96 protein-coding genes, 2 tRNA genes and 1 riboswitch (1 of these 99 cut by a window edge) are annotated in these 115343 nt (G+C 70.4%); of the genes, 39 read left to right on the plus strand and 59 right to left on the minus strand.

Annotated elements, in window-relative coordinates; translation table 11 throughout:
* Both AC5P1C_RS09075 and AC5P1C_RS09080 read right to left on the minus strand, forming a co-directional pair.
* Positions 1-214: the start of a TetR/AcrR family transcriptional regulator gene (locus AC5P1C_RS09075; protein ID WP_493865170.1), read on the minus strand. 473 nt of this gene lie to the left of the window's left edge; 214 of the gene's 687 nt are visible here — the first part of the coding sequence; it begins with the start codon at positions 212-214; its stop codon lies off the left edge, out of view.
* Positions 211-1224 (minus strand): acyl-CoA desaturase, encoded by a 1014-nt coding sequence (locus tag AC5P1C_RS09080; RefSeq protein WP_493865171.1) that lies wholly within the window; start codon positions 1222-1224, stop codon positions 211-213. The genes AC5P1C_RS09075 and AC5P1C_RS09080 overlap by 4 nt, the downstream gene beginning before the upstream one ends.
* A 290-nt stretch (positions 1225-1514) precedes the next feature.
* Between AC5P1C_RS09080 and ppc the strand changes: the two genes are divergently transcribed.
* Positions 1515-4247, plus strand: coding sequence for a phosphoenolpyruvate carboxylase (gene ppc, locus AC5P1C_RS09085; protein ID WP_493865172.1), 2733 nt, complete (start codon positions 1515-1517; stop codon positions 4245-4247).
* A gap of 77 nt (positions 4248-4324) precedes the next feature.
* Here ppc and AC5P1C_RS09090 read toward each other — a convergent pair whose 3' ends face one another.
* The 7 genes from AC5P1C_RS09090 to AC5P1C_RS09120 form a co-directional block, all read right to left on the minus strand.
* Positions 4325-4786, minus strand: a complete 462-nt coding sequence (locus AC5P1C_RS09090; protein ID WP_493865173.1) for a hypothetical protein — start codon at positions 4784-4786, stop codon at positions 4325-4327.
* Between the two features lie 41 nt (positions 4787-4827).
* On the minus strand, positions 4828-5430 hold the full coding sequence (pth, locus tag AC5P1C_RS09095; protein ID WP_493865174.1) for an aminoacyl-tRNA hydrolase: 603 nt from the start codon (positions 5428-5430) through the stop codon (positions 4828-4830).
* Between the two features lie 87 nt (positions 5431-5517).
* On the minus strand, positions 5518-6111 hold the full coding sequence (locus tag AC5P1C_RS09100; RefSeq protein ID WP_493865175.1) for a 50S ribosomal protein L25/general stress protein Ctc: 594 nt from the start codon (positions 6109-6111) through the stop codon (positions 5518-5520).
* Positions 6112-6304: 193 nt separating this feature from the next.
* Positions 6305-7282, minus strand: a complete 978-nt coding sequence (locus AC5P1C_RS09105) for a ribose-phosphate diphosphokinase (protein ID WP_266866016.1) — start codon at positions 7280-7282, stop codon at positions 6305-6307.
* Positions 7283-7402: 120 nt separating this feature from the next.
* The gene (gene glmU / locus AC5P1C_RS09110) at positions 7403-8860 is read right to left on the minus strand and encodes a bifunctional UDP-N-acetylglucosamine diphosphorylase/glucosamine-1-phosphate N-acetyltransferase GlmU (RefSeq protein WP_493865176.1); all 1458 of its coding nucleotides are present in this window, start codon (positions 8858-8860) and stop codon (positions 7403-7405) included.
* A 117-nt stretch (positions 8861-8977) separates the two neighbouring features.
* Positions 8978-9048, minus strand: a tRNA-Gln gene (locus tag AC5P1C_RS09115).
* An 11-nt stretch (positions 9049-9059) separates the two neighbouring features.
* On the minus strand, positions 9060-9929 hold the full coding sequence (locus AC5P1C_RS09120; protein WP_493865177.1) for a hypothetical protein: 870 nt from the start codon (positions 9927-9929) through the stop codon (positions 9060-9062).
* A gap of 167 nt (positions 9930-10096) precedes the next feature.
* Here AC5P1C_RS09120 and AC5P1C_RS09125 point away from each other — a divergent pair, with 167 nt between their 5' ends.
* Positions 10097-11422, plus strand: coding sequence for a sensor histidine kinase (locus tag AC5P1C_RS09125; RefSeq protein WP_493865178.1), 1326 nt, complete (start codon positions 10097-10099; stop codon positions 11420-11422).
* A 27-nt stretch (positions 11423-11449) separates the two neighbouring features.
* Here AC5P1C_RS09125 and AC5P1C_RS09130 read toward each other — a convergent pair whose 3' ends face one another.
* On the minus strand, positions 11450-11971 hold the full coding sequence (locus AC5P1C_RS09130; protein ID WP_493865179.1) for an SUKH-3 domain-containing protein: 522 nt from the start codon (positions 11969-11971) through the stop codon (positions 11450-11452).
* 111 nt (positions 11972-12082) lie between these two features.
* Complete coding sequence (locus AC5P1C_RS09135; RefSeq protein WP_493865180.1) at positions 12083-12640, minus strand: YwqJ-related putative deaminase; 558 nt, start codon at positions 12638-12640, stop codon at positions 12083-12085.
* Between the two features lie 317 nt (positions 12641-12957).
* On the opposite strand from AC5P1C_RS09135, the gene AC5P1C_RS09140 reads away from it, so the two are divergent.
* The 3 genes from AC5P1C_RS09140 (at position 12958) to AC5P1C_RS09150 (ending at position 17792) form a co-directional block, all read left to right on the plus strand.
* On the plus strand, positions 12958-13935 hold the full coding sequence (locus tag AC5P1C_RS09140; protein WP_493865181.1) for an SMI1/KNR4 family protein: 978 nt from the start codon (positions 12958-12960) through the stop codon (positions 13933-13935).
* A gap of 7 nt (positions 13936-13942) precedes the next feature.
* A complete protein-coding gene (locus AC5P1C_RS09145) occupies positions 13943-16594 on the plus strand; it encodes an SUKH-4 family immunity protein (RefSeq protein ID WP_493865182.1) in 2652 nt (883 codons plus the stop codon).
* A gap of 313 nt (positions 16595-16907) precedes the next feature.
* Positions 16908-17792, plus strand: a complete 885-nt coding sequence (locus tag AC5P1C_RS09150; RefSeq protein WP_493865183.1) for a cellulose-binding protein — start codon at positions 16908-16910, stop codon at positions 17790-17792.
* 109 nt (positions 17793-17901) lie between these two features.
* On the opposite strand, the gene AC5P1C_RS09155 is transcribed toward AC5P1C_RS09150, so the two are convergent.
* The 3 genes from AC5P1C_RS09155 to AC5P1C_RS09165 form a co-directional block, all read right to left on the minus strand.
* A complete protein-coding gene (locus AC5P1C_RS09155; protein ID WP_493865184.1) occupies positions 17902-19539 on the minus strand; it encodes a sodium/solute symporter in 1638 nt (545 codons plus the stop codon).
* Positions 19536-20021 (minus strand): DUF485 domain-containing protein, encoded by a 486-nt coding sequence (locus AC5P1C_RS09160; RefSeq protein WP_493865185.1) that lies wholly within the window; start codon positions 20019-20021, stop codon positions 19536-19538. The genes AC5P1C_RS09155 and AC5P1C_RS09160 overlap by 4 nt, the downstream gene beginning before the upstream one ends.
* A gap of 122 nt (positions 20022-20143) precedes the next feature.
* The gene (locus tag AC5P1C_RS09165; protein WP_493865186.1) at positions 20144-21778 is read right to left on the minus strand and encodes an MFS transporter; all 1635 of its coding nucleotides are present in this window, start codon (positions 21776-21778) and stop codon (positions 20144-20146) included.
* Positions 21779-22200: 422 nt separating this feature from the next.
* Here AC5P1C_RS09165 and AC5P1C_RS09170 point away from each other — a divergent pair, with 422 nt between their 5' ends.
* The 3 genes from AC5P1C_RS09170 to mfd all read left to right on the plus strand — a co-directional run bounded on the left by AC5P1C_RS09170 (position 22201) and on the right by mfd (position 29382).
* Positions 22201-22989, plus strand: coding sequence for an ABC transporter ATP-binding protein (locus AC5P1C_RS09170; RefSeq protein ID WP_493865187.1), 789 nt, complete (start codon positions 22201-22203; stop codon positions 22987-22989).
* Positions 22986-25571: an ABC transporter permease gene (locus tag AC5P1C_RS09175; RefSeq protein ID WP_493865188.1), complete on the plus strand. Its 2586-nt coding sequence runs from the start codon at positions 22986-22988 to the stop codon at positions 25569-25571. The genes AC5P1C_RS09170 and AC5P1C_RS09175 overlap by 4 nt, the downstream gene beginning before the upstream one ends.
* Positions 25572-25851: 280 nt before the next feature.
* Positions 25852-29382, plus strand: a complete 3531-nt coding sequence (gene mfd, locus AC5P1C_RS09180; RefSeq protein ID WP_493865189.1) for a transcription-repair coupling factor — start codon at positions 25852-25854, stop codon at positions 29380-29382.
* Positions 29383-29453: 71 nt separating this feature from the next.
* Here the strand turns inward: mfd and AC5P1C_RS09185 are convergent, their stop codons facing one another.
* Entirely contained in the window at positions 29454-29906 is a 453-nt protein-coding gene (locus AC5P1C_RS09185) for a nuclear transport factor 2 family protein (RefSeq protein ID WP_493865190.1), read from the minus strand.
* 167 nt (positions 29907-30073) lie between these two features.
* On the opposite strand from AC5P1C_RS09185, the gene AC5P1C_RS09190 reads away from it, so the two are divergent.
* The 19 genes from AC5P1C_RS09190 (at position 30074) to AC5P1C_RS09280 (ending at position 50224) form a co-directional block, all read left to right on the plus strand.
* Positions 30074-30763, plus strand: a complete 690-nt coding sequence (locus AC5P1C_RS09190; RefSeq protein ID WP_493865191.1) for an MOSC domain-containing protein — start codon at positions 30074-30076, stop codon at positions 30761-30763.
* Positions 30760-31488, plus strand: coding sequence for an HNH endonuclease family protein (locus AC5P1C_RS09195; RefSeq protein ID WP_493865192.1), 729 nt, complete (start codon positions 30760-30762; stop codon positions 31486-31488). The genes AC5P1C_RS09190 and AC5P1C_RS09195 overlap by 4 nt, the downstream gene beginning before the upstream one ends.
* A 64-nt stretch (positions 31489-31552) precedes the next feature.
* Complete coding sequence (locus AC5P1C_RS09200) at positions 31553-32296, plus strand: N-acetyltransferase (RefSeq protein WP_493865193.1); 744 nt, start codon at positions 31553-31555, stop codon at positions 32294-32296.
* 165 nt (positions 32297-32461) lie between these two features.
* Entirely contained in the window at positions 32462-34597 is a 2136-nt protein-coding gene (locus tag AC5P1C_RS09205; RefSeq protein WP_493865194.1) for an N-6 DNA methylase, read from the plus strand.
* Between the two features lie 217 nt (positions 34598-34814).
* Complete coding sequence (locus tag AC5P1C_RS09210; RefSeq protein WP_493865195.1) at positions 34815-35381, plus strand: hypothetical protein; 567 nt, start codon at positions 34815-34817, stop codon at positions 35379-35381.
* 2 nt (positions 35382-35383) lie between these two features.
* Positions 35384-36946 (plus strand): protein kinase domain-containing protein, encoded by a 1563-nt coding sequence (locus tag AC5P1C_RS09215; RefSeq protein ID WP_493865196.1) that lies wholly within the window; start codon positions 35384-35386, stop codon positions 36944-36946.
* 135 nt (positions 36947-37081) lie between these two features.
* The gene (locus tag AC5P1C_RS09220) at positions 37082-37750 is read left to right on the plus strand and encodes a SurA N-terminal domain-containing protein (protein WP_493865197.1); all 669 of its coding nucleotides are present in this window, start codon (positions 37082-37084) and stop codon (positions 37748-37750) included.
* Positions 37751-37796: 46 nt separating this feature from the next.
* Positions 37797-38777 (plus strand): nucleoside triphosphate pyrophosphohydrolase, encoded by a 981-nt coding sequence (locus AC5P1C_RS09225; RefSeq protein WP_493865198.1) that lies wholly within the window; start codon positions 37797-37799, stop codon positions 38775-38777.
* A 58-nt stretch (positions 38778-38835) separates the two neighbouring features.
* Positions 38836-39117 carry a type II toxin-antitoxin system Phd/YefM family antitoxin gene (locus tag AC5P1C_RS09230; protein ID WP_493865199.1) on the plus strand — a complete coding sequence of 94 codons (282 nt, stop codon included), beginning with the start codon at positions 38836-38838 and terminating at the stop codon, positions 39115-39117.
* On the plus strand, positions 39114-39518 hold the full coding sequence (locus AC5P1C_RS09235; protein ID WP_493865200.1) for a type II toxin-antitoxin system VapC family toxin: 405 nt from the start codon (positions 39114-39116) through the stop codon (positions 39516-39518). The genes AC5P1C_RS09230 and AC5P1C_RS09235 overlap by 4 nt, the downstream gene beginning before the upstream one ends.
* Before the next feature lie 46 nt (positions 39519-39564).
* Positions 39565-40893: a cytochrome P450 family protein gene (locus tag AC5P1C_RS09240; protein ID WP_493865201.1), complete on the plus strand. Its 1329-nt coding sequence runs from the start codon at positions 39565-39567 to the stop codon at positions 40891-40893.
* 163 nt (positions 40894-41056) lie between these two features.
* Positions 41057-42082, plus strand: coding sequence for a LysM peptidoglycan-binding domain-containing protein (locus AC5P1C_RS09245; protein WP_493865202.1), 1026 nt, complete (start codon positions 41057-41059; stop codon positions 42080-42082).
* Between the two features lie 182 nt (positions 42083-42264).
* A riboswitch (cyclic di-AMP (ydaO/yuaA leader) is annotated at positions 42265-42456 on the plus strand.
* A gap of 3 nt (positions 42457-42459) precedes the next feature.
* Positions 42460-43170, plus strand: a complete 711-nt coding sequence (locus AC5P1C_RS09250; RefSeq protein WP_493865203.1) for a transglycosylase family protein — start codon at positions 42460-42462, stop codon at positions 43168-43170.
* 340 nt (positions 43171-43510) lie between these two features.
* Positions 43511-44797 (plus strand): phosphopyruvate hydratase, encoded by a 1287-nt coding sequence (gene eno / locus AC5P1C_RS09255; RefSeq protein WP_493865204.1) that lies wholly within the window; start codon positions 43511-43513, stop codon positions 44795-44797.
* A 132-nt stretch (positions 44798-44929) separates the two neighbouring features.
* Positions 44930-45409, plus strand: a complete 480-nt coding sequence (locus tag AC5P1C_RS09260; protein WP_493865205.1) for an FtsB family cell division protein — start codon at positions 44930-44932, stop codon at positions 45407-45409.
* 55 nt (positions 45410-45464) lie between these two features.
* On the plus strand, positions 45465-46001 hold the full coding sequence (locus AC5P1C_RS09265; RefSeq protein WP_493865206.1) for a DUF501 domain-containing protein: 537 nt from the start codon (positions 45465-45467) through the stop codon (positions 45999-46001).
* Positions 45998-46924 (plus strand): Ppx/GppA phosphatase family protein, encoded by a 927-nt coding sequence (locus AC5P1C_RS09270; RefSeq protein ID WP_493865207.1) that lies wholly within the window; start codon positions 45998-46000, stop codon positions 46922-46924. Before AC5P1C_RS09265 ends, AC5P1C_RS09270 begins: the two co-directional genes overlap by 4 nt.
* Before the next feature lie 398 nt (positions 46925-47322).
* Entirely contained in the window at positions 47323-48726 is a 1404-nt protein-coding gene (locus AC5P1C_RS09275) for an NAD(P)/FAD-dependent oxidoreductase (RefSeq protein WP_365863819.1), read from the plus strand.
* 202 nt (positions 48727-48928) lie between these two features.
* Positions 48929-50224, plus strand: coding sequence for a class I SAM-dependent methyltransferase (locus AC5P1C_RS09280; RefSeq protein WP_493865208.1), 1296 nt, complete (start codon positions 48929-48931; stop codon positions 50222-50224).
* Positions 50225-50295: 71 nt separating this feature from the next.
* On the opposite strand, the gene AC5P1C_RS09285 is transcribed toward AC5P1C_RS09280, so the two are convergent.
* A complete protein-coding gene (locus AC5P1C_RS09285; protein ID WP_493865209.1) occupies positions 50296-52824 on the minus strand; it encodes an ABC transporter permease in 2529 nt (842 codons plus the stop codon).
* 131 nt (positions 52825-52955) lie between these two features.
* On the minus strand, positions 52956-53726 hold the full coding sequence (locus tag AC5P1C_RS09290) for an ABC transporter ATP-binding protein (protein ID WP_493865210.1): 771 nt from the start codon (positions 53724-53726) through the stop codon (positions 52956-52958).
* A gap of 387 nt (positions 53727-54113) precedes the next feature.
* Here AC5P1C_RS09290 and AC5P1C_RS09295 point away from each other — a divergent pair.
* Positions 54114-54196: transfer RNA gene (locus tag AC5P1C_RS09295), tRNA-Leu, on the plus strand.
* Positions 54197-54293: 97 nt separating this feature from the next.
* Here the strand turns inward: AC5P1C_RS09295 and AC5P1C_RS09300 are convergent.
* The 13 genes from AC5P1C_RS09300 to AC5P1C_RS09360 form a co-directional block, all read right to left on the minus strand.
* On the minus strand, positions 54294-55124 hold the full coding sequence (locus AC5P1C_RS09300; RefSeq protein WP_493865211.1) for an Rv1363c family protein: 831 nt from the start codon (positions 55122-55124) through the stop codon (positions 54294-54296).
* A gap of 97 nt (positions 55125-55221) precedes the next feature.
* The gene (locus AC5P1C_RS09305; protein ID WP_493865212.1) at positions 55222-55797 is read right to left on the minus strand and encodes an Rv1363c family protein; all 576 of its coding nucleotides are present in this window, start codon (positions 55795-55797) and stop codon (positions 55222-55224) included.
* Complete coding sequence (locus AC5P1C_RS09310; RefSeq protein ID WP_493865213.1) at positions 55770-57053, minus strand: MCE family protein; 1284 nt, start codon at positions 57051-57053, stop codon at positions 55770-55772. The genes AC5P1C_RS09305 and AC5P1C_RS09310 overlap by 28 nt, the downstream gene beginning before the upstream one ends.
* The gene (locus AC5P1C_RS09315; RefSeq protein ID WP_493865214.1) at positions 57053-58363 is read right to left on the minus strand and encodes an MCE family protein; all 1311 of its coding nucleotides are present in this window, start codon (positions 58361-58363) and stop codon (positions 57053-57055) included. The genes AC5P1C_RS09310 and AC5P1C_RS09315 overlap by 1 nt, the downstream gene beginning before the upstream one ends.
* The gene (locus tag AC5P1C_RS09320) at positions 58360-59508 is read right to left on the minus strand and encodes an MCE family protein (protein ID WP_493865215.1); all 1149 of its coding nucleotides are present in this window, start codon (positions 59506-59508) and stop codon (positions 58360-58362) included. The genes AC5P1C_RS09315 and AC5P1C_RS09320 overlap by 4 nt, the downstream gene beginning before the upstream one ends.
* Positions 59505-60485, minus strand: a complete 981-nt coding sequence (locus AC5P1C_RS09325) for an MCE family protein (protein ID WP_493865216.1) — start codon at positions 60483-60485, stop codon at positions 59505-59507. Before AC5P1C_RS09325 ends, AC5P1C_RS09320 begins: the two co-directional genes overlap by 4 nt.
* 50 nt (positions 60486-60535) lie before the next feature.
* The gene (locus tag AC5P1C_RS09330) at positions 60536-61573 is read right to left on the minus strand and encodes an MCE family protein (RefSeq protein ID WP_493865217.1); all 1038 of its coding nucleotides are present in this window, start codon (positions 61571-61573) and stop codon (positions 60536-60538) included.
* Positions 61570-62838, minus strand: coding sequence for an MCE family protein (locus tag AC5P1C_RS09335; protein WP_493865218.1), 1269 nt, complete (start codon positions 62836-62838; stop codon positions 61570-61572). Before AC5P1C_RS09335 ends, AC5P1C_RS09330 begins: the two co-directional genes overlap by 4 nt.
* Before the next feature lie 5 nt (positions 62839-62843).
* Positions 62844-63659 carry an MlaE family ABC transporter permease gene (locus AC5P1C_RS09340; RefSeq protein WP_493865219.1) on the minus strand — a complete coding sequence of 272 codons (816 nt, stop codon included), beginning with the start codon at positions 63657-63659 and terminating at the stop codon, positions 62844-62846.
* A 3-nt stretch (positions 63660-63662) separates the two neighbouring features.
* The gene (locus AC5P1C_RS09345) at positions 63663-64433 is read right to left on the minus strand and encodes an MlaE family ABC transporter permease (RefSeq protein WP_493865220.1); all 771 of its coding nucleotides are present in this window, start codon (positions 64431-64433) and stop codon (positions 63663-63665) included.
* Positions 64430-65365: an ABC transporter ATP-binding protein gene (locus AC5P1C_RS09350; RefSeq protein ID WP_493865221.1), complete on the minus strand. Its 936-nt coding sequence runs from the start codon at positions 65363-65365 to the stop codon at positions 64430-64432. The genes AC5P1C_RS09345 and AC5P1C_RS09350 overlap by 4 nt, the downstream gene beginning before the upstream one ends.
* Positions 65366-65451: 86 nt before the next feature.
* The gene (locus AC5P1C_RS09355; RefSeq protein ID WP_493865222.1) at positions 65452-66504 is read right to left on the minus strand and encodes an RNA polymerase sigma factor; all 1053 of its coding nucleotides are present in this window, start codon (positions 66502-66504) and stop codon (positions 65452-65454) included.
* A gap of 176 nt (positions 66505-66680) precedes the next feature.
* Complete coding sequence (locus AC5P1C_RS09360) at positions 66681-68309, minus strand: IclR family transcriptional regulator domain-containing protein (RefSeq protein WP_493865223.1); 1629 nt, start codon at positions 68307-68309, stop codon at positions 66681-66683.
* Between the two features lie 157 nt (positions 68310-68466).
* On the opposite strand from AC5P1C_RS09360, the gene AC5P1C_RS09365 reads away from it, so the two are divergent.
* The 3 genes from AC5P1C_RS09365 to AC5P1C_RS09375 all read left to right on the plus strand — a co-directional run bounded on the left by AC5P1C_RS09365 (position 68467) and on the right by AC5P1C_RS09375 (position 72075).
* Complete coding sequence (locus AC5P1C_RS09365) at positions 68467-69642, plus strand: 4-hydroxybenzoate 3-monooxygenase (RefSeq protein WP_493865224.1); 1176 nt, start codon at positions 68467-68469, stop codon at positions 69640-69642.
* Between the two features lie 54 nt (positions 69643-69696).
* Complete coding sequence (locus tag AC5P1C_RS09370) at positions 69697-71094, plus strand: MFS transporter (RefSeq protein ID WP_493865225.1); 1398 nt, start codon at positions 69697-69699, stop codon at positions 71092-71094.
* Between the two features lie 66 nt (positions 71095-71160).
* Positions 71161-72075, plus strand: a complete 915-nt coding sequence (locus AC5P1C_RS09375; RefSeq protein ID WP_493865226.1) for a Bax inhibitor-1/YccA family protein — start codon at positions 71161-71163, stop codon at positions 72073-72075.
* 97 nt (positions 72076-72172) lie between these two features.
* Here AC5P1C_RS09375 and AC5P1C_RS09380 read toward each other — a convergent pair whose 3' ends face one another.
* The gene (locus AC5P1C_RS09380; protein ID WP_493865227.1) at positions 72173-72403 is read right to left on the minus strand and encodes a DUF4287 domain-containing protein; all 231 of its coding nucleotides are present in this window, start codon (positions 72401-72403) and stop codon (positions 72173-72175) included.
* A gap of 132 nt (positions 72404-72535) precedes the next feature.
* On the opposite strand from AC5P1C_RS09380, the gene AC5P1C_RS09385 reads away from it, so the two are divergent.
* Positions 72536-72817, plus strand: coding sequence for a hypothetical protein (locus tag AC5P1C_RS09385; RefSeq protein WP_493865369.1), 282 nt, complete (start codon positions 72536-72538; stop codon positions 72815-72817).
* A gap of 33 nt (positions 72818-72850) precedes the next feature.
* On the opposite strand, the gene AC5P1C_RS09390 is transcribed toward AC5P1C_RS09385, so the two are convergent.
* From AC5P1C_RS09390 to AC5P1C_RS09400, 3 genes are all read right to left on the minus strand, one after another.
* On the minus strand, positions 72851-73678 hold the full coding sequence (locus AC5P1C_RS09390) for a hypothetical protein (protein WP_493865228.1): 828 nt from the start codon (positions 73676-73678) through the stop codon (positions 72851-72853).
* A gap of 233 nt (positions 73679-73911) precedes the next feature.
* On the minus strand, positions 73912-75132 hold the full coding sequence (locus tag AC5P1C_RS09395) for an acetyl-CoA C-acetyltransferase (RefSeq protein ID WP_493865229.1): 1221 nt from the start codon (positions 75130-75132) through the stop codon (positions 73912-73914).
* A gap of 365 nt (positions 75133-75497) precedes the next feature.
* Entirely contained in the window at positions 75498-76517 is a 1020-nt protein-coding gene (locus tag AC5P1C_RS09400) for an SGNH/GDSL hydrolase family protein (RefSeq protein WP_493865230.1), read from the minus strand.
* Between the two features lie 155 nt (positions 76518-76672).
* Between AC5P1C_RS09400 and AC5P1C_RS09405 the strand changes: the two genes are divergently transcribed.
* Positions 76673-78064, plus strand: a complete 1392-nt coding sequence (locus AC5P1C_RS09405) for a cystathionine beta-synthase (RefSeq protein WP_493865231.1) — start codon at positions 76673-76675, stop codon at positions 78062-78064.
* A 334-nt stretch (positions 78065-78398) separates the two neighbouring features.
* Here the strand turns inward: AC5P1C_RS09405 and AC5P1C_RS09410 are convergent, their stop codons facing one another.
* From AC5P1C_RS09410 to AC5P1C_RS09450, 9 genes are all read right to left on the minus strand, one after another.
* Positions 78399-79004: a short chain dehydrogenase gene (locus AC5P1C_RS09410; protein ID WP_493865232.1), complete on the minus strand. Its 606-nt coding sequence runs from the start codon at positions 79002-79004 to the stop codon at positions 78399-78401.
* Between the two features lie 133 nt (positions 79005-79137).
* On the minus strand, positions 79138-80355 hold the full coding sequence (locus tag AC5P1C_RS09415) for a RedV protein (RefSeq protein ID WP_493865233.1): 1218 nt from the start codon (positions 80353-80355) through the stop codon (positions 79138-79140).
* Positions 80356-80363: 8 nt separating this feature from the next.
* Positions 80364-81191, minus strand: a complete 828-nt coding sequence (locus AC5P1C_RS09420; protein ID WP_493865234.1) for a 4'-phosphopantetheinyl transferase family protein — start codon at positions 81189-81191, stop codon at positions 80364-80366.
* A gap of 2 nt (positions 81192-81193) precedes the next feature.
* Positions 81194-83929: an undecylprodigiosin ligase RedH gene (redH, locus tag AC5P1C_RS09425; RefSeq protein WP_493865235.1), complete on the minus strand. Its 2736-nt coding sequence runs from the start codon at positions 83927-83929 to the stop codon at positions 81194-81196.
* A gap of 37 nt (positions 83930-83966) precedes the next feature.
* The gene (locus AC5P1C_RS09430; protein WP_493865236.1) at positions 83967-85025 is read right to left on the minus strand and encodes a methyltransferase domain-containing protein; all 1059 of its coding nucleotides are present in this window, start codon (positions 85023-85025) and stop codon (positions 83967-83969) included.
* Positions 85022-85948 carry a thioesterase II family protein gene (locus AC5P1C_RS09435; protein ID WP_493865237.1) on the minus strand — a complete coding sequence of 309 codons (927 nt, stop codon included), beginning with the start codon at positions 85946-85948 and terminating at the stop codon, positions 85022-85024. The genes AC5P1C_RS09430 and AC5P1C_RS09435 overlap by 4 nt, the downstream gene beginning before the upstream one ends.
* Complete coding sequence (locus tag AC5P1C_RS09440) at positions 85932-87530, minus strand: D-alanine--poly(phosphoribitol) ligase (protein ID WP_493865238.1); 1599 nt, start codon at positions 87528-87530, stop codon at positions 85932-85934. Before AC5P1C_RS09440 ends, AC5P1C_RS09435 begins: the two co-directional genes overlap by 17 nt.
* Positions 87531-87540: 10 nt before the next feature.
* Positions 87541-89406, minus strand: a complete 1866-nt coding sequence (locus AC5P1C_RS09445; protein ID WP_493865239.1) for an aminotransferase class I/II-fold pyridoxal phosphate-dependent enzyme — start codon at positions 89404-89406, stop codon at positions 87541-87543.
* The gene (locus tag AC5P1C_RS09450) at positions 89403-89663 is read right to left on the minus strand and encodes an acyl carrier protein (RefSeq protein WP_493865240.1); all 261 of its coding nucleotides are present in this window, start codon (positions 89661-89663) and stop codon (positions 89403-89405) included. Before AC5P1C_RS09450 ends, AC5P1C_RS09445 begins: the two co-directional genes overlap by 4 nt.
* A 273-nt stretch (positions 89664-89936) precedes the next feature.
* Here AC5P1C_RS09450 and AC5P1C_RS09455 point away from each other — a divergent pair, with 273 nt between their 5' ends.
* The 3 genes from AC5P1C_RS09455 to AC5P1C_RS09465 are packed head-to-tail and all read left to right on the plus strand — an operon-like array spanning position 89937 to position 94316.
* Positions 89937-92759, plus strand: a complete 2823-nt coding sequence (locus AC5P1C_RS09455) for a polyketide synthase (RefSeq protein WP_493865241.1) — start codon at positions 89937-89939, stop codon at positions 92757-92759.
* Entirely contained in the window at positions 92756-93934 is a 1179-nt protein-coding gene (redW, locus tag AC5P1C_RS09460) for an L-prolyl-[peptidyl-carrier protein] dehydrogenase (protein ID WP_493865242.1), read from the plus strand. The genes AC5P1C_RS09455 and redW overlap by 4 nt, the downstream gene beginning before the upstream one ends.
* A 55-nt stretch (positions 93935-93989) precedes the next feature.
* On the plus strand, positions 93990-94316 hold the full coding sequence (locus tag AC5P1C_RS09465) for a RedY/HapK family protein (RefSeq protein ID WP_493865243.1): 327 nt from the start codon (positions 93990-93992) through the stop codon (positions 94314-94316).
* Positions 94317-94400: 84 nt separating this feature from the next.
* Here the strand turns inward: AC5P1C_RS09465 and AC5P1C_RS09470 are convergent, their stop codons facing one another.
* The 9 genes from AC5P1C_RS09470 to AC5P1C_RS09510 form a co-directional block, all read right to left on the minus strand.
* Positions 94401-95639: a beta-ketoacyl-[acyl-carrier-protein] synthase family protein gene (locus AC5P1C_RS09470; RefSeq protein ID WP_493865244.1), complete on the minus strand. Its 1239-nt coding sequence runs from the start codon at positions 95637-95639 to the stop codon at positions 94401-94403.
* Positions 95639-95878, minus strand: coding sequence for an acyl carrier protein (locus AC5P1C_RS09475; RefSeq protein WP_493865245.1), 240 nt, complete (start codon positions 95876-95878; stop codon positions 95639-95641). Before AC5P1C_RS09475 ends, AC5P1C_RS09470 begins: the two co-directional genes overlap by 1 nt.
* A gap of 103 nt (positions 95879-95981) precedes the next feature.
* Positions 95982-96983 (minus strand): beta-ketoacyl-ACP synthase III, encoded by a 1002-nt coding sequence (locus tag AC5P1C_RS09480; protein WP_493865370.1) that lies wholly within the window; start codon positions 96981-96983, stop codon positions 95982-95984.
* 16 nt (positions 96984-96999) lie between these two features.
* Positions 97000-97494: a type II toxin-antitoxin system RatA family toxin gene (locus AC5P1C_RS09485; RefSeq protein ID WP_493865246.1), complete on the minus strand. Its 495-nt coding sequence runs from the start codon at positions 97492-97494 to the stop codon at positions 97000-97002.
* 12 nt (positions 97495-97506) lie between these two features.
* Complete coding sequence (locus AC5P1C_RS09490) at positions 97507-98796, minus strand: aspartate aminotransferase family protein (RefSeq protein ID WP_493865371.1); 1290 nt, start codon at positions 98794-98796, stop codon at positions 97507-97509.
* Between the two features lie 103 nt (positions 98797-98899).
* Positions 98900-100450, minus strand: a complete 1551-nt coding sequence (locus tag AC5P1C_RS09495) for an aldehyde dehydrogenase family protein (protein WP_493865372.1) — start codon at positions 100448-100450, stop codon at positions 98900-98902.
* Positions 100451-100972: 522 nt separating this feature from the next.
* Entirely contained in the window at positions 100973-101749 is a 777-nt protein-coding gene (locus AC5P1C_RS09500) for an AfsR/SARP family transcriptional regulator (protein ID WP_493865247.1), read from the minus strand.
* Between the two features lie 397 nt (positions 101750-102146).
* Positions 102147-102821 (minus strand): hypothetical protein, encoded by a 675-nt coding sequence (locus AC5P1C_RS09505; protein WP_493865248.1) that lies wholly within the window; start codon positions 102819-102821, stop codon positions 102147-102149.
* Between the two features lie 94 nt (positions 102822-102915).
* Positions 102916-103518: a TetR/AcrR family transcriptional regulator gene (locus tag AC5P1C_RS09510; protein ID WP_493865249.1), complete on the minus strand. Its 603-nt coding sequence runs from the start codon at positions 103516-103518 to the stop codon at positions 102916-102918.
* A 415-nt stretch (positions 103519-103933) separates the two neighbouring features.
* Between AC5P1C_RS09510 and AC5P1C_RS09515 the strand changes: the two genes are divergently transcribed.
* Positions 103934-106177 carry an MMPL family transporter gene (locus tag AC5P1C_RS09515; RefSeq protein ID WP_493865250.1) on the plus strand — a complete coding sequence of 748 codons (2244 nt, stop codon included), beginning with the start codon at positions 103934-103936 and terminating at the stop codon, positions 106175-106177.
* A 103-nt stretch (positions 106178-106280) separates the two neighbouring features.
* On the opposite strand, the gene AC5P1C_RS09520 is transcribed toward AC5P1C_RS09515, so the two are convergent.
* From AC5P1C_RS09520 to AC5P1C_RS09545, 6 genes are read right to left on the minus strand one after another with little or no spacing between them, the layout of a single operon-like run.
* The gene (locus AC5P1C_RS09520; RefSeq protein ID WP_493865251.1) at positions 106281-106706 is read right to left on the minus strand and encodes a hypothetical protein; all 426 of its coding nucleotides are present in this window, start codon (positions 106704-106706) and stop codon (positions 106281-106283) included.
* A 56-nt stretch (positions 106707-106762) separates the two neighbouring features.
* Positions 106763-108175, minus strand: coding sequence for a purine-cytosine permease family protein (locus tag AC5P1C_RS09525; RefSeq protein ID WP_493865252.1), 1413 nt, complete (start codon positions 108173-108175; stop codon positions 106763-106765).
* A 48-nt stretch (positions 108176-108223) separates the two neighbouring features.
* Positions 108224-109159 carry an ABC transporter substrate-binding protein gene (locus AC5P1C_RS09530; RefSeq protein WP_493865373.1) on the minus strand — a complete coding sequence of 312 codons (936 nt, stop codon included), beginning with the start codon at positions 109157-109159 and terminating at the stop codon, positions 108224-108226.
* Between the two features lie 20 nt (positions 109160-109179).
* On the minus strand, positions 109180-109851 hold the full coding sequence (locus tag AC5P1C_RS09535) for an ABC transporter permease (protein ID WP_493865253.1): 672 nt from the start codon (positions 109849-109851) through the stop codon (positions 109180-109182).
* A 1-nt stretch (position 109852) separates the two neighbouring features.
* A complete protein-coding gene (locus AC5P1C_RS09540) occupies positions 109853-110500 on the minus strand; it encodes an ABC transporter permease (protein ID WP_493865254.1) in 648 nt (215 codons plus the stop codon).
* Positions 110497-111594 carry an ABC transporter ATP-binding protein gene (locus tag AC5P1C_RS09545; RefSeq protein WP_493865255.1) on the minus strand — a complete coding sequence of 366 codons (1098 nt, stop codon included), beginning with the start codon at positions 111592-111594 and terminating at the stop codon, positions 110497-110499. Before AC5P1C_RS09545 ends, AC5P1C_RS09540 begins: the two co-directional genes overlap by 4 nt.
* A gap of 152 nt (positions 111595-111746) precedes the next feature.
* On the opposite strand from AC5P1C_RS09545, the gene AC5P1C_RS09550 reads away from it, so the two are divergent.
* Positions 111747-113297 carry an aromatic amino acid ammonia-lyase gene (locus tag AC5P1C_RS09550; RefSeq protein WP_493865256.1) on the plus strand — a complete coding sequence of 517 codons (1551 nt, stop codon included), beginning with the start codon at positions 111747-111749 and terminating at the stop codon, positions 113295-113297.
* On the plus strand, positions 113294-114127 hold the full coding sequence (locus AC5P1C_RS09555; protein WP_493865257.1) for a MurR/RpiR family transcriptional regulator: 834 nt from the start codon (positions 113294-113296) through the stop codon (positions 114125-114127). Before AC5P1C_RS09550 ends, AC5P1C_RS09555 begins: the two co-directional genes overlap by 4 nt.
* Positions 114128-114169: 42 nt before the next feature.
* Here AC5P1C_RS09555 and AC5P1C_RS09560 read toward each other — a convergent pair whose 3' ends face one another.
* Positions 114170-115051, minus strand: a complete 882-nt coding sequence (locus AC5P1C_RS09560; protein ID WP_493865374.1) for an MBL fold metallo-hydrolase — start codon at positions 115049-115051, stop codon at positions 114170-114172.
* Between the last annotated feature and the right edge of the window lie 292 nt (positions 115052-115343).

Below are 115343 nucleotides of genomic sequence, written 5' to 3' on the forward strand. Positions count from 1 at the left end.
CGTACACGACGGGCTTGGAGACGCCGGCCTTCGCCGCGATCTCCTCCACCGACGTGCCCTCGAAGCCCTTGGCGGCGAAGAGCGTACGGCCGATGTCCAGCAACTGCTCCCGGCGCTCGGCACCCGTCATCCGGGTCCGGCGCGTACGCCGGGGCTGCTTCTCTTTACTGGAAGGGCTGGTATTGCCGGAGTCGGTCGCCACGTCGTCAATCATGCCGGGCCGACGGTCTTCGGCTTCCGGCGGGAGTCGATACGCGACTCCGAGGGCCAGCGCACGTCCGTCGCCCAGCCCAGCTGCTCGCACCAGCGGATGATCCGCGCGGAGGAGTCGACCTGGCCCTTCAGGACACCGTGCCGCGCCGACGTCGGGTCGGCGTGGTGGAGGTTGTGCCAGGACTCGCCGCAGGACAGGACCGCGAGCCACCACACATTGCCCGAGCGGTCGCGCGACTTGAAGGGGCGCTTGCCCACCGCGTGGCAGATCGAGTTGATCGACCACGTGACGTGGTGCAGCAGCGCCACCCGGACCAGCGAGCCCCAGAAGAACGCGGTGAAGGCGCCCCACCACGACATCGTCACCAGGCCTCCCACCAACGGCGGAATCCCGAGCGACACGATCGTCCAGAACAGGAACTGGCGCGAGACCCGGCGGATCGCCGGATCCTTGATCAGATCCGGTGCGTACTTCTCCTGGGACGTCTGCTCCTCGTCGAACATCCAGCCGATGTGTGCCCACCACAGGCCCTTCATCAGGGCCGGGACCGTCTCGCCGAAGCGCCACGGGGAGTGCGGGTCGCCCTCCGCGTCCGAGAACTTGTGGTGCTTGCGGTGGTCCGCCACCCAGCGGACCAGCGGGCCCTCCACCGCCATCGACCCCGCCACGGCAAGCGCGATCCGCAGCGGACGCTTCGCCTTGAAGGAGCCGTGCGTGAAGTAGCGGTGGAAACCGATGGTGATGCCGTGGCAGCCCAGGTAGTACATGAACACCAACAGGCCGAGGTCCAGCCAGCTCACTCCCCAGCCCCAGGCCAGCGGCACCGCGGCGACCAGGGCGAGGAACGGGACGGTGATGAACAGGAGCAGGGTGATCTGCTCGAGGGAGCGTTTCTGCTCACCGCCCAGCGTCGCGGAGGGGGCGGGAGACGGCGCGGCGGCGCCCGTCGTCGATCGCGAAGCGTCTTCGATCACATCGGTGTCGGAATACGCATCGGAAGGTGTGGTCATGGGCACGTCCCCTGTGGGGTCGAGGGTATGAGGGTCACGGCGCGAGTGCGGCGGGCGCACGATCACGGGTCCCGCGTTATCTACGGTCCCGTAACCTACGGCGTCGTAAGTATGGCAGCGCGGAACCCCGCGGCAAGAGGCCGCGAGTCCGTGCCGCGATGTGACACCTATCCTTGGAACGGTCGGACAGCGCGGTCCGCTCTCTCTAGTTCCCCCGGAACACGGATTCCTATCCTGCCGGGGCCCCCTCCCAGACCTGACGTGCTTCAACACTGCAAGGAGCCGCACCTGTGAGCAGTGCCGACGACCAGACCACCACAGCCAGCACCGAGCTGCGCGCCGACATCCGCCGCCTCGGCGACCTGCTGGGCGAGACCCTCGTACGTCAGGAGGGCTCAGAGCTCCTCGAACTGGTCGAGAAGGTCCGCCGCCTGACCCGTGAGGACGGCGAGGCCGCCGCCCGCCTGCTCGGCGGCACCGAACTGGAGACCGCGGCCAAGCTGGTCCGCGCCTTCTCCACGTACTTCCACCTGGCGAACGTGACCGAGCAGGTCCACCGCGGACGCGAGCTGCGCGCCCGGCGTGCCGCCGAGGGCGGACTCCTCTCCCGTACGGCGGACCGGCTCAAGGACGCCGACCCCGAGCACCTGCGCCAGACCGTGGAGCACCTGAACGTGCGCCCCGTCTTCACCGCGCACCCCACCGAGGCCGCCCGTCGCTCCGTCCTCAACAAGCTGCGCCGCATCGCCGAGCTCCTGGAGACCCCGGTCATCGAGTCCGACCGGCGCCGCCACGACACGCGTCTGGCCGAGAGCATCGACCTGGTCTGGCAGACCGACGAGCTGCGCGTCGTCCGCCCGGAGCCCGCCGACGAGGCACGCAACGCCATCTACTACCTGGACGAGCTGCACGCCGGCGCCGTCGGGGACGTACTGGAAGACCTCACCGCCGAGCTGGAGCGCGTCGGCGTCCACCTGCCGGAAGGCACCCGGCCGCTCACCTTCGGCACCTGGATCGGCGGCGACCGCGACGGCAACCCGAACGTGACGCCCGCCGTCACCTGGGACGTCCTGATCCTCCAGCACGAGCACGGCATCAACGACGCCCTCGCCCTCGTCGACGAGCTGCGCGGCTTCCTCTCCAACTCCATCCGCTACACCGGAGCCACCGAGGAACTGAAGGCCTCCCTCCAGCTCGACCTGGAGCGGCTGCCCGAGATCAGCCCGCGCTACAAGCGGCTGAACGCCGAGGAGCCCTACCGCCTCAAGGCCACCTGCATCCGGCAGAAGCTGGAGAACACCAAGGAGCGCCTGGCCCGCGGCACCGCCCACGAGGACGGGCGCGACTACCTCGGCACCGGTGAGCTCATTCACGACCTCACGCTGGTCCAGACATCGCTGCGCGCGCACAAGGGCGCGCTGTTCGCCGACGGCCGGATGAACCGCACGATCCGTACGCTCGCCGCGTTCGGCCTGCAGCTCGCCACCATGGACGTACGTGAACACGCCGACGCCCACCACCATGCGCTCGGCCAGCTCTTCGACCGCCTGGGCGAGGAGTCCTGGCGGTACGTGGACATGCCGCGCGAGTACCGGCAGAAGCTGCTCGCCAAGGAACTGCGCTCGCGCAGGCCGCTCGGTCCGTCGCCGGCTCCGCTGGACGCCGCCGGTGAGAAGACCCTCGGGGTCTTCCTCACGGTGAAGAAGGCCCTTCAGGTCTTCGGGCCCGAGGTCATCGAGTCGTACATCATCTCGATGTGCCAGGGCGCGGACGACGTCTTCGCCGCGGCCGTCCTGGCCCGCGAGGCCGGGCTCATCGACCTGCACGCGGGCTGGGCGAAGATCGGCATCGTGCCGCTCCTGGAGACGACGGACGAGCTGCGTGCCGCCGACGTCATCCTCGACGAGATGCTCGCCGACCCGTCCTACCGCAGGCTGGTGGCGCTCCGGGGCGACGTCCAGGAGGTCATGCTCGGCTACTCGGACTCCTCCAAGTTCGGCGGCATCACCACCTCGCAGTGGGAGATCCACCGCGCCCAGCGCAGGCTTCGCGATGTCGCGCACCGGTACGGGGTGCGCCTGCGCCTCTTCCACGGCCGCGGCGGCACCGTCGGCCGAGGCGGCGGCCCCTCGCACGACGCGATCCTCGCGCAGCCCTGGGGCACCCTCGAGGGCGAGATCAAGGTGACCGAGCAGGGCGAGGTCATCTCCGACAAGTACCTCGTCCCGTCCCTGGCCAGGGAGAACCTGGAGCTGACGGTCGCCGCGACACTCCAGGCCTCCGCCCTGCACACGTCCCCCCGCCAGTCGGACGAGGCTCTCGCCCGCTGGGACGCGGCCATGGACGTCGTCTCGGACGCCGCGCACTCCGCGTACCGCAAGCTGGTCGAGGACCCGGACCTGCCGACGTACTTCCTCGCGTCGACGCCGGTCGACCAGCTCGCCGACCTGCACCTCGGTTCCCGGCCCTCCCGCCGTCCCGGCTCGGGCGTCTCGCTCGACGGCCTGCGCGCCATCCCGTGGGTCTTCGGCTGGACGCAGTCGCGGCAGATCGTGCCGGGCTGGTTCGGCGTCGGCTCGGGCCTCAAGGCGCTGCGGGAAGACGGTCTGGACACCGTGCTCGGCGAGATGCAGGAGCACTGGCACTTCTTCCGGAACTTCCTCTCGAACGTCGAGATGACGCTCGCGAAGACGGACCTGCGGATCGCCCGCCACTACGTGGACACGCTCGTCCCGGACGAGCTGAAGCACGTCTTCGACGTCATCGAGGCGGAGCACGCGCTGACGGTGCAGGAGGTCCTGCGCATCACCGGCGGCGAGCAACTGCTCGACTCCCACCCGGAGCTCCAGCAGACGTTCGGCATCCGGGACGCCTACCTGGACCCGATCTCGTACCTCCAGGTCGCGCTCCTCAAGCGCCAGCGTGACGCGGCCGCGGCGGGCGAGGAGCCGGACCCGCTCCTTGGCCGGGCACTGCTGCTCACCGTCAACGGTGTGGCAGCGGGCCTGCGCAACACAGGCTGACCCTTTCGGGTGGGCGCTCCGGGACCCGGAGCGCCCACCCGCAGGTCACTCGCAGGCCACCCATAGATCCCCGCAGGTCAGAACGCCAGCGTCGCGAAAGACGCCGTCAGCAGGGCGCCGCCCGCCAGGGCCAGGCCGCACGCCGTACGGGTCAGGCGCAGACCCCCGGCCACCACCACCGCGGCCAGGAGCAGCGCGCCGCCCAGCGGCAGCCACGCGTGGAGGAACCCGGGGCCGCCCGTGCGCACGACCTCAGAGGTGCCGGGCTTCACGGCCACCGGGATCCGCGCGCCCTTCTTCTCCGCGATCGAGCGGTCGATCTCGACCCGCTCGCGCGGCTCGAAGCCGTCGGTCGACGGGACGTACGAACCGACGCAGGTGTCGGAAGAGCACCGCGTGACCCGCATCGTGCCCTGCTCCCGCTCATCGCCGAGCATCACGTGCTGAGCCGTGCCCCAGGACGCCCAGACACCCGCGACGAGCAGCAGCACCGCGAGCCCGCCCATGGCCGTCCGGCGACCCAGAAGCAGCAGATTCATGGCGGCGATCCTTGGCCATGGCACTGCGCTGAGTCAACTGCTCAGGAGTTGTACGAGCTCTGCGCCCGCTCCAACCCGTCGATCACCAGACATTCCGCCGCGTCCGCCGCCCGGTCCACGAAGTAGCCCAGCTCCTTGCGCTCCGCCGACCCGAAATCCTTCAGGACGAAGTCCGCCACCTGCATCCGCCCCGGCGGACGCCCGATCCCGAACCGCACCCGGTGGTAGTCGGGACCCATCGCCTTCGTCATCGACTTCAGACCGTTGTGGCCGTTGTCGCCGCCGCCCAGCTTCAGCCGCAGCGTCCCGTAATCGATGTCCAACTCGTCGTGGATCGCGACGATGTTCGCCGTCGGCACCTTGTAGAAATCGCGCAGCGCCGTCACCGGACCACCCGACACGTTCATGTACGACATCGGCTTCGCCAGGACGACCCGGCGGCTCCCCGGCCCCGCCGGACCGATCCGGCCCTCCAACACCTGCGCCTGCGCGCGCCCGCTCCGCTTGAACGAGCCACCGATCCGCTCCGCGAGAAGATCGGCCACCATGAAGCCCACGTTGTGCCGGTTCATGGCGTACCCAGGGCCTGGATTGCCCAGACCCACGATCAGCCAGGGCGCGCTGGGGTCCGTCGTCATCTGCATGTCTCCTTCATAGCCCAACCGCCGCCCCGCGCAGGAGCGCGGAGCGGCGGTTGGCAGAGTCGGAACTCAGGCGATCGCAGTCGAGGCTCAGGCCTCGGCGCCCTCGCCCTCACCCTCGGTCTCCTCGGCGGCCTCCTCGGCCTGCGCGGCCAGGACCTGGAGGACGACGGCGTCCTCGTCGACGGCGAGCGTCGTGCCCTTGGGCAGCGTGATGTCCTTGGCGAGGACGGTCGCACCGGCCTCGAGACCGGCGATGGAGACGGTCACCGACTCCGGGATGTGCGTGGCCTCGGCCTCGACGGGCAGCGCATTCATCACGTGCTCGAGCAGGTTGCCGCCCGGGGCGAGCTCACCCTCGGTGTGCACGTAGATGTCGACGTTGACCTTCTCGCCCTTGCGGACGAGGAGCAGGTCGACGTGCTCGAGGATGCCGGTGCGCACGGCGTCACGCTGGACGGCCTTGGGGATGACCAGCTGGCTCTTGCCCTCGATGTCCAGGTTGATCAGGACGTTCGGGGTCTTCAGCGCCATCAGGGTGCCGTGGTGCGGCAGGGCGATGTGGATCGGGTCGCCACCGTGGCCGTAGACAACGGCGGGCAGCTTGTCGGCGCGACGCAGACGGCGGGCAGCGCCCTTGCCGAACTCGCTGCGGACCTCGGCGGTGATCTTCACCTCGGACATGTGCACTCCTCGTATAAAGCGGTGACGGAACAGAAACGGTCACCCGGCCACGACTTACTGGCCTGCTACGAAGAGCGCGTCGATAACGGACCGCCGTACTGCAATGAGTACGGCCTCCCTCGCCGAGCAACTCCGTGAGTCTACCCGGCGGGGAGGCCGCCCCAGAAATCGATCTTCAGTAAGCCCGCAGGGGCTACGCCTGCTCGTCGAAGAGGCTCGTCACCGAACCGTCCTCGAAGACCTCACGCACCGCGTTCGCGATGGTCGGCGCGATCGAAAGCACCGTGATCTTGTCGAGCTCCAGGTCACCCGGGTCGGGCAGCGTGTCCGTGAACACGAACTCGCTCACCTTGGAGTTCTTCAGACGGTCCGCGGCCGGGCCCGACAGCACGCCGTGCGTCGCCGTCACGATGACGTCCTCCGCACCATGCGCGAACAGCGCGTCAGCGGCGGCGCAGATCGTGCCACCCGTGTCGATCATGTCGTCGACCAGGACACAGACACGGCCCTTCACGTCACCCACGACCTCGTGCACGGTGACCTGATTGGCGACGTCCTTGTCACGGCGCTTGTGCACGATCGCGAGGGGCGCGCCCAGACGGTCGCACCAGCGGTCGGCGACACGGACACGGCCGGCGTCGGGGGAGACCACGGTCAGCTTCGAACGGTCGACCTTCGCGCCCACGTAGTCCGCGAGGACCGGCAGCGCGAAGAGGTGGTCCACCGGGCCGTCGAAGAAGCCCTGGATCTGGTCCGTGTGCAGGTCGACCGTCAGGATGCGGTCCGCGCCCGCGGTCTTCATCAGGTCCGCCACCAGACGGGCCGAGATCGGCTCACGGCCGCGGTGCTTCTTGTCCTGACGCGCGTACCCGTAGAACGGCACGATCACGGTGATGGAGCGGGCCGACGCACGCTTCAGCGCGTCGATCATGATCAACTGCTCCATGATCCACTTGTTGATCGGAGCCGTGTGGCTCTGGATCAAGAAGCAGTCCGCGCCACGAGCCGACTCCTGATACCGCACGTAGATCTCGCCATTGGCGAAATCGAAAGCCTTCGTCGGCACGATGCCGACACCCAGCTTGTGTGCGACCTCCTCGGCCAACTCGGGGTGGGCGCGGCCGGAGAAGAGCATCAACTTCTTCTCGCCGGTCGTCTTGATCCCGGTCACAGCACTTGTCTCCTCAGACGAGTTCTTCCCGCTGCCGTACCCGCGCGTCCCGTTGCGCTGAGCCGGCCGAAATGATGTGCATCTATCACGGTACGCCGAGTCCGACGCACCTGTTTCCGGTCAGCTTCCGCTTGCCGAATCCCTGGACCCCCCGGACGCCGCCTCCGCCGCCCGCGCCGCCGCGCTCCCCGGACGCTTCCGCGCCACCCAACCCTCGATATTCCGCTGCTGGCCACGGGCCACAGCCAACGAACCCGCCGGAACATCCTTCGTGATGACCGAACCCGCCGCCGTATAAGCGCCGTCCCCCACAGTGACAGGAGCCACAAACATGTTGTCCGAACCCGTCTTGCAATGAGACCCCACCGTCGTGTGGTGCTTCGCCTCACCGTCGTAATTCACAAAGACACTCGCAGCGCCGATGTTGGTGAAATCACCGATCGTCGCGTCACCCACATACGAAAGATGCGGCACCTTCGTGCCCTCACCGATCGTCGCGTTCTTCATCTCCACATACGTACCGGCCTTGGCCTTCAGGCCGAGCCGAGTGCCCGGCCGCAGATACGCGTACGGACCGACGCTCGCCTGCTCCCCGACCTCCGAGTCGTACGCGACCGTGTTGTCCACCCGCGCCCCCGCACCCACCCTGACGTTCGTCAGACGGGAGTTGGGCCCCACCTCCGAGCCCTCACCGAGATGCGTGGAACCCTGGAGCTGCGTACCCGGGTGCACCAGTGCGTCCTGCTCGTACGTCACCGTCGCGTCGATCCACGTCGACGCGGGATCCACGACCGTGACACCGGCCAGCATGGCCTCGGTGAGCAGGCGGTCGTTCAAGGTGCGGCGGGCCTGCGCCAGTTGCACGCGGTTGTTGATCCCGGCGATCTCCTCATGATCACCAGCGACGGCGGCACCCACCCGATGTCCCGCCTCACGCAGGATGCCCAGGACGTCCGTCAGGTACTCCTCACCCTGACTGTTGTCCGTACGCACCTTGCCCAGCGCCTTCGCGAGCAGCTGCCCGTCGAACGCGAACACCCCGGAGTTGATCTCACGGATCAGCCGCTGCGTCTCAGTGGCGTCCTTGTGCTCCACGATGCCGGTCACCGCTCCGCTCTCGCCGTCCCGCACGATGCGGCCGTACCCGGTCGCGTCCGGGACCTCGGCGGTCAGCACGGTCACGGCGTTGCCGTCGCCGGTATGCGTCGTGGCCAGCTTCCGTAGGGTCGCGCCGGTCAGCAGCGGGGTGTCACCACAGACGACGATCACGGTCCCGTCCACGGCACCGCCGAGCTCGTCCAGACCGATGCGGACGGCGTGACCGGTGCCCTTCTGCTCGCGCTGGTACGCCGTGCGTACGTCGGGGGCGACGGCGGAGAGATGCCCGATGACCTGTTCGCGGGCGAACCCGACGACGGTGACGAGCCGCTCCGGGCTCAGCGCGTACGCGGCTTCGAGAACATGCCCGATGAGGGAACGCCCACAGATCTCATGCAGGACCTTGGGTGTGGCCGACTTCATGCGGGTGCCCTCACCCGCTGCGAGGACGACGACGGCTGCCGGGCTGTTGGCGCTCACGGGGGTGCCCTTCGGCTTCGGATGTGCGGGGAGTGGACATCCGCAGGATACCGGGGCGTTGTGGGGCGGAAATGAGGGCGGGTCCTGACCGTGGCGGTCAGGACCCGTTCTGCGCTGCTCCCGGGGAAGGAATCGAACCCTCATTCAATGGACCAAAACCATTTGTCCTGCCATTAGACGACCCGGGATGGTCTGCGCGTTATGCCCGATTCGGTTGATCCGGTCGGTGCGCCGACAACACTATGCCGTACCAAGCGCCTTCGATGCGACGGTACAAGGCGGCACTCTGAAGGACTTTGACCACCAGGCAGCCGCGGTAGGCGGCCCCCACGTTCTTACGGACGGTTCTCGGGTTGTGCTTCTTGAGCGTCGTCTTGTTGAAGATCTGGTCCGCGCCCACGAGGTCGGCCCAGTAGCGCTCGGCGGCTGCCACGTCGGCGGATTCGTGGATCATCACGGAGAAACGCAAGCGTCGGCGCTCCACGCCGACAAGGTCGAGCCAGGCCAGAAATACCTCGATCATCCCGGGGTCGCTGTTCACGAACGTGACGTTCTCCCGGCGGGCGTGTGGCTTGTCCTTGGTCCCCTCAGCCCAATAGAGGGCAACGCCCGTGAGGAACAGCTCGCGCTCCGACATGCTGCCGATCGATCGGGCGGCGGCCTCCTTCACACGCTGCCGCTCCTCGTCCCGCGCCGCCAGCTCGTGCTCCCACCGCTTCCGTGCCGCCAGCTTCGCCTGCTCCGAGGGGTCGCGCCGCTCCGGCTTCGGCAGATCCCGCACCCATAGTGAGATCGAACCCTTCGAGCACCCCAGCTCGACCTGGATCTGGTCGTACGTGAGTCCCTTGACCCGCAGCTCCCGCGCCCGTTCCCGGAGGTCGTCCTTCGCGTTCGGGCGCTTTGTCCACTCCGGGGGCGGCTCGCCCTCCAGGAGGCGGTTGAGGATGTCGTTGTTGTCGACGTGCAGCCGGTCTCGGATCTGGCGGCGGCTCAGCCCTTCGCGCCGCAGCCCGATCGCCCGCTCCCGCAGTCCCTCGAAGTCGGCGTACTTGCTCGTGATTTCCGTCATGTGACGACCCTTGTCCGGAATGCGGACGTCCGGCAGGAATCCGGGGGCGGTTCAACAGTTCGAGGGATTCCGGGCGGTTTCGCTTCTCGTCGAACAGTGCGTGTGCTCGATCACCGGGCACGAAACTCGCCGGAAAAGGAGGGCTTGTCGCCCGTAGGCTGGAAGGCATGACCACGACGGGGGAGAACCACAACGCGGCCGTGACCGGGCCGTGGTGGTGGGAGCGGCGGCGTAGTGCCGTGCTGGATGTGGGGCTCGCGTTGGCCTCGGCCGCGGAATGTGGGGCCGAGGGGATCACGTTCGCGGGGGACACCGGGGTTCCTGTGGGGGTGGGGGTCGCCTTCGGGGTGGTGGCCGGGGCCTCGCTGGTGCTGCGGCGGCGGTGGCCGATCGCGGTGGTGCTCATCTCCATCGCCATCACGCCCGCCCAGATGGGGATCATCCTGGGCATCGTCGGGCTGTACACCCTGGCCGCGTCCGAGTTGCCCCGGCGGATCATCGGGTCGCTCGCCGGGATGTCCCTGCTCGGGACGTTGATCGTGACGCTGGTGCGGACGCGGCAGGACATGGAGAGCGGGGAGCTGGGGTTCGCGGAGGGGTTCATACCGTTCATCGCGATCACCACCTCGATCGGGGTGACCGCGCCCCCGATCTTGTTGGGGCTGTATGTCGGTGCTCGGCGGCGGCTCATGGAGAGTCTTCGGGAGCGTGCGGACAGCCTTGAGCGTGAGTTGCAGCTGCTGGCCGAGCGGGCCGAGGAGCGGGCCGAGTGGGCGCGCAATGAGGAGCGGACCCGGATCGCGCGGGAGATGCATGACGTCGTCGCGCATCGAGTGAGTCTGATGGTTGTGCATGCTGCTGCCCTGCAGGCTGTCGCCCGGAAAGATCCTGAGAAGGCCGTCAAGAATGCGGCTCTCGTGGGTGACATGGGGCGGCAGGCGCTGACCGAGTTGCGCGAGATGCTCGGGGTGTTGCGGACGGGGGAGAGTCCGCCCGCGGTGGGTGGCAGGCACGGGTCGGTGTCCGATGCGGTGCCGTTGGCCGCTGTGGGGTTCGCCGCGGCGGCTGCCGCCTCACGTGCGGTGGATGAGGACGGGCCGTGCCTGGCGGAGCTCGATGAGCTGGTGGGGCAGTCGCGTGCGGCGGGGATGGCGGTGGATCTGTCCGTCGAGGGCGAGTCGCGTCCGTACGCGGCGGATGTGGAGCAGACCGCGTACCGGGTGGTGCAGGAGGCGCTGACGAACGTGCACAAGCACGCGGCGGGCGCCAAGACGTATGTGCGGCTGGCGCACCGTGGCGCGGAGATCGCGATGCAGGTGGAGAACGAGCCGCCGCCGGAGGCGGGGCCCGGGGACGCCCGGTTGCCCAGTGGGGGCAATGGTCTGGTGGGGATGAAGGAGCGGGTCACCGCGTTGGGCGGGGTGTTCGTGTCGGGGCCGACGGATGCGGGTGGTTTCCGGGTGTCGGCGGTGTTGCCGGCGGCTGCGGCTTAGTTCCGTGGGCCCGTACTCCGCCTGTGGTCAGTTCGCCTTGAGGCGTTCCGGCTGGGTGCCTGATGCCAGGGTGGCGAGGGCTTCGTCGATGTGGGCGCCGAGGTACCAGTCGCCGCTGTGGTCGAGGCTGTAGACGCGGCCTTCGGCGTCGATGGCGAGGAGCGCCTGGGTCTCGGTCTCCTCTCCTATGGGGCAGACCTCGGTGTCGAGGGCGCGGCCCAGGTCGCCGAGGGTGCGGGCCAGGTGGAGGCCGTAGAGGGGGTCCAGGTGGACGGTGGCGGGCGCTATGTGGCGGCCGGGGCCCTGCGGGGTGATGTGCAGTCCGCCGAATTCGGCCCATGCCTCGACGGCGGCGGGGAAGACGGCGTGCCGGTGTCCTGCCGGTGAGGTGTGGCGGCGCAGGACGTCGGCCCAGATCTCGGCCTGCTTTATGTCCCAGCGTCCGGGGAGCCAGCCGGCGGCGCGCAGGGCTGCGTCGACGGGGACGGGGAAGCGGGGGGATGCGGCTGTGGGGGTGGTGGGGTGGTCGGTGTGCTGTTCCGTGTGCATGGGTGCCCTCGTTGCGGTTCGCGGCTGTGGTTCGCGCTCGATCGCGTGACTCGATCGCGTGGATCGCGGTTTGACTGCGGCTGGTTCGCGCTGGTTCGCGGCCTGGTGGGGTCAGGATTCCGGTGTCGCGGGGTCCACGATCCGTACGCCGAAGTGCGCTGTGAGGGCGGTGCAGGAGCGGCAGGGGCGGGCGAAGGCGCCGTGGAGGGGGTCGCCGTCCTCGCGGATGCGGCGGGTGGTGAGTTTGGCGTGTTTGAGTGCTTTGCGGGCTTCGCCGTTGGTCATGGGTTTTCGTGCCGCTCGTTTGGACCGGCTTCCGTCGGCCGCCGTGAGGTGGCGCGAGATGAGGATGGCTTCGGCGCACCGCCCGGTGAAGCGTTCGCGCTGGCCGCTTGTGAGGGTGTCGAGGAAGTCCTGTACGAGTGGGTGCAGAGCGGGAGGTTCTTCGCCGCGTCCCGCGGTGCAGGTGAGGGTGGCGCCGCGCACGGAGAGTGCCGCGGCGACGGTGGGAAGTATGCCGTCGCGGCGCTGTCGCAGGGTGGGCGCGTGGGCGGACGTGCTGCTCCAGTCGACGCGTGGGTCCCCTGTGCCGGTGGGGTTCTCGGGGCTCGCCAAAGGTGCCGTCGTGGCCGTCGTGCGGCCGGCCGTGCCGGTCTGTGCCGTGTGCATGGTGGTGCTTCCCTCCCCGCAACTCGCGGTCGTGACCGCGTGTGCCACGCCCCCGCGTTGCGGTGACAGCCTGCCAAATGGGGCGGGTGGTGCGGAAGCTGGGGCGCCGCGACACGCCTGGCTTTCGTCGCACGGTGACGGTCCGGTGGCTGCTGGTCATGGAACCGGAGGCCCGGTGACCGGTGTCGTCCTTGCGCATAGGCTGTCGACATCCGCAGTCTGCGGAACGCAGGACGAAGTACGCACAATCCACGCACACCGACATCCATGCACAGTGATCCGCAGAACCATTAACAGTGCCGCAGGGGGCAACCGCCATGACGACAGGTCGGCTGGGGCAGCAAGCCGCGCCGCCGAACGCGGCCTACGCCGGGCAGGTCGTGCATTTCCCGGACCCGGTCCGGGCCACGCGCCATCCCAGAGGCGTGCGCGTGGACGAGCACGGCTATCCGGACTTCTCGGCCTACGCGCGTGCGGCCGCCGAGATCGCCGAGCCCCCGGAGGGCTTCGGCGTCGACGAGCTGCGCCTGACGGACTACGTCTCCGCGAACGCGGCGATGGCCGCGGCGGATCATGAGCTGTGGGACACCATTCCGCCGGTGGCGACGCCGCACGGCTGGACCTGGCACCACGTGCCGGGCGGCAGGCGCCTCGAGCTGGTCCCGGTGGAGGTGAAGGCGCTCCTGCGGCATCACGGCGGGCTCGCCACGACGCCGGTCGACCAGAACAAGAGGGGCACGCGTCCGCTGCAGGAGACCCGCCCCGCGCATCTGGCGCTGCCGAAGTCGGCGGTCGCGGTGAGCGAGCAGGAGATCCTCGGTACGGAGGAGGAGTTGGGCTACCGGCTGCCGGGTGCCTACCGTTCCTTCCTCAAGGCCGCGGGCGGCTGCGCGCCGGTGGGTACGGCGCTCGACGCGGAGCTCGGCCTCCTGATCGACCAGCCGTTCTTCACGGTGCGGGACGAGGCCGCGGTCAACGACCTGGTGTACGTGAACAAATGTCTGCGCGACCATCTCACCAAGGATTACTTGGGGGTCGGTTTCGTGCAGGGTGGTCTGCTGGCCGTGAAGGTCAAGGGCGATCAGATCGGTTCGGTGTGGTTCTGCGCGTACGACGACGCGCGTGACCAGGATGCCTGGCCGCCTGCCGAGCGGGTGCAGCGGTTGCTGCTGCCGTGCGGCGACGACTTCGACGCGTTCTTGTCCCGGCTCGCGGGGAATCCGCCGGAGTTGGAGACCGTGGCGAACCTGATGGTGGACGGCGGCTTCGCGCGCGCCGTCCCGGTGGGGGAGTGACTTGTCGATGGTGACCTTCGCGCAGGCGCAGGAGCGCGCCGAGGAGTGGATCAACGGCGATGTGCCCGGATACCAGCACCGTGAGGTGCGGGTACGGGAGTTCGAGCTCGGTTTCGTCGTGTGGGCGGAGGACCGTGAGAACGGTCCGGTGTCCGACGGCGGCCGTCAGCGGCTCGTCATCGCGCGTGACAGCGGGGATGCCTCGCTCTGGCCGGGGCTGCCGGTCGGTGAGGTGATCCGTCGGTACGAAGAGGAGTACGGGGTCCCGGACGCGGCGCCGGAGGAAGCGGCTCCCGCCCCGCCGGAGCGGGTCGACCTGAATCAGACGTCGTTCCTGTTGAGCCCTCCGGAGTGGCTCCAGGAAGCGGCGGACAAGCTGGGCATCCCGGATCGCAGGGCGGAGGATCGCAGGGCGGAGCCCGCGAGCACGAGGTCGCCTGCTGCTCCCGCCGCGCCTGCTGCTCCCGCCGCGCCTGCGCCTGCCGCGTCCGCCGCTCCCGAAGCGCCCGGTGGCGGTACGCCGTGGCCGGCGGCCGGGGCGTCGAGTGAGCCCGCGGGGGGCACCCCGTGGGCCGGTACGGACACCAACGCGGAGTCCGGCGACGACCGCTCGGTGCCGGCGCCCGCGACGGTGTTCGCGCCGCCGCTGGTCGGCGGCGACGATGACGACACCCCGCCGCCCGGTGTGGCGCCGGAGGCCAAGACCGCGCTGATGCACGGCGGCAGCAGCCTTCCGTCGACGACTGTGGCCCCCGCGCTCGACGGCCCGAACCTGCCGCCGCCCCCCGCGGGCGCCGGTGCTCCCGCTCCTGACGCGTCCGCGTACGGCTATCCGCAGGGACCCGGTGGACCCGGTGGACCCGGTGCGCCCGGCGCTCCTGGTGCGCAGCCTCCGGCCGCCGCTCCTGGGCCGAATCTGCCGCCGCCGCCCGCCGGTGGCGCGGTGAACATGCCGCCGCCTCCGGGCGCGAGCGCTCCGGACCCGTCCGCGTACGGCTATCCGCAGGGCCCCGATCCCGTCGCGGCCCAGCACTCGGCGCCGCCCGGCGCCGGGGACATCGCCGACGCCGCGACCAGCAAGGCGCAGGCGCCGCCGCGTGGAGCGCGTGGGAGCAGCGCGAGTACACCGCCGCCTCCGGGCGCACCCGGGACTCCCGGTGCGCGTCCGGGGAGTACGCCGCCGCCGTCCGGGCCCGGTGCTCCGGGCACCCCGGCGGGCGGTTACGTACCGACGCAGATGGTCTCTTCACTCGGTCCCGACGGGCCTCAGCCGCCCGCGTCTCCGGACGCGCCGCAGCCGCCCGGTGCGCCGGGTGCTCCGGGTACGCCTCCCGGTGGTGTGCACCATGCGGCGACGATGCTGGCCGATCCGAGCCTGGGCGGTCCTGGTGGGATCAAGCCGCCGGGTGCTCCTGGTGCGCCGCAGCCTCCCGGCCCGCCCGGCGCTCCGGGTGCGCCGCAGCCTCCGGGTGCGCCGGGTGCTCCTGGCGCTCCCGGCGGCGGCGTCCACCATGCCGCGACTCAGCTGGCCGGGCCCGCGGTCGGTGGCCCCGGTGCGCCTCTGCCGCCGCAGGCCCCGGGCGCTCCGGGTGCCCCCGGCATGCCGCCTCCGGCTCCGGGCCAGCCCGCTCCCGGTCAGCCCGCTCCGGGCCAGCCCTACGGCTACCCGCAGCCGCCGACCGGTCAGCCGACCGTCGGCCCCGGCTACCAGGCCGTACTCCGCTATCGCGCGCAGGACGGCTCCGAGCAGCAGCTCATCCGCCGCTCGGCGCCCGGTACTCCGCACCCGGAGTGGCAGATCCTGCATGAGCTGCGCGGCATGAACGTGCCGCCGCAGCAGGTGCTCGAACTCCACACCGAGCTGGAGTCCTGCGAGCTGCCGGGCGCGTACTGCGCCCGGATGATCCGCGAGACCTGGCCGCAGGCGCGGATCACGAGCATCGCCCCGTACGGCAGGGACCACGCGTCCCGGCAGGGCGGCATGCAGCAGCTCATCGCGCACCAAGGCGAGTTGCACCAGGTCGCGGACGGTCCTGCGCGTCCGGCGCCGGTGCGCGCGCCGCTGCCGCAGGTGCAGCCCGCGCCGCCGATCCCGCCGGAGGGCGTGGCGCAGGAGCTGGTGGGCGCGTTCGGGCCCGGCATCTTCCGCTTCGACCAGCGTGCGGTCTCCCGGCAGGGCGTGCCCGACCTCGTGGCGCACACGCTGGTGGTGGCGGGTCTGCCCGTCGACTTCGGTCCGTTCTTCTGGGCGCAGGCCCAGCCGGGGCGTCCAGTGCCGACCCTCGCCGAGACGGCGCAGGAGCGTGGTGTGCAGCCGGCGTCGGACGCCGGTTCGTACCTCGTCATGGGCAGCGACTTCGGCCGCGCGATCTGTGTCCAGTACGGCACGGCGAACATCGTCGCGGTGCCGGTGGAGGCCGGTCCCGGTGGTGCTCCGGTGCCGCCGCAGTTCGTGAACACGGGCCTGCCGGAGTTCGCGCGCTGCCTGGCGCTCCTCGGCCGCATGTGGCGGCTGCGGTTCGGGCTGAACCAGGAGCAGGCGGGCCGCTGGACCGTGGACTTCCAGGGCCAGCTGGCGGCGCTCGATCCGGCGGCGTTGGCTTCGCCGGAGAGCTGGTGGTCGGTACTCCTTGAGCAGATGTGGGACGGATTGCTCTGAGCGGGGCCCTGCCGGGCCGCTCAGGCATACGAGGCGCTCGCCCCCCTGCGTGGGGGCGGGCGCCTCGTGCGTTCCTTTGCCGCCGCGGGTGCGTTCTTGTGCCGCCGCGAAGCGGCGGGCTTGGTGCGGCGAGTAGGGCTGTGCCCCGCTGTGGAGGAGCCGATACGCCTATTTCCGACTTCCGGCAGGAATAGCGCATCCTTGAGCGGATGAGACACGCGGAGTGTCGCGTTATGAGCGCTTCCGCTTGATCCATCAAGATGTGCGCCAATCGCGTAGTACGCGCGTGGTGCGTCGGAGGAGGGATTCAAGGATGAGCAGCGGTGCAACGGCGTCGGAGCACGGCTTCGTCGCCGTGCGCGGACGTGGCTACCGTCCCGAGCAGGTGGACGCGTACGCCTTTGATCTGTCCCAGGACCGCGACGGCGCGTGGGAACGTGCCGCCCGGCTCACCGTCCTCGCCAAGGAGATGGAGGCGGAGGCGGAGCGCCTGCGGGACGTGGTGTCGCGGCTCGCCCCCCAGACGTACGAGACGCTGAGCGAGCGCGCGCGGGCCATCCTCGCCCTGGGTGAGGAGGAGGCCGCCGCTGTACGGGCGTCGGCCGAAGCCGACGTGAAGAGGGTGACGGAGGCGGCCGAGGCGGAGTCCCGTGAGGTCCGTGGGGCCGCTCGTGCGTACGCCGACGAGATCATCGGCGAGGCCGATGAACGGGCCCGGCAGCGGCTGCTCGCCTGCCGCGCGACCGCCGACGAGTCGCGGGTCGCGGCCCGCCGTGACGTGAAGGAGTGGCGGGGCGAGGCCCTTGCCGCGCTGCGGGAGACGCGCGAGCGCAGCGCCGCGCTCCTGGAGGAGCAGGAGAAGGAGCACGCCGAGCGCTGGGAGGCCGCCGAGCGGGAGATCGCCCGGCGGGAAGCGGAGGCGGAGGCTCACGAGGCTTCGCTCGTGGCCGCCGCCGAGGCCGGCCTGTCCGAGGCCAAGCGTGCCTTCGCCGAGGCGGAGGAGTCCGCACGGCACGGGCAGGAGGACGCGGAGGCACGGGGCGCGGAGCTGGTCGCTGCCGCGGGGGTCCGGGAGGAGGGCATCGCCCGGGAGACCGAGCGGATGCTGCGGGAGCACGGGGAGGAGTGGGACGAGGTGCGGGCGCACATGGAGCATGTGCGGAGCAGTCTCGCTGCACTGACCGGGCGGGTGTCCTAGGCCGCCGCTTCGCGGCGGATTTTTTCCCGCCCACCCCCCGAGCACCCCGCGTCGAGCCGAGCGCCCCGCGTCGCGTTCCCCTGGGAGGGTGGCCGATTGCCTGCCTCGCCTACCTTCTCGTCACCCCCGCCAAGATCCAGCCCTCCACCGCCTCGTACCGCCTGCGCTGTTCGTCCCGCTCTCGTGGGCCCGACGACACCGTGCCGAGCCAGCCCAGGAGGAAGCCGAGGGGGATCGATGCCAGGCCTGTCGTGGTGAAGGGAAACCAGTTGAAGTCGTGGTTCGGGAACGCCGAAGTGGGGGCGCCCGAGACCAGGTTGGTGCCCGTCATGAGGATGATGGAGCCCAGGGTGCCGCCGATCAGGGTCCACAGGAGGCCCTTGCGGGTGTAGCGGCGCCAGAAGAGGCTGTAGACGAGTGCCGGGGCGAGGGCGGACGCGCCCAGGCAGAACGACAGCGTGACCAGTGGCTGCAGGTTGTGGTGCTGGACCATGACCGCGAGGACGATCGCCACGCTTCCCACGACGAGCGCCGAGACGCGGGCCAGTGTCATCTCCCTGCGCGGGCTGATCTCCCTCTTCAGGTGCGCGAAGACGTCGTGGGCAAGGGAGTTGGCGCAGGCCAGGATCATTCCGGCGACCGAGGCGAGCAGCGTCAGGAAGATCGCTGTGGTGACCGTGGTGAAGAGGAGGGTCTCCGCCGTCGATGCGTTCGCGCCGAACACCGCCTTGGCGCTCAGTAGGTAGGCCGTGTTGCCCTGCGGGTCCGCCTGGGCGATCGCGGCCCGTCCGAGCATCGCAGTCGCGCCGAAGCCGACGATCGCGATGATGATGACGAAGAGTGCCACCAACGACACCGCCCATGACATCGAGCGGCGCACCTCGCGCGCGCTGCGCGCCGTGTACATCCGCATCGTGACGTGCGGCAGGCACGCGCCTCCGAGTACCACCGTCAGCTCCGAACTGATCATGTCCAGCCGGGGGTTGGGTCCGCCCGAGAACTGGAGTCCGGACTGGAGGAAGGCCGGGCCGACCCCGCTGCCCTTCTCGGCGGCGGCGAGCAGTGCGCCAAGGTCCCAGTCGAAGCGGCTCAGGATCAGGGCGGCGATGACCGTGCCGGAGCCCAGGAGCATCACGATCTTCAGGATCTGGATGAGGGCGGTGCCCTTCATGCCGCCGATCGCCGCGTAGCTGATCATGAGTGCGCCGAGTGCGACGACGCATCCCGTCTTCACGCCTTCGCCGGAGAACCCGAGGATGAAGGAGAGCAGGTCGCCCGCGCCGGCGAGTTGCACCAGCATGAGGGGGATCAGCGCGGCCAGGGTCGCCGCGCACGCGGTGATGCGTACGGCGCGGCCCGGCATCCGGCGGGTCAGTACGTCGCCCATGGTGAACTGGCCCGCGTTGCGCAGGGGTTCGGCGAGCAGGAACATCAGGAGCATGAGGGACAGGGCCGTGCTCAGGGCCAGGACGACCCCGTCGTACCCGAGGAGCGCGATCACTCCGCCCGTGCCGAGTACGGTCGCCGCCGAGATGTAGTCGCCTGCGATGGCCAGGCCGTTGCGCATCGGTGAGAGGGCGCCGTAGCCGGTGTAGAACTCGCCGAGGTTGTCACGGTCGGGGCCCGTCATCACGCACAGGAGCAGCGTGAGGGTGACGACGGCGGTGAACGCCACCAGGGACATGGCCTGTGCCGAGTCGGCGGCCAGAGTGACTCCGGGGCTCACCGGCAGGGCGGAAGGGCTCATCGGTTGGCCTCCAACTCCGCCAGTTTGCGCAGCCGTTCGGCCAGCGGGTCGACCCTGCGGCGGGCCGTGTACTCGTACAGCGCTATGGCGAGCAGGGTGACGGGTACCTGGCACAGGCCGAGCAGGAGGCCGGTGGAGAGCCCGCCGGAGACCGTGTCCGTCATCAGGGACGGGGCGAAGGCGGAGAGGATCAGGAAGAGCGTGAAGTAGCCGAGCGCCGTGAGGGTGGCGACGCGGCGCTGCCAGCGGTAGGCGCTGCGCAGATGGCGCAGGTCGCTGTGGCGGCCAAGTGCGGGGTGCCGGGGCAGCCTTGAGGGCGGTGGGGGAGGGGGCGGTGCGACGGGCTGCCAGGGGTAGGTGGGGTAGGAGGGGGAGGAGTCGTGCGGGGGGAGGTGGGGGTGGTAGGAGGAGTGGTGCGGGTTCTGGGGCTGGCGAGGGGTTTGGGGCTGGTGCGGGTTTTGGGGCTGGTGAGGGTAGGGCATCCCGGTTCTCCTTGCGCGGCGTCGGTCCGGTGCGGGACCGCAGGGAGCGAGAGGTGAGAATCGAGCACGTTACTTGTAAGTAGTAGAGCCGCGTAAGGTTTTGCACATACTGATTGGTCGGTCTATTCGGCCGGTCTATTCATGTGGCCTTCATGCGACGTCAGTTCGGTGTTCTGCTTGCTCTCCGGGGTCTTTGGATCCCCGTTATCCGGGGGTTCCGCGCCGATTACCGGAAAGCGCCGAGGGGCCAGGAACACCAGGACGAGAAGGGCGATCACCGCCGCGCATCCCGCCCCCACGTACACCGTGTCGACCGCCGTGTCGACGGCACGGCGCAGCCGTTCGGGGTCGGCGACCGCGGCCGGGTCCGCGGTGTTCTCAAGGGCGTGCGCCACCGAGTCCAGGGAGCCCGCGCCGCCCAGACGGGACGTGAGGACTCCGTTGGCGACCGCGCCGAAGACCGCGGCGCCCAGGGTCTGGCCTATCTGGCGGCAGAAGAGGATCGACGCCGTGGCCGTGCCGCGCTCGGACCAGCCGACGGTGGACTGCACCCCGACGATCAGCGGCAGTTGGAAGAGCCCGAGTGCCGCGCCGAGCAGCAGCATGATCAGGGCCGGCTGCCAGGCCTGCCCTGGGTAGGGCAGGAAGGGGAACGCGAAGAGGAAGAGGGCGGCCCCGCCGATGCCGATGAGCGCCGTGTCGCGAAAGCCCAGCCTGCGGTAGACGTGCTGGCTCAGGGCGGCGGAGACGGGCCAGCTCAGGGTCATGACGGAGAGCACGAACCCGGCGGCGATCGGCGCGAGGCCGAGCACGGACTGGGCGTACGTCGGCAGGAAGACGGTGGGCGCGACCATCAGGAGGCCGAGCGCGCCCAGGGCGAGGTTGACCGCGGCGATGGTGCGCCTGCGCCAGACCCAGCCGGGGATGATCGACTCCGCCGCGCGCCGCTCGATGACCACGACCGCCCCGGCGAGCAGCAGCCCGGCCGCGAACAGCCCGAGCGAGGGCGCCGAGAGCCAGCCCCAGGCGACGCCGCCCTGCACGAGCGCGGTGAGCAGGACGCCGCCGCAGGCGAAGACGGCGAGCGCGCCCGCCCAGTCGGTTCGCCCCCGGGTCGCCTGCTCGCGCTGCGGCTCGTGGAGGTGGCGCACGATCAGCCAGAGGGCCACCGCGCCGATGGGCAGATTGATCAGGAAGATCCAGCGCCAGTCCGCGTACGCGGCGATCAGGCCGCCGAGGGCCGGTCCCGCGATCGATGAAGCGGCCCATACGGTGGACAACTTGGCCTGGATCTTGGGGCGTTCCTTGAGCGGGTAGAGGTCGGCGGCGAGCGTCTGCACCGTGCCCTGGAGCGCGCCGCCGCCCAGGCCCTGGACGACGCGGAAGGCGATGAGCGCGCCCATGTTCCAGGCCACGGCGCACAGGGCCGAGCCGATCAGGAAGAGGATGCTGCCCGCGATGAGGACGGGCTTGCGGCCGAAGGTGTCGGAGAGCTTGCCGTAGATGGGCAGGGTGACGGTGACGGCGAGCAGATAGCCGGAGAAGAGCCAGGAGAAGACGGAGAAGCCGCCGAGGTCGCCGACGATCTGCGGGATGGCGGTCGAGACGATGGTGGCGTCCAGGGCGGCGAGCGCCATGGCGAGCATGAGCGCGGCGACGACGGGTCCGCGCCGCCGCCGTATGTCATCCGTGCTCGACGTATTCGCGTTGTCGTCCGCGTTGTCGTCCGCGTCCACCGAGATTCCTTCCCCCTGCATCTACTTGCTCCGGGCCACCTTCTCACCCGGTGCGCCTCCGGGGCAGGGGTGGAGAGCATCCGGGCAGGTGGGCCGGTGTCCGCTCGTCACGAGGGTGGAGCGACCCCGAGAACGGCTCCACCGGCGGGTGGAGATCCCCTAGGGGATCCTCCGTACTACGGACCGGGGGGCGTTCGTACTGCTGGAGGACGAGAAGGCGGCGGGCGCTTCTTAGATTGGCTTTATGCCGACGGGGCGGACCGGGGAGACCTCGGGGCGGACCAGGGAAACCTCGGGGCGGGCGAGCCACACCTTCGGGGGTGGGGTTTTCCCCCGCAGAAGACTGCGCCGGGCACCAGGGCGCTCGAGCCGCCGGACCACCAGACTCTTTATGCGTAGCGAACACACCTGACCCACCGCACAACCGACTTAGGAGACTTACCGTGACATCGGCTGTAACCATTCCCAGGCACGGGGGCACTGGAGGGCGTACGGCCGTGGCGGCACGGGCGCGCCAGGTCGTGAAGGCGTACGGAACCGGGGAGACCCGGGTCGTCGCGCTCGACGAGATCGACGTGGACATCGCCCGCGGGCAGTTCACCGCGATCATGGGCCCCTCCGGCTCCGGCAAGTCGACCCTGATGCACTGCCTCGCGGGCCTCGACACCGTCTCCTCCGGGCACATCTACCTCGACGAGACCGAGATCACCGGCCTGAAGGACAAGAAGCTCACGCAGCTGCGCCGGGACCGGATCGGCTTCATCTTCCAGGCGTTCAACCTCCTGCCGACGCTCAACGCCATCGAGAACATCACGCTCCCGATGGACATCGCGGGCCGCAAGCCCGACCGCGGCTGGCTCGACCAGGTCGTGGAGACCGTCGGCCTCGCGGGGCGTCTCAAGCACCGTCCGACCGAGCTCTCCGGCGGCCAGCAGCAGCGCGTCGCCGTGGCCCGCGCCCTGGCCGCGCGGCCCGAGATCATCTTCGGTGACGAGCCGACCGGAAACCTCGACTCCCGTGCGGGAGCGGAGGTGTTGGGCTTCCTGCGCAAGTCGGTGACCGAGCTGGGCCAGACCATCGTGATGGTCACGCACGACCCGGTGGCGGCCTCGTACGCGGACCGGGTGCTCTACCTCGCTGACGGCCGGATCGTCGACGAGATGTACGCGCCGACCGCCGAGACCGTCCTGGACCGCATGAAGGACTTCGACGCGCGGGGGCGTACGTCATGACCGTCCTCAAGACCTCCATGCGCAACTTCTTCGCGCACAAGGGCCGCATGGCGCTCTCCGCCGTGGCCGTGGTCCTGTCGGTGGCGTTCGTCTGCGGCACGCTCGTCTTCTCCGACACGATGAACACGACGTTCGACAAGCTCTTCGCCGCGACGTCCGCCGACGTCACCGTCACCTCCAAGTCCGCGACGGACCCGGGCGACCGGCCCGACACGGGCAAGCCCGAGTCGATGCCCGCCTCCGTCGTCGAGCAGGCGAAGAAGGCGCAAGGCGCCAAGTCCGCCGAGGGCGCGGTCGTCAGCGAGAGCGTCACCGTCGTCAACTCCGAGAAGAAGAACGTCGGTCCGACCGGCGGCGGCCCGACCATCGCGGGCAACTGGACGCACAACGACCTGCGTTCGATGGACATCACCTCCGGGCACGCCCCGCGCGGACCCACCGACGTGATGATCGACGCCGACACCGCGGACAAGCACCACCTCAAGATCGGTGACGAGCTGCGCACCATCGCCGTCACCGGCGACCACACCGCGCAGATCTCCGGCATAGCCACCTTCAAGGTGACCAACCCCGGCGCGGCGATCGTCTACTTCGACACCGCGACCGCACAGCGCGAACTCCTGGGCGCCACCGGCCGGTTCACGCACGTCAACGTGACCGCCGACGCGGGCGTCAGCGACACCGTCCTCAAGCGGAACGTCGGCGAGACCATGGGCGCGGACGCCTCCGCGTACGAGGTCAAGACGCAGAAGGAGAGCTCGGACGACAACCGCAAGAGCGTCAGCGGCTTCCTGGACGTCATGAAGTACGCGATGCTCGGCTTCGCCGGGATCGCCTTCCTCGTCGGCATCTTCCTCATCATCAACACCTTCTCGATGCTGGTCGCCCAGCGCACCCGCGAGATCGGCCTGATGCGCGCCATCGGCTCCAGCCGCAAGCAGGTCAACCGCTCCGTGCTCGTCGAGGCGCTTCTTCTCGGCGTCATCGGCTCGGTCCTGGGTGTCGGCGCGGGCGTCGGGCTCGCCGTCGGCCTGATGCAGCTCATGTCCGGCATGGGCATGGAACTGTCCACGCAGGACCTCACGGTCAAGTGGACGACCCCCGTGGTCGGCATGGTCCTCGGCATCGTCGTCACCGTCCTCGCCGCCTACCTCCCGGCACGGCGCGCCGCCAAGGTCTCCCCGATGGCCGCCCTGCGCGACGCGGGGACACCGGCCGACGGCCGGGCCAGCGCCCTGCGCGCGGTCATCGGCCTGGTCCTCACCGGCGCGGGCGTATTCGGCCTCTACACCGCGTCCCAGGCGGACAAGGCGAGCGAGGGCTCGCTCTTCCTCGGCGGTGGCGTGGTCCTCACCCTCATCGGCTTCGTCGTCATCGGCCCGGTCCTCGCGAACGGCGTGGTCCGCGTCATCAGCGCCGTACTGCTGCGGTGGTTCGGCCCCATCGGACGGATGGCCGAGCGCAACGCCCTGCGCAACCCGCGCCGCACCGGTGCCACAGGCGCGGCCCTGATGATCGGCCTCGCGCTTGTCGCCTGCCTCTCCGTGGTCGGCTCCTCGATGGTCGCATCGGCCACGGACGAGCTCGACAAGTCGGTCGGCGCGGACTTCATCATCCAGTCCGACAACGGCCAGGCGATCACGCCGAAGGCCGCGAAGTCCCTGGAGAAGGCCGACCACATCGCCCACATCACCCAGTACAAGGACATCAAGGCGGACCTGACCGCCCCGAACGGCAAGACCGCCAAGGAAGTGGGCCTGAGCGCCGCCGACGCTACGTACGCACAGGACCTGCGCAGCGAGACCGTCGCGGGCAAGCTCGCCGACGCCTACAAGCCGGACTCCATGTCGGTCGGCGAGGACTTCGCCAAGGACCACGGCATCGCACTCGGCGACAAGGTGAAGCTCGCCTTCGACCACGGCAGGACCGGCGAGATGACCGTCCGCGCCATCACGTCGAGCGAGTCGACGATCGACCAGGGCGCGATGTACGTGAACATCGCGACCGCCGAGAAGTACGTGCCCGCAGACCGGATGCCGCCGAACGAGATCATGTTCGCCAAGGCGGCGGAGGGCCGGCAGGACGCGGCGTACACGTCGCTGAAGGCGGCCATGTCCGACTACCCGCAGTACAAGGTCATGGACCAGACCGACTTCAAGCAGACCCTGAAGGACCAGGTCGGCCAGATGCTGAACATGGTCTACGGTCTGCTCGGTCTCGCGATCATCGTCGCGATCCTGGGCGTGGTGAACACCCTGGCCCTCTCGGTGGTCGAGCGCACCCGTGAGATCGGCCTGATGCGGGCGATCGGCCTCTCCCGCCGCCAGCTCCGCCGCATGATCCGCATGGAGTCGGTGGTCATCGCCCTCTTCGGCGCGCTGCTCGGCCTGGGCCTCGGCCTGGGCTGGGGAGCGACGGCCCAGAAGCTCCTGGCCCTTGAGGGCCTGAAGGTCCTGGAGATCCCCTGGCCGACGATCATCACGGTCTTCATCGGCTCGGCGTTCGTGGGCCTGTTCGCGGCGCTCGTCCCCGCCTTCAGGGCGGGCCGGATGAACGTCCTGAACGCGATCGCCACGGAGTAGCTCCCGCTACGGGGGTGCGGGAGAGTCGGCCCCCGGCAGGCGGTGCCTGCCGGGGGCCGACTCGTGTGTACCGGTCCGGCCTCGTCCGGCCGCCGCGCCGTTCCTGGGGCTCCGCCCCGGACCCCGGTCCTCAAACGCCGGACGGGCCGGATAAACACTTTCCGTGCGGCGGCTGTCAGTCCGTAGTCGTACGCTGGAGATCCCCCGGCCCGTACGACGTGCCGGGCGGTTCGCGTTGCCCCACGCGCCCCAGAACCTGGACGGAAAGCGAAAGCCCAACATGAGCCTGCACGGTCTGCTCGACGCTGTCGTCAAGGACTCCGCACTCGCCGAAGCGGTCAAGGCCGGCAAGGACGGCAACCGCACCCACGTAGACCTGGTCGGTCCGCCCGCCGCCCGGCCCTTCGCCATCGCGGCCCTCGCCCGCGAGACGAACCGCACCGTCCTCGCCGTGACGGCGACCGGTCGCGAGGCCGAGGACCTGGCGGCCGCCCTGCGCACGATCCTGCCGCCGGACACCATCGCCGAGTACCCCTCCTGGGAGACGCTCCCGCACGAGCGCCTCTCGCCCCGCTCCGACACCGTCGGCCGCCGCCTCGCGGTCCTGCGCCGCCTGGCGCACCCGCGCCCGGACGACCCCGAGACGGGCCGTGTCTCCGTCATCGTCGCCCCCGTCCGCTCGGTCCTCCAGCCGCAGGTCAAGGGCCTGGGTGACCTGGAGCCCGTCGCCCTGCGCACCGGCGAGACCACGGACCTGAACGAAACCGTGGAGGCCCTCGCGGCAGCCGCGTACTCCCGCGTGGAGCTGGTCGAGAAGCGCGGCGAGTTCGCCGTGCGCGGCGGCATCCTGGACGTCTTCCCGCCGACCGAGGAGCACCCGCTCCGCGTCGAGTTCTGGGGCGATGACGTCGAGGAGATCCGCTACTTCAAGGTCGCCGACCAGCGCTCCCTGGAGGTCGCCGACCACGGCCTGTGGGCCCCGCCCTGCCGCGAGCTGCTCCTGACGGACGAGGTTCGGGAGCGGGCCGCCGCGCTCGCCGAGGCGCACCCCGAGCTCGGTGAGCTCCTCGGCAAGATCGCCGAAGGTATCGCCGTCGAGGGCATGGAGTCCCTCGCGCCGGTCCTGGTCGACGACATGGAGCTGCTGCTCGACGTCCTGCCCGCGCAGAGCATGGCCGTGGTCTGCGATCCCGAGCGCGTGCGCACCCGCGCGGCCGACCTTGTGGCGACCTCTCAGGAGTTCCTCCAGGCCAGCTGGGCCGCGACCGCGGGCGGCGGAGAGGCGCCCATCGACGTGGGCGCGGCCTCCCTCTGGGGCATCGCCGACGTCCGCGATCACGCGAGCGACCTCGGCATGATGTGGTGGTCCGTCTCTCCCTTCGCCGCCGACGAGGACCTTGACGACGACACCCTCAAGCTCGGCATGCACGCCACCGAGACCTACCGCGGCGACACCGCGAAGGCTCTCGCCGACACCAAGGGCTGGCTCGCCGACGGCTGGCGCACCGTCTATGTGACGGAAGGCCACGGGCCCGCCGCCCGCACCGTCGAGGTCCTGGGCGGCGAAGGCATCGCCGCCCGCCTCGACGCCGACCTCAGCGAGCTCACGCCCTCCGTCGTGCACGTCTCCTGCGGCTCGATCGACTACGGCTTCCTGGACCCGGCCCTCAAGCTCGCCGTCCTCACCGAGACCGACCTCTCGGGACAGAAGGCGGCCGGCAAGGACGGCCAGCGGATGCCCGCCCGCCGCAGGAAGACGATCGACCCGCTCACCCTGGAGACCGGCGACTACATCGTCCACGAGCAGCACGGCGTCGGCCGCTACATCGAGATGGTGCAGCGCACCGTCCAGAACGCCACCCGCGAGTACCTGGTCGTCGAGTACGCCCCCGCCAAGCGCGGCCAGCCCGGCGACCGCCTCTACATCCCCACCGACCAGCTGGAGCAGATCACCAAGTACGTCGGCGGCGAGGCCCCCACCCTGCACCGCCTGGGCGGCGCCGACTGGACGAAGACGAAGGCGCGCGCGAAGAAGGCGGTCAAGGAGATCGCCGCCGACCTCATCAAGCTCTACAGCGCCCGCATGGCCGCCCCCGGCCACGCCTTCGCCCCCGACACCCCCTGGCAGCGAGAGCTGGAGGACGCCTTCCCGTACGTGGAGACGCCCGACCAGCTCACCACCATCGCCGAGGTGAAGGACGACATGGAGAAGACGGTCCCGATGGACCGCCTGATCTGTGGCGACGTCGGCTACGGCAAGACGGAGATCGCGGTCCGCGCCGCCTTCAAGGCCGTCCAGGACGGCAAGCAGGTCGCGGTCCTGGTCCCGACGACGCTCCTGGTGCAGCAGCACTTCGGCACGTTCTCCGAGCGCTACTCCCAATTCCCCGTCAAGGTGCGGGCGTTGAGCCGCTTCCAGACGGAGACCGAGTCCAAGGCCACCCTGGAGGGCCTGAGTGACGGCTCGGTCGACATCGTCATCGGCACGCACCGCCTCTTCTCCTCCGAGACGAAGTTCAAGGACCTGGGCCTGGTCATCGTCGACGAGGAGCAGCGCTTCGGCGTCGAGCACAAGGAGCAGCTGAAGAAGCTGCGCGCGAACGTCGACGTCCTGACGATGTCGGCCACGCCGATCCCGCGCACCCTCGAAATGGCCGTGACCGGCATCCGCGAGATGTCGACGATCACCACGCCCCCCGAGGAGCGCCACCCCGTCCTGACCTTCGTCGGTCCCTACGAGGAGAAGCAGATCGGCGCGGCCATCCGCCGCGAACTGCTGCGCGAGGGCCAGGTCTTCTACATCCACAACAGGGTGGAATCGATCGACCGGGCAGCGGCGAGGCTGCGGGACATCGTCCCGGAGGCCCGCATCGCCACCGCGCACGGCCAGATGTCCGAACAGGCCCTGGAACAAGTGGTGGTGGACTTCTGGGAGAAGAAGTTCGACGTGCTCGTCTCGACGACGATCGTCGAATCGGGCATCGACATCTCCAACGCCAACACGCTGATCGTCGAACGCGGCGACAACTTCGGCCTCTCCCAGCTCCACCAGCTGCGAGGCCGAGTGGGCCGAGGCCGCGAGCGCGGCTACTCGTACTTCCTCTACCCGCCGGAGAAGCCCCTCACGGAGACCGCCCACGAACGCCTCGCCACGATCGCCCAGCACACGGAGATGGGCGCGGGCATGTACGTGGCGATGAAGGACCTGGAGATCCGAGGCGCGGGCAACCTCCTGGGCGGCGAACAGTCGGGGCACATCGCGGGCGTCGGCTTCGACCTCTACGTACGCATGGTGGGCGAGGCGGTGGCCGACTACCGCGCGTCCCTGGAGGGCGGCGTGGAGGAGGAGCCGCCGCTGGAGGTCAAGGTCGAGCTGCCGGTCGACGCGCATGTCCCGCACGACTACGCCCCCGGCGAGCGGCTGCGCCTCGCGGCCTACCGCTCCATCGCGTCGGCGAGCAGCGAGCAGGACGTCAAGGCGGTGCGCGAGGAACTCACCGACCGCTACGGCAAGTTGCCGGAGCCCGTGGAGAACCTTCTCCTGGTGGCGGGCCTGCGCATGCTGTCCCGCGCGTGCGGGGTCGGCGAGATCGTGCTGCAGGGCAACAACATCCGCTTCGCCCCGGTGGAGCTGCGCGAGTCGCAGGAGCTCAGGCTCAAGCGGCTCTACCCCGGCACGGTCATCAAGGCGAACGCGCACCAGCTCCTCGTCCCGCGCCCGAAGACGGCGAAGGTCGGCGGAAAGCCGTTGGTCGGGCGTGAACTCCTGGGCTGGGTCGGGGAGTTCTTGACGACGATCGTGGGTTCTTGAGACCGCCGTGGGCCCCGGCGCGGACCGGGGCCCACGGCGGCGCCCTGATAGGGGGACAGGGGCGGTGCGCGTCAGGGGGTGCAGGCCTCGGCGATCGACAGGCTGTTCTCGTAGAGGTGATGCCGTGTGATCCGCCCGTCCTCGACCGAGAGCCGCAGCGCGAAGGGCCCCTCGAAGGACTTGCCCGTGGCGTGCACGGTGCCCCAGAGGCGACCGAGGATCACGGCCTCCGCGCCCTCGACGACGAGGGTGTCGGCGGTCGCGCCCGCCGAGTCCGGCACCAGGTGCGCGGCGAGTTCGGCGGACTGGGCCGCGCACTCGGCGGCGGTGGACCGCGGCCGGATCCACGGCACGCTCGGGTTCTCCGCGAGCAGCCAGTCGACCTCATCGGCGAACAGGGCGGCCAGGCCCTCGGTGTCGCCGGTCAGCCGGTATCCCAGGAAGGCCTGGACGGCGGCGCGGGTGGCGTCTTCGGTGGTGGTCTCGGTGGCCTCTGAGGTCTTGGTGGTCTTGGCGGTCGTCATCCGGACTCCTCGGTCGGTCTTCCTGCGGCTGCCGTCGATACTTCCGCAGCGCCGATGAGGGGTCGATTACGCCGGAGGTAAGACAGGGAACGATATGGTCTAAACCAGTCACTCGGTACGGTGGCGGCGAGGGACGTGAGCATGTGGGTCAGGGGAGGGGAAGTGCCGTGGGGCTTGGGGCTGTTGTCGGGCTCGTCTGTTTTCCGGTGAAGTCGATGCTGGGGGAGGAGCGCGAGCGGCTCGTCGTCGACGAGCGGGGTGTGGCCGGTGACCGGCTGCGGGCCCTGCGGTACGAGGACGGGAAGCTGGGGAGCGGCAAGGACCACCGCCGGTTCCGGCGGACGCCGGGGATGCTGGAGCACACCGCCACGTACGAGGGCGACGGCCCCGTGGTCACCACGCCGGACGGCGAGACGCTGCGGCCCGGCGACCCCCGCATCGGCGAACTCTTCGGCCACGGCGCGGAGTTGGTCCGCGAGGGCCAAGCGAGCCATCAGGACGCGGGCGCCGTCTCACTCGTCGGCACGGCGTCGCTGCGCGCGCTCGGTGAGCTGCTCGGCGATGTCGACCCCGTAGACGTACGCCGTCTGCGCAAGAACATCGTGATCGGGACCGACGAGCCGTGGATCGAGGAGGACTGGGTCGGGCGGGAGATCCGCTTCGACGGCGGCCTGCGCCTGCGCGTCACCAAGCGCATCGACCGCTGCGTCATGACCACCCAGGCCCAGCGCGGACTCCCGGCCGACAGCCGCATCCTGAAGACGCTCACCGCGTCGCGCGACATGTGCATCGGCGTGTACGCCGACGTCGTGACGCCCGGCGAACTCGCGCTCGGGGCGCAGGTGACCGCCCAGTGAGCGTGCGTGGCAAGGGAGTTCGGACCGCGCTGCTGCTCGCGCTCGCCGTCGCCGGAACCGTCACCGGCTGCACTCCCGAGAAGCAGGGCGGCGGCTCCGCCGGGCCCGACGCCAAGGCAGGACCCGCGCTCGCCGCCGTCGACGCGCTCACCGTCAAGGGCCGTGCGCCCAAGACCGGTTACGACCGCGACCGGTTCGGCAGCCCCTGGGCCGACACGGACTCCAACGGCTGCGGCACCCGCGACGACATCCTCAAGCGCGACCTGGAGGACGTGAAGTACCGCGACGGCGGGGACTGCGAGGTGTCATCCGGGGTGCTGAAGCCCGACCCGTACACCGGCGAGGACGTGACGTTCGTGCGCGGTCGCAGCCAGGTCGACATAGACCATCTCGTCGCCCTCTCGGACGCCTGGCAGAAGGGCGCGGGCACGTGGGAGCCGAGCAAGCGCATCGCCTTCGCCAACGACCCGCTCAACCTCCTGGCCGTCGATGCGGGCCCCAACCGCGGCAAGGGGGACGGCGACACGGCCACCTGGCTGCCGCCGGACAAGGGGTACCGGTGCACGTATGTCGCGCGGCAGGTGGCGGTGAAGAAGAAGTACGGGGTGTGGGTGACGGGCGCCGAGCGGGACGCCATGCAGCGGGTCCTGTCCGGCTGCCCGCAGGAGAAGCTGCCGACCGGGGACAGCCCGACGGCGGCTCCCGGGCGGTTCCACGCGCGCTGAGGTCTCCTCGTACGGAGAGGAAAATGGCTTAACAGGTGGGGCCGCGCCCGCTACCGTCCGGGGCATGGACCTGAAGATCACGACGCTGGCCGAGCGGCCCGAACTAGCCGGACCCCTCTGGGAGATGGACGACACCTGGCCGGAGTTCATCGGCAACGACCCGATCGCGTGGTCGATGATCGGGCGGATCGTCAAGGATCTTCCCGAGTACGTCCTGGTCGCCACGGACGAGCGGGGCGCGGTCGCGGCCAAGGCGTTCAGCGTGCCGTTCGCGCTGCGGGCCGACGGGCGCGGTGAGCTGCCGGACGGCGGCTGGGACCAGGTCATGCTGTGGGCGTTCTCGGACCTGCGGCACGGCAGGAAGCCCGACACGGTGAGCGCGATCGAGATCACCGTGGCGAAGGAGTACCTCGGGCAGGGCGTGTCCGGGCGGATGCTCGGCGCGCTGCGCGAGAACGCACGCGCGCGTGGCTTCGCGGAAGTCGTCGCCCCGGTGCGCCCGAACGCCAAGCACCTCGAACCGGCCGAGCTGATCGACACGTACGCGCAGCGCAAGCGCGACGACGGCCTTCCCGCCGACCCGTGGCTGCGGGTGCACGTGCGGGCGGGCGGCGTCATCGCGAAGGTGGCGCACGCGTCCATGACGGTGTCCGGTTCGACCGCGCAGTGGCGGACGTGGACGGGGCTGCCGTTCGACACGGCGGGCGCCGTCGAGGTGCCGGGCGCGCTGGTGCCGGTGCACTGCGAGCCTGAGCGCGGGTACGCGGTGTACGTGGAGCCGAATGTGTGGGTGCGGCACGTGCTGTGAGCCGTGACGAACACCGCTCCTTGTGAACCGGGTCAACCCAACCAAGCCTGGATGATGCGTAAACGGGTGTGAAGCGAGCTGTTCTGCCCGGGTGGGTATGCTCGGCGCCACAGCGCCGCGGCGGACATGCTCGCGGCGGGCAGTGGGACCGAGAGGAGCCGGCCGGTGCGGGGCGACGCGACAGAGGTGACCGCCGCCGGGATAGCCCGGCTCGCCGGAGTCGGCCGGGCGGCCGTCAGCAACTGGCGCCGCCGCCACCCCGACTTCCCCAAGCCCGTCGGCGGCACCGAGACCAGCCCCTCCTTCCCGCTCACGGAGATCGAGGAGTGGCTGCGCACGCAGGGCAAGCTGGGAAGGCTCGGCGAAGTACCGCTCAGGGAACGCGTCTGGCAGCACCTCGCGGGCCACCCCGCGGGCCCGGTCACCGCTCTCCTCCACTCCGGGTGCGTCTTGCTCCTCGTACGCGACCGTCACACGGACTGGCTCAAGGTGAGCGCGGTGTCGGACGAGCGCATGGCGGAGTTGCTTTCGGGGGTGCTTGCGGAGGTGGTCAACGCTCGGTTCGGCGCATCCGCGGCTCTCCCCCCGGCCACCGGCGGACAGGCCGTGCGCATCCCGGACGCCGCGCGGCTCCTGCCCTCCGTCCCCCTGCTGCGCGGCGTGGCCGAGCTCGCCTCCGAGCTGGGGGCCCGGCAGACGTACGAGTTCCTGGTCGGGCGGCACATCGACGCCAACCCCCGGCAGTACACGCTCACTCCGTCCGGCCCCGCCGACCTGATGGCCGCGCTCGCCGGTCCCGCGCGGACCGTGCTCGACCCGGCCTGTGGCACCGGCGCTCTGCTGCGAGCCGTCGCTCCGCGACCCGACCAGTCCCTCTACGGCCAGGACAGCGCCCCCGAACTCGCCGCCCTCACCGCGCTGCGCCTTGCCCTGCACTCCGACGCCACCGTGCGCGCCGCCGCAGCCGACACCCTGCGCGCGGATGCTTTCGGGGACACACATGCGGACGCCGTGCTCTGCCACCCGCCGTTCAACGAGCGCAACTGGGGGCACGACGAACTCGCCTACGACCCCCGGTGGGAGTACGGCTTCCCGGCCCGTACGGAGTCCGAACTCGCCTGGGTCCAGCACGCGTTGGCCAGGCTGAAGGACGGTGGCACCGCTGTCGTCCTGATGCCGCCCGCCGCGGCGTCCCGCCGCTCCGGGCGCCGGGTCCGTGCCGACCTGCTCCGTCGCGGCGCCCTGCGCGCCGTGATCGCCCTGCCTGCCGGTGCGGCGCCCCCGTACAACATCCCGCTGCACGTGTGGGTCCTGAAGAGGCCGGTGCCCGGCGCGCAGGCCGCGTCGCCCGAGCTGCTTCTCGTCGAGACGGCGGGGCTCGCAGCCGCCGACGGCAGGGACCGGCAGGTGTGGCGGGCGGTGCAGGACGCCGTGGTGGACGTCTGGCACCGCTTCGACCGGCACGGCACCGTCGACGAACAGCCCGGTCTCGCCCGCGGCGTGCCGGTCCTCGAACTCCTCGACGACGAGGTCGACCTGGCACCGGCCCGCCGCCTGCCGCCACCGGCCGCGAGCGGCGGCCTCGAGGAGCTGACGGCCGTCCGCGAACGGCTCGGCGACGCGGTGCGGCGGACGGCCGACCTCATGCCGCCGCCCGCGGAGGCGGGCGACGCGGCCCGCTGGCCGATCACCACGGTGGCTGAACTCGCCCGCACGGGTGCGCTGTTGCTGCGTACGGGGACGGGGACGGGAACGGGCCCCGGGGCGCCGAGCGCCCGCGTCCTCACCGAGCACGACGTGCTGCTCGGAACGGCGCCTTCCGGTAACGCTTCCGGTATCCCTGCGGGTATCCCTGAGAGGGCCCCCTCAGATGCTGACTCCGACTCCGACTCCGTTTCCGACTCCGTAGTGACCCGGCCCGGCGACGTCGTCATCCCCGCATCCGGCGGCGGCACCGCCGCCCGCGTCGTCGACGAGGCCACGGCGGGAGCCGTACTCGGCCGTGGGCTCATCCTCCTGCGCCCCGAACCGGCCGCCCTGGACCCCTGGTTCCTCGCCGGGTTCCTGCGCGGCACCGCCAACAACCGACAGGCGAGCAGCTACGCGTCCACCACCGCCCGGCTCGACGTCCGCCGCCTCCAGGTCCCGCGCCTGCCGCTCGACGGACAGCGTGGCTACGGAGAGCGGTTCCGCGCACTCGCCGCCTTCGAGGACGCCCTGCGGCTCGCGGGCAGGCTCGGCGAGCAGTTGGTGCGGGGGCTGCACGACGGGCTGACGGACGGCACGCTTCCGCCGGAGTGACCCGTCCGGGTTCCGCCGGAACGATACGACCGGTTCCGCGGGGAGCCGCGATCCGGACGTGACCAGGACGTGACCAGTACGGCAACGGTTCGGTACAACCCGGGACCGCTTCTCCTTGTCGGCCTATACGCTCGGATCTGCATTCGTTCGTATTTCGACTCCCGGCCGTGCGTTCCCCCAGGCGAACGCGCGGCCGCATCAGGCACCAGGAGCAGCCATGCACGGCCACGGCTACGCGCCGCAGCAACCGCAGCCGACCTCCGGCAGCACACATGTGACGCTGCGCGTGGTGTTCGTGGTCCTCGCCACCATCACCTGCGGTCTGCTCGCCTGGGCGCCGATGCTGCGGCTCGTCATCGTGACGCGCAAGTCGTACGACTGGGCCATCTTCGCCCTGGTGACCGCGCTCGACGTGACGGCACTCGTGCTCGTCGGCATCGACCCGGGCGCGGACGAGTTCCAGGGGCCGGGCAACGCGGGCATGGTGCTCCTGCTGAGCACGCTGGTGGCCAGCGTCCCCTACTACCTGTACGCGGACATACGGCACTTCAACCGCCTCCAGCAGCCGCAGTACGGGGGCTACGCAAGCCCGCGGCCCGCCTACGGCTATCCGCAGCAGCAGGGCACCGCCCCCGTCCACCCCCAGCCCACGCAGCTGCACCAGCCGCCGGTCCAGCAGACGCCGCCCCCGCCCGCGCGTCCCGCACCGGCCCGCATCCACCAAGTACAGGCCGAGCTCGACGAGCTGAGTGACTACCTGCGTAAGCAGGAAGGCGGCAACTGACCGTGTCATCGGGGACGTCACTGGGGGCGGGCGGCCGTGTCGTCGCCGGACGCTACGAACTCTCCACGCTCATCGGCCAGGGCGGCATGGGCCAGGTCTGGACGGCGTACGACCAACGCCTCGACCGCCGTGTCGCGGTCAAGCTCCTGCGCCCCGACCGGGTCGCGGGCGCCGAGGCCGAGGAGTTGCGCCGCCGCTTCGTGCGCGAGTGCCGCGTCACCGCCCAGGTCGACCACCCGGGCCTGGTCACGGTCCACGACGCGGGCACGGAGGACGAGGACCTCTACCTCGTCATGCAGTACGTCGACGGGGCGGACCTCGGCGACCACCTCGCCGAGCACGACCCCTACCCGTGGCAGTGGGCCGTCGCGATCGCCGCGCAGCTGTGCGCCGTGCTCTCCGCGGTGCACGCCGTACCGATCGTGCACCGCGACCTGAAGCCGCGGAACGTGATGGTCAAGCAGGACGGCACGGTCTCCATCCTCGACCTGGGCATCGCGTCGGTCATGGACACCGACACCACTCGCCTCACGCACACCGGTTCGCCCATCGGCAGCCCCGCGTACATGGCCCCCGAGCAGGCGATGGGCGGTGCGGTCGGCCCGTACACCGACCTGTACGCCCTGGGCGTCCTGCTGCACGAACTCCTCAGTGGCGACGTGCCGTTCAGCGGATCCACCGCCCTCGGCGTCCTCCACCGCCACCTCTACGAACCGCCGCTCCCCGTCCGCCGCCTGCGCGCCGAGGTCCCCGAGGCCCTCGAAGCCCTGGTGCTCCGGCTGCTCGCCAAGGACCCCCAGCACCGGCACGCGAGCGCCCAGGAGGTCTACGAGGAGCTGGCCCCTCTCCTGCCCGCGCGCGGCATCCCGACCGGCGGCCCGCTGGACCCCACCCGCCCGTTCCTGCGCCCGCACGCGCCGTGGCCCGACCGAGCGGCGACACCGGCGGCCGCCCCCGCCATCCAGCCGGACCGCCCCGACCAGAGTCAGGGCCCAGGCAGCCACACCGATGTGGTGCACGCGGTCGACGAGGTCAAGCGGCTCCTCGGCGAGGGCCGCATCACACAGGCTGTGGACATCCTCGGCTCGATCCTGCCCGCGGCCGCCGCCAAGCACGGCGAGCACTCCCCGGTGGTCCGCTCCCTGCGCAAGCAGTACGCGGCGACGCTGATGGACGACGGCCAGTACCGCCGCGCCCTGCCCGAACTGCGCCGCCTCGCCGACGAACGCGCCGCCGAGTCCGGCCAGGCCGACCCGCACTCGCTCCAGTTCCGCTACGAGGCCGCGCAGTGCCTGGAGCAGCTCGGCGAACCGGCGGCGGCATTGGCGGAGTACCGCGCCCTCCTGCCGTACTACGAGAACCGCTACGCCTCCGACGACCGCGAACGCCCCTTGGAAATCCGCCGCCGCATCGGCCACTTGCTCCTGGCCCTCGGCGACCGGGCGGCGGCGCACGACACGCTGGCGCGGCTGCTCATGGACGCCGAGCGGATGCACGGGGTCGGTCATCCGTTCCCGGCGGAGATCCGGCGTACGTTGCAGTGGCTGGGACAAGTGCGCGGGTAGTGACCGCTCGGCGCGAGGGTGCCCCAACTCTCCGAGAATCGTTGGTCGAATAGGTGGCCGAGAGACCGGTCACTCCCTAACATCGATCATCGCAAGACTTTGTGCACCGCCGCACAATCTCCTCGGGAGGCTCACTTGCACCGCCGTCGTCGTCGCACCGCGCTCGTCCTCTCCACCGCGGCCATCGCCGCGGCGCCCCTCCTCACGGCCTGCGGCAACGAGGCGCATCCGGGCGCCGCGGCCGTGGTGGGCAAGGACCGGATCACGGTCTCGCAGCTCGAGGGCCGGGTGAACGAGGTGCGCGACGCGCAGCGCGCCGCTATCCCGGACGCGCAGCAGTACGAGCAGGCCATCGCCAAGACCGGCGGCCTCACCCGCAGCACGCTGCACACGATGGTCCTGGACAAGGTGCTGCACCAGGCGGCGGCCGATGCCGGGGTGGACGTGTCACGCCGCGAGATCCAGGCGATGAGAGCGGGCCTGGAACAGCAGGCGGGCGGCAAGAAGGCCCTCGAACAGGGTTGGCTCCAGCAGTACAGCGTCGCCCCGTCCCGCCTCGAGGACAGCCTCCGTACGGAGATCGAGGCCCAGAAGCTGGCGAAGGAACTGGGCGCGGACATGAACGCCCCCGAGGGCCAGGCGATCTTCTGGAAGGCGCTCTCCAAGGCCTCCAAGAAGCTGGACGTGGATCTGAACCCGAGGTACGGCACGTGGGACGTGGAGAAGAGCAAGCGCGCGGACGCGAAGACGCCGTGGGTGCGCGAGGTGTCCGGGAAGGGCGCCGCGGGGCCCAAGCAGGCGTGACGGGAGCAGGGGCGGGGCTGTCGGTGCGGTGGGTTACGTTCGACGGGTGAACGAAACCACGCCCCCGGCCGACGCTCCCGGCCGCGTCATCCTCCTCACCACCAGCCACCGCGTGGCCCCCGGCCTCCTGTCCTGGCCCGCGTGGCAGGCACTGCACGGGGCGGACGAGGTCCTGTGCGCCGACGCCACGCACCCGCAGTTGCCGTATCTGCGCGAGGCGGGCGTGGCAGTGGACCAGGCGTCGCCCACGGCCCAGGACCTGGTGGCGGCCTGCGCCGGCGACCGCACGGTCCTGGTCATCGCCACGGCGGAGGGCGACCGCGCCCTGACGGACGGCCTGGCGAGGCTCGCGGGCTCGGGCCGCGTCTCGATGCCCGACCTGGAACTGCTCCCGGCGTCGTACGACCTGCCGGGCGCGCGGCTCCTTGACCTCGTCCAGGTCATGGACCAGATCCGGCTTGAATGCCCCTGGTCGTCCCAGCAGACGCACAAGGGCCTGGCGAAGTACGCGATCGAGGAGGCGTACGAACTGGTCGAGGCGATCGAGGAGGGCGACAGGGAGGAACTGCGCGAGGAGCTCGGCGACGTCCTGCTCCAGGTGGTCTTCCACGCGCGCATCGCCGAGGAGGACGAGGAGTCCCCCTTCTCCCTGGACGACGTGGCGGGCACGATCGTCGAGAAGCTGATCCACCGCCACCCGCACGTGTTCGGCGACGACTCGGCGGACACCCCCGAGGACGTGAAGGCGCACTGGCTCCGCACGAAGGCCGAGGAGAAGCAGCGCTCGTCGGTGACGGAGGGAATCCCGCTGGGGCAGCCGGGCCTTGCGCTCGCATCCAAGCTGGCTTCGCGGGTGCGGGCGGCGGGCCTTGAGGTGACCCTCCCGTCCGGGGAGGGGGTCGGCTACGAGCTCCTTGCGCTCGCGCTCCGGGCCGAGGCGGCGGGCGTGGACCCGGAGTCGGCATTGCGGGTGGCGGCGCGGGCTTATCGGGATGCGGTGCTGGCGGCCGAGGGGGCGGGGGCTTAGGGGCCGCACGGTCCAGCCACCGATTGCTGTACCTACCCTATGTAGGTACATTGGGCTCATGGAAACCATCGGTCTGCGCGAGCTGAACCAGAACCCCTCCAAGGCAGTGGCCCGGGTTCGGGCCGGTGCCTCGATACTGGTCACCGACCGGGGCAAGCCGGTCCTGCGCATGGTCCCGGAGACCGAGGCGCCCGGCACCCTGCAGCGCCTGCTCGAATCGGGTGACGTCTCCGCGCCCGCCGAGCAGGGCATGCCCGAGGTGTTCACCGACCTCGCGCCCGACCTCGGCAGCCTCTCCGACGTACTGCTCGAAGAGCGCGACAGGGAGCGTCGCCGGTGATCTATCTCGACAGTTGTGTGCTGCTGAAGTTCATCAAGTCGGAGAAGGAGACCGAGGCGCTGCGCACCTGGCGGGCCGGGCTGCCGACCGGGACTGAGCTCATCGGCAGCGCATTGGCCCGCCTTGAGATCACGCGGACCCTGTACCGGGCGGGCGTCGACCATCAGCGCGTCCCCTTCTTTGTGGGGCAGGCCGTACGCGGCGCCTATCTCGTCGACGTCACCACCACGGTCATGGCGCGAGCAGCCGCCTACCGCACCCAGCGGCTCGGCACGCTCGACGCCATCCACCTGGCGAGCGCAGACCCCTTTCGGCAGGACATCACCGAGTTCGTCACTTACGACCAGGAGCTGGCTCGCGCGGCCGAGGAGCTCGGCTTTCCGGTGAGTGCCCCGGCGTAACGGACCAACGGCACGCGGGTGCGGGCGGCCGGATACGGTCAGGACCATGCAAGACCAGCCGCCCGCCCCCGCAGGGGACGCCCCCGCAGCCTGCCCCGCAGGGGCGCATCCCGCCCCGTCCGAGGCCCAGGGGCCGGAGATGCCCGAGCTCTTCACGTGGGAGTTCGCCACCGACCCCTACCCCGCCTACGCCTGGCTCCGCGAGCACGCACCCGTGCACAGGACCCGGCTGCCCAGTGGTGTGGAGGCCTGGCTGGTCACCCGGTACGTCGATGCCAAGCAGGCCCTCGCCGACCAGCGGCTCAGCAAGAACCCGGCCCATCACGGCGAGCCCGCGCACGCGAAGAGCAAGACCGGGATCCCGGGCGAGCGCAGCGCGAACCTCATGACGCATCTGCTCAACATCGACCCGCCCGACCACACGCGGCTCAGGCGCCTCGTCTCCAAGGCCTTCACTCCGCGCCGTATCGCTGAATTCGCGCCCCGCGTGCAGGAGTTGACCGAGCAGCTCATCGATCAGTTCGCGGAGAAGGGGGAGGCCGACCTCATCCACGACTTCGCCTTCCCGCTCCCCATCTACGCCATCTGCGACCTGCTCGGCGTGCCCCGCGAGGACCAGGACGACTTCCGGGACTGGGCGGGGATGATGATCCGCCACGGGGGAGGGCCCAGGGGCGGGGTCGCCCGGTCGGTGAAGAAGATGCGCGGCTATCTCGCCGAGCTGATCCACCGCAAGCGCCTCGAACCCGGCGACGACCTCATCTCCGGGCTCATCCGCGCCTCCGACCACGGCGAGCACCTCACCGAGAACGAAGCCGCCGCCATGGCCTTCATCCTTCTCTTCGCCGGGTTCGAGACCACCGTCAATCTCATCGGCAACGGGACGTACGCCCTCCTCACCCACCCCGAGCAGCGCGAGCGGCTCCAGGAATCGCTCAAGGACGGCGGCGACACCGGTCTTCTGGAGACCGGACTCGAAGAGCTGCTCCGCTTCGACGGGCCCGTCGAGCTCGCCACGTGGCGGTTCGCCACCGAGCCGCTGACGATCGGAGGGGAGGAGATCGCCACCGGAGACCCCGTCCTCGTCGTCCTCGCCGCCGCCGACCGTGACCCGGAACGCTTCGCCCGGCCGGACACGCTCGACCTCTCCCGCCGCGACAACCAACACCTCGGCTACGGCCATGGCATTCATTACTGTCTCGGTGCGCCGCTCGCCCGGCTCGAGGGCCAGGCCGCCCTCGCGACCCTCCTGCGGCGCCTCCCTGACCTGCGCCTCGCGGTGGAACCTGGTGATTTGAGATGGCGCGGCGGGCTCATCATGCGCGGACTCCGCACGCTCCCCGTGGAGTTCGCACCCGCACAGCGGAGCAAATAGCCGGGGTGTGGGGCGCCTTGTGGCTGACGGGTCGTCAAGACTGTGACTTTCACGTGATCTCCCCTGCATCGACTTGTAACAAGCGTTCGAGTGCCGCTACGTTCACCGACGACTCGGCATCCCGTGCCGCAGTCGTCGCTCCAGTCACGCGAAAGGCAACCGCATGCTCTCCGGCAATGGTCGTCACCGACGCCCCCGCCAGGCCCCGGCCCTGATCGTCGCGGCAGGAGTCGCAGGATCGGCCATCGCCATCCCGCTGCTCGGCGCGACCAGCGCGAGCGCGGCGGACACCGCCACGTGGGACAAGCTCGCGGAGTGTGAGAGCGGCGGATCCTGGAGCGCGGACGCGGGCAACGGGTACTACGGCGGACTCCAGTTCTCGCAGCAGGTCTGGGAGGAGTACGGCGGCCTCGACTTCGCGCCGAGCGCCGACCTGGCCAGCCGCTCGCAGCAGATATCCGTCGCCGAGAAGGTTCTTGACGACCAGGGCACCGACGCCTGGCCGAGCTGCGCGCCCATCGCCGGCCTCACCGAGGACGGCGCCGCCGCCGACGTCGACCCCGGCGCTCCGATCACGACGATTCCTTCCGAGGAGCCGACGGACGCGACCGAGCCCGGTGACGGTGAGTCGACCGAGTCGGGTGAGCCGACCGAGTCGGGTGAGCCGACCGAGTCGGGTGAGCCGAGTGCGTCGCCCAGCGAGTCGGCCGATCCCTCGGACGGCACCAAGTCCTCCGAGAAGCCCGATGCCGACGACCAGGCCGACGACGAGGCGCGAGACAAGAATCACGACGAGTCGGGCAAGCCGGACGACTCGGCCGACTCCGGTGACACCACCGACTCGCCCGACTCGGACAAGTCCGGGCAGGACGACGCCACTTCCCCCACCCCCACCCCTTCCGCCGGTGAGGGCGAAGGCCGTCACCGCGGCGACAGCGCGGACGACAAGCCCTCCGACGGCGCCTCTCGCGAGGGCTCGGGCCGGCACGCCTCCCGTGGCGACGAGCGTCAGCAGGACGGCGCCGACGGGACGTACACGGTCCGCTCGGGAGACAGCCTCTGGGGCATCGCCGACGACCTCGACGTGAAGGGTGGGTGGGCCGAGCTGTACGAGGAGAACGAGAAGTCCGTCGGCTCCGACCCCGATCTCATCCTGCCCGGTCAGAGCCTCGATTTGGGCGAAAAGTAGGGGTAGTTGGCGAGTCGTTTTGCGCTTGATGTCCCAATTGGCGCAAGTGAGAGATGGGTCTCAGAAGCCCTGATCGTCTTTGAGTTTCGGCCGATCGCATGACTACGGTCGTGACCGCTCGCCACAGCGGGCCCCGCCGGTCGGTACGCCGAGTCCTGCCAACGGCCGTTCGGGAACAGTCGTCGCGTAATGCGCCGTAGGCAGGAGCGGGGGAACCAAGGTTTCCGCCGGGCCCGGCCGTTGAGCATCGCGAGAGCGATGCGGAGAGACGGACGGGATCGGCTAGGGGTTAAGCCGCGCTCAGGAAGCGCGGCCGGGCAACTTCATCGGCCCGAACCCGACAGCTCACCTCGCAGGCGTCGGTGAGGGGATCACTCATGCTGTTTTCCAGCAAGGGCAAGCACCGCCGCCCGTCCAAGGCCACCCGCGTCGCCACGCTCGCCGGCGTCACCGGTGTCGCAGTCGCCGCCCCGCTGATGGCGGCCGGCTCGGCCTCCGCCGCGACCAACTCCGAGTGGGACGCCGTCGCGCAGTGCGAGTCCGGCGGCAACTGGTCCATCAACACCGGCAACGGCTACACGGGCGGCCTGCAGTTCTCGTCGTCCACGTGGGCGGCGTACGGCGGCACGAAGTACGCGCCCACCGCCGACAAGGCCTCCAAGGCCCAGCAGATAGAGATCGGCGAGAAGGTCCTCGCGGGCCAGGGCAAGGGTGCCTGGCCGAGCTGCGGCGTCGGCCTGTCGAGCGCCTCCAACGAGGGTGGCGGTGCGCAGGAGAGCGCCCCGCAGCAGACCCAGGAGCAGCAGCAGCCGCAGAGCAAGCCCAGCGCCCAGACCGAGCAGCCGCAGCAGGCCGCTCCCAAGGCCGAGGCCCCCAAGACCGAGTCGAAGAAGACCGTCGAGACCCCGACCGGCAAGAAGGTCAAGAAGGGCGACGGCGAGTACAAGGTCAAGAAGGGTGACACCCTTTCCAAGATCGCCGAGGCCAAGGACGTCAAGGGCGGCTGGCACAAGGTGTACAAGCTCAACGGCGACATCATCGACAACGCCGACATGATCTACCCGGGCCAGCAGCTCCACCTGAGCTAGTTCTGGCGGGGCGCCTCGCGGTCTTGTTCGTCTGCGGGTGCTTCGTGGCTGGTCGCGCCCACGCGGCGGAGCCGCATATGTCACAGCCCCGCGCCCCTTCGGGGCGCTACCCCGTCCCCACGGGTCCACCCCGCCCCGGTGCGCGTATCCCCCGTACGCACCGGGGCGGGGTCCGTTTGTCCCCACACGGACCCCACTGCTTTGTTCCGTTCGGAAACATTTTGCTCTCGGTTTGTCCACAGGGCGGTCGGTCGGCTGGCTCTTGTCCGGGAGCCGGTTAGGCTCGTGTCCGCGAGGCCAACGCCCCGCGTACCGCGTCACATCCCAGAAGGAGATGCTCGTGCCGTCCATCGACGTCGTCGTAGCCCGGGAAATCCTGGACTCCCGAGGCAACCCCACGGTCGAGGTCGAGGTCGGCCTCGACGACGGCAGCACGGGTCGTGCCGCCGTTCCGTCCGGTGCGTCCACCGGTGCTTTCGAGGCCATCGAACTCCGTGACGGTGACCCCAACCGTTACCAGGGCAAGGGCGTGGAGAAGGCCGTCCTCGCCGTCATCGAGCAGATCGGCCCGGAGCTCGTCGGGTACGACGCGACCGAGCAGCGCCTGATCGACCAGGCGATGTTCGACCTCGACGCCACCGACAACAAGGGCTCGCTCGGCGCCAACGCCATCCTCGGCGTCTCGCTCGCCGTCGCGCACGCCGCGTCCGAGGCCAGCGACCTGCCGCTGTTCCGCTACCTGGGCGGTCCGAACGCGCACCTGCTGCCCGTCCCGATGATGAACATCCTGAACGGCGGGTCGCACGCCGACTCGAACGTCGACATCCAGGAGTTCATGATCGCGCCGATCGGCGCCGAGTCGTTCTCCGAGGCCCTGCGCTGGGGCACCGAGGTCTACCACACGCTGAAGAAGGTCCTGAAGGACAAGGGCCTGTCCACCGGCCTGGGCGACGAGGGCGGCTTCGCCCCGAACCTGGACTCCAACCGCGCCGCGCTCGACCTCATCCTCGAGGCCATCAAGCAGGCCGGTTACGTCCCCGGTGAGCAGATCGCGCTCGCGCTCGACGTCGCCGCGTCCGAGTTCTACAAGGACGGCTCGTACGCGTTCGAGGGCAAGTCCCGCTCGGCCGCCGAGATGACCGAGTACTACGAGGAGCTCGTCGCCTCGTACCCCCTCGTCTCCATCGAGGACCCGCTGTTCGAGGACGACTGGGCCGGCTGGAACGTCATCACCGAGAAGCTCGGCGACAAGGTCCAGCTCGTGGGCGACGACCTGTTCGTCACCAACCCCGAGCGCCTGGCCCGTGGCATCGAGGAGAAGTCGGCCAACGCCCTTCTGGTGAAGGTCAACCAGATCGGCTCGCTGACCGAGACCCTGGACGCCGTCGAGATGGCCCAGCGCAGCGGCTTCAAGTGCATGATGTCCCACCGCTCCGGCGAGACCGAGGACGTCACCATCGCCGACCTCGCCGTCGCCACCAACTGCGGCCAGATCAAGACCGGCGCCCCGGCCCGCTCCGAGCGCGTCGCCAAGTACAACCAGCTCCTGCGCATCGAGGAGATCCTGGACGACGCCGCGGTCTACGCCGGTCGTTCGGCGTTCCCCCGGTTCCGCTTCGCGGACTGATAAGCACAGCAAGGGCTGAGCCGCTTCCCGGGCCCCGGCTCGGGCTGCGGCGCCTGAGGAGTTACCTACGTCCCCGTACTCGGTCCCGTACCGTGTGCGGGGACGTACGTACGTATCGGGGAGGCGGCACACATGGCCGTGAAGGACCGCGACCGGTTCTCCACCGCGACCAGGCTGCGGCTGCTCGGCGAGCAGACCGCGGAGCGTGTCTACCGCTCCCAGACCAAGCGCCAGGCACGCCGCTCCCGGCTCACGGGACGCGCGGCGCTCCTGGCGCTCGTGCTCTGCTCGCTGGTCGTCGCGCTCGCCTACCCGATAAGGCAGTACGTCTCCCAGCGCGCCGAGATCGCGGACCAGCGCAAGGAGCAGGCCGAGCGCCGCGAGAACGTCGAGAAGCTGCGGGACGAGAAGGCCCGCTGGCGGGACGACGCGTACGCGGAGCAGCGCATCCGGGACCGGCTGCACTATGTGATGCCGGGCGAGACCGGGTACACGGTGGTCGACCCCGAAGCGGCGAAGAAGCAGCGCACCGACCAGGGCGCGGCCGCCAGGCCCTGGTACTCGAACGTCTGGGACGGCGTCGACAAGGCCGACCGCCCGGCCGACGACTGAGCACCGCCCTCCCCCTGCCCGACAGAACTTCTACGGAACCGATCGAAAGACAGGCATGGAAACGCCCCCGCCGACCACCCCGCGCACCGAGCCCACCGACGCCGACGTCGAGGCCTTCAAGCAGCAGCTCGGCCGTCCGCCGCGCGGCCTGCGGGCCATCGCCCACCGCTGCCCCTGCGGGCAGCCGGACGTCGTCGAGACGGCGCCGCGCCTTCCGGACGGGACGCCGTTCCCGACGACGTACTACCTGACGTGCCCGCGAGCGGCTTCCGCTATCGGCACCCTTGAGGCCAACGGCGTCATGAAGGAGATGTCGGAGCGGCTGCAGACGGACCCCGAGCTGGCCGCCGCGTACCGCGCCGCGCACGAGGACTACATCGCGCGCCGCGACGCCATCGAGGTCCTGGAGGGCTTCCCGAGCGCGGGCGGCATGCCGGACCGCGTGAAGTGCCTGCACGTCCTGGTCGGCCACTCCCTGGCCGCGGGCCCCGGCGTGAACCCCCTGGGCGACGAGGCGATCGCGATGCTCCCGGAGTGGTGGGCCAAGGGGCCGTGCGTCACGCCGTGCGCCGATCAGGAGCCCGCGAAGTGACCCGCGTCGCCGCGATCGACTGCGGTACGAACTCGATTCGCCTGCTGGTGGCGGACGCGGACCCGCAGACCGGCGAACTGGTCGACCTTGACCGGCGGATGACGATCGTCCGCCTCGGGCAAGGGGTGGACAAGACGGGCCGCCTCGCCCCCGAGGCGCTCGACCGCACCTTCGCGGCGTGCCGCGAGTACGCCGAGGTCATCAAGCGCCACGGCGCGGAGCGCATCCGTTTCGTGGCGACCTCCGCGTCCCGCGACGCCGAGAACCGCGACGACTTCGTACGCGGCGTCCTGGACATCCTCGGCGTCGAGCCGGAGGTCATCAGCGGTGACCAGGAGGCCGAGTTCTCCTTCACGGGCGCGACGAAGGAGCTGAAGGGGAGCGACCACCTCGCCAAGCCCTACCTCGTCGTCGACATCGGCGGCGGCTCCACGGAGTTCGTCGTGGGCGACGACCACGTACGCGCCGCCCGCTCCGTCGACATCGGCTGTGTACGCCTGACGGAGCGGCACATCCGCTCCGACCCGCCCGCGCCCGCCGAACTCGACGCCGTCCGCGCCGACATCGAGGCCGCACTCGACCTCGCCGAGCGGACGGTGCCGATCCGCGATGCGGGCACCCTGGTCGGCCTCGCGGGCTCGGTGACCACGGTCTCCGCGATCGCGCTCGGCCTCGACGCGTACGACTCCGCGGCGATCCACCACTCCCGCGTCTCGTACGAGCAGGTCGCCGAGATCGTCGGACGCCTGAGCCGTGCCACGCACGACGAGCGGGCCGCGATTCCGGTGATGCATCCGGGGCGTGTGGATGTGATCGTCTCGGGCGCGCTCGTGCTCCTTTCGATCATGGATCGGACCGGGGCGCGGGAAGTCGTCGTCAGTGAGCACGACATCCTCGACGGCATCGGCTGGTCCATCGCCTGAGCGCGTCATGTAGCGTCCGAGCGGCCGTCGAGGGGCCTGGAGGGCCCCTCGACGACATGCCGTCGGGAAACTTCGTGAAGTTCTTCACAAGGAAATCGCGTCAGTTGGACGATGTTCAGGGGTTCCGGCCCCCTGAAAGTGACCCCACAGGGCGCCGCGACCCACGACAGTGAAGGTTCGCGAGTGTGTCCGGAGTGTGAACCGGGCGGGTGGTCCACTGGCCCTCGGAGGCCAGAGCGGCAGCTCACAAGGGGTGCACAACGTCCCGGGTCATCGCGTGGTTCCCCTGGGGCGCTATGGCCTGTGTCACGTGGGCGGCGAAGTGTAGCAGAGGGGCTACCCATGCTTGTGAAGGGGCGCACGAGCGACCCCCGTCGGGCAGGTGGATACTCGATGGCATGAGCACCACGGAGCGTCCCAGGATCCTCGTAGTAGGCGGTGGGTACGTAGGCCTGTACGCAGCTCGGCGCATCCTCAAGAAGATGCGCTACGGAGAGGCGACCGTCACGGTCGTCGACCCCCGGTCGTACATGACCTACCAGCCCTTCCTCCCCGAAGCCGCAGCCGGCAGCATTTCGCCTCGGCACGTCGTCGTCCCGCTGCGACGCGTGCTGCCCAAGGCGGAAGTTCTGACCGGCCGGGTCACCACCATCGATCAGGACCGGAAGGTAGCCACCATCGCCCCCCTCGTGGGCGAGGCGTACGAGCTGCCCTTCGACTACCTGGTCATCGCGATGGGCGCGGTCTCCCGCACCTTCCCGATCCCCGGCCTCGCCGAGCAGGGCATCGGCATGAAGGGCATCGAGGAGGCCATCGGCCTGCGGAACCACGTGCTTGAGCAGCTGGACAAGGCCGACTCCACGACGGACGAGGATGTCCGCCGCAAGGCGCTGACCTTCGTCTTCGTCGGCGGTGGCTTCGCGGGCGCGGAGACCATCGGTGAGGTCGAGGACATGGCCCGCGACGCGGCCAAGTACTACAACAACGTGAAGCGCGAGGACATGCGCTTCGTGCTCGTGGACGTCGCGGACAAGATCCTTCCCGAGGTCGGCCCGAAGCTCGGCCAGTACGGCAAGGAGCACCTCGAGGGCCGCGGTGTCGAGGTCTACCTCAAGACCGGCATGGACTCCTGCGTGGACGGCCACGTGGTGCTGAACAACGGCCTGGAGGTCGACTCCAGCACCATCGTGTGGACCGCCGGTGTGAAGCCGAACCCGGCGCTCGCCCGCTTCGGTCTGCCGCTCGGCCCCCGTGGCCACGTCGACACCCAGACGACCCTCCAGGTCCAGGGCACCGACTACATCTGGGCCGCGGGCGACAACGCCCAGGTGCCGGACATGGTCGGCCGCAAGGCAGGCAACGAGAACGCCTGGTGCCCGCCGAACGCCCAGCACGCGCTGCGTCAGGCCAAGGTCCTCGGCGACAACGTGATCTCCGGCATGCGGGGCTTCCCGCAGAAGGAGTACAGCCACGCCAACAAGGGTGCGGTCGCCGGTCTCGGCCTGCACAAGGGCGTCGCGATGATCGTCATGGGCAAGATGAAGATCAAGCTCAAGGGCCGTCTCGCCTGGTACATGCACCGCGCGTACCACGGCATGGCGATGCCGACGTTCAACCGCAAGATCCGTGTCTTCGCCGACTGGACGCTCGCGGTCTTCCTCAAGCGCGAGGTCGTCTCGCTGGGCGCCATGGAGACGCCGCGCGAGGAGTTCTACGAGGCCGCCAAGCCCGCGCCGAAGCCCGCAGCGGCCAAGGCCGAGCCGGTCGCCGCCGGGTCCGAGGAGAAGGCCAAGGCCTCCTGACCTCCGGTCGCTGAACAGCCCGAAGGGGTCGCCCGCCATCCGTGGTGCGGGCGGCCCCTTCGGGTTTTCGCGCCTTATGTACGTGTTAGTTACATGTATTTTGCCGATCCGTGACGCCGCAACGGGACTGCGGGAGCGCCCGGTTGGTGTTTACGTGGTGTTGAACCTATCCGGGATATCCCGAATCACGGAGGTGTGCACCATGCCGGACGCCGCACTGCGGCTGAAGAGCCTTGCCGAACAATTGCTGGGAGCCCCGCTCCCCGTGCGTATTCGTGCCTGGGATGGTTCCGAAGCAGGACCGCCGGGCGCCCCCACCCTCGTCGTACGCAACCGCCGCGCCCTTCGCCGCCTCATGTGGAAGCCGGGCGAACTGGGTCTGGCCCGCGCCTGGGTGGCCGGGGACCTGGACGTCGACGGCGATCTGTACGCCGCGCTCGACCGGCTCGCCGGATTCATCTGGGAGCGCGACGAGGACGCCAAGGGCCTCAGGGAGTCCCTGCGCGACCCGGAGTTCCGCGCTGCGGCGCGCACCCTGGTGGGCCTCGCCGCGCCGTTCCTGCCGCCGGCCCCGCCGCCGGAGGAGATGCGCAGGCGGCGCACCCTCCACCTGCACACCAAGGGCAGCGACCGCCAGGCCATCAGCCACCACTACGACGTGGGCAACGACTTCTACGAGCTGGTACTAGGCCCCTCGATGGTCTACTCGTGCGCCTATTGGGAGTCCGAAGGATCCACCCTGGAGGATGCCCAGCGCGACAAGCTGGAGCTCATCTCCCGCAAGCTCGCCCTGAAGCCCGGCATGCGCCTCCTCGACGTCGGCTGCGGCTGGGGTTCCATGGCCATCCACGCGGCGCGCGAGCACGGCGTCACCGTCGTCGGCGTCACGCTCTCCCAGGAGCAGGCCGCGTACGGCAGGAAGCGCATCGCGGAGGAGGGCCTGACCGACCGGATCGAGATCCGCGTCCAGGACTACCGCGACGTGCGCGACGGTCCGTACGACGCGATCTCCTCCATCGGTATGGCCGAACACGTCGGTGCCGAGCGGTACTTGGAGTACGCACACGACCTGCACGCCCTCCTCAAGCCCGGCGGGCGGCTCCTCAACCACCAGATCGCGCGCCGGCCGCAGGCCGACGAGTCGGCGTACGAGGTGGACGACTTCATCGACGCCTATGTCTTCCCCGGCGGCGAGCTCGCGCCCGTGGGGTCCACCGTCGGGCTCCTGGAGCGCGCCGGGTTCGAGGTGCGCGACGTGGAGGCGATCCGTGAGCACTACGCCCTCACGCTGCGCCGCTGGGTCGCCAACCTGGAGGCCCGCTGGCCGGAGGGGCAGCGGCTCACGTCCCCGGGCCGCGCCCGCATCTGGCGCCTCTACATGGCGGCGTCCGCGCTGGCCTTCGAGCGCAACCGCATCGGCGTCAACCAGGTCCTCGCGGTGAAGACCCCGGAGGTCGGCACCTCCGGGATGCAGCTGCGCGCCCGCGACTGGCGGTAGGGGGCACGTGCACGAGCGGGGCCCCGGACGGTGAAGGTCCGGGGCCCCGCTCGTGCACGTGCCGCTGTCGGCTACTCGCTCTTGATCGCCGTCAGCGGGTTCAGCCTGGCGGCGCTGCGGGCCGGCCACATCGCCGCGAGGACGCCCACCAGGGCCGCGATGCAGAGGAAGATCGCGATACGGCCGACCGGGATCTCCATCGAGTACGTCTTCACGGTCCCGCTGATGCTGCCGCCCGCGGCCCAGCCCATGAAGAGGCCGAGGCCGATGCCGAGCACCGCGCCGAACAGGGAGATGATGACCGCCTCCAGGCGCACCATCTGCTTGACCTTCGCGCGGTCGAGGCCGATGGCCCGCATCATGCCGATCTCGTGCTTCCGCTCGAAGACCGACATGGCCAGGGTGTTGATGACACCGAGCACCGCGATCAGGATGGCCATCGCCAGGAGGCCGTAGAGCATGTTCAGCATCAGGTTGATCGCGCCGGCGATCTCGTTGCTGATCGCGTCCTTGTCCTGGATCTTGATGGCGGGGTTGTCGCCGAGGGCCTTGACGATGGTGTCCTCGGCCTTGTCGGACGTGCCGCCCGCCATCTTCACCAGGACCTGCTCGTCGGTGATCTTCGACAGGTGCGGGTCGACCACGGCGAGCGGCGTGAACAGGCCGTCGATCATCTCGTTCGGCTCGTAGACGCCGGCGATCTTCAGCTGGTCCGTCTTGTCGTCGTCGAACTTCACCGGGACGGTGTCGCCCGGCTTCAGGTTCTTCTCGTCGGCCGTCTTCTTGTCGACCAGCGTGGAGTCACCCTTCAGGGCGGCGAGCGAGCCACTGGTGAAGTCCAGGCTCGCCAGCTTGCCGAAGGCCTTCTCGTCGACGCCGGAGATCTTGCTGTACGAGCCGTCGAGCTCGCCGTAGGCCGTACGCAGCGGGCTGCTCGCCTCGACTTCGGGGAGCTTGTCCAGCTTCTCGCGGACCTCCGGGGCCAGCGGCTGGAAGTTCGCCATCGAGACGGTGTAGTCGGCCTTCAGGGAGCCCGCGGCCATCTTGTTGATCGCGCTGCTCATGGAGGTCGCGACCACCGTCATCGCCGTGATGAGGGTCAGGCCGATCATCAGGGCCGCGGCGGTGGACGCCGTGCGGCGCGGGTTGCGCACCGCGTTGAGCCGGGACAGCTTGCCCGTGACGCCGAACGGCTTCAGGAGCGGGGCGGAGGCGGCGATGAAGGGGCGCGACAGGAGCGGGGTGAGGACGATGACGCCGACCATGATCGTCGCGGCGCCGCCGGCCATCACGTAGTTGTCGTCCATGAAGAGCATGACCACGCCGAGGGCGACGATGATCGAGCCGATGGTGTTGCGGACGACCAGGCCGCGCATGGTGGGCGACGCGTGGACGCTGTTCATCGCGGCGACCGGCGGGATCTTCGCGGCGCGGCGGCCCGGCAGCCAGGCGGCCAGCATGGTCACGACCACGCCGATGATCAGGGCGACGACGATCGTGGTCGGGGCGATGACGAGCGGCCCGTCGGGCAGCGAGGCGCCCGCGGAGTTCATCAGGGACTCCAGGCCCATGGCGACGCCGATGCCGAGCGCGAAGCCGGTCACGGCGGCCACCAGGCCCACCAGGAACGCCTCGATGAGCACCGAGCGCGTCACCTGACGGCGCGAGGCGCCGACGGCGCGCATCAGGGCGAGTTCCTTGGTGCGCTGGGCGACCAGCATCGTGAAGGTGTTGGCGATGATGAAGATGCCGACGAAGAGCGCGATACCGGCGAAGATGAGCAGCACCTGACTCATCGACTTGGTCTGCTCCTCGATCATCGCCTCCTGGTCGTCGGAGAGCTGGGCGCCGGTGAGGGCGTCCGTCTCCTTCGGCAGGATCTTCTCGACCGAGCTCTTCAGCGCGGTCTCGGAGGTGCCCGCCGCCGCCTTCACGTCGATCTCGTCGTACTCGGTCTTGCCGAGGACCTTGAGCGCGGTGTCGTTGTCGAACACCACCAGGCTGCCGCCCGCCAGGACGCTGCCGTCCTCGGTGTCGAAGACGCCGCTGATCTTCGCCTGCTTCACCGGTCCGTCGGTGGAGTAGCGGACCGTGTCGCCGACCTTGTAGCCGGTGCGCTCGGCGGTGCGGGAGTCGAGGGCGAGGTCACCGGCGGACTTGGGGGCCGCGCCTTCGGTGAAGTCGTAGCGGGGGTCCTTGCCGTCCTTGCCGGGGTAGTAGTTGGCACCGTTGGTGCCCCACTCGCCGCCGACGAGCTTGCCGTCCTTGTCGGCGAGCGCGGTGAAGCCCATGACGCCGCCGATCGCCGATTCGGCGCCGGGCAGGTTCCGGGTCTTCTTCAGGAGGGCGTCGGTCAGCCGCGGCGGCTTCTTGGCCTCGCCGTCGTCGGGGGACGAGTAGAAGGAGGAGCCGCCTTCGGGCTGTACGGCGACGGAGACGTGGTCGAAGCTCTTCGCCGACTTGTTCTTGTAGGCGTTGCCGAAGGTGTCGGTGAAGACCAGGGTGCCGGAGACGAAGGCGACGCCGAGCATGACGGCGAGCACGGTCATCAACAGCCTGGCCTTGTGCGCGAGCACGTTGCGCAGGGCGGTACGGAACATGGTCCTGTCCTGGAGAGAGGGCCCCGAAGGGGCGCGGGGCTGTGACATCAGCGGCTCCGCCGCGGGGCGCGACCAGCCACGATGCGCCCGCAGGCAGCACCGGCGGACGCGGCTCGGAGTGCTTGGAGGGCTTAGCTCGTTCGGCCCTTGGCGTCGAAGTGCTTCATGCGGTCGAGGACGCCGTCCGCCGTCGGCGAGAGCATCTCGTCGACGACGCGCCCGTCGGCCAGGAAGATCACGCGATCCGCGTAGGCGGCGGCCACGGGGTCGTGCGTGACCATGACGACCGTCTGGCCCAGCTCCCGTACGGAGTTGCGCAGGAAGCCCAGGACCTCGGCGCCCGAGCGCGAGTCCAGGTTTCCGGTCGGCTCGTCGCCGAAGATGATGTCGGGCTGCGAGGCGAGCGCGCGGGCCACGGCGACGCGCTGCTGCTGGCCGCCGGAGAGCTCGGTGGGCCGGTGCTTGAGCCGCCCGGCCAGGCCGACCATGGTGATGACCTGCTCCAGCCACTGCTTGTCCGGCTTGCGGCCCGCGATGTCCATCGGCAGCGTGATGTTCTCCAGGGCCGTCAGCGTCGGAAGGAGGTTGAACGCCTGGAAGATGAAGCCGATCTTGTCCCGGCGGAGCTTGGTGAGCTGCTTGTCCTTGAGGGTGGAGAGCTCGGTCTCGCCGATCCGCACGGAGCCGCCGCTGAAGCTGTCGAGCCCCGCGACGCAGTGCATCAGGGTCGACTTGCCGGAGCCCGACGGGCCCATGATCGCGGTGAACTCGCCCTGCCGGAAGTCGACGGAGACATGGTCCAGGGCGACCACCTGGGTCTCGCCCTGTCCGTACACCTTCGAGAGGTCCGTGGCGCGCGCGGCCACCGCGGTGGTGCGGGCGGCGAAGGGGGTGGTGGTCACGGGGCGGTGCTCCTGTCGGGACGACGAGTGGGGACGTACTCCATCGTCGTCGCGGATCCGCGCCGTGTAGTCAGCCGCTGTTCCGGTTCCGGGGGCCCTCTGCAGTCGGACCCCGGGCGCCGGAGTCATACCTGGGGATGACCTCGACCCCTGACGCGGGTACCACCCGTCAGTGACCCGCTGACGTGACGGAGGCGGCTAAATTCCGTCATTCCGTCACGGAGGCCGCACAGCGGTGGAAGGGCCTGCGGCATGTACCGATGGGCCGTACCGGTGGCTGATGCACCCTCAGACGTCAATAAAATAAGACAACATCGAGCTGTTGTTCCGCTGTTCGAGGGACGCCTCCCGATAGGGTCGAATCACTTGATGCGGAGCCCACGGCCTGCCCGGATGGTGGAATGCAGACACGGCGAGCTTAAACCTCGCTGCCCCTAGCGGGCGTGCCGGTTCAAGTCCGGCTCCGGGCACCTTCGCTGTCCCCGTGCGCGTCACCTCAACGGTCTGGCACGGGTGTTGGCGTGCACGCCCGCCAGGTGCGTCCGCAGAAGCACCCGGCAGGCCGGGTCACAGAGCGTCGACGGCGCTCACCTTCCAGCCGTCCGTCGTACGCGTGAGGGTCATCCGGACCCGGTTCAGGTCCACGCGCGAGCCGGAGACCTGAGTGCTCTTGGTGACCTGGTTGACGAAGAGCACCACAACGACGCTGTCCGCCGAAGCCGATGCCACGGAGGCCGCTGGGTCACCGCCGTCGGGCGGCGTGACCACGGAGGCCTTCACCACCCCCTTGTACTTCTTCGCGGTCGGCTCGACCACTGCCTTGGTCGTCCTGCCGTACTCGTCACGGAAGGCGCCCGTGAGCCGTCCGTGCGCCGCGGCGAAATCCCGGTCCAGATGTCGGTAGTCGTACGACAGGACGAGGGGCGCGGCCTTCCGCGCGGCCGCGAGGGCCTGCACCCGCGCCGCCTCGACCTGGCGGCCGTCCCGGTACTGCCACCCGAGCACCGCGACAGCGACGAGCCCCGCCACGGTCAGGAGGGCAAGGACGGCGCTCAGCCGTGCGCGTCGGCGCCCGCGGGACGGGGCCGCTCGGTCCGGGTCCTCTGGGGTCGGCGTCCGAGGGTCCTGGGACTCGGTGCCCGTGCTCTCCGGGGTCTCCGGGGCCGACCGGGGATCGGGCTCCGCCTCCGCGAGCAGGACCTTCCCGACCACCTTCTCGACCGGCGGCAGCCCCGTCAGATCGTTGACCAGATCCTCGGGTACGCCGTCGAGCGCGTCCTGCGCCCCGGAGCGGCTGCCGTCGGTCCGCTTGGCCGCGGCGCGGGCGGCCGCGGTCAGGGAGCGCCGGCCCGGTGATGCGGGTCCGGTGCCGCGGCCTCGGGTTCTGGTGTTCGCCACGGTGTCTCTCCTTACGGCGAGGTGATGCGTCTTACGGGGTCATGCGCTGTACGGGGTCACGTGCTGTACGGGGTCACGCGCTGTACGGGTGGTGCGGTCAGCCGACGAACTCGACGCCGGACGTCAGCCAGCGGCCGTTCTTGAGCTCGAGGTCCAGCTGCAGCCGGTAGGTGCGGGCCCGGCCGTCGGGGGAGGCGGTGTTGGTCACCTTGCTGTCGGCGACCACCAGGACACGGGCTGAGTGCTCGTCGGCCCGGGTGATGCCCGCTTCGAGGACCTGCCCCTTGGAGACCGACTTGTTCTTGGCGACCAGCTTCGTCAGCTGCGCGGTCTGCGCCGTGAACTGCTTCTTGAAGTCACCGGTCGCGCCCTTGAGCACGTTCTCGCTGTCCCGCCCGTAGTGCCGGTAATCGAGCGAGGTGAAGTTCAGGGCCGACTGCCTGGCCGCGGCCAGGATGTCCTGGTGCCGCTGCTCCGCCGCGTGCTGCTCGTGCACCTGGAGGGCGAGCCAGACGGCGAGCGCCGTCGTCACGGCGGTGGCCACGGCGAGTCCCGCGGCCATGGCACGGCTGCTGCGGGCGGCGCCCGCGAGCCTGGCGCCGAGGCGGCGCAGCGCCCGTACGGGGCGGGAGATCAGGCCCCCGCTCATGCCATCGGTCCTACGAGCAGCCATTGCCACGAGTCCTTTCCGAACGCGTTCTGTTCGCCGCCCGTCGAGCCGATCTCGACGGGCGTTCCGTCCGGTCCGACGGCGGTGCCGGTGTCCGGGTCGTACGGGGTGACGTGCGCCGCCCGGTCCGCCCCGCCGGAGCGGGCGGAGGTGTCGGGGGCGCCGGGGGCGTTCTGCGCGCCGCGCACCGAGGTGTCGCCGCCGCGTGGTGCCGTGCAGCGTGCGCCGGTGTTGGCCGGGCGGTCGCCGGTGTCCGCGGGGTCGCGCCGCTGGGTGTCGTACCCCTGGCGGCAGGGCGCCGGTTCGTCCTTGCCCGCGACCATGCCGAAGTGGGTGGTGCCGTCGCCCGGCACCACCGTGTAGCTGCCCGCGACGGTCAGGGGGAAGGTGACCAGGGCCTGTTCCACGCCGGGCAGTCGTGCCACGGTGATCTGGCCGCCGCTGATCAGATTCCCGAGGAGTACCGGCAGCTGGGTCCGGTTCGCCTTGAGCAGCGAGTCCACCTCGTGCGCCGCGGGCGCGCTCGACCCGATCAGCTTGCGGATGTCCCCGTCACTGGACTTGAGTTCCGCGGTGAGGTCCGCCAGGTCCCCGGAGAACGACTTGATCGCCGAGCCCTGCTCCGACTGGGTCTTGAGGACCTTGCGCGAGTCCTCGATCAGCCTGATCGTCTCGGGAAGCGATGCGGAGGCCGACTCGACCAGCTCATTGCCCGAGTCCACCAGGCGGCTCAGGTGCGGTCCCGTCCCCTTGAAGGCCTTGCCCAGCTCGTCGACCGTGACCCGCAGATCCTTCTTGCCGACGGAGTTGACCAGGCGGTCCACGCTGAGGACGAGCTCCGTGCTGGCCAGCGGCACCCGGGTGTCGCCGCGGGCGATGGTGCTGCCCTCCTTGAGCAGCGGCCCGGAGCCGGTGCGCGGCTGCAGATCGACGTACTGCTCACCGACCGCCGAACGGTGCGCCACCACCGCGAGCGTGTCTGCCGGAATCCGCGCCCCGTCCTCGATGTCGAGCGCCACCGACACCCCGCCGGAGCCGGCGAGTCCGAGCCGGCCGACCCGGCCCACGGGCACCCCGCGATAGGTGACCTCGGCCCCCTGGAAGATGCCCCCGGACTCGGCGAACTCGGCGCGCACCGTGTACTCGCGGTCGAGCAGGGCGTCGGGGATGCCGGTGTACTGCGCGCCGACGTAACTCACGCCCACGGCGGTGACGGTGGCGAACGCGAGCAACTGGATCTTGACCGTACGTGTGATCACTAGTAGACCCCCCTCAGCAGGAGCTCGGCCAGAGCGAGGTTGATCCCGGGCGCGGAGCCATCGGCGTCCCCGTTCCCGTACGCGGCGTACCGGCCGGTGCCGGTGCACACCGGCGGGCACAGCTGCTCGCCGTCGCCACCCGGGTCGTCGTCGGTGTCCGGCAGCTTCGGGTCGTCGGGCAGCTCGGGGGCCTTCGGGGCGTCAGGAACGCCGGGGAGGTCCGGGACGCCGGGGACGTCCGGCAGCTTCGGCTTCTTCGGCGCCTCGGGCAGTCCGGGCTTGTCCGAGCCGTCCGGCTTCTCGGGGTCGTCGGCGAGATTGCCGTAGATGCTGTCCAGATCAAGATCGGCGGTGATCTTGAGGTTGACGTAGTCGCCCTTCACGGCGTCGCCGGCGCGGCGCGGGAAGGGGTAAGTCGTCAGGAGTTCAAGGGAGTTCGGCAGATCGTCGCCCGCCTTGTTCAACTGCTCCAGGGTCGGCCGCAGGTGCTTCAGATTGGCGATCACGTCGGAGCGCGAGGCGTTGATCACCTTGGTGCCCGCCGTGCCGAGCTTCGACAGCGACGTGAGCATCTTCGTCAGATCGCGGCGCTGGTCGGCGAGCACCTTGAGGGCGGGCGGCACGGTGTCGACGGCATCGCCGATCGTCTTCTTCTCCTTCTTGAGGCGCTTGGCGAGGCGGTCGACGCCCTTGAGCGCCCGCACGATCTCCTTGCGCTGGCTGTCGAGGCCGCCGACGAACTTGTTCAGCTCCTTCAGCAGCGACTTGACCCGGTTCTCGCGGCCGGCCAAGGCCTTGTTGAGCTCCGTGGTGATCGTCTTGAGCTGGGCCACACCGCCGCCGTTGAGCAGCGCCGAAAGGGCGGAGAGCACTTCCTCGATCTCCGGGTTGCGGCCGCTGCGGGACAGCGGAATCCGTGCACCGTCCTTGAGCCTGCCGACGGGGGCGCTGTCCGGTGGGGCGGACAGCGCCACGTATTTCTCGCCGAGCATGCTGGTCTGCCGCAGACCGGCGAAGGCGTTGCCGGGCAGCTTCACCGAACCGGCGACCCGCAGCCGTGCCTTGGCGTGCCAGCCGTCGAGCTCCACCTTCTCGACCGAGCCCACGGTGACGTTGTTGACCTTCACGGCCGACTGCGGCACCAGGTCGAGTACGTCGCGGAACTCGACCGTGACCCGGTAGGCACCCGCGTCCTTGGCGGCGCCGCCGGGAAGTTCGACGTCGTACAGACCGTTGAACTCGCATCCCGTCAGGAGCAGCGAACCGATCGCGGCCCAGGCGGCCGTCCCGCCCTTGCGCAGCGCGCTCATGCCGCGGCCTCCAGGATTCCGCCGAGGGTCTTGTCGCTCGGCTCCGCGCCCGAAACCCCTTGTGGCTGCGCCAACTCGGGCAGCGAGTCGAAGAGTTTCCGCAGGTCCTTGCACTCCGCGGCCTGCTTCTCGCCGGTGGTGCCGAGGAGCGAGCAGAGCAGCGCGGCCGGGTCCTGTGCCTGTTCGGCGTTGTTGCGGGTGTCGAGGGTGCCCGAGCCCGGGTTGTAGGCGTTCTGCAGATTCGACAGGCCGGTCGGCGTGGTCTCCAGGATCTCGGCGAGCGCCTTCTTCTGGGTGACGAGCACCTTGGTGACCTTGCTGAGCCCCTTCACATTGGAGGTCAGCGACTTCTTGTTCTTCTTGACGAACCGCTGCACATCGCCGAGCGCGGTGCCCAGGTGCTTCAGCGCGGCCGCCAGGTCCTTGCGCTCTCCGGCGAGCTGTCCCGCCACCTTGGCGAGGCTGGTGTTGAACGACCGCACGCTCTTGTCGTCCTTGGCGAGCATGGCCGTGAACACCTGGAGGTTCCGTACGGTGCCGAACAGGTCGCCCCGGCCGTCGGAGAGGGTGGTGACGGCCGTGGAGAGATCCTCCACGGTCTGATGCAGGTTCCCGCCCTGCCCTTCGAGGTTGTCCGCGCTGACCCCGAGCAGCCGGGACAGCGAGCCCTTCTTGTTGGCGCCGCTCGTGTTGGCGCCGCGCGGTCCGAGCGCCTCCGACGTGGTGTGCAGACTGTCGAACACGCGGTCGAGCTCGACCGGTACGGCGGTACGGCTCTGCGGAATGACGGCGCCGTCCCGCATCGCCGCGCCCTTCCGGTACACCGGAAGGAGCTGGAGGTAACGGTCGCTGACCACCGAGGAGTTGATGATCGCGGCCCTGGCGTCGGCGGGCACCTTGCGCTCACCGTCGTACTCGAGGGTCACCCGCACCCGCTCGCCCTCCGGGGCGATCTCCTTGACCTCGCCGATGCGGACGCCGAGCACCCGGACGTCCGAGCCCGGATAGATGCCGACGGTGCGTGGGAAGTACGCGGTGACGCGCACCGGTTCACCGCGCGGCCACAGCACCACGGTGAGGGCGGCCACCACGACCAGGGCGGTCACCAGGGCCGCCCGCCGCAGGAGCCGTGCGTGCTTGCTCATCGCTTGTCTCCCGTCCGCGGGACCACCGGAGCGGCGACCAGGTTCTGGATGTAGCTGTCGAACCAGCGGCCGTTGCCAAGGGTGTTGGTGAAGAGCCGTACATAGGGCGCGAGCAGCTGGACGCTGCGATCGAGGCTGGAGTAGTTGCGCTCCAGCATCGACACCACGGTGTCCAGGCCCTTGAGTGCCGGGCCGATCTCCTTGCGGTTGTCCGCCACCAGGCCCGAGAGCTCGATGCCGAGCGTGGCCGAGCTCTTGAGCAGGGTGTGGATGGCCTTGCGGCGCTTGGCGATCTCGGTGAGCAGTTTGTCGGCGTCCTTGACCAGGGTGGAGAACTCGTCGGAGCGGTCGGCGAGCACCTTGGTGACGCCGCCTGCGTGGTCGAGGAGTTCGCGCAGCTCCTTGTCGCGCGAAGCGACCGTGCGGGAGATCCTCGACAGGCCCTTGATGGACGCCTTCACCTCGGCGGGAGAGTCCTCGAAGGTGGTGGAGATGGTGTCCATGGCCTTGGCGAGCCGCTCGGTGTCGACCTTCTCCGTGGTGGTGGTCAGATCGCTGAACGCGGTCACGACGTCGTACGTGGGTGTCGTCCGGGCCACCGGGATCTCGGAGCCCGGCTTCAACTGGCCGGGCCCCTTGGGCTCCAGGGCCATGTACTTCGAGCCCAGGATCGTCTTGATCCGGATGGACGCGCCGGTCTCGGTGCCGAACTTCGGCTCGCCCTTGACCTTGAAGGTGACCTTCACGTGGTCGCCGTCAAGGTCGACCTCGTCGATCTTGCCGACCTTCACCCCGGCGATCCGTACCTCGTCGCCCGGCTTGAGCCCGCCCGCTTCCGAGAAGGCCGCGCTGTACGTCTCGCCGTTGCCGATCAGCGGCAGGCTGTCGGCGTTGAACGCGGCGCCGGTCACGAGGCCGAGGGCGGTGAGACCCACGACACCGATCGTCACCGGGTTCCGCTCACGGAACGGCGTCATCCGCCCACGCCTCCGCGGGAAGAGCCGCGGAATGCGCGGCACACGCAGCCTCATCCGCCGCACCTCGCCCGTGCCACATGCAGCTCGGGAGTGAGCACCTCCTTGGTCTTCGGCAGCACGATCCGGCCGTCGAAGTCACAGAGGTAGAAGTTGAACCAGGAGCCGTAGGACGCGGTCCGGGTCAGCTTGTTGAGCTTGTTCGGCAGCCGCTTCAGGACGCCCTCCACGGTCTTCTCGTTGTCGTTCAGCGTTCCGGTGAGCTCGCCCAGCTCCTTGATGTCGTCCTTCAGCGGGGGCCGTGCATCGCCGATCAGGCCAGAGGTGGCCTCGGTCAGGTTCCCGATGTTCACCAGCGACTTGCCGATCGGCTTGCGGTCCGCGGAGAGTCCGGAGACGAGCCGCTGCAACTGCTTGAGCAGCGAGGAGAAGCGGCCGCCGCGCTTGTCCAGGGTCGTGAGCACCTCGTTGAGGTTGGTGATCACGGAGCCGATGAGCTTGTCGCGGCCGGCCAGGGTGGTGGTGAGCGACGCCGTGTGGGCAAGGAGGCTGTTGACCGTGCCGCCCTCGCCCTGCAGCGTCTTGATGATCTCGGTGGCGAGCTGGTTCACGTCCTTGGGGCTCAGCGCGGCGAACAGCGGCTTGAACCCGGCGAGCAGCGTGTTCAGATCGAGCGCGGGCTGGGTCCGGGACAGCGGGATCCGGCCGCCGGGCCGCAGCGGTGTGCTGCCGCCCGCGCCCTCGGTCAGCGCGATGTAGCGCTGCCCGACCAGGCTCCGGTAGCGGATGACGGCGCCGGTGCTGGTGAACAGCGGGCGGTCCTGGATGACGGTGAAGGTGACCTCGGCCCGGGTCCTGTCCTTGATCCGGATACCGTCGACCTCGCCGACCCGCACCCCGGCGACCCTGATGTCGTCGCCCTCCTCCAGGCTCGTGACATCGCTGAACACCGCGCGGTAGGTGTGCTCCGGGGTGAAGGAGATGTTCACGATGGTGGCCGCGAGCAGCGTCGTCGCCACCACCGTCACCAGTGCGAACAGCAGGAATTTCACCAAAGGCGCCGCGGTCTGTGTGGCTCGTACCGTCTTCATGCGACGCTCACCGCCGTTCCGCGCGCCATCGGGCCGAAGAGCAGCGTCGCGACCGGAGGTACTTGGTCCGCGGGCATCCCCATTGCCGGGGCCACCAGGGAGCCGACGGCCCGCTGTTCGGCCGCGGTCGAGGACATCGTGCCCCCGGAGGTCGGCCCACCGACCTTGTTGGGCTTCGTACCGTCGTCGAGCTGGTCGTCCCCGGCGGGCACCTTGGGATGGGGCAGACCGCGGCAGTTGGGGCCCGAGCGGTCGGCGTACCGCGGTTCCTCGCCGGGCTCGTACGCGGGCTGCGGGTGGACGAATTCGAGGGTGATACGCATCTTTCCGCCTCGATAGGTCTCTTCGGACGCCTTGTCCTGCCGCACCAGGCCCTCAAGGAGGCAGGGGTACTGGGGCGCATAGCGGGCGAACAGCGCGAGCGTCGGGCGGGAGACCCGGCCGAGGGTGATCAGGCGCTCGCCGTTGTCCTCGAGGAACTCCTCACCGGTGCCGGCCGCGGTGGCGGTCGCCTTGAGACCGGCGGCCAGTTGGTCCTGCTTCTCCACGAGGGTGCGGCTGGTGGTGACGGAGTTCCGCAGGATCTTCATCAGGTCGGGCGCCGCGTCGGCGTACACCTCGGCGACGTCGGCGAAGCGTGTGATGTCCTCCTTCAGGGACGGCAGATGCGGGTTGAGGCGCCGCAGATAGCGCTCGACGCGGGTGAGGTTGGCGCCGATCCGGTCGCCGCGGCCGTCGAGCGCGGTGGCGAACGCGGAGAGCGTCGCGTTGAGATCGGCGGGCCGCACGGTGCGCAGGAGCGGCAGCAGATCGTTCATCAGCTGCTGCACCTCGATGCCGACCGTGGTGCGGTCCTGCGTGATGACGTCACCGGCGCGGATGTGCCGGTCCGCGGGCTCACGGGGCTCCACCAGCTCGACGTACTTCTCGCCGAACAGTGTCTTGGGCAGCAGCCGCGCGTGGACGTCGGACGGGATGTGGGCGGTGTGCTCCGGCTTGAGCGCGATCCCGAGGGTCGCCTTCTCGCCGTCGGCCCGCACCTCGCGGACCTCGCCGACCAGGAGGCCGCGCAGTTTGACGTCGGCCCGCGGCTCCAACTGGTTGCCCAGGGTGTCGGCCTGCAGCGTGATCCGTACGACGGAGGTGAACACCTGCTGGTACACGGCGACGGAGAGGGCGAGCAGCAGCGCGATGACCGTGATGAACACGATGCCGTACAGCCGCAGCCTGGCGCCGGGCGAAACGAGAGAGACCGGAATCCTCATCTGCCCTACCCCGCTATTCGTACGGTCGTGACGGCGCCCCAGATCGCGAGGCTGAGGAAGAAGTCCAGGACGTTGATGGCGACGATGGAGGTGCGCACGGCACGGCCGACCGCGACGCCGACCCCGGCAGGACCGCCGCTCGCGTAGTAGCCGTAGTAGCAGTGCACCAGAATGATCACGACGGCGAAGACGATCACCTTGCCGAAGGACCAGAGCACGTCCACCGGTGGCAGGTACTGCTGGAAGTAGTGGTCGTAGGTGCCCGCGGACTGCCCGTAATAGGCGGTGGTGATGGTGCGCGCGGCGAAGTACGAGGACAGCAGGCCGACCACGTACAGCGGGATCACCGCGACGAAACCCGCGATCATCCGGGTGGTCACGAGGAACGGCAGCGAGGGGACGCCCATCACTTCGAGCGCGTCGGTCTCCTCGCTGATCCGCATCGCGCCGAGCTGCGCGGTGAACCCGGCCCCGACCGTCGCGGACAGGGCGAGGCCCGCCACCAGGGGGGCGATCTCCCGGGTGTTGAAGTACGCCGAGAGGAACGCCACGAAGTTGGAGGTGCCCAGCTGGTTGAGGGCGGCGTAGCCCTGAAGGCCGACCTCGGTGCCGGTGAAGAAGGACAGGAAGGCGATCACGCCGACCGTGCCGCCGATGACGGCGAGGGCGCCGCGGCCGAAGCTCACCTCGGCGAGCAGCCGCAGGATCTCCTTCTTGTAGCGGCGCAGGGTGCGGCCCGTCCAGGCCAGGGAGCGCCCGTAGAAGGCCAGTTGGCTGCCCAGCGCTTCGAGCGAGCGGAGCGGGCGGTCGAGAAGTCGCATCAACTACCCTCTCTGCGGGACGATTTGGAAGTACACGGCGGTCATCACGAAGTTCGTCACGAACAGCAACATGAAGGTGATGACCACGGCCTGGTTCACCGCGTCACCGACGCCCTTGGGACCGCCCTTGGCGGTGAGCCCCTTGTACGAGGCGACGATCGCGGCGATGGCGCCGAAGACCAGGGCCTTGAGCTCCGCCGCCCAGAGGTCGGACAGCTGGGCGAGGGTGGTGAACGAGGCCAGATAGGCGCCCGGAGTTCCGTTCTGCAGGACCACGTTGAAGAAATAGCCGCCGGCCACCCCGACCACCGAGACCAGGCCGTTGAGCAGCACCGCGACGACCATCGACGCGAGGACCCTGGGCACGACGAGGCGGTGGATCGGGTCGATGCCGAGGACCTGCATCACGTCGATCTCCTCGCGGATCTTGCGCGCCCCGAGATCCGCGCAGATCGCGGTGCCGCCCGCCCCCGCGATGAGGAGCGCGGTGACGATCGGCGAGGCCTCCCTGAGGACCGCGAGTACCGAGGCGGCGCCCGAGAACGACTGCGCGCCCAGCTGCCGGGTCAGGCTGCCGATCTGCAGCGCGATCACCGCGCCGAACGGGATGGAGACGAGCGCGGTGGGCAGGATCGTGACGCTCGCGATGAACCAGGCCTGCTGGATGAACTCCCGTACCTGGAACGGGCGCCTGGGCAGCGTCCGCAGCACATCCAGGCCCATCGCGAAGAGACTGCCCGAGTGCCGCAGCGCCCCCTTGGGTGACAGACTCATGCGCCGCTCACCTCGCGCGCCTCCTCGCGCTCGGCGATCGCCTGCCAGCGGGGCGGGCGGTCGATCCCGGGCCCCGGAAGGAGCCGCGGGGTCATCTCGGCGGCGCCCACGCCGTCGGTCGCGCCGCCGTTGCCGAAGTGCACCGCCTCGCGCGCCATCGTGGCGGCGTCCTTCTCCTCGGCCATGCCGATCGGTCCCTGCATCCGGCCGTTCAGGAACTGCCGTACGACCGGTTCGTCGCTGGTCAGGAGCTGCTTGCGGGGGCCGAACATCACCAGTTCACGGCGGAAGAGCAGCCCGATGTTGTCGGGGACCTGGCGGGCCGACGCGATGTCGTGCGTGACGATCAGGAAGGTCGCGTCGATCTGCGCGTTGAGGTCGACGATCAATTGGTTGAGGTAGGCCACACGTACCGGGTCGAGGCCCGAGTCGGGCTCGTCGAAGAGAATGATCTCCGGATCGAGCACCAGGGCCCGCGCCAGACCGGCCCGTTTGCGCATCCCGCCGGATATCTCGCCGGGCAGCTTGTCCTCGGCGCCGATCAGACCGACCATGTCCATCTTCTCGAGCACGATCTTCCTGATCGCGCTCTCCGGCTTACGGGTGTGCTCGCGCAGCGGGAAGGCGATGTTGTCGTAGAGGTTCATCGACCCGAACAGGGCGCCGTCCTGGAACAGCACGCCGAACAGCTTCCGTACCTCGTACAGGTCGTGCTCGCGGAGCTTGGTGATGTCCGTGCCCGCGATCCGGATGGACCCGCGCTCGGGCTTGAGCAGTCCGACGAGGCTCTTGAGGAAGACCGACTTGCCCGTGCCCGAGGGACCGAGCATGACCGAGACCTCTCCGGCGGGCAGGGTCAGCGAGACGTTCTGCCAGATGACCTGGTCGCCGAAGGACTTGGTCAGCCCTTCCACGCAGATCTCGACACCCATCCGGTTCACCCTTCGCCGTGAGCAGCTCTGTCATCTGCTCTACGGGGAGGGGCGCCCCGTCCGTCGCGGAGAAACCGAAGTTTTTTCTACGGGACCTGTGTGACGCCGTCGGCGGGCAGCCTCGGGGCCGTTCCGGAGCTTTCCGTCGAACGTACGGAAGGGGCCGTCGCGGAGGGAGAGGGGGCGGCGGGGGCGGACGGGGCCGGGGGGACGGACACCTCCGGCGGCTCGAGCGGGATCTCGGGGACGTCGGGGGCGGGCACCGCGGGCAGTGTTTCCAGGGCCGGGAGCGGCACCTCGGGCAGGGACGGCACCACGGGAAGCGGGCCGTCGCCCCGCGCCGTGCCGGGGGTGGTCGTCGACGGGGCCTGGCGGGAGCGGGCCGAGGGCGGCGCCCCGCTTCCCGGGGTCCGTGCGTCATCGGCCCCGTCGGAGACGGAGGAGAGGGATGGGGCGGGCCGTGCCGGTCCGGGCCGGTCCCCGTCGTGGACGCCCGGCAGGACGAACCCGGCCACGGCAAGGGTCGCCGCTGTCGCGGCCACGGCCACCACTTGCACGTTCCCGCCCGTACGCGGCCCTCCGCGCCCGCACAGCCACAGGGCGAGACCAAGGGTGGAGGCAAGCGCCGTGCGCAGCGTGCGCCTGGCCCTGGCGAGCAGCGACTCGGCCGTCCGGTAGCTCAGGCCCATCTTCTTGGCGACCTGACCGACGTCCAGGTCATCGGACTTGAGCCAGATCGCCTCCGCCTGCCGCGCGGGCAGCTCCCCGCTCCGTGCGGCCAGCCACCGCGCCTCCGCCTGGTCGCACACCGCGTCGTCGACGGGCAGCTGGCCCGGCGGGACCAGTTTGGGGCTGCTGTGCACCTCGGCCTCGCGGCTGACCTGCCGGTACCGGTCGACGCACAGTCGTATGGTCACTGTCGTCAGCCAGGCGCCGAGCCGCTCGTCGTCCAGCTGCGGATGCTCGGCGGCGCGCAGCATCGCCTCGTGTACGGCGTCCTCGGCGTCCTCGGCGCTCATGGATCTGCGGCGGGCCACCCGCAGCAGTTCCTCGCGGTGACTCCACGCGCGCTGCCACCGGTCGAGGTCCGCCTTGTCGGCCGCCCCGCCCGAATGCGCAGGGTGCAGGTCCGTCGCCATGAGGGCTCCTTCACGCTCGCCCGCCGGTTCGGTCCCCCCGGCGGGGACGCGACATTACCGTCCGGTATCCAGCGTTGTGCAGGGGGAGGCGCTCATCGATTCCGTACCGTTGCCGATCGGCTGATCGGTGGTTCGTGCCCGGCCGCGGGCACCTTCACTGCCCTGTGCGGGAGCGCTCAGGGCATACGTACGGCATTGAAGCGGGCCGCGGTGTGCAGATCGGTCTCGATCGCCGCCGCGGCCTCGCGCAGTGCGGGAAGCAGCGCATCGACGGTCTCCGCCAGCGGGGCGGTGCCCGCGTGCTGGGCCACGTTCAGGGCGGCGACCACGCGTCCTGTCGCGTCCCTGAGGGGCACGGCGACCGAGCGCAGGCCCTCCTCCAGTTCCTCGTCCGCGGTGGCGTAGCCGTCGGCGGCCGCGCGGTCGATGACGCGGTGCAGCCGCGCCGGGTCGGTGACGGTGTGGCGGGTGAGGGGCTGGGGCGGGGCGGCCTCCAGGAGGCGCGCGCGCTCCCGCTCGGGCAGTCCGGCGAGCAGGACGCGCCCCATGGCGGTGGGGTAGGCGGGGAAGCGCGTGCCGAGCGTGATGTAGACGCTCATGACGCGGACCGTCGCAGCGCGCGCCACGTACAGGATGTCCGTGCCGTCGAGCACGGTCACCGACGCCGACTGGTGGACGCGGCCCGTCAGTTGGCGCAGGTGCGGCTCGGTGATGTCGCCGAAGCCGAGGCGGGACAGGCGGGCGTAGCCGAGCTCCAGGATGCGGGGGAGCGGGCGGTAGAGGCGGCCGTCGTGCGTCGCGTACCCCTCCAGCTCCAGGGTGTGCAGGCAGCGGCGTGCCGTGGCCCGTGGCAGACCGGTGGCGTCGGCGATCGCGGTGAGCGGGAGGCCGTCGCCGCGGGCTCGGCCCAGGGCGCGCAGGACGGCGAGGCCGCGGGCGAGCGACTGGAGGAAGCCGGGGCCCAGTTCGGCCTTGGCGTCCGCGGTGTCCGGTCCCTGATCTGCCATCAGTTCGACGTCCTCGTACGCCGCTTGGGCGGCCGGCAGCTCCTCCAGGAGCGCCGCCTCTTTCCGCAGCCGTGGCAGCACGAGCTCCGCGAGGCCCCGGGCCGTGTGCCTGCTGGTGTGGCTCACCGCGGACAGGGCGTACCGGGTGCGGCCCGCCGCGTCGCGTACCGGGACCGCCGTCGCGATCAGGCCCGGCTCGATCAGCTGGTCGTCCAGGGCCCAGCCCGTCACGCGCGAGCGCTCCACGCGGCCCGCGAGGTCCGGGGGCGGGGCCGCGGGCCCCGGCGGCAGCGCCGGGAAGGCGTGGCCGTCGGGATCGGCGGCCACGCGCGCCCGCCACCCCTGCCAGGCCGCCTCGTCCCACTCGGCGGCGAACAGGGCGCCCGGCGCGCACCGCTCGGCGGGGAGCAGATCGCCGATGCGGAAGGCCACCGACATCGCGCGGCGCCGCGCGGCCTGCGTGACGAAGCGGACGCCGTTGCCGTCCGGCACCGCCAGGGACACCGACTCGTCCAGCTCGTCCGCGAGCCGGGCGGTGCGCGCGGCGACCTCGCCGCTCAGGCCGCTCGCCGCGAGGTAGGCGTTGCCGAGCTCCATCAGGCGGGGCGTGAGGTGGAGTTCCTGGCCGTGCTCGCGTACGTAGCCGACGCGGGTCAGGGTCGCCACGACCCGGTCCACCGTCGAGCGGGCCAGGCCGGTGGCTCGGACGAGATCGCCCGCCCTCGCCTGGTCGGCCACCGCGAGGGCGCGAAGGACCGCGAGACCGCGCTCCAGGGGGCGTACGGACTCTTCTGGCATGGCGCCGCTCCTCGCACGGGTCGAAATCGGGTGCCCCGCAACCGTTGACAGCCGCTGGGTCCGGTCGGAGACTCCCGTCAGCACATTATGAACGATAGTTCACCAGGCGAACAAGCCCGCCCGTGAGCGACGCGTTCGGGAGCGAAGGGGACGAACGATGCGCACCACCGTCGGAATCATCGGAGCCGGACCGGCGGGGCTGCTCCTCGCCCGCCTGCTGCACAACGCCGGCATCGATTCCGTCGTCCTGGAGACCAAGGACCGCGCCTACGTCGAGCAGCGCCAGCGCGCCGGGATCCTGGAGCAGGGCACCGTCGACGTCCTGCGCGATGCGGGCGCCGCCGCCCGCATGGACCGCGAGGGAATCCCGCACGACGGCATCGAGCTGCGCTTCGACCGCCGCAGGCACCGCGTCGACTTCCCCGCGCTGACCGGCGGCAGGTCCGTGATGGTCTACGCCCAGACCGAGGTCTGCAAGGACCTCATAGCCCTTCAGCTCGCCGCCGGGGGCCCGTTGCTCTTCGAGGCCGAGGCGCTCGCCGTCGAGGGCGCCGAGACCGAGAGCCCGCGCGTCCGCTTCCGCCACCAGGGCCGCGAGGACGTCCTGGAGTGCGACTACGTGGTCGGCTGCGACGGCTCCTGGGGCGTGGCCCGCGAGGCGGTGCCCGCCGATGCCTCGCGGGTCTTCGAGCGGACGTACCCCTTCGGGTGGCTCGGCATCCTCGCGGACGTGCCGCCCTCGCACGACGAGCTGGTCTACGCCCGCCACGACCGCGGCTTCGCGCTCCTGTCCATGCGCTCGCCGACCGTCACGCGCGCGTACCTCCAGGTTCCGGCGGGCGCGGACGCCGCCGACTGGGGCGACGAGGAGATCTGGGACGAGCTCGACCGCCGCCTGGAGACCGACGACGCCTGGACGCTGAAGCGCGGACCCATCACCTCCAAGTCCGTCACGCCCATGCGCAGCCACGTCCACGAGCCGATGCGGCACGGACGCGTCTTCCTCGCCGGGGACGCCGCCCACATCGTCCCGCCCACCGGCGCCAAGGGCCTCAACCTCGCCGTCGGCGACGTCGTCACCTTCGCCCGCGCGCTCGTCGAGCTGCGCGAGACAGGCTCCGACGCGCGCCTGGAGGCGTACTCCGCGACCTGCCTGCGCCGCGTCTGGCAGGCCGAGCGCTTCTCGTACGCGATGACCACGATGCTGCACCGCGCCCCCGACGCCACCCCCTTCGACGACCGCATCCAGCTCGCTCGGCTGGACCGCGTCACCACCGCACGCTCGGCCGAGACCGACCTGGCCGAGAGCTACACGGGCTTCCCCCTCGACTGAGCCACCGCACCCCCGTCCCCCGGTAGTCCCACTCCACAAAGAAGTGAGAGCCCCGTGACCGCTCCCCAAGGTGCCGCGCCCCAGCGGACCTTCAGAACTGTCGCTCCCGTCATAGCCCTGTGCTGGCTCGTCGTCTTCTTCGACGGCATGGACGTCAACATCTACGGCGCCGTGATGCCGCACCTCATCGACGACAAGGACTTCGGCTTCAGCACGTCGACCGCGGGCACCATCGGTTCCTGGACCACCTTCGGCATGCTCGTCGGCGCCCTCGGCTGCGGCACCCTCACCGACTGGATCGGCCGCAAGCCGATGGTGACGGGGAGCGTCGCGCTGTTCTCCCTGGGCTCCGCGGTCTGCGCGCTCGCGCCGTCCGCCGCCGTCTTCGGCGGCGGACGGTTCATCGCGGGCCTCGGGCTCGGTGGTCTGATGCCGATCAGCCTCGCGATCGTCGCCGAGTTCGCGCCGCCGCGCAGGGCCGCGCTCGCCACCGGCCTGATGATGACCTCGTACCACGCGGGCGGCATGGCGGCCACGGGCCTCGGCCTCTGGCTCGGGCCCGACCACGGGTGGCGCGTCGTCTTCTGGGCGGGCGTGATCCCCGCGGTCGTCGCCATCCCCCTCGTACTGAAGTGGCTGCCCGAATCGCCCGGCGTGCTGCTCGCCAAGGGCCGCACCAGCGAGGCCGAGGCCGTCGCCCTGCGCTACTCGCTGCCGTCCCCGACGCTCGCCGAAGCCCCCGAGGCGGGCGCCAAGGGCCGCTTCGCCGCCGTGGCCTCGCTCTTCGCCCCGGGGCAGCGGTTCGCGACCCCGCTCCTGTGGCTGGCTTCCTTCGCCGGTCTGCTCCTGGTCTACGGGGTCTCCACCTGGCTCCCCGAGCTGATGCGGGCCTCCGGCTACTCGCTCTCCTCCTCCGTCACCTTCCTCATGGTGATCAACGCGGGCGGCATCGTCGGCATGCTGGTCGCGGGGCGGATGGCGGACAAGTTCGGCGCCGTGCGGATCTCCGCGATCTGGTTCCTGCTGACCGCCTGCGGAGCCTTCCTGCTCAAGGCCGAGCTGCCGCTCGGTGTCGCGTACGGAGTCGTCTTCGTCACCGGCATCTGGCTCTTCTCGGCGCAGGTGATGGTCTACGCGTCCGCGCCTTCGGTCTACACGCCCGCACAGCGCGCCACGGGGCTCGGCTGGATCACCGGCGTCGGGCGCACCGGCGCGGTCGTCGGGCCGTGGCTGGGCGGCGCCGTCGTCTCCGGCGGGAACGCGTCCCTCGGGTTCACCACGTTCGCCGTGGCCGCCGTGCTCGGCGCCGTCGCGATCTCGCTGGTGCCACTCGTCCGGCGCAGCCGCCGTACCCCGGATGGTGAGGGTGTATCCCCGGCCTCACCGGGAACAGAGAGCACCGGGCCGGTCGTTCTTGGTCACAAGGAGGGAAAGATCCTCCCCAAGCACTAGGGTCTTCCTTTTGCCTACGCATTACTCTTGAGCCAAAGCCACGCACGGTGGCCATGGAGGAGTGAAATGAGGAGCAGCAACCCGGTCTTCTCGCGACGGGGGTTCAGCCGCGACAACGGCTACGCGGGCTTCGGCACGCAGCCGCAGGCCGGGGGACCCGCCGCCGGGACGCAGACCCAGCAGGGCAATCCGTACGCGGGCGCGGGCCAGCAGGCCCCCACCAATCCGTACGCGACGAACCCGTACGCCCAGCAGGACCTGCAGCACGGCGCCCCCCAGGCGCCCGTAACCACCGCCGGCCGGATGACGATGGACGACGTCGTCATGCGTACGGCCACCACACTCGGCACGCTCCTGGTCACGGCCGCGCTCGCCTGGGCGCTGCTGCCGGTGGACGACGCCAACATCAGCAAGTCGTTCGGCATCGCGATCGGCGCAGGCCTCGTCGCGATGGTGCTCGGCCTGGTGCAGGCCTTCAAGCGCAAGGCCTCGCCGCCGCTGATCCTGGCGTACGCCGCCCTGGAGGGTGTCTTCCTCGGCGTCGTCTCGAGCGTCGTCGACAACCGCATCGCGGACGGCGCGGCCATGCAGGCCGTGCTCGGCACGATGGCCGTCTTCGTCGGCGTCCTCGTCGCCTACAAGGCGGGCTGGATCCGCGTCAACCGTCGCTTCTACGGCTTCGTGATGGCCGCGGCGATGGGCTTCCTGCTCCTGACCGCCGTGAACCTCCTGTTCGCGGTCTTCGGCGGCGGTGACGGCCTCGGCTTCCGCAGCGGCGGCCTCGGCATCGTCTTCGGCATCGTCGGCATCCTGCTCGGCGCGTGCTTCCTGGCCCTTGACTTCAAGCAGGTCGAGGATGGCATCGCGTACGGAGCGCCGAAGGAAGAGGCCTGGCTCGCGGCGTTCGGTCTGACGATGACGCTCGTCTGGATCTACCTCGAGTTCCTGCGCCTGATCGCCATCCTTCAGGGCAACGACTGACGGACCCGGCGCACCGAAGGGCCCCACGGAACGTACGTTCCGTGGGGCCCTTCGCCGTGTGGGAGTGAGAGCGAGTGATGGTGAGGGGGACAGGGAGTCAGAGCAGCCTGCGCGAGGCCCGCCGCAAGTCGTACTCGTGAATGATTGCCTTGGCGTGCCCGTACGCCAGGTTGTGCTCCGCGCGGAGCCAGCTGACCTTCTCCTCGAAGCGGAAGAGCGAAGGGCCTTCGTCCACGGCGCGAAGCCAGTCGGAGATCTCACGACCGGTGCAGTGGGGGATACGGGCGATCAGATTGCGGTGGGTCTCCTCGGAAAACACTTGTGACATCGGCGCCTCCGGACGCGTCGCGATGTGTTCCGTCCTTCACGCCACCGTGCCTGAGCGTTGGGGCGTTGGCAACAGTCCCGCCCAGGCGCATAGGGTCGGCGCGTGCTTGATACGAAGCCTTTGACGGTGGCAGTGGACCAATTCGCCGACCGGTTGCGGGCCGCCCCGCAGAGTCGTCTGCAGCGGGGGGCGGCGGCCGAGGCGCTCGCTCTGGCCAGGGAACTGGCGGCGTGGGCGCAGCGGATCGAGGTGCCTCAGGCGGAGCCGCGGGAGATGCCGGACGCCGGGATGTTCGCGGCGGCCGACCAGATCACGGTCGCGGGGCGGGATTTGGCCCTTGTGCTCGAGGACGCGGGCCAGTTGGCGCAGGCGCTGACGCTCGTGGAGGAGGCGCAGAAGCGGGCCGGGGTGTGACGAGTGACCCCGGCGTGCGCCGGGGTCCTTCGGTCAGACCGACGCGATGACGCGGTCGGCCAGGATGTAGACGTTCTCGGTGCCGCACTCGAAGGTCAGGGCGTAGGCGCCGGAGACTCCGGAGCCGCCGAGCAGGACCGGGCTGTGGCCCTCGCGCAGGGCGTCGGACAGGAGCTCCGCGGTCTCGCGGTGGCCCGGGGTCATGCAGAGCGTCGTGCCGTCCGCGAAGACGTAGACGTCCAGCGTCCCGAGAGGTCCGGGGCGGACGTCGGCGAGCGCCGTGCGGGCGTCGGCCAGTTCCTCAAGACAGGCGACAGTGCGCTCGTGGTCGCCGTTGACGGGGGACTGGACCGGGACGAAGTCCGGGTGCGAGGGGTGGCGGCGGCGGGCCGCCGCCAGCTCGGGGGAGTCGCCCGCGAACTCGTCGGCCGGATCGCCGTACGGTTCGATGACCGGCTCCAGGCTGTCCTGCTCCAGGCCCGAGAAGTCCGCCTGGCGGGGCAGGAACAGCTCGTCGGCCATGTCGGAGAGGCCCGGCAGGCCGCTCAGGAGCGAGGGCGCGTCCGAGGCGTCACGGGCTTCCTGGGCGGCCCAGAAGGCCCGCGCCTCGGCCAGCTCACGCTCCCGCTCCTCGGCGAGGGCCTCGGCGACAGCCGTGCGTATCTCGTCGGTGTCCGGAGTGGTGCGGGCGGCGGGCACGGTGGCGTGCGCGGTCGCCGAGTGGCTGTCGGCCAGCTCGGTGCGCAGGGCGGTGATTTCTGCGAGCTGCTTCCGAAGCCCGTGCACGGCGTGCAGGGCGGCGGCACTCACGGCCGTGGCAGCGGCCGTGGAGAGCAGCAAGGCAAGAGGCAAAGCGCTCACTGACGTACTCCCGGTTTCAAGTCGACCCCCGACTTCCTACATCAGCTTGAAGCCTGCACGATCCACCTGTCAGTGCATTACGTCACGAATTGGACAGGTCTTTCGGCCCGGTGTTTATCCACAGACATGCCCTGACCTGCACATATGTGTCTCCCCCAGGAGATAGGTCACATCCTGGGGGAGATTGAGTCACGAATCAATGGAGACGCGAGGGATCCGCAGGGGTCAGAGGGTCAGCTGAGGCGCTCGATGACCATGGCCATGCCCTGGCCGCCGCCCACGCACATGGTCTCCAGACCGAACTGCTTGTCGTGGAACTGGAGGCTGTTGATGAGGGTGCCGGTGATGCGGGCGCCGGTCATGCCGAAGGGGTGGCCGACGGCGATGGCGCCGCCGTTGACGTTCAGCTTGTCGAGCGGGATGTTCAGGTCGCGGTAGGAGGGGATCACCTGGGCGGCGAAGGCCTCGTTGATCTCGAAGAGGTCGATGTCGTCGACGGTGAGACCGGCGCGGGACAGGGCCTGCTTCGACGCCTCCACCGGGCCCAGGCCCATGATCTCGGGGGAGAGGCCGGTGACGCCGGTGGAGACGATGCGGGCCAGCGGGGTCAGGCCGAGCTCGCGGGCCTTGGTGTCGCTCATGATCACGAGGGCGGCGGCGCCGTCGTTGAGCGGGCAGCAGTTGCCGGCGGTGACGAGGCCGTCGGGACGGAAGACGGGCTTGAGGCCCTCGACGCCTTCGAGGGTGACACCGGCGCGGGGCCCGTCGTCCTTGCTGACGACGGTCCCGTCGGGGGTCGTCACCGGGGTGATCTCGCGCTCCCAGAAGCCGTTCTTGATGGCTTCCTCGGCGAGGTTCTGGGACCGGACGCCGAACTCGTCCATGTCCTTGCGGGTGACGCCCTTGGAGCGGGCCAGGTTCTCGGCGGTCTGCCCCATCGCGATGTAGGCGTCCGGGATCAGGCCGTCCTCGCGGGGGTCGTGCCAGTTCGAGCCCTCGGACTTGGATACGGCCTCGGTGCGCGCCTCGGCGTCGGCGAAGAGGGGGTTGTGGGTGTCCGGGAGCCCGTCGCTGGAGCCCTTCACGCTGCGGGACACCATCTCCACGCCGGCGGAGATGAAGACGTCGCCCTCCCCGGCCTTGATGGCGTGCAGGGCCATGCGGGAGGTCTGCAGGGAGGACGAGCAGTACCGGGTGATGGTGCAGCCCGGCAGGTGGTCCATGCCCATCTGTACGGCGACGATGCGGCCGAGGTTGTGCCCCTGCTCGCCGCCCGGCAGGCCACAGCCGAGCATCAGGTCGTCGATGAGCTTCGGGTCGAGCTCGGGGACCTTGGCGAGGGCGGCCTCGATGATCGTGGCGGTCAGGTCGTCCGGCCGGAGATCCTTCAGGGAGCCCTTGAAGGCGCGGCCGATCGGGGTGCGGGCGGCGGAGACGATCACGGCTTCGGGCATCACGGCACTCCTACTGGCGGGGGCGCCCCGGGCGGGGCGGGGCTGGGGGAACTCGGGACTCAGGACTCGGGACTCAGGACTCCTTGGGAAGTTACCTGTACGTACCGCGGCCAGTCATCGGGCGGGGACTGTGATGCGGGACGCATTTTTCTAAGCGCTTGCTCAGTTTGGCGGGTCGCCTTGGGTGGGCATCCCTGGCCCGCCGCTCCGCGGCGGATTTTCCCCGCCCACCCACCCATTACCCCGCAGGGCAATCGGGTGGGTGGGCGGGCCAGTGGGAGACGACCCGCGGCGCCCCACCGGCCCGGTGGCAGGCCGAGCCCCGCACGGTGCCGGTCGCCAGGCTCGGGCGCCCCCCGGCAGGCCTACTGAGGCAGCGGCGACGGGTCCGGGGCGTGGATGCGGCGGCGGCGTCGGCGCTTGAGGAGGGCCCAGGGGCCGCGCGGCCCCGTCGGCATCGCGGCCGCGACCTCCGTGCCGCCCTCCGCGGCGGCCTGCGCGGCGGCCCGTGCCACCGGCAGGAAGCCCTCGCGCCGCGACACGTCGGGGCGCTCCTCCTCCGGCCAGAGCCCCAGCGCGGCGCACAGCGTCGGCAGCACCGCCATCGCGGCCGTCGCGTACCCCTCCGCTGAGGGGTGGTAGTTGTCGGGGCCGAACAGTTCCCGCGGGTTCGCGAGGAACTCGGGGCCCAGCAGGTCCCCGAGCGACACCGTCCGCCCGCCCTGCTCCACCACGCCGATCGTCTGCGCGGCGGCCAGCTGCCGCGACACGCGCCGCGCCATCCACCGCAGGGGTTGGTAGACGTTCTCCACCGTGCCCAGGTCGGGACAGGTCCCGACCACCACCTCCGCCCCGGCCGTCCGCAGCCTGCGCACCGCCGCCGACAGATGGCGCACGGAACGCGTCGCCGGCATCCGGTGCGTCACGTCGTTCGCGCCGATCATCACGACGCAGACGTCGGGGACCCAGGACGAGGGGTCGGAAAGGATCAACGCCACCTGGCGGTCCAGATCGTCCGACTGGGCGCCCGGCAGCGCCACGTTCCGCAGCTCCACCGGCCGCTCCGCCACCGCGGCGAGCCCCGCCGCCAGGAGCGCCCCGGGAGTCTGCCGTGCCCGGTGCACCCCTTGGCCCGCGGCGGTCGAATCGCCGAGCATCGCGAACCGCAGGGGCTCCGCGCAGTCCGGCCGGTCCGCGTACCCCCAGCCGTAGCGTCCGTCGGCCCGCGGCGGCCCCGTATGCTCCCCGCTGTTTCCTACGGACCGCTTCGCCAGCTGCACCTCGGCGAGGACCACTCCCACGGCCGCCGCGCCGAGCAGCCCGATACCTCCGCCGCCGTAAGCCGCGCCCGCGGCGATCCGCCGCGCCACCCTCGCCCTCGACATGCCGTGCAGCCACCTCCTCGTGGTCATACCGCCCTACATCAACTCATTGCCCCGTAAGGACGGTCGGCCAATCGCAAGCGGAGGTGAACGACTGAACGGGACCCTTAGTCTGACGACACCCATTCGTCGCACTACATCGCAGCCCGGAGACAACGGTGCAATTCCACGACTCGATGATCAGTCTCGTCGGCAACACCCCGCTGGTGAGGCTCAACAACGTGACCACGGGCATCCAGGCGACCGTCCTGGCCAAGGTCGAGTACTTCAACCCCGGCGGCTCCGTGAAGGACCGCATCGCGCTGCGCATGATCGAGGCGGCCGAGCAGAGCGGGGAACTCAAGCCCGGCGGCACGATCGTCGAGCCGACGTCCGGCAACACCGGGGTCGGGCTCGCCATCGTGGCCCAGCAGAAGGGCTACAAGTGCATTTTCGTGTGCCCGGACAAGGTTTCCCTCGACAAGATCAATGTGCTGCGTGCGTACGGTGCCGACGTCGTCGTCTGCCCCACCGCCGTTGATCCCGGTCACCCGGACTCGTACTACAACGTCTCCGACCGCCTCGTGCGCGAGACCCCCGGCGCCTGGAAGCCCGACCAGTACAGCAACCCGAACAACCCCCTCTCCCACTACCACTCCACCGGCCCCGAGCTGTGGGAGCAGACGGAGGGGAAGATCACCCACTTCGTGACGGGCATCGGGACCGGCGGCACCATCTCCGGGACCGGCGGGTATCTGAAGGAGGTCTCGAAGGGCGCGGTCACCGTCGTCGGCGCGGACCCCGAGGGGTCCGTGTACTCCGGCGGCTCCGGGCGGCCGTACCTCGTGGAGGGTGTCGGTGAGGACTTCTGGCCGACGGCGTACGACAGGAACGTGACCGACGAGATCATCGCGGTGTCCGACAAGGACTCCTTCCAGATGACGCGGCGCCTGGCCAAGGAGGAGGGGCTGCTCGTCGGCGGCTCCTGCGGGATGGCCGTCGTGGCCGCGCTGCGGGTCGCCGAGCGGCTCGGCCCCGACGACGTCGTGGTCGTCCTGCTTCCCGACTCCGGCCGCGGCTACATGAGCAAGATCTTCAGCGACGAGTGGATGAACGACTACGGGTTCCTCGAGGAGCCCGGCGACCAGCCTCGTGTCGGTGACGTACTGCGCCGCAAGGAAGGTGGCGAGCTGCCCTCGCTCGTCCACATGCACCCGGAGGAGACGGTCGGCGAGGCCATCGACGTACTGCGTGAGTACGGCGTCTCGCAGATGCCCATCGTCAAGCCGGGCGCGGGCCACCCGGACGTGATGGCGGCCGAGGTCATCGGCTCCGTCGTCGAACGCGAGCTCCTGGACGCCCTGTTCACGCAGCGCGCCTCGCTCTCCGACCCGCTGGAGAAGCACATGTCGGACCCGCTGCCGCAGGTCGGCTCCGGTGAGCCGGTCGCCGACCTGATGTCGGTGCTCGGCGCGGCCGACGCGGCGATCGTCCTGGTCGAGGGCAAGCCGACCGGTGTGGTGAGCCGTCAGGACCTGCTGGCCTTCCTGGCGGAGCAGCAGGGGCAGTAGCCGCTGGACGGGCCGTCAGCCGTGTGCCGCGGGCCGTGGTCCGAACTTCGCGGAAGTGGTACGAGCGCGACACGTCCGCGCAGCACCCGCTTAACACGGCTCCGGCACATTGGTTGTTGTCGGCGTACAGGAACTCCGGAGCGGCTCCCGGACCCTCTGAACGCCTGGACGTGGCCTGGTCCTGACCCGGCCCACGTCCCTCGCGGGGACCGCCGTCGTCCCGCCCCCTGGGAATCCGGGGGTGCGGCGGTCCTCGCGCATGGACTTCGTATACGTGTGCCTCGTACGTGCGCCTCCAGACGCACCTGTACGCGCCCGCCTGCGTGACGGGCTGTCACTTCGCCGCGGTCGCCCCGGGCTCCACCACCAGTCCCCGCCCCGCCCCCTCGATCAGCCCGACGTACACGCGGACCACGTCCGCCACCGGCGTCCCCTGCGACCCGTCGCGGCCCATCTTCTCCAGGGTCTGGGAGACCCAGCCGGGGCTGACCGAGTTCAGCCGGATGCCCCGCGGCATCTCCGCCGCCGCGACCGGCACGAAGTGGGCCAGGCCCCCGTTCACCAGGGCGGCGAAGGAGAGGCCGGGCTCGGAGAACGTCGAGATGCCGTTCGTGAGGGTGAGCGAGCCGCCGTCCTTGATGTGCTGCGCGGCGCGCCGGACCAGGTGGACCTGGCCCAGCATCTTGCCCTCCAGGCCCTGGAAGTAGTCGTCGTCGGACGACGCGTCGATCCGCGCGATCCGTCCGCTCCCGGCGACGGCGACGACCGCGTCCACCGCACCGATTCCGGCGAACAACGCGTCGATCGACGCGGGCTTCGACAGATCCACCGTGACGGGCCCTCCCCGCGAGGCCCGGACGACATCATGGCCCTCGCGCTCCAGGGTGTCGGCGAGGGCGGTTCCGATGGTGCCGGTGGCACCGATGACGACGATTCTCATGGGGCTCCCACTTCCTGGGCAGGGCGGTCGGTGGGCCCAGGTTCGCGGGGAGGGCGGCAGGGCGTCCAATAGTTGTTCCCATAGCCCGGAGGCATGATCGCCCCGAGGCGTTCCGCCGCCCCGAGGAACGTCCCTACAAGGTGTGCGTGAAGCTGTTCGCCGGGCGGCGGGGGGCCGGGGGGAAGCCGGATCTGGCGTGACCGAGGCGGCTGATGAAGAACGTGCGGCCCGGCAGGGACAGGCCCGATTGCAGTTGGCGGCGCAGGTCCTCGTGCTGCAGGACGATGCTGATGGGGTGCAGCGCGAGGCCGTGCCGGGTGGCCGTCAGCCAGTAGTCCGCCAGGCGGGCGCCGCCGCGCAGCGCGTCGGCCGCGCTGGGCGAGGTCTCCGTGAAGCCCATGGCCACGAAGGCGGGCGTGGGGCGGATCGCGGCGGCCATCCGCGCGGCGAGGAGGTGCGGGTAGCCCACGTGCTTGAGCAGCCGCATGGTGCCGGGGCGCAGCGCGGTGCGCAGCACCATCGCGCGCAGCGGGTGGACGCGGCCGAACAGCTGGCTCAGGCTGAATCCGTCACCGCGCCGCTCGGCCTCGACGCGGGTGGGGCGCACGTAGTGGTACGTCTCGCGCCAGGCGTCCCGGTCGCTGAAGTCGCGGTCGGCGTGCCGGGCGACGAAGTCGACGAAGCGCTCGCGATCCGCCGGGGACGTGAGGTGGCGGATGGTGACCGGCGCCTGGGTGGGCAGTCCAGGTGCCGCAGACAGGAGTTGGGCCGTCGTCTCCGTGCTCAGGGGGCTGTCCGCGTACGGGCCGCGGTTCGTCCTGCGGGCTGCCGCCAGTTCCTGATACTCCGTCAAGCTGCCCTCGGGCATACCGGCATAGCGGAGTTCCAGGACGGCGAGGAGCGACCAGCCCGGCCGCCAGCCGGACGCGCCGAGCGCCCGCACCGGTGCGGGCACGGTGCGGTAGGCCCATCCCCCCGGCTCGTCCGTGAGCACGCTGCGCTCGAGCCACCAGCCCTGGCAGGCCAGGGACTGGACGAGCAGCTGCGTGAACGCGCCGCAGCTCAGCTGCATTTCGAGCTCGTGCGAGGCCAGTGAGTCCAGCTGCCGGGAACGGTCGAGGACCACGGCGACGTACTCACTGTCCTCGCGCATGCGCCGGCCGCCCGACGCGTCGAGCAGCCGCGCCGCGCTGGCTCGGGCGTCCGGGCTGCTCAGCCTGGCGAGCGCCCAGGGCTGGCAGTTGTGCGAGGACGGGGCGAGCCGGGCGGTCTCGGCAGCGGTCTGCAGCGCCCGGCCGAAGTCACTACAGGTGACCAGGGTGCGGGACGAGGTGGGTTCTGCGGTGACCACGGGGGGTCTTACCTCCATGTGACGGCCAGTGCGTAGGTGCCGAGTTGCCGCGCCCAGCCGTGGGCCGGCAGCGAGTCGGCTCCGCGGGAGTGCTGGAGCAGGGTGGGCCCGGGGGACCAGCGGAAGGTGCCGTCGGGTTGCCAGTCGGTGACCCGGGTCTGGTGGAGCGCGCTGCGGCCGGCGACCCCGGTGTACTTGACGACCGCCTCGCGGCAGGCCCAGCGCAGCGCCAGTGGCATACCGGCCACCCGCCGCAGCCCTGCCGGTGCGTGCCTGCCACCGGGTACGGCGAGCATCCTGGCGACGTGCGGTCCCATCGGCTGCCCCTCCAGGTCGATGCCGAGCGGGTGGGTCCCGCAGGCGGCGATGGCGTAGTCGAGCGAGTGGGAGAGCCCGATGTGCACGGGCTCGCGGACGAAGGGCTTTCCGGCCCGCGGCCCGTCGGGGACCGTGCGTACGACGATGTCGTGCGGGGCCCGCGGGGCGTGCCCGGGGGCGGGCACACCGGTCCTGCGGAGGTGGTCGGCGACCGCGTACTTGATCGCGAGCCGGCCCGCCAGCCACTCGGAGCGCCTCTTGGGCAGGGTCAGCCCGCGGTGGACGGCACGCTCGGACGCGTGCAGGCGGCACTCGGCCAACTCCTCCCGGGCCTCGGGCTCCAGGGACCGCAGCCACGCGATGGAGACCACGGCGAAGGTGAGCGGACCCGGCGCCCGGTGGACGAGCAGCGGGCGCGCGGGGTCCAGCCGGAGCCGGTCGTCCAGGCCCGCCAGGAGCGCGTGGCGCCCGGCGGACCTCGTGGACGGCTCCGGCGGGGCCGTTGAGAGGGGCGGCACGGTCAGTCCTCGGCTTCCGCGCCGGCCGCGTCCGGCGTACGCGCGGCACCCGCGGGCTCGACGACCTCGACCAGGCCGGCGTCGCCGTCCACCGTGATCAGGTCGCCGGTGGAGATGTGCTGGGTGGCGTGCTTGCAGTTCACCACCGACGGCAGCCCGAACTCCCGGGACACGATCGAGCTGTGCGACAGCATCGAGCCGATGTCGGTGACCACTCCGCCCGCGATGGCGAACAGCGGCGTCCAGGAGGCGTCCGTGAAGCGGGCTATGAGGATCTCGCCCGGCTGGAACTCGTCGGCCTGCCACGCCAGATCCTCGATGATCCGAGCCCGCCCGACGATCCGGCCGGGACTGGAGCCGAGCCCCTCCAGGCGTGTGCTGTTCTCCGGTGCGCGCAGGGCCTGCGTCACGTCGTACTCGCCGATGAAGGTGAGCGGCGGCTCGGGCAGGCGGTTGTGGTACTCGTGGGTGCGCTTGCGTTCGACCAGCTTGGCCTGCGGGAAGACGTCGGCGGCAGCGCGGTTGCCCGCCAGGTAGGTGCGTATGTCCTCGAAGTCGAGGTGGGCGATGTCGTCCTCGGAGTGCAGGACGCCCTCGGCCACCAGGCGGCGGCCGACCTCGTAGACGACGGTGCGGACCAGCCAGACCGAGGTGACCATCGCCATCCGGCTGACCTCGCGCAGCTCGCTGCAGGTGGCGAAGAGCGACATGATCTTCCGCAGCACGGCCCGCTTCACCGCGGGCAGTTCCCGCAGCAGCTCCTCGGCCTCCTGCGCGGCGTTGCCGTCGCCGCGCAGCAGGTCGTCGATGGAGAACTCCTCGTCCTGCGCATAGCGGCGGACCATCTGGAAGACGTAGGTGGGATCGTCCACCCAGCGCGGATGGGTGAGCTCCATCTCCTGGCGCCCGCGGGTGCCGTTGGTGCGCATGAACGGCTCGACGTGCGAGGTCCAGAAGGCACGTCCCTCGGCGGTGGCGCGCAGCTCGGACTCGATGTCCGTCAGCGGCGAGTCCACGATGGTCTTCAGGACCTCGGGGCTCCGCCGGGCGGCCTGGGCCAACTCCCAGAGCTCACGGGCCGATTCGACGGTCCGCAGATTCGACATGTCCGTCTTGATGCGGTTCTGCAGGTTGGTGCCCTCGTCGCCGAGCCACTGGGCACAGAGGTCGGAGAACGCGCTGTAGAAGGCGAAGGCGTTGATGTAGTAAGGCATGTAGCCCACGTTCATCGCCTTGCAGTACGCGAGGTAGCGGCGGAACTCGGTACCCAGCTCGGCGCGGGTGAGCCTGGTGAGGTCCAGGGAGCGGGCCCGGTCGTACGCGCGGTGGCGGGAGGCGGCCATCCGCTCGGAGCGCCCCCGCATCTGGGCCAGCTCCCGCGCGAAGCTCCCCGCCCAGTGCCCCGCGGCGACCACGCCCCGCACACCGCCGGTGAACTGGCCGAAGGGCGAGCGGTAGGAGGGCATGTCCACCTCCTCGCTGGCGAAGCGCTCGGTGAAGACGGACGCGTCCTTGGTGGGCGGGCTCTGGGTGAGGACGTGCGAGGTGTAGGAGACGTTCAGATACACATGGCCCTGGAGGTAGCCCATGTGCAGGTCCATGTCGCCGGTGTGCCGGGTGCCGATGGAGCGGACGCAGTCGCCGTGGATGTTCTGCTGGTAGTAGCGCGCGAAGCTCAGGCCGAGCGGGGTCATCCCGCCGACGAAGATCTCCCCGATGTCCATCCGGGACCACATCGTGTTCTGCCGGACCAGGTCGGGCACGTCCTTGATGTACGGGGTGTGCAGGCTCGGCGGCTGTGCCTTGGTGGTGATGGGCCGGGTCTGCAGGAGCGAGATCCGGCCGTCCTTGAGCACCCACTCGATGTCCTGCTCGGTGCCGTAGCTGTCGCGCACCTGCACGGCCAGCCGGGCGAGTTCGCCGAGCTGCTCCGTGGTGAGCGATGCGACGTTGCGCCGCGCGGTGTCCACCTTGACCATGGCCACGCGGCCGGGCTCCACGGCCGCGCACTGGGTGACCTTGTACCGCACCCGCCGCTCGACGACCTCGAGGGTGCGGTCGTCCACCACGAACAGGTCGCTGGTGACCTTGCCCGACACCAGGCCCTCGCCCAGGCCCCAGCAGGACTCAACGACCATGCGGTGCGGCCGGCCGCCCATCGGGTCGATGGTGAAGAGCACCCCGCTGACGTCCGCGTGGACCATTTCCTGGACGACGACGGCCATCGAGCCGACCGCCGCGGGATCCTCCCGGTAGACCGTGGCGCGGTCCGACCACAGCGAGGCCCAGCACTCCTTCACCGCGGTCAGGAGCGCCTCGTCGCCGCCGACGTCCAGGAGCGTGTCGTGCTGGCCCGCGAAGGACTGCGCGGCCGAGTCCTCCTTGCTCGCCGACGACCGCACGGCCACCCGGGGCCTGCCCATCGCCGCGTACGCGTCCAGGATGAGCCGGGCGATCGGCTCCGGCAGCTCACGGGCGACGATCTCCTTGCGGACCGGGGTGTCGCCGGACCGCAGCTCCTCGGCGAGCCCGGTCTCGTCCAGGAAGCGCCGGAAGAGCCGGGTCGTGAGGCAGAACGCGGGCGGTACGGGCACCCCCGCCTCGATCATCTCGCCGAGCCTTGCGGCCTTGCCGCCCAGGTGCTCGGTGGCGACAGGGGTTCCGGAGCCGAGAATGACGACGAACTCGGTGTCGCCCTCGGGGTGTTCGGTGTTCTGTGTGCCGTCGGTGGCGGTCATACGGGCCTCCAGAATGGGCCGGGACGGATGGCGTGGGTCAGGAGTTGGTGCCGACGAAGGCACGGAACTGTTCTCCGGGGACGATCCGGTGGGCCTCCACATCGGTGAATCCCGCCTTCCGCAGCTGCGCCACGAGCTCCTCCTCCACCGGCAGCGGCCCACCGAAGTCGGCGAACTCGAACCAGAGGTTGAGGACTTCGAGGCTCGGGCTGCCGCCCTGGCACGAGGTGGTGAGGAGCAACCGGCCGCCGGGGGCCAGGGCTTCGCGGGCGCGCGCGAGCACCTCGACCCGCTCGGCCTCGGGGAAGTAGTAGATGTTGTTGTGCAGGGTGACCAGGTCGTAGCGCTCGTCGAAGGCCAGGGCGCGCAGGTCGCCCTGGCGTGTGGTGACGCGGTCGCCGAGTCCCCAGCGGTCCATGTTCCGGGCGGCCTCCTCGGCGACCTCGGGCTGCAGGTCGACGGCGAGTGCGGTGAGCCGGGGGTTGAGCGCTGCGGCATGGCGCACGTACACGCCGCTGCCGCAGCCGATCTCCAGGAGCCGGACGGCGCGCTGCCGGTCCAGGATCCGGGACACGGCCTCCTCGATGAACGGCTGCACCACGAGCGAGGAGCGGGCGATGACCGAGCCGTCCTGGTCGCCCAGGGTGAACGAACGGCCCTCGCGCACCATGCGCGGGGCGTCCAGGAGCACCGGGTGGTGGAAGCGGACGACCTCCTCGAGTGCGCCCGCCGCCGCGTCGTTCTCCACCCGGGCGAGCTGCTTGGCCAGGCGGCTCTTCAGGGCGTACCGGCCGTGCCGCGACTGCAGTTGGCCGAGCTTCACCCCGGCGTCGAGCCAGCGGCCCAGCCGGTGCGTGTCGCCCTCGATGCCCAGCTCCGCGGCGAGCGTGCGCAGATCGGCCGGGCTCTCGGCGAGCCGGCGCAGCACTCCGCTGCCGGCCGCGGCCGTCAGGAAGGCCGCCCGGTAGACCGGCGTGACCAGCTTGCCCGAGAGGGACAGAAGCAGCCTGATCTGCGGGGAGCGCAGCAGCCTGACGACCGTCGCCGCGGTCGTCAGCGGCGAGGCGTTGCGCGGGCGGTGTCCGGTCGACGTCATGAGTACCTCTGTGGTGAGCGGGCGGATGCGAGGCCTGCGCACCAGCCGCGCAGCTCGCGCAGGAGGAGGTCCTGGGTCGGCTCCTCCAGCAGGTAGAAGTGGCCGCCGGGCACCTCGCGCCGGTGGAACGCGGCGGTGGTGTACGGGCGCCAGGACTCGGCCTGTTCGGGGCGCGCGAGGGGGTCGTCGGCCCCGTTCATCACGGTCAGCGGCAGGTCGAGCGGGTCCCGCTGCCGCCACCGGTAGCGGTCGCAGACCCGCAGGTCGGCGCGGAGCGCGGGCAGCCGGCGGCGCAGGAAGGCCTGGCGCACGGCGCTGCGTCCGGCGCCGAGACCGCCCAGGCCGCCGAGCAGCGCGACGAGTTCCTCGTCCGGCAGGGTGCTGTCGCCGCGGTCGCCGTAGCTGTGCGGGGCCCGGCTGCCGGAGAGGAAGAGGCCAAGGGGGCCCGGCCGGCCGCGCTCCCGCAGCGCGCAGGCCACCTCGTACGCCAGCAGGGAGCCCATGCTGTGGCCGAAGAACGCACACCCCGCGTCGAGCCGCCGGCCGATCAGTGCCTCGGTGATCGCGTCGACCAGCGGGCCCATCGAGGTGAACGGCTCCTCGGCGAGCCGCAGCCCGCGGCCGGGCAGCAGCAGCGGTTCGACCCGTACGCCGGTGCCGAGCGGGCGGCTCCAGCGGTGGAAGACCGAAGGGGTGCCGCCCGCGTACGGGAAGCACACCAGCGGCAGCGCCCCCGGCGCGGCGTGGCCGGGGCCGCCCGCGGGGAACCACGGGCCGTCGGCGCGGGCGTCCGGCGGTACGCGGACGGAGGGTTCGGCTGGGGGCACGGTGTCCTCGGTGGTGTCGGGTACGGCGGGCAGGGGCCGGGGTCCGGGGGCGATCGACGGCCGACCGGAGCGCGCTGCGTCAGGACGGTGGCTCACCGGCGCCTTCGGCCAGTGCGCGGTAGTCGGTCTTGCCGTTGGCGTTGCGCGGCAGACCGGCGAGGCGGGTCGCCGCGTGCGGCAGCATGTAGGGCGGCAGATGCTCCTTGCAGTGCTGCTTGAGCTGGAGCAGGTTCGGCTGCTTCGCTCCCTCGCGCAGGACGTAGTACACGGCGATCCCCGCCCGGCCGCCCTCGCCGGTGGTGATCACCGCGGCGTCCTCGACGGCCGGGTGCCGCAGGACGGCCGACTCGACCTCCCCGAGCTCGACCCGGTAGCCGGAGAGCTTGACCATCCGGTCCTTGCGGCCGCGGTAGACCAGCAGACCCTCTTCGTAGGCCACCAGGTCGCCGGTGCGGTGCCGGCCGCCGCGGTGGTCGTCGGCGGCGGGCTCGTGCTCGCGGCCCCAGTAGCCCGGGGTGACGCACTCGCCGGATACGACGAGTTCGCCGGGCTCCCGTGAGTCGGTCACCGTGCCGCCGTCCGCGTCCTCGACCCGGACGTGAGCGCCCTTGATCGGGGAGCCGATCGGCAGCGGGTGCTCCCGTCGCAGGTCGGCCGGGGTGGCCCGGTGGTAGGTGCAGACGTTGGTCTCGGTCGGGCCGTAGAGGTTGTAGAGCGCGGTGTCGGCGGGCAACAGGGGTACCAGCGCCGCCAGTTGGCCGATGGGGAAGACCTCGCCCGCGAACAGGACGTACCGCAGTGTGGTCGTCTCCTGTGGCGTCAGCGCTCCCGACGCGGTGAGCAGATGCAGGATCGAGGGCACCGAGTACCAGACGGTGACGCCGTGCCTGCGGATGCCCGACGCCAGCGCGGACACGTCCTTGGACTCGGCGTCCGGGATGATCCACAGCGAGGCCCGCGCGGCGAGCGCGGTGAAGAGGTCGAAGGTGCTGAGGTCGAAATTGAACGAGGCGTGGTTCGCGAAGACGTCCGCGGGGCCCACATCAAGCTCCTCCAGCGCCCAGCCGACGAAGTTGGCGAGGTTTCGGTGGGAGATCTTCACGCCCTTGGGCGTTCCGGTGGAGCCCGAGGTGTAGAGCAGGGCGGCCAAGTCGTCGGGTGTGATGGGGCGTTCGGCGGGTTTTGTGCCACCGGTGGGAGTGGCACAGGCGAACTCCGTCCAGGCGACCACGGCGGCAGCCGAACCCGCCGCCCCGGCGTCCTGCGCACCGTCGGCCGGGGCATCGGTCAGAACAATGGCGCGCAGCGACCGCGGCAGTTCCGACGCGGTGAGCCTGCGGAGTCGTCCGTGGTCGGTGAACAGCACGGTGGGCGACGAGTCACGGAGGATCGTCGTCACCCGGCCGGCCGGCTGCGCGCCGTCCAGCGGTACGTACACGCATCCGGCCTCCAGGGTGGCGAGGATCGCCTCCGCGTAGCGCGGCTGCTTGTCCAGCCAGATGGCCACGCGTTCGCCGGGCCCGGCGGTGGCCGCGCGCAGCCGCAGGGCGAGCGCGTCGACCCGGTCGGTCAACTCGCCGTACGAGAGCGGGTCTTCGCCGACCAGTGCGGTACGGGCGAGGTCGTCCGCGTCGAGTCCGCGCGGCAGCCGGATCACGGAGATGTTCCCCTTCTTCACGGTGCGCCCCTCACCCCTCGGACGGGGAAAGGACCCCGACCTCACGTCCGGCCTCGACGAAGATTCCCGCCGCCTCTTCGAGATCGGCGGTGGTGTGCTCGCTGGTGACGCTGATGCGCAGCCGGGCGTCGCCCAGCGGTACGCCCGGGAAGACCACGGTCTGGCAGAACAGCCCGCGTGCCCGCACGGCCCGGCCCATCTCCATCGCGGTGCGCTCGTCGCCGATGACGATCGGCAGGATGGCGCTCTCGGAGTGCTCCAGGTCGAACCCGGCGTCGAGGAGCGCGGAGCGCAGCGTCCGGATGTTGTCCCAGAGCCGGGTGACGCGCTCCGGCTCGGACTCCATGACGTCGATCGAGGCGATCAGGCCCGCGGCCGTGCCGGGCGGGATGTTCGCCGCGAAGACATAGGAGTTGGCGTAGAAGCGGAGGTAGTCGATGACCTCCTCGTCGCCGACGACGAAGCCGCCCATGCCGGCCAGCGCCTTGCTCATCGTGCCGAGCTCCAGATCGACCTCGCCCTTGAGGCCGAAGTGCTCGGCGGTTCCGGTGCCGCGCTCGCCCAGGACGCCGGTGGCGTGCGCGTCGTCGACCAGCACGCGGGCGCCGTACTCGCGGGCCAGGCGCACGATCTCGGGGAGGTCGCAGACGTCGCCGTGCATGCTGAACACGCCGTCGGCCACGATGAGTTTGCCCATGGCCTCGCCGCGGCAGCGCTGCAGGACCCGTTCGAGGTCGGCCATGTCGTTGTGGCGGTAGATCTTGCGGACCGCGCCGGAGAGCTTGCAGCCGTCCACGATGCTCATGTGGTTGAGCCGGTCGACGATGGCCGCGTCATAGCTCTTCACCAGGCCGGAGATGACGCCGAGGTTGGCGGAGTAGCCGCCGGGGAAGACCGCGCAGGCCTCACGGCCCTTGAGGCGGGCGAGCCTGCGCTCCAGCTCGCGGTGCAGCTCGTTCGTGCCGCCGATGATGCGGGAGCCGGTGTGGGTGGCGCCGAAGGATCGGGTGGCGTCGCAGACCGCGTCGATCACCTTGGGGTGATTGGCGAGGCCGAGGTAGTTGTTGGAGGCGAACATCAGGAACTCGCGCTCCCGGCCCTCCAGGTCGTCGTAGATGACCGCGCGGCTGCCGCTCATCGCGCGGTGCGGCATCCCGTACCAGTAGAGCTTCTCCTGCTCGCGCTGCGTCCGGTACTGGCGGAACGAGCGGGCCTTGGCGAAGAGGTCGGGGTCGCGCTCCTCCATGAAGTCCTTCATGGAGCGGCTGTCCCACTCGCCCCCCTCGCCTGCCTCGGCCCTCGCGCCCGTGGTCCGCGTACCCGCGTTCCGGCCGTCGAGCGGCTGGAGTGCGGCGAGTTCGGCGTGCAGCTTGCGCAAGGTGGTGGCCAGGACGCCGTCGGTGGCCTCCTGCGGGATCCCGGCGGCATCGGCGGTGTCCGCGATGATCGACGTGAGGACGACCGAGTCGATGCCGAGCTCGCTCTCGAAGTCGGCGTCGAGACCCAGCTGTTGACGCTGGTAGTGGGTGTGCCGCATGGCCGTGACGACCAGGGTGTGCAGCAGCGGGTCGTCCGCACCGTCGTCGGCCGCGGGGGCGTCGGCCGGTGCGGGGGCGTCGCCCAGCGCCGCGGTCACGTCCGCCACCAACTCCCGCAGGGTCGCCGGGGATGAGTCAAGATCGCCCTTCAGGCCGAAGTGCTGGGTCAAGGCCTCCAGGATCGACTCGAGGACCACGGAGTCGATGCCGAGCTCGCCCTCAAGGTCGCTCTCCGGCGTCAGGCGCGCGATGTCGTACAGCGTGCGGGACGCGACGATCTCGACGACCTGGCGGTGGATGAGCGAGGGGTCCTCGGCGACGTCCGCCGACTCCTTCATCGGGCACCCTCTTTCTCGTTCTGGATGCGGTCCACGAGCGCGGTGATGGCTCCGACCGTCTGGAAGTTCCCCGGTGCGACCTCGTGCAGTGGAACCGTGATGCGGAATTCGCTCTGCAGGAAGTGCACCAGGTCGAAAATTCCCGCGGAGTCGATGATGCTCAATTCGGTGAGAGGTGTTTCGGTATCCAGGCCCTCGGTGTCACCGTCAAGCCAGGCCGTGGCTATGTATTCGATGATCGACTGCTCAGTAATCATGGCCGCCTTAGACTTGTATTCGGCAGAATGCCGAGCCGTGACAACAGTTGCAGACCTGCCTTGCATCCCGCTGAGATTCGGATGTAAATCCACTGTTGCGCGCATTGGTGCAGGTGGGAAGGGGTCTGCGGGCAAGTTCCCGGGAGGCGTGCCGGGCGCCGGGGCGGGAAAGTCATGCTTGCCGCACATCGTCGTCGGAGTGTTGAATTTCTATGGTACGTTTCCACGGCTTTTCGCCAACCGGCCGAACGATAAAATCTGGAGTTGCCAGTCATGCACTCCGAAGACGCAGCCTGCGATGAGCAGGAAAACACCGGAAACGAGCGCACGGCGATCATCGGAATCGCCGCGCTCACTCCTCGGGCAGTGGGGGCTGAGGCCTACTGGACATTGGTACGGGACGAAACGGAAGGAATGCGCGGGCCGGCTCGCTGGGCACCTGAGGAGCCCGCGGTCGACGTGGCCCGCTTCGGCGTCCCGCCCGTGCAGGCGCGCTCCATGGCCCGGCTGCAGCTCCTGATGCTGGAGGCCGCCGACCAGTGCCTGGCGGACGCCGGGGCCGGCCGCACCGGCGGGGACGACCGCACCGACGTCGTGGTCGGCACCTGCTTCGGCCTCGACCGGCAGTACGCCAACGCCCTGCGCATCGCGGGCAGCGGATACGCCCGCGAGGTGGAACGCGCCGCGCTCGCCACCGGCAGCCCGGAGGCGGCGGAGAACGCGGGCCAGGCCGCCGAGGAGCTGCGCGGACTGCTCCAGCGGAACCTGGGCGCCGCACCGCACGACAGGGTCGGCGAGATGGCGAGCACGATCCCGGCCCGGATCGCGTCGGCGTTCGGGCTGCGCGGCCGTACGCTCGCCGTGGAGTCGGCCGACGCCACCTCGTTCCTCGCGCTCGACCAGGCCATGGGTTCACTGCGCTCCGGGCTCGCCGAGCGCGCCCTGGTCGTCACCGGGCAGCTGCGGGAGAGCGGGCTCCTCGCCACGTTGCTGCGGACCAAAGGGCTGCTGCCGCAGCCGCTCGCCGCGGCCGACCCGTCGGGCGAACTCTCCGAAGGTGTAGGCGCGTTGCTGCTCAAGCCGCTCGCCGCGGCCGAGCGCGACGGCGACCGGATCTACGCCACGATCGCGACTTCCCGCATCCGGCACCGGGGTCGCGCGGGGGCGTTCCGCCACGAGACCTCGGCCGCGCGGCACCGCGACGTCATCCGCGCCGCCCACGGGCCCACCGGCGCGGGACCTGCCGCAGTCCAGTACGTCGAGCGCGCCGCAGCCGCCGCCGATGAAGCCGAGAGCAGCGAACTGGCCGCCCTGAAGGCGGAGTTCGGCGCCGACGGGCCGGTGGTCGGCGCGGTGCGCCACCGGATCGGGCGCACCTTCGCCCACGCCGGTCTCGCCGCCGTCACGACGGCGGCGCTCGCGCTGCACCACCGCACGCTGCCCGCACACCGCACCCGGAGCGGCCAGGTACCCGCGGCCGACTGGGCGGCGCCCGAGGACTCCGCACCTCGCCGGGCCGCCGTCACCGGGGCCTCGCTCACCGGGACGCTGTGTCACCTGACCCTGGAGGAATACGTACCGCGGCGCGTCGAAACCCAGGGGCGGGTGACGGCGACGGACGCCGTGCCGCGGATCGCCGAACTGCCCGAGCCGATCGCCGTGGTGGCCTACGGAGGGCGGTTCGCCGACGCCGAGGACGCCGACGCCTACTGGCGGATGATGCTGGCGGGCCATGACCGACTGCGCCCGGTGCCCGCCGACCGCCTCGACCGCGAACTCCACTACACGCCCGGCTCGTTGAGTCTCAACCGCAGCTACACGGAGCTGGGCGGCCACGCTCCGGTCCCGCAGTCACCACCGCCCGGCACGGAGATCGGGGCCGAGCGGTACGCGGCGATGGACGCCGCCCAGCGCATGACGCTCGCGGTCGCCGCCGAGCTCTTCGGCCGCCGCGGCGGCCGACCCCTCACCGGGTGCGGTCTCATCGCCCTGGCCAGCAACCTCGGCCTCACCGCCGACCGGCAGGCCTACGTGGACGGCTCCCTCGGGGAACTGGAGGACCACGTACGGGACCTGACCGCCTTCAAGGGGCTCTCCGTGGCGGAGGTCGAGCAACTTCTCGACACCGCCCGGAAGTCGTACGGCCGCCCCGCCGAGCCGACGCCCCACACCCTGGACGGCGCGCTGGCCAGCGGTTCGGCCGCGCTGCTCGCCGGTGTGTACGGTCTCGACGCCGTACCGCTCGCGGTGGAGGCGGCCTGCGCCTCGTCGCTGGCCGCCCTGGACACCGCGATGACCGCCCTGCGCAACGGAACCGTCGACTACGCCCTTGCCGGTGGCGTCGAACTGCCCTGCGCCGCACGGGACATGGCGCTCTGCTCGGCGCTCGGTCTGCTCTCGCACAGCAGGATCACCCCGTTCGACGCCGACGCCGACGGCTTCACGCCCGGCGACGGCTGCGCGCTGTTCCTGCTCAAGCGGCGCTCGGACGCCGAGCGGGACGGCGACGAGATCGTCGCCCTGCTCACCGGCGCCGGCGCCGCCAACGACGCCAAGTCGTTGATCGCCCCGGACGTGGAAGGCCAGGTCCGTGCCATGCGCCAGGCCTTCACACAGGTCGGCCACGCGCCGTCGGACGTGGACTACCTGGAGGCGCACGGCACCGGCACCAAGGTCGGCGACCGGGTGGAGATCACCGCCACAGGGCGGGTCTACGGAGGCGCCGCCCGTGCCCGCCCCCTGGAGATCGGCTCCGCGAAGAGCTTCGTGGGTCACACCTTCGCGGCGGCGGGCGGGGCCGGTCTGCTGCGCACGGTGCTCGCCCTGCGCGCCGGGACGCTGCCCCCGAACACCAACCTCCACCGCCCCAACCCGGCACTGGGCCTCGACGCGCTCCCGGCCGTGATCGGCATCGCCCCCAAGGCGTGGCCGGACACACCGGGCCGCCCGCGCCGGGCCGCGGTGAGCTCCTTCGGCACCGGCGGCATCAACTACCACCTGCTGGTCGAGGAGCCCGGCCCCGTGGCGGCCGGACCCGCCACACCGAGCACTCCCCGTGACGACGCACCGAAGGATGGGACGGACCTCCCCCGATGAACCCGCTGATCAGCTTCACCCTCGACCGCGACACCGAAGAGATGTGCGCGACGCTCACGGACTTCGCCGAGAACAGGCTGCAGGCACCCGAGACGTTCGACGCCGACGACTTCCGCCGCCGGTGGCTCCTCGCCGGACGGCAGGGCGTCACCGGCACCTGCGTCCCGGACGAGTTCGGCGGCTCCGGCCTCGACGCGGTCACCGCCACCGCGCTGATGGAGGCACTCGGCCGCGGCTGCCGGGACACGGGCTTCGCCTTCTCCGTCGCCGCGCATCTGTACGCCTGCCTGATGCCGGTGGTCGAGTTCGGCACGACCGAGCAGAAGAAGCGCTGGCTGCCGAAGCTCGCCTCCGGGGAGCTGATCGCCGCCCACGGCATCACCGAGCCGGAGGCCGGGTCGGACGCGCTCAACCTGCGGACCCGCGCCGTACGGGACGGCGACCGCTACGTCCTGAACGGCGAGAAGTGCTTCACCACCAACGCCCCGGTCGCCGACGTCTTCCTGATCCAGGCGGTGACCGACCCCGGGGGCGGCTACTTCGGGGTGACCTCCTTCCTGGTCGAGGCGGGCACACCCGGCCTCACGGTCGGCCGTCCGTACGACAAGGTGGGCCTGCGCGGTTCGCCGATGGCCGATGTCCATCTGGAGGACGTCGCCGTGCCGGCCGATCAGGTCCTGGGCGCCGAGGGCGGCGGCGCTGCCGTCTTCACGTCGTCGATGCGATGGGAGCGCACCTGCCTCTTCGCCGCTTACCTCGGCGGCATGCGGCGGCTCCTGGACTCCACGATCGACTACGTGCGGGAGCGCGAGCAGTTCGGCACCCCCATCGGCTCGTTCCAGGCGGTCAGCCATCGCATCGTCGACATGATGCTGCGCTACGAGTCGGCGCGCCTGATGCTCTTCCGCGCCGCCGTCGGCCTCGACGAGGGCAGCCATGACGAGGTGGGGCCCGCGCTCGCCAAGCTCGCGGTCAGCGAGGCAGCCGTACAACTCGGCCTGGATGCCGTGCAGTTGAGGGGCGGCCTGGGGATCGTGGGCGGAGAGGCGGAGACGTTCCTGCGGGACGCCCTGCCCTCCCGGATCTTCTCCGGCACCAACGAGATCCAGAAGAACAACATCGCTCGGGCGCTCGGCCTGGGCCGCCCGCCGCACAGGCGCCGTACGACCCGCTGAAGCGCCCCGCGCGGCCACCCGTACGTACGCTCCCCACTCCCCGGAGGAACAGACAGTGGAGTACATCGTCCACCGCATCAAGCTCCGCCCCGCCGTCGACCCCCAGCGCTTCGAGCGCTGGGTGAGCGAGGTCGACTACGCGACGTGCCCCGCACTGCCCAGCGTCGTCAGCTTCAGCGTCCAACGCGCGTCGCGCGACCCCGAGGCGCCCTTCCACTACTTCGAGGTCATCGGTGTCACCGACCGGGACGCCTTCGACCGGGACATGAAGCTGGACGCGTTCCACGAGCTGGAGCAGGCCTTCGACGCGATGGCCCTCGTCGTCGACGAGACGGCCGGTGAACGGATAGGCGCCGGATACTCCAAGTCATCGATCTGGTAGGGCGGTTGACGGCACAAAGAGCAGCGGGCCCCGGTCGCGTGAAGCGACCGGGGCCCGCTGTTCCCGTACTGCCCGCGCCTGACCTCAGGCCCGGCTCAGCAACAGGACCGCGTTCTGCCCGCCGAACCCGAAGGAGTTGCTGACCACGGTGGAGAGCTGACCCTCGCGGCCCTCCTTGCATACGACGTCCAGATCGATCTCCGGATCCTGACTCTCCAGATTCGCCGTCGGCGGGATGAAGGAGTGCTCCAGGGTCAGCGCGGCCGCCGCCGCCTCGATCGCCCCCGCGGCGCCGAGCGTGTGCCCAAGCACCCCCTTGACGGACGTGACCGGCGGCTGGTGCGGGAAGACCCGGCGGATCAGCCGGGCCTCCGCAGCGTCGTTGAGCGGAGTGGACGTGCCGTGGGCGTTGACGTGGTCGACGGCCTCCGGACCGACCCCCGCGTCCCGCAGCGCGGCCCGTACCGCGAGCTCGGCGCCCGCGCCCTGCGGGTCGGGTGCCGTCGGGTTGTACGCGTCCGCGGACGCGCCGTACCCGCTCACCCGCCCCCGTACCCGCGCGCCGCGCGCCGCGGCGTCCTCCATGCGCTCCAGGACCAGGACGGCAGCGCCCTCGGCGAGCACGAAGCCGTCCCGGTTCACGTCGAAGGGGCGCGATGCGACCGTGGGGTCCTCGGCGTGCCGGGAGAGCGCACCCATCTGCGCGAAGCCGCCGGCGATCGACGGCACCATGCAGGATTCCGCGCCGCCGGTGAGGACCACGTCGCAGACGCCGCCGCGCAGCAGCTCCCGGGCGGCGCCGATGGCGGTCGTGCCGGACGAACAGGCCGTCACCGTCACGAAGTTGGGTCCCTTGGCGCCGTACTCCATCGCCAGGTGACCGGCCGACATGTTGCAGATGAGCATCGGGATCAGCATCGGCGAGATGCTTGCCGTGCCCTGCTCCAGGAGCTTGCGGTGCTGGGCCTCCCAGGTTCCGGCCCCGCCGAGACCCACGCCGAGGACGACACCGACGCGGGCCCCGTCCCAGGTGGCCGGGTCGAGCCCGGAGTCGGCGACCGCCTCCGCGGCGGCGGCGAGTGCCAGCTGGTTGTGCCGGTCGAGCCGCCACGCCTTGCGCCGGCCGATGGCCTTCACCGGGTCGAAGTCGGGTACCTCGGCGCCGAACTCGACCGGCTCGCCGCTGAGTCCGGGGACCGGACCGGCACAGGTGGACTCGGCGGCGCGCAGCCGCTCCCAGGTGGGTGACACCCCGATCCCGGCGGGTGTCACCATCCCCAGGCCGGTGATGGCGGCGTCGAAGCGGCCGTCACCGGCCCCCATCAGACCCCCACCAGCTTGGCCTCGATCACCTTGGCGACGTGCGCCATCGTGTCCTCGGCGTGCAGCTCGTCGTCGCCTATGGGCACGTCGAACTCCTGCTGTGCGGCGATCGTCAGCTCGACCAGGGCGAGGGAGTCGAGTTCCAGGTCCATGAAGGTGGTGCTCTCGGAGACTTCGCCGGCCTCGGCGCCGAAGCCCTTCACCAAGAGGTCGACGAAGCGTGCGTACACGTCACTCATGGGTATCTCCGTAAGGGTGGTGTGGTTGGTCGGTGTGGTGCCTGTGGTGTCTGTGGAGCCTGTGGTGCGAGTAGGTGATGAGCGGCATGGCAGTTCAGAGGGGTCATGCGGGTTGTACGTCCGGCCAGGTCAGGGCGGCGGCGCCCCAGGTGAGTCCGCCGCCGAAGGCGGTGAGCACGGTGCGGTGGCCGGGGACGAGACGCCGCTGGGTCACCGCGTCGGCGAGGACCAGCGGCAGGGAGGCCGCGGCCGTGTTGCCGACCCGGTCCAGGTGGACCGGACAGCGCTCGCGCGGCAGTCGGAGCTGGTCGGCGACGGCGTACAGGATGCGGAGGTTGGCCTGGTGCGCGAGCAGCCGGTCGATGGATTCCACATCCCAGCCCGACTCCTGTGCCACCCGGCGGGAGCTCTCCGTCATCCGCTCCACCGCGTTGCGGAAGACGGCCTTGCCGTTCATCCGGAAGTACGGGTCTGCGTCGGCGGCGGTCTCCGCGCGGAACGGCTCCCTGGAGCCGCCCGAACGGACCGAGATCAGCTCCTCGCCCTCGCCGTCACTGGCGAGCACGGTGGGTCCGAGCGCACCCGGCTCGTCCGGGTCGCCCACCCGCAGGAGCACCGCACCCGCCCCGTCACCGAAGATGGCACGCGCGGAACGGTCCTGCGGATCGAGGAGGCTGGAGTAGGTGTCCGCCCCGATCACCAGGACGCTGTCGGCCGTGCCCGCCGCGATAAGACCGCGGGCGGTGGCCAGCGCGTAGAGGAAGCCGGTGCAGACGGCGGACACGTCGAAGGCGGGTACCGGCCCGAGCCCGAGGCGGGCCGCGACCAGTGGAGCGGTGGCCGGGCAGATCCGGTCAGGGGTGGTGGTGGCGAGCACGACCGCGTCCGCGTGCTCCCGTCCCGCGGATTTCAGGGCCCGGCCACCGGCTTCGGCGGCCATGTCGGAGGTGGCGGTGCCGGGTTCGGCGATGTGCCGCCGCCCGATGCCGGTCCTGCTGCGTATCCAGTCGTCGGAGGTGTCGAGCTCCCGGCCGAGATCGTCGTTGGTGACGATCCGGGGCGGCAGCCAGGTGCCGAGTCCGGCCAGGATCGAGGCCCGATTCATCGCTGTCATCCCCGGATCAGGCCGCGCCCGCAGGCGTCGTCGCGGGCGGGGTCAGGGACGCGAGCCGGTCGGCGAGCTTGGTGTCGCCGACGACCGTTCCGACGGGGAAGAGGCCGATGACGATCAGGCTGATCGTCTCCTTGATGACGCGCTCGGCGACCGGATCGAGGATGCCGACCAGGCTGGGGATGCCGAAGTCGAAGTCGGTGGTGAAGTCGACCTTGGCGCCGCGGTCCGTGGCGACCACGTGCCAGCGTCCCGCGAAGGACTCGAAGTCCCCGTCCGCCTGTGCGAAGTCGATGGTGCGGGCGGTCTCGTCCGAGCGGTCGGTCTCCGTCCAGCGCAGGATTCCGTTGCGGAAGTAGACCTCCCAGTCGCTGCCGCCCTCGTGCGGTTCGACCGAGCGCACCGCGGGTGCCAGGTCGGGGAACCGGCCGAACTCGCCGATCGCCGCGAACGCGGTGTCGGGGTCGATGCCGGGCAGATCGATCACAAGCTGCACGCTACGCATGGGGTTTGCCGCCTAGTGAGTCGGAACGGTGGGGACGTACTGCGCCGCCTGAGCGCGGCATGCCCGGTCGAACGCCTCGTAGAGGAACGTCACGTCCGAGGGCGCGAGCACTGCCGGGGGAGTGAAGCGCAGCACCATGTGCGAGTTGAGCGAGTGGTTGGCGATGACGCCCTGGTCGAGCAGCTCGATCAGGAGCTCCCCCGCGAGGCCGGGTTCGGTGAACTCCACGCCGATCAGGAGCCCTTGGCCGCGCACCTCGGCCACGGTGTCGCCGAAGTGGCGTACGGCGATCGCGCGGAGTTCGGTGAGCAGCTCGCCGCCGAGGACGCGGGCGCGGTCGACCAGGCCGTCGTCCTCGATCGCGGCAAGGGCACCGCGCACCGCCGCCATCGCGAGGGGCGAGCCGGAGAACGTGGACGTGTGCAGGTAGGGGTCCTTGTCGAAGACCGAGAACACCTCCGGCGTGGCGACGAGCGCGGAGACGGGCATGATGCCGCCGCCCAGTGCCTTGCCGGTGAGCAGGATGTCGGGCACGACGCCCGCAAGCTCGGCACCCCACCAGGCGCCGAGCCGGCCGAGGCCGGTCTGGATCTCGTCGAGGACGAGCAGGGCTCCGTGGGTGTCGCAGATCTGGCGTACGTCGCGCAGGTAGCCGCTCGGCGGGAGGATCACCCCGGCCTCGCCCTGCACGGGCTCCAGGACGACGCAGGCCTCGCCGGGCATCGTCGCGAGGAGTTGCTCCAACGCCGCCGCGTCGCCGTACGGGACGTGGTCGACCCCCGGGAGCAGTGGACGGAACGGGTCCTGGAAGACGTCCTTGCCGGTGAGGCTGAGCGCGCCCATCGTCTTGCCGTGGTAGCCGCCCTCGGTGGCCACGAGACGGGTGCGGCCCTGGGTGCGGGCGAGCTTGATCGCCGCCTCCACCACCTCGGCGCCGCCGCACGCGAAGTGCACCCGTTCGAGACCCTCGGGCGTGTGGGCGACGAGGGCGTCCGCGGCGTAGGCCGCCTGTGGTTCGAGGAAGAGCCGGGTGGCGACGGGATGGCGGCCCAGCTGCTCGGTGACCCGGGAGAGGACCGCCGGGTGCCGGGCTCCGGTGATGAAGACGCCGTAGCCCCCGCAGTTGAGGAATCGGCGGCCCTCCTCACCGGTGACCCAGGCCCCGTCCGATGCCAACTCGACGTGTCGGCCGAAGAGTTCGCCGAGGGTGGCGCGGCCCTTGTTCATCCGCGTCCGGTAGAGCTCGATCAGGGTGTCCGCGTCGGTGGCCTCGGCGGCGCCCGGAGTTTCGACTGTGGTCATGGTTCCCCTAGTGGTCGCCCGGAAGGGCAGGTTGTCGCGCAGGTCCCGCAGGGCAGCCTGGAGCGTCACGGCGAACGCCTGGGGCAGGTGCCCGCCGAACGAGTCAGCTGAAAAGCTCACGCCAGGCGCCGAAGACGGCCTCGCGCGGATGAGAGCCACTGCTGAAGCTCACTCCTTGGACGTGCGAGGTGCGCAGGATCGGGTAGTTGGCCTCGCCGAAGACACCGCCGGTCAGGCCGGTGCCGCCGTGCGTGGGAAGGCAGGGCAGGAAGCCGATGTGCGAGTCGTTGACCTTGAGCAGGCCGCCGCCGGTGATGCGGTCGGTGAAGTACCGCACCACCTGCTCGTCGCGTGCCCACAGGGAGTTCCGCAGCCCGTACTCGTTGGACTCGACGAAGGAGACGAAGCGGTCCAACAGGTCGGTGTCGTCGGCCGGTTCGGCCACGATCACCGGGAGCAGCGGGAAGAACGTCTCGTGGCGTACGGCATCCAGCTCCCGTGCGTGCGCCAGACCGCGTACGACGAGGACGGTCGGTTCCAGGAAGATGCCGTGCGGGTCGCGGGTGCCGTCCAGCTGCATCGCGTGCCCGCCGTGGGCGAGTTCGGCGCCCTTCTCCAGGGCCTGCTCCAGGCAGGAGAAGAACTTCTCGTTGCGCAGTACGGGCGTCAGGAGCACCTCGGGGTCCTGCGGCCGGCCCGGCAGGATCTCGCGCACCCGCCGCAGCAGCGCTTCGAGCAGCCCGTCGGCGGCGTCCGGGTGGACGACGACCTGGTTGGGGATCATGCACAGCTGGCCCGATCCGTAGAAGCTCTCGGTGAGGGCCTCGGCGGCGAGTTCGACGTCGGCGTCCTTCCAGACGGTGACCACGTCGTTGCCTGCCAGCTCCAGGATCGGCTTCTTCCCGGCGGCGATGCAGCGCTGCTCGAAGCGGACGCCGTTCTCGCTGCTGCCGAAGTAGATGATGTCGTCGACCTCGGGGCTGTCCAGCCAGACCGAGAGCATCGGCGCCGGATCACCGCAGACCGCGTTGAGTACGCCGCTGGGTGCGCCGAGTTCCTCCAGGACGGGCGCCACGATCTCCTGGAGCACGTACATCACGCCCAGCGGACCGCTGCGGGGTGCCCTGACGACCAGCGCGTTGCCGGCCATGATGGCGGTGGCGCCCAGCATCGCGCTGGAGAGCGGGGCGTTCTGCGGCGGGTTGAGGCAGACGACCCCGTCCGGCCGGCGGCGGACCTGCAGCCGGCGCTCGCCGTGGTCGAACTCCTGCAGCATCTGCGAGCGGTAGAACGCGGCGGACTGCGCGCCGAAGATCTCCAGCATCCCGGAGACCTGCCAGCGGGCCAGCTGGAGGGGATGGCCTTCCTGGACCAGGACGGCGGCGATCTGCTCGGCGTTGTCGGAGATGCGCCGGTGGAGCAGCTCGGCGAATCGGTCGACCCGGACCTCCAGCGGGACCGCGGCCCACTCCTGGACCGCCGACGCGGCTGCTTTCACCGCGAGTTCGACGGTGCCGCGGTCCGCCTTGGCGACCCGGCCGACCACGGTCTCGGGCAGGCCATCGGGAGCGGCGTCTTCCGGCCGTCCCTGCTCCAGACGGCGCTTGAGGCGGAGGCTGGCGAACACGTCGTCGAGCAGGGCGTTGGAGTCCATCACGTAGACCCACTCGCCGCTCTCCCTCCGCTCGCCGTTCACGTAGGAGTAATAGGTGCGCAGGCCTTGAGGATTCGAACGGGACAGCTGACCGGTGCCCACACTAACTCCTTTTCATCTGCGAATATCGAGCGCGTCGAGGTTGTGGAGGAGGGATGCCCACAAGACCTTTCCAGGGGTTCCTGAGAATGCACTGAGACCTGACTGAGGCCGTTTTGTCCGGATGAGGGCATGCGTGACGGGCGGCGGTGCCCGGGTGTCCGGATATCGCCGCACCGTCTGTTGATACGGACTTCGCGGGGGTGACATGGGGGCACGCCCCCACTATGGTTAGTCAGGTGACTAACCTTGCGGAACGGAGGTGCCCCCTGGGCGAGTTGTGTGCTCCTGGCTGGATGGTGGGATCGGCGTCACGGCATCGTGGAGGGCGCGCGCACCAAAGGGATCGATGGCGCTGCGGCCGGTGAGGGGTGCGGCGGCGACAGAGGTGAACTCCGCGCGGCGAAATCCGGGACGAGGGCGTCAGCGCCCGGCGAGGATCAGGCTCGGTTCCTGCTGCAGGATTTCGGTCAGCCGGTTGCGCATCCCGGGGCCGGGATCGAGGCCGAGGTCATTGCTGAGATGTTCCCGGACCCGGTAGTAGACGTTTATGGCGTCCGCCTGCCGGCCCGAGCGGTAGAGGGCGAGCATGAGCTGCTCACAGAATCGCTCCCGCAGCGGGTAGCGAGTGAGTAACTGCTCGAGCTGCGGGACGACTTCGCGGTGCAGACCGAGAGCGAGTTGAGCCTCGATCAGCAGATCCCTTGCCATCAGCTTCGTCTCGTTGAGATGGGCGCACGCCGTCTGGCAGCTGATTCCCTGGCCGGTGTCCGCGAGGGCCGGACCCCGCCACATCTGGAGCGCCTCGGTGAGCCGGTCGATCGCCTGCTCCGGGTCCTGGTGGATGGTGCGGCTGCCCACTTCCTGCACGGTCCGGGTGAACCGCAGGGCGTCGACGCTGTCCGCGTCGATGTCGAGCAGATAGCCGGATCCGGAGGTCCGGAGCACGTCACGGGCCTGGGCGCTGTTCGTCTGCTGCGCCAGCGAGCGGCGCAGTCTGGCCACGTGCCCCTGGAGTGAATTGCCCGCCGAGCGCGGCGGGTTGGCGCCCCACAGTTCGTCAAGCAGGTCCGCCGCGGAGATCACCTCACCGGGGTGCAGGGCGAGGCTCGCGATGATGGTCCTTGGCTTGGCTCCTGGGATCTCGATCTCGGTCCCGTCATGGGTGACGTGCATCGGACCCAAAACTTCGATCAGCATTCGTTCCCCGTCTGCTCGAAATTGTGCCGTGCTTGCCGTGCTCTGTCGTGCGTGAGTGGGATCGGTCAACCGACCGGCCACCTGCTGTCGAGAGAAGGAAACAGGTGGCCGGCCAGTCCGTTGAAATCCCAAAGACAGAATGCCGCTCCAGTTAATGGAACGGATGTTCGCAAGGTGTCTGTCGGTTGTCCATTCGGTATCGCGTTGTACTACACGCGGGTATCCGCTTTTGCGTAAAAGGGGCTGGAAGTAGTATTTATACATGCCGCTCTGGCGGATATCCAGCCCGTACTTGCATTTTCAACGCATGGTGACCGTGGTCACGCTCGGCGACTTAATTGACGCTTAAACTACCGCTTGTAATTGAATCGCGTAGGGAAGGTGGAGAGTTCCCCCTTCACAAATGGGAGCCGCTTCCTCCAATTACGTCGTCCTGCGGTTCATTCTTCGGGGCGTTCTTCGGGTCGTTCTTCTGGCCGTTCTCCGGGGTGTTCTCCGGGGCGACAACGGCGGGCCGGCCGAGGCGTTCCGGCACGCCATGCGCGAGGACCAGCTTCAGGAGCAGTACGGCAGGCAGCCAGTCGAGCCCCGGAGGGGAGTCGACATAGGTCGCGACCATGATCCCGGTGACGACGACGGCGAGGGCGACCGGCCGTTTCAACCGCTCCTCCGTGACGCGCTCCACGGTGATCGCGCCGATGAGCGCCCAGGCGTACCAGAGCAGCCCCCACCACCAGTCGCCGCCCGGTATCACCAGGGCGATGAGCACCGGCTGGAAGTGGATCGCCGTGAAGCCCACCGGGTGGTGGATGAAGCGGGCGCACATCGAGTCGGTGAAGGTGAGGGGGGAGTGGTAGAAGAGCTTGGCGGTGTCGAGGCCGTTGGCCACCACGCCACCGGCCAGGTCATGGACGAGCAGGGCGCCGATCAGCCACTGCCACCAGGACCAGCCGAGGCCGTGTCCGCCGACCACCAGCGCACAGATGCCGAACACGGAGACCGCGTAGGCGAGTCCCTTCTCTACGCGGGTGGCGCCGGCGCCAAAGGCCCAGCTCGGCTTGGCCGCATCCACGGTGGATCCTCCTGGTGGGGGACGGGGAAGAGGGGGGACGACGGAGGGTTCGGCGGCCCGGCCGGGGGAGGTCCGGGCCGCCGAGACTGTGCCGTCAGGGGGATTGCCCCCCTCTGGGGCCCGGGTGACCAGGCAGGAAGTGGGACAGGGCGGAGAGCGCCTCTCCGTTGTCCAGATCGGGGTCGAGCATGCGGTGCAGCAGCATGCCGTCGAGCAGAGCAATCAGTACGGTCTCGCTGCCGTCCGGTGCGGAGGGGTGCACTTTCTTGAGCCAGGCGCGCAGCTGGGCCCTGGTCTCGGTGAGCGACTCCCGCAGCACCTCGCCGAGCAGCGGCTCACGGGCCGCGCCCGCGATCAACTCGACCGTGAGGCGGGCGGTCCTGCCGTCGTGCGAGGCGGACAGCAGCTCGATCAGTTTGACGTGCGCCTGCTCGAGCGTCGTGGTCCTGCTGAGCTCCTCGGTCACTGGGTCGAAGACCTGCTCGCCTGCTCGGCGGGCGATGGCCGCCTTCAGCGCGGGCAGTCCGCCCCAGTAGTAGTGGATCAGTCCGAGGTTGGCGCCGGCGCGCTCGGCGACGGACCGGGTGGTGACACCGGGCCAGCCGGCCTCCGCCAGCAACTCCACGCCGGCATCGGCCAGCTGCTCGCGTCGGCGCTGACCGCGGGGCGAAGTTGGCCGATCGACTAAATTAGTCATGCGACCAATCTAGCGTTCCGGCGCCGCTTTGTCACACGCGAGCATTTCCCCTGGTCGGAGCCGTTCCGTCGGTGATCAACGGCAGTGGACCCCCGGTCGGCCGACCGGCCCGGGCGGGTCTCGTCGCACTCGTAGGGCCGACGGACCACCGCAGAACCCGCCGCAGAATCTTTCTCCCGCGCTCTGACCGGGCAATTCACCGTCCCGAGCTCCGAATCGCCTTGACACCCGTATTCAACCGGCTATTTCATGCAGCTCCCGGGCGGGCATTTCCTGCAGCCCCTGTCGACGGCATTCCGCACCGAATCGATGCCACTTCGTCTCACGGCCCTGCACCCGTGCAAACCAATGGAGTTTCTCTATGCTTTCGCGACTGGCGTCGCTGGCTGTCCACCGGCGCCGTCTAGTGCTCATCTTGTCCGCACTGGGTTTCGTGTTGATCGGCGTCGTCTCAGGGCCAGTGATGACCTCGCTCTCCGCGGGCGGCTTCGACGACCCCGATTCCGAGTCGTCCGTCGCCTCCGAGATCATCGAGGACCGCTTCGAAGCGGGCGACGCCAACTTCATCCTGCTCGTCGCGCCCGACAAGGCGCTCGACGACCCGCAGACGCAGCGTGACGGGCAGCGGCTCACCAAGGAACTCGCCGCTCAGGACGGCGTCGAGTCGGTCACGTCCTACTTCGCCCCCGAGGGCGAGGAGGCCGCCGCCGAGCTCGTGTCGAAGCAGGGCGACCAGGCCCTGATCCTGGCCCGGCTCGGCGGTGACGACGACGAGATCACGAAGACCGCCGAGGAGGTCGCGCCCGACGTCACGGGCGAGCAGGGCAGCCTCGACGTGAAGTCCGGCGGCTACGCCGAGTTCAACCGCCAGGGCAACGAGAGCGTCGAGAAGGATCTTCTGAAGGCCGAGTCGATCGCTGTCCCGATCACTTTGCTTCTGCTCATCCTCGTCTTCCGCTCGGGTGCCGCGGCGCTGCTGCCGCTGGCCGTCGGGGGCGTCTCGGTCGTGGGGTCGCTGGCCATCCTGGTGGTCGTCGCGCAGTTCACCTCGGTGTCGATCTTCGCCACCAACCTGACCACCGCGCTCGGCCTGGGCCTGGCCATCGACTACTCGCTCTTCATCGTCAGCCGCTACCGCGAGGAACTGGCCAAGGGCTGCGATCTGGAGGAGGCGCTGCGCCGCTCGCTGAACACCGCGGGCCGTACCGTCCTCTTCTCGTCGCTCACCGTGCTCCTGTCCCTCTGTGCGCTGCTGGTCTTCCCGCTCTACTACCTGACGTCGTTCGCCTACGCGGGCATCGGAGTGGTGCTCTTCGCGATGCTGGGCTCGCTCGTCCTGCTCCCCGCGCTGATGTCGCTGCTCGGCCACCGGATCGACAAGTTCGACCCGCTCGCCCGGTTCCGGCGCCCGCAGCAACGGACCGAGCGCGCATCGACGGAGGGCTTCTGGTACCGGCTCGCCACCTTCGTGATGCGCCGCCCCGTCCCGGTGCTCACCGTGGTGCTCATCGGCCTCGCCGTCCTGGTCGCACCGTTCGCCGGTGCCTCCTACGGGCTGCCCGACGACCGTGCGCTCTCCAAGGACGCCCAGGCCGCCCAGGTCGGCGACGCCATGCGCGAGGACTTCCCGGCCCTGGCCGGGCAGGGGCTGCAGGTCGTCCTGGAGGGCGGCAAGCCGTCCATCGACGAACTCTCCTCGTACGCAGCGGAGTTGGCGGACATCAAGGGCATCGAACGGGTCGACTCATCGGCCGGTGTCTTCCAGGACGGCGAACGGGTCGCCCCGGCGCCGCCCGGCGCGGCGGAGGCCTTCGACGCCGAGGACTCCACCTGGCTGTCGCTCCAGAGCGTCACCGAGGCCTACTCCGACGACGGCCAGGACATGGTCGCCGACGTCCGCGGGCTCTCCCCGCCGGAGGGCACCGAGTCCAAGGTCAGCGGCATGGCCGCCGCGTACAGCGACACCCTCGACAGCCTCTGGGCCGCGCTGCCCTACGCCGCGCTGATCATCGCCGTACTGACCTTCGTGCTGCTCTTCCTCTTCACCGGCAGCCTGTTGGTCCCGCTCAAGGCGATCATCATGAACCTGCTGAGCCTCACCGCCACCTTCGGGGCGATGGTGTTCATCTTCCAGGAGGGCCATCTCACCTTCCTGGCGGGCGACTTCACGGTGACGGGCCAGATCGACGTCACGATGCCGATCCTGATGTTCTGCGTGATCTTCGGCCTCTCGATGGACTACGAGGTCTTCCTGCTCTCCCGGATCAAGGAGGAGTACGACCGCACCGGCGACAACACCGCGGCGGTGGCCCACGGGATCCAGAGCACGGGGCGGTTGATCACCGCGGCGGCCGGGCTCATGGCGATCTTCTTCGTCGCGCTCGTCTTCACCACCTTCACCCCGGTGAAGATCCTCGGCCTGGGCACGGCGCTGGCGATCATCATGGACGCGGCGATCATCCGCGGCCTCCTTGTGCCCGCGTTCATGCGGCTCGCGGGCAACGCGAACTGGTGGGCACCGGGGCCGTTGCGCCGCTTCCACCAGAAGTACGGCTTCCACCACGAGGCACCGTCGCCCGTCGCGAGCGCGGCGGAACCGACCGTGCCCGGACCGGCGGAGGAGGACACGGCGGCCGAGCAGGCATCGGCTCGCAGCTGAGCCGATGTGCCCGGCGCACCCGTCTCTCCACGGGTGCACGGCCCGGACCCCGCGCTGGTGCGCGGGGTCCGGGCCGCGGCCGTGCGTGACGAACCGCCTGGCCTCAGTCGTCCCACTCAGACTTGCGCTCGCGCTCCCTGCGACCGCGCCCGAAGTTCATGCCCCGCATCGAATGCACCGCGTTCACGCCGACGATGCCGCCCCAGGTGACGAAGAGGCCGGGCAGGTCGGCGTTGACCACGCCGATCGCCGAGAGCGGGATCGCGAGGATCAGCGAGACGATGCCGAAGCCGAAGCGCTCGCCCCAGGAGTCCACAGGGCTGTTGGGCGCGCGGGAGCCGCGGGCGACGACCATCTGCTGCTCGGCCATGTGCCGGCGCATCCGCCGGTCGATCGTGCCGTCCAGGCGCTGCTCGACCTTCCCGAGGAACGAGTCGACCAGCGCGGACTCGTACTCTTCGCCTAGCTCTCTGCGGGCGTGCAGAGTGGCGTCGAGTTCCTTCTTGAGTTCGGCGTCACGGGCTTCCATGGTCCTTTACGTTACGCAGCCGCCGCGGGTCTGACAGTGGGGCTATCCCCCCTTTCTCACCGGGGTCCAGCACCAGCCGTCAGGCGCGGTTCCTGGCTCTGCGTCGGGATGTGCGACGTGTCGCGGCGTGCGATGAGCCAGTACAGGGCCGCCGGGACCACCAGACCCACGATCCAGGAGATGTCCGCGCCGCCCAGCGGCTCCACCAGCGGGCCGGTGTAGAAGTGCGTCACCAGGAAGGGGAGCTGGGCCAGGAGTCCCACTCCGTAGACGGTCAGCGCGTCCCAGCGCCAGGCTCCGTAGCGGCCGTGGGGGTCCGAGAGCGCCGGGATGTCGTAGCGCTCCTTGGAGATCAGGTAGTAGTCGACCAGGTTGATCGCCGACCACGGCGTGAAGAACGTCAGCAGGAACAGCAGGAAGTCCTTGAAGGAGGTCAGGAAGCTGTCCTTGCCGAGCAGCGCCACCACCGTGCCCGCCACCATGATCAGGGCGATGTACGCCGCCCTGCCGCGCGGTGAGAGGACCTTCTGCCCGCGGAATCCGCTGATGCTGGTCACCATCGACATGAAGCCGCCGTAGGTGTTGAGCACGTTGATCGTCAGCTTGCCGAGGGCGATCACGAAGTACAGGAAGGACGCGATCAGGCCCGTGCCGCCCAGGCCGACCACGTACCCGACCTGGTTGGCGAGGAACGCGTCCCCCGCGCTCGCCGCCACGAGGACGCCGAACGTCATCGACCACTGCGAGCCGAGCGCGGAGCCGGACAGGGTCCACCAGAAGGTGGCACGCCCCGATGTCGTACGCGGCAGATAGCGCGAGTAGTCCGCGACGTACGGCCCGAAGGCGAGCTGCCAGGACGCCGAGAGCGACACCGCGAGCAGGAACATCGGCAGGTCGAAGTGCGCGTCGTTCAGGAGCGCCGAGAGGTCCACGCGGTCCAGGAGGCGGATGCCCAGGTAGATGAAGGCCAGCGCGCAGATCACGCTCGCCACCCGGCCCAGGACGTGGATCACGCGGTAGCCGACCGCCGCCACCACCGCGGTGATCACCGCGAAGACGATGATGCCGGTGGTGTCGTTCGTGTGCGTGAGCTGGGCCGTGGCCTGCCCGGCCAGGACGCTGCCGCTGGCGAAGAAGCCGACGTACATGAGGATGACGAGCAGGAGGGGCACGACGGCGCCGCGCACCCCGAACTGCGCGCGGGACTGGATCATCTGGGGCAGGCCGAGCTTCGGTCCCTGCGCCGAGTGCAGGGCCATCACCGCCCCGCCGAGCAGATTGCCGAGCAGCAGGCCGACCACCGACCACACCACGTCGCCGCCGAAGACGACGGCGAGCGCGCCGGTGACGACGGCGGTGATCTGCAGGTTGGCGCCGAGCCAGAGGGTGAACTGGCTGAACGCCGTGCCGTGCCGTTCGTCGTCGGGGACGACGTCGATGGAGCGCCGCTCCACGAGAGTGTCTGCCATGATGCGGTGAACTCCCTGCTGCTGGTGGGCCGTTGTGCTGCCGGAGGGCTACTTCTTGCTGATCCCGTGCTTCGCCGCCCAGTCGTTCGCGACGTCCTCGGGGTCCTTCTTGTCCTTGTCCACCAGGCGGTTGAGCTCGGTGAGGTCCTTGGTGGTGAGCGCGTTGCCGAGGCGGGCGAGCGCCTTGCGCACCGTCGAGTCGGCCTTGCGGTCGGCGATGAGCGGGACGACGTGCTGACCGGGGATCAGGTTCTTGGGGTCGGTGAGCACGACCCACTTCTCGGCGACGATGTCCGTGTCGGTGGTGAAGAGGTTCGCCACGTCGACGTCGCCCTTCTTCAGGGCGCCCTTCACCAACGGGCCCGAGGAATCAAGGGACTTGAACTCCTTGAACTCCACGCCGTAGACGTCCTTGAGGCCCACCGAGCCGACCGTGCGCTTCTTGACCTCGGGCGCGGCGCCGATGACGAGCTTGCCGTTGTGCTCGGCCAGGTCCGCGAGGGACTTGAGGCCGTACTCGTCGGCGGTCTCGCGCGTGACGACGAAGGCGTCGGAGTCCTCGGCCCTGCCGTAGGGGAGGATCTGCAGGCCGCGCGGCAGGACCATGGCGAGCGCGTTCTGCATCTCGCCCTCCTCGGTGACCTTCGACTTGGTGTCGAGGTAGTGCAGGAGCGCGCCCTGGTACTCGGGAAGGAGGTCGATGTCCCCGCCCTTGAGCGCGGGGATGAGGATCTCGCGGGTGCCGAGGTTGGGGCGGACCTCTGTCTTGACGCCCTCCGCTTCGAGCGCGGCGGCGTAGAGGTAGCCCAGGACCTGGTTCTCGGTGAAGTTGGCGGTGCCGATGGTGACGCCGTTCTTGCTGGAGCCACCGCCGGAGCCACCCGAGCCCTGGCCGTCGAGTGAGGTGATGCCGCCGCTGCAGGCGGCGAGCGCGGGTACGGACCCGGCGGCGAAGAGTCCACCGAGGAGGGTCCTGCGGTTCATGGGGGCCATCTGGTGTGCTCCTAGGCCGACTTGGCGGGGCGGTGGCGGAAGAGGGCGCGCTGCAGTCCGGAGAGCGCGAGATCGAGTACGACGGCGACGACCGCCACGAGCACGGCACCGCCGAGCACCTGCACGAGGTCGCGCTGGGCGAGGCCGTCGAAGACGTACCGGCCGAGCCCGCCGAAGGAGACGTACGCGGCGATGGTGGCCGTCGCGACGACCTGGATGAGCGCGAGCCGGAGCCCGGTCATGATGAGCGGGAGTGCGAGGGGCAGTTCGACCTGGAACAGGACCTGGTGCCAGCGCATGCCCTGGCCGCGCGCGGCGTCGCGCACCTCCGGGTCGACGGCGGTCATCCCGGCGTACGTGTTGGTGACGATGGACGGCACCGCGAGGGCGACGAGCGCGATGTAGACGGGCCACATCGAGAGGCCGCTGGCGAGGAAGACCAGGACGACGAGGCCGACCGTGGGCAGCGCGCGTCCGAAGCTGGAGAGGTTGATGGCGAGGAAGGCGCCGCGCCCGGTGTGCCCGATGAGCAGGCCGATCGGCAGGGCGATGGCGGCGGCGATGAGGGTCGCGAGCAGCGAGTACTGGAGGTGCTCGGCGAGGCGGTGCCCGATGCCGTCGGACCCGGCCCACTGCTCGCCGCCGACCAGCCAGGCGCCGAGATCCTTGAAGAGTTCGTACATGTCACGCGCTCCTCTTGCGGCGGGTCCAGGGCGTCAGGACGTACTGGAGGGTGACGAGCAGCGCGTCCGCGACGAGTGCGAGGAGCAGGGTCAGGACGACGCCGACGATGACGGGGGTGGGGAAGTTGCGCTGGAACCCGTCCGTGAAGAGCTGTCCGAGCCCGCCGTCGCCGATGTACGTGGCGACGGAGACGAGCGAGATCGCCATGACGGTCGCGATGCGCACGCCCGCCATGATCACGGGCAGGGCGAGGGGCAGCTCGACGGTGAGGAGGGTCCGCAGGGGCCGCGTGCCCATGGCCTTCGCGGCTTCCTTCGTCTTCGTGGGGACGGAGTCCAGGCCCTCGACGGTGTTCCGCAGGAGCACGACGAGCGTGTAGATCGTCAGGCCGATGACGGTGGTGGTGCGGGTGAGCCCGCTGATCGGCAGGAGCAGCACGAAGACGGCGATGGACGGGATCGTGAACAGGATGTTCGACAACCCGAGGAGCACGCCGCGCAGGGGCCGCACGCGGTGCGCGAAGACGGCCAGGGGGAGCGAGATGAGCAGGCCGAGGAGTACGGCGGTGAGGGCGGCCTGGAGGTGGGAGAGGGTGAGGGTGGTGAGGTCGTCGGTGTGGTCGGCTATCCACGACCAGTCGACGGTCACGAGCCCGCCTTGCTTGCGCCCACGGTCGCCGCGTCCACCGCATCAGTGGCCGCGTCCACCGCGCTCGCGTCGGTGTGCACCTGCCCCGCGTGCTCGTGGATGTCGTCGCGGGACGTGACGCCCGTCAGGGTGCCGCCCGCGTCGACGCGGGCGACCAGGCCGCTGGGGGCGGCTATCGACTCGTTGAGGGCCGACAGGAGCGAGTCCGTGTCGCGCAGCGGCCGTACGGGGACGTCCGTCGCGTCGCCGTCCTTGTGCCGCCACGCCACCGGTGCCCCCGCCTCGTCCAGCCGCAGTGTCCAGGCGCCGCCCTCGGGGGCCGGGGCCTGCGGGACCTCGGCCAGGGTCGTCAGGGAGAGCAGCTTGAGGCCGCGCTCGGCGCCCAGGAAGTCGGCGACGAAGTCGTCCGCGGGGCGGGCCAGGAGCTCGGCGGGGCTCGCGCACTGGACGAGGTGGCCGCCGGTGCGGAAGACGGCTATGCGGTCACCGAGCCGTACGGCCTCGTCGATGTCGTGCGTGACGAAGACGATGGTCTTGTTCAACTCCCGCTGCAGGCGCAGGAGTTCGTCCTGGAGCTGGGTGCGGACCACGGGGTCGACCGCACCGAACGGCTCGTCCATCAGGAGCACCGGCGGGTCGGCGGCGAGCGCACGCGCCACGCCGACGCGCTGCTGCTGGCCGCCGGAGAGCTGGTGCGGGTAGCGCTTCCCGGCGTCGGCGGCGAGGCCGACCGTCTCCAGGAGCTCCGCCGCCCGCGCCCGCGCCTTCTTGCGGCCCCAGCCGAGCAGCAGCGGCACCGTGGCGATGTTGTCCAGGACCGTGCGGTGCGGGAAGAGCCCGGACTGCTGGATCACGTACCCGATGGAGCGGCGCAGCTCGGCCGCGTCCTGCTCCAGGACGTCGCGGCCATTGACCCGGATCGTGCCGGACGTCGGGTCGACCATCCGGTTGATCATGCGGAGTGTCGTCGTCTTGCCGCAACCGGAAGATCCGACGAGGACGGTCACGCCCCCTTCCGGCATCTCAAGTGAGAGGTCGTGGACCGCGGTTGTGCCGTTCGGGAAGCGCTTGTGGACCGTATCGAATTGGATCATGAGGAGTCCCTTGCCCGGCTGTATATCGTCATGCAGAGTTCTCGTTGACTGAATAGATTGTCAATAGCTTGTCCACGCCCCGGCGTAAATCACTGGTTACGAGTGGTCGCAGGGCAAGACGGAGCGTCCGGGTTGAGGAGGAATTGCGAGTGATGTCGTCTCGTATCGCGGACAGGGCGACCGGCAGGGCACCTGACGACAGCGGCTCGGTCGTCGTCCTGGACGGCCGCGGATTGATGGTCGCAGATGTCGTACGTATGGCCGAATCCACCGCAAAGCCCGTTCCTGGAACGGACGGGATGAAGCGCGTGGAGGCCTCGTGGAACGCCGCGCGGGAGATCGCGTCCTGGGGCCGTGTCTACGGCCGCTCGACCGGAGTGGGCGCCAACCGGAATGAGAGTGTGCCGACCGAGGCGGCCTCCGACCACGGTCTGCGCCTGCTGCGCAGCCACGCCGGATCGATCGGCGAGGAGCTCCCCGCGCGCCAGGTGCGCGCGATGCTCGCCGTCCGCGCCAACCAGCTGCTCGCGGGCGGCGCCGGCCTGCGCCCGACCGTCGTCACCGCCCTCTGCGAGGCCCTGGAGACGGGCGCGTACCCGAAGGTCAACGAATTCGGCTCGGTCGGGACGGGCGACATCGCCGCGCTCGCGCAGATGGGCCTCGCGCTCGCGGGTGAGCACCCCTGGCAGGGGGCGGGGGCGGCCCCCGACCCGCAGCCCCTCGACAACAACGACGCCCTTGCCCTGATCAGCAGCAACGCCCTCACGCTCGGCCAGTCCGCGCTCGCCCTGCACGAGCTGCGCGGCCTGATCGCGGCCACGCAGGTGGTGGCGGCGCTGACCCTGATGGCGGTCGACGGTTCGTACGAGGCGTACGCGCTGCCCGTGCACGAGGCGCGGCGGCACGCGGGCTCGTACGCGGTCGCCGAACGGATGCGGCTGATCCTGGGCGCCCCGGACCGCCCCACGCCGCCGCTCGGCCGGATCCAGGACCCGTACGGCCTGCGCTGCGTGCCGCAGATCCACGGGGCCGCGCACGACGCGGCGGACGCCCTTGAGGACGTCCTGACCGTGGAGATCAACGCGGCCGCCGAGAACCCGCTGATCTCGGCGGAGGACATGGCGGCGTACCACCACGGCGGCTTCTACGTGGCCCAACTCGCCCTGTCGCTCGACCACTTCAGGCTGGCGGTGAGCCAGGCGGCACGCCTGTCGACCTCGCGCCTCTCGACCCTGAACGAACCGGGCTTCACGCGTCTGCGCCCCTTCCTCGCGGACGGCGAACCGGCGTCGTCGGGCGTGATGATCCTGGAGTACGCGGCCGGCGCGGCCCTCGGCGACCTGCGCGCCTTCTCCGCGCCCGCGTCGCTCGGGCACGCGGTGCTCTCCCGCGGCGTCGAGGAGCAGGCCAGCTTCGCCTCGCTCGCGGCGCGGCAGACACTGCGGGCGTGCGAGGCGTACCGCCTGGTGGTGGGCTGTGAACTCGTCGCTGCGGTGCGGGCGTTGAGGCAGCGGGACATGCGCCTGGACCCCGACCTGCCGGTCGGGCGGGCCTTCGAGCTCGCGGACTCGGTCCTGGAAGCGGAGCTCGCCGACCGGCCGTTGACGGATGATGTGACGGCGGCGGCCGGACTGCTCGACCGGTTCACGGAGCTGTGGTCAAGCCTGGGTGAGAGTCAGGGTGTTGTGAGGGGAACGGTATGAGTGACAGTCCTGCGGCGCGGCTGCAAGTGCTCTTCGAGGGCCACCGGCTCACGCCCACGCAGCGGCGCATCGCGCACTGCATGGTGCGGCGGGCGGGGGACGTCCCCTTCCTCTCCAGCGTCGAACTGGCGGAGCTGGCCGGGGTGAGCCAGCCTTCCGTCACCCGTTTCGCGGTGGCGCTGGGCTTCGACGGCTACCCGGCGCTGCGCAGGCACCTGCGGGAGCTCGCGCCCGCCGAGGCGGCGGGCGAGGCCTCGCTCAACGAGTACCAGCAGGCGGTCGAGGCGGAGATCGCGAACCTCCGGCACCTGGCGGAGGTCCTGACCGACCCGGCTCCGGTGGAGCGCGCGGGCCGACTCCTCGCGACCTCCCGCCCGCTCCCGGTCCTCGGCCTGCGGGCCGCCGCGTCCCAGGCGTACGGCTTCTCGTACTTCGCCGCGAAGGTCCACCCCGACGTACGCCTCCTCGACGAGGGCGGCACGATGCTGGCCGACCGGATCGACGGGGCGGTGCGGGCGGGGGCGTCGGCGCTCCTGTGCTTCGCGCTGCCGCGCCATCCCCGGGAGGTGGTGGACGCGCTGGCTTACGCGCAGTCTGCGGGGCTTTCCGTGGTGACGGTGGCGGACTCGGCGTTCGCCCCTGTCGCGGCACACTCCGACCTCCTCCTCCCGGCAGCGGTCGGGACGGGCCTCGCCTTCGACACGGCGTGCGCGCCGATGCTCCTGGGCCGCGTCCTGCTGGAGGCCATGTGCGATGGGTTGCCGGATGCGCAGGCGCGGTTGGAGGAGTTTGATGCGGGGGCGGCGGCGCGGGGGTTGTTCGTGGAGTGAGGGGGCCGCGGGGCGGCACACTCGGCGTCGGTTCGGCCGGGGTCAGTAGCGCATGGCGGTGAAATCGATCGGCCTGGGGCGAAGCGTCTGGACGCGGGCCGTCAGTTGCTTCAATCGCGTGGTCATCTCCGGGGCGGGGAGCCGCTTGCGGTCGCCGTGTCCCGGCAGCAGCCATTCGAAGCGCAGCCGGCCGACGGTTCGCGCCAAGGAGGCGCCCAGTTCCTCGATGGAGTACCAGGTGACGCTCTCGGCCACTTCCAGATCGGCGGTGGCACGCGACCAGTAGAGACTGTCGCCGCTGAAGCAATACCGGTCGTCGGCGACGTAGAGCACGCTGCCCCGGGTGTGGCCGGGGAGCGGATGTGCCGTCACGCCCTCCGTGATCTCGGCGGGGTCCGTGCCGCGCAGGACATGGTCGGCGTCGGGCGCGGCGTCGAGATCACCCTCGTGGATCCACAGCCGTGCGCCGAAGCGGTCGGCGTAGCGGCGGCCGTGCGCGGCATGGTCCCGATGGGTGAGCAGGACGTCGGTGACGGGGCCCGACTCCTCGTACCGCGCGGCCAGTGTGCTGCTCCAGCGGGGTGTGTCGATCATCATCGTGGTGCCTGACGGCCGCCGCAGGAGGTAGGAGTTGGCCCCGGCGGTGTGCGGTGAATTGTGGCCGCACAAGTGGACATCGTCGTCGAGGGCCAGGGGGAAGGGATCCAGGGCGTCGTCGAGTCGCCCGTCGGAAAGGCGGATCGACCGGGAGGGGCAGGCGAACGCGGCAGCGTGCAGCCGCCCGGCCTCTGTCCTGTTCCGTGGCTGGCGGATCATCTCGGAGCGGCCGGCGACCTCGCGTACCAGTTCAGGGGCGAGTTGGCGCGCGACGTCGCAGTTCGTGCAGCGGGTGTCGACGTACCAGCCGCCGCCCTCCTCGCTCATCTTCTGGGCCGCGGTGGCCGCGCCCTGGTCTCCCGCTGACGTGGGTGACAGACCGTCGTTCATGGTGACTCCGTCCTGGGGCGTGCGGGGCTGTATGCCTTTCCCAGGGGTATCCCGCGCCGCGGGAAAAGAGGAAGGGGAGCCGGCGCTTGTGCTTCCCGGAGGGGCCCGCTCTGTGGGCGATCAAAGGAATCGGCTGAAACCATCACATTTCATGAGCGTGCTTCATGAGGCCTCTCTCTCACCGCCTCCTCAGATTGCCCCGCTATCGTCCTCCGCCACAGCAGGCGAC

This window comes from Streptomyces sp. A18, from assembly GCF_059026065.1.

Coding starts and splice junctions, on each gene's coding strand:
- AC5P1C_RS09230 (WP_493865199.1), top strand. CDS start 38,836: ATGGAAACCATCGGTCTGCGCGAGCTGAACCAGAACCCCTCCAAGGCA.
- AC5P1C_RS09090 (WP_493865173.1), bottom strand. CDS start 4,786: ATGAATCTGCTGCTTCTGGGTCGCCGGACGGCCATGGGCGGGCTCGCG.
- AC5P1C_RS09315 (WP_493865214.1), bottom strand. CDS start 58,363: ATGAGCGCGCTGCGCAAGGGCGGGACGGCCGCCTGGGCCGCGATCGGT.
- AC5P1C_RS09510 (WP_493865249.1), bottom strand. CDS start 103,518: ATGACTAATTTAGTCGATCGGCCAACTTCGCCCCGCGGTCAGCGCCGA.
- AC5P1C_RS09550 (WP_493865256.1), top strand. CDS start 111,747: ATGTCGTCTCGTATCGCGGACAGGGCGACCGGCAGGGCACCTGACGAC.
- mfd (WP_493865189.1), top strand. CDS start 25,852: ATGAGCCTGCACGGTCTGCTCGACGCTGTCGTCAAGGACTCCGCACTC.
- AC5P1C_RS09305 (WP_493865212.1), bottom strand. CDS start 55,797: ATGGCTGCTCGTAGGACCGATGGCATGAGCGGGGGCCTGATCTCCCGC.
- AC5P1C_RS09080 (WP_493865171.1), bottom strand. CDS start 1,224: ATGACCACACCTTCCGATGCGTATTCCGACACCGATGTGATCGAAGAC.
- AC5P1C_RS09375 (WP_493865226.1), top strand. CDS start 71,161: ATGAGGAGCAGCAACCCGGTCTTCTCGCGACGGGGGTTCAGCCGCGAC.
- AC5P1C_RS09395 (WP_493865229.1), bottom strand. CDS start 75,132: ATGCCCGAAGCCGTGATCGTCTCCGCCGCCCGCACCCCGATCGGCCGC.
- AC5P1C_RS09430 (WP_493865236.1), bottom strand. CDS start 85,025: ATGACGTCGACCGGACACCGCCCGCGCAACGCCTCGCCGCTGACGACC.
- pth (WP_493865174.1), bottom strand. CDS start 5,430: ATGCAGATGACGACGGACCCCAGCGCGCCCTGGCTGATCGTGGGTCTG.
- AC5P1C_RS09240 (WP_493865201.1), top strand. CDS start 39,565: ATGCAAGACCAGCCGCCCGCCCCCGCAGGGGACGCCCCCGCAGCCTGC.
- AC5P1C_RS09530 (WP_493865373.1), bottom strand. CDS start 109,159: ATGAACCGCAGGACCCTCCTCGGTGGACTCTTCGCCGCCGGGTCCGTA.
- AC5P1C_RS09120 (WP_493865177.1), bottom strand. CDS start 9,929: ATGACGGAAATCACGAGCAAGTACGCCGACTTCGAGGGACTGCGGGAG.
- AC5P1C_RS09325 (WP_493865216.1), bottom strand. CDS start 60,485: ATGACGCCGTTCCGTGAGCGGAACCCGGTGACGATCGGTGTCGTGGGT.
- AC5P1C_RS09350 (WP_493865221.1), bottom strand. CDS start 65,365: ATGGGTGTCGAGATCTGCGTGGAAGGGCTGACCAAGTCCTTCGGCGAC.
- AC5P1C_RS09495 (WP_493865372.1), bottom strand. CDS start 100,450: ATGGACTCCAACGCCCTGCTCGACGACGTGTTCGCCAGCCTCCGCCTC.
- AC5P1C_RS09360 (WP_493865223.1), bottom strand. CDS start 68,309: ATGCCAGAAGAGTCCGTACGCCCCCTGGAGCGCGGTCTCGCGGTCCTT.
- AC5P1C_RS09320 (WP_493865215.1), bottom strand. CDS start 59,508: ATGAGCAAGCACGCACGGCTCCTGCGGCGGGCGGCCCTGGTGACCGCC.
- redH (WP_493865235.1), bottom strand. CDS start 83,929: ATGACCGCCACCGACGGCACACAGAACACCGAACACCCCGAGGGCGAC.
- AC5P1C_RS09145 (WP_493865182.1), top strand. CDS start 13,943: ATGGTGACCTTCGCGCAGGCGCAGGAGCGCGCCGAGGAGTGGATCAAC.
- AC5P1C_RS09165 (WP_493865186.1), bottom strand. CDS start 21,778: ATGCAGGGGGAAGGAATCTCGGTGGACGCGGACGACAACGCGGACGAC.
- AC5P1C_RS09100 (WP_493865175.1), bottom strand. CDS start 6,111: ATGTCCGAGGTGAAGATCACCGCCGAGGTCCGCAGCGAGTTCGGCAAG.
- AC5P1C_RS09445 (WP_493865239.1), bottom strand. CDS start 89,406: ATGAAGGAGTCGGCGGACGTCGCCGAGGACCCCTCGCTCATCCACCGC.
- AC5P1C_RS09150 (WP_493865183.1), top strand. CDS start 16,908: ATGAGCAGCGGTGCAACGGCGTCGGAGCACGGCTTCGTCGCCGTGCGC.
- AC5P1C_RS09140 (WP_493865181.1), top strand. CDS start 12,958: ATGACGACAGGTCGGCTGGGGCAGCAAGCCGCGCCGCCGAACGCGGCC.
- AC5P1C_RS09345 (WP_493865220.1), bottom strand. CDS start 64,433: ATGAGTCTGTCACCCAAGGGGGCGCTGCGGCACTCGGGCAGTCTCTTC.
- AC5P1C_RS09555 (WP_493865257.1), top strand. CDS start 113,294: ATGAGTGACAGTCCTGCGGCGCGGCTGCAAGTGCTCTTCGAGGGCCAC.
- AC5P1C_RS09400 (WP_493865230.1), bottom strand. CDS start 76,517: ATGTCGAGGGCGAGGGTGGCGCGGCGGATCGCCGCGGGCGCGGCTTAC.
- AC5P1C_RS09520 (WP_493865251.1), bottom strand. CDS start 106,706: ATGGAAGCCCGTGACGCCGAACTCAAGAAGGAACTCGACGCCACTCTG.
- AC5P1C_RS09155 (WP_493865184.1), bottom strand. CDS start 19,539: ATGAGCCCTTCCGCCCTGCCGGTGAGCCCCGGAGTCACTCTGGCCGCC.
- AC5P1C_RS09480 (WP_493865370.1), bottom strand. CDS start 96,983: ATGAATCGGGCCTCGATCCTGGCCGGACTCGGCACCTGGCTGCCGCCC.
- AC5P1C_RS09330 (WP_493865217.1), bottom strand. CDS start 61,573: ATGAAGACGGTACGAGCCACACAGACCGCGGCGCCTTTGGTGAAATTC.
- AC5P1C_RS09490 (WP_493865371.1), bottom strand. CDS start 98,796: ATGACCACAGTCGAAACTCCGGGCGCCGCCGAGGCCACCGACGCGGAC.
- AC5P1C_RS09470 (WP_493865244.1), bottom strand. CDS start 95,639: ATGGGGGCCGGTGACGGCCGCTTCGACGCCGCCATCACCGGCCTGGGG.
- AC5P1C_RS09365 (WP_493865224.1), top strand. CDS start 68,467: ATGCGCACCACCGTCGGAATCATCGGAGCCGGACCGGCGGGGCTGCTC.
- AC5P1C_RS09160 (WP_493865185.1), bottom strand. CDS start 20,021: ATGCCCTACCCTCACCAGCCCCAAAACCCGCACCAGCCCCAAACCCCT.
- AC5P1C_RS09485 (WP_493865246.1), bottom strand. CDS start 97,494: ATGCGTAGCGTGCAGCTTGTGATCGATCTGCCCGGCATCGACCCCGAC.
- AC5P1C_RS09500 (WP_493865247.1), bottom strand. CDS start 101,749: ATGCTGATCGAAGTTTTGGGTCCGATGCACGTCACCCATGACGGGACC.
- AC5P1C_RS09475 (WP_493865245.1), bottom strand. CDS start 95,878: ATGAGTGACGTGTACGCACGCTTCGTCGACCTCTTGGTGAAGGGCTTC.
- AC5P1C_RS09280 (WP_493865208.1), top strand. CDS start 48,929: ATGCCGGACGCCGCACTGCGGCTGAAGAGCCTTGCCGAACAATTGCTG.
- AC5P1C_RS09175 (WP_493865188.1), top strand. CDS start 22,986: ATGACCGTCCTCAAGACCTCCATGCGCAACTTCTTCGCGCACAAGGGC.
- redW (WP_493865242.1), top strand. CDS start 92,756: ATGAACCCGCTGATCAGCTTCACCCTCGACCGCGACACCGAAGAGATG.
- AC5P1C_RS09210 (WP_493865195.1), top strand. CDS start 34,815: ATGCACGGCCACGGCTACGCGCCGCAGCAACCGCAGCCGACCTCCGGC.
- AC5P1C_RS09340 (WP_493865219.1), bottom strand. CDS start 63,659: ATGCGACTTCTCGACCGCCCGCTCCGCTCGCTCGAAGCGCTGGGCAGC.
- AC5P1C_RS09455 (WP_493865241.1), top strand. CDS start 89,937: ATGCACTCCGAAGACGCAGCCTGCGATGAGCAGGAAAACACCGGAAAC.
- AC5P1C_RS09285 (WP_493865209.1), bottom strand. CDS start 52,824: ATGTTCCGTACCGCCCTGCGCAACGTGCTCGCGCACAAGGCCAGGCTG.
- AC5P1C_RS09535 (WP_493865253.1), bottom strand. CDS start 109,851: ATGTACGAACTCTTCAAGGATCTCGGCGCCTGGCTGGTCGGCGGCGAG.
- AC5P1C_RS09200 (WP_493865193.1), top strand. CDS start 31,553: ATGGACCTGAAGATCACGACGCTGGCCGAGCGGCCCGAACTAGCCGGA.
- AC5P1C_RS09245 (WP_493865202.1), top strand. CDS start 41,057: ATGCTCTCCGGCAATGGTCGTCACCGACGCCCCCGCCAGGCCCCGGCC.
- AC5P1C_RS09265 (WP_493865206.1), top strand. CDS start 45,465: ATGGAAACGCCCCCGCCGACCACCCCGCGCACCGAGCCCACCGACGCC.
- AC5P1C_RS09545 (WP_493865255.1), bottom strand. CDS start 111,594: ATGATCCAATTCGATACGGTCCACAAGCGCTTCCCGAACGGCACAACC.
- AC5P1C_RS09125 (WP_493865178.1), top strand. CDS start 10,097: ATGACCACGACGGGGGAGAACCACAACGCGGCCGTGACCGGGCCGTGG.
- AC5P1C_RS09250 (WP_493865203.1), top strand. CDS start 42,460: ATGCTGTTTTCCAGCAAGGGCAAGCACCGCCGCCCGTCCAAGGCCACC.
- AC5P1C_RS09450 (WP_493865240.1), bottom strand. CDS start 89,663: ATGATTACTGAGCAGTCGATCATCGAATACATAGCCACGGCCTGGCTT.
- AC5P1C_RS09135 (WP_493865180.1), bottom strand. CDS start 12,640: ATGCACACGGCACAGACCGGCACGGCCGGCCGCACGACGGCCACGACG.
- AC5P1C_RS09260 (WP_493865205.1), top strand. CDS start 44,930: ATGGCCGTGAAGGACCGCGACCGGTTCTCCACCGCGACCAGGCTGCGG.
- AC5P1C_RS09130 (WP_493865179.1), bottom strand. CDS start 11,971: ATGCACACGGAACAGCACACCGACCACCCCACCACCCCCACAGCCGCA.
- AC5P1C_RS09335 (WP_493865218.1), bottom strand. CDS start 62,838: ATGAGGATTCCGGTCTCTCTCGTTTCGCCCGGCGCCAGGCTGCGGCTG.
- AC5P1C_RS09525 (WP_493865252.1), bottom strand. CDS start 108,175: ATGGCAGACACTCTCGTGGAGCGGCGCTCCATCGACGTCGTCCCCGAC.
- AC5P1C_RS09355 (WP_493865222.1), bottom strand. CDS start 66,504: ATGGCGACGGACCTGCACCCTGCGCATTCGGGCGGGGCGGCCGACAAG.
- AC5P1C_RS09410 (WP_493865232.1), bottom strand. CDS start 79,004: ATGAGAATCGTCGTCATCGGTGCCACCGGCACCATCGGAACCGCCCTC.
- AC5P1C_RS09275 (WP_365863819.1), top strand. CDS start 47,323: ATGAGCACCACGGAGCGTCCCAGGATCCTCGTAGTAGGCGGTGGGTAC.
- AC5P1C_RS09380 (WP_493865227.1), bottom strand. CDS start 72,403: ATGTCACAAGTGTTTTCCGAGGAGACCCACCGCAATCTGATCGCCCGT.
- AC5P1C_RS09560 (WP_493865374.1), bottom strand. CDS start 115,051: ATGAGCGAGGAGGGCGGCGGCTGGTACGTCGACACCCGCTGCACGAAC.
- AC5P1C_RS09185 (WP_493865190.1), bottom strand. CDS start 29,906: ATGACGACCGCCAAGACCACCAAGACCTCAGAGGCCACCGAGACCACC.